Annotated in this window: 87 protein-coding genes, 7 pseudogenes and 1 riboswitch (1 of these 95 cut by a window edge); of the genes and pseudogenes, 53 read left to right on the plus strand and 41 right to left on the minus strand. The window is 60.8% G+C overall.

From position 1 onward, the window contains the following. A protein-coding gene (locus tag ASE85_RS06880; protein WP_056685690.1) for a DJ-1/PfpI family protein crosses the window boundary here: on the minus strand, positions 1 to 589 show its 5' portion. 449 nt of this gene lie to the left of the window's left edge; 589 of the gene's 1,038 nt are visible here — the first part of the coding sequence; its start codon is at positions 587 to 589; its stop codon lies off the left edge, out of view. Between the two features lie 620 nt (positions 590 to 1,209). On the opposite strand from ASE85_RS06880, the gene ASE85_RS06885 reads away from it, so the two are divergent. From ASE85_RS06885 to ASE85_RS22295, 3 genes are read left to right on the plus strand one after another with little or no spacing between them, the layout of a single operon-like run. Further along, on the plus strand, positions 1,210 to 2,619 hold the full coding sequence (locus ASE85_RS06885) for a cytochrome ubiquinol oxidase subunit I (protein ID WP_056685693.1): 1,410 nt from the start codon (positions 1,210 to 1,212) through the stop codon (positions 2,617 to 2,619). After that, complete coding sequence (gene cydB, locus ASE85_RS06890) at positions 2,616 to 3,629, plus strand: cytochrome d ubiquinol oxidase subunit II (RefSeq protein ID WP_056685696.1); 1,014 nt, start codon at positions 2,616 to 2,618, stop codon at positions 3,627 to 3,629. Before ASE85_RS06885 ends, cydB begins: the two co-directional genes overlap by 4 nt. Further along, positions 3,629 to 3,745, plus strand: a complete 117-nt coding sequence (locus ASE85_RS22295; RefSeq protein WP_156358235.1) for a DUF2474 domain-containing protein — start codon at positions 3,629 to 3,631, stop codon at positions 3,743 to 3,745. Before cydB ends, ASE85_RS22295 begins: the two co-directional genes overlap by 1 nt. A 262-nt stretch (positions 3,746 to 4,007) precedes the next feature. Here the strand turns inward: ASE85_RS22295 and ASE85_RS06895 are convergent, their stop codons facing one another. The 7 genes from ASE85_RS06895 to ASE85_RS06925 form a co-directional block, all read right to left on the minus strand. Further along, positions 4,008 to 4,355: a hypothetical protein gene (locus ASE85_RS06895; RefSeq protein ID WP_056685699.1), complete on the minus strand. Its 348-nt coding sequence runs from the start codon at positions 4,353 to 4,355 to the stop codon at positions 4,008 to 4,010. Then, complete coding sequence (locus ASE85_RS06900) at positions 4,348 to 4,983, minus strand: SCO family protein (RefSeq protein WP_056685702.1); 636 nt, start codon at positions 4,981 to 4,983, stop codon at positions 4,348 to 4,350. The genes ASE85_RS06895 and ASE85_RS06900 overlap by 8 nt, the downstream gene beginning before the upstream one ends. Next, positions 4,970 to 5,443 carry a copper chaperone PCu(A)C gene (locus ASE85_RS06905; RefSeq protein WP_056685705.1) on the minus strand — a complete coding sequence of 158 codons (474 nt, stop codon included), beginning with the start codon at positions 5,441 to 5,443 and terminating at the stop codon, positions 4,970 to 4,972. The genes ASE85_RS06900 and ASE85_RS06905 overlap by 14 nt, the downstream gene beginning before the upstream one ends. 29 nt (positions 5,444 to 5,472) lie before the next feature. Beyond that, the gene (locus tag ASE85_RS06910) at positions 5,473 to 6,192 is read right to left on the minus strand and encodes a superoxide dismutase (protein ID WP_056685708.1); all 720 of its coding nucleotides are present in this window, start codon (positions 6,190 to 6,192) and stop codon (positions 5,473 to 5,475) included. Positions 6,193 to 6,213: 21 nt separating this feature from the next. Beyond that, complete coding sequence (locus tag ASE85_RS22885; protein WP_156358236.1) at positions 6,214 to 6,375, minus strand: hypothetical protein; 162 nt, start codon at positions 6,373 to 6,375, stop codon at positions 6,214 to 6,216. Then, positions 6,372 to 6,935 (minus strand): DUF2244 domain-containing protein, encoded by a 564-nt coding sequence (locus ASE85_RS06915; RefSeq protein WP_056685711.1) that lies wholly within the window; start codon positions 6,933 to 6,935, stop codon positions 6,372 to 6,374. Before ASE85_RS06915 ends, ASE85_RS22885 begins: the two co-directional genes overlap by 4 nt. An 893-nt stretch (positions 6,936 to 7,828) precedes the next feature. Continuing rightward, positions 7,829 to 9,181 carry a family 43 glycosylhydrolase gene (locus tag ASE85_RS06925; protein ID WP_200928317.1) on the minus strand — a complete coding sequence of 451 codons (1,353 nt, stop codon included), beginning with the start codon at positions 9,179 to 9,181 and terminating at the stop codon, positions 7,829 to 7,831. A gap of 417 nt (positions 9,182 to 9,598) precedes the next feature. On the opposite strand from ASE85_RS06925, the gene ASE85_RS06930 reads away from it, so the two are divergent. The 8 genes from ASE85_RS06930 (at position 9,599) to ASE85_RS06960 (ending at position 18,198) form a co-directional block, all read left to right on the plus strand. Next, a complete protein-coding gene (locus tag ASE85_RS06930; protein ID WP_056685720.1) occupies positions 9,599 to 11,287 on the plus strand; it encodes an alpha-L-fucosidase in 1,689 nt (562 codons plus the stop codon). A 329-nt stretch (positions 11,288 to 11,616) separates the two neighbouring features. Next, on the plus strand, positions 11,617 to 11,952 hold the full coding sequence (locus ASE85_RS22300) for a DUF2946 family protein (protein ID WP_082462711.1): 336 nt from the start codon (positions 11,617 to 11,619) through the stop codon (positions 11,950 to 11,952). A 421-nt stretch (positions 11,953 to 12,373) separates the two neighbouring features. Continuing rightward, complete coding sequence (locus ASE85_RS06935; RefSeq protein WP_082462696.1) at positions 12,374 to 12,910, plus strand: TonB-dependent receptor plug domain-containing protein; 537 nt, start codon at positions 12,374 to 12,376, stop codon at positions 12,908 to 12,910. Between the two features lie 157 nt (positions 12,911 to 13,067). After that, positions 13,068 to 14,492 carry a TonB-dependent siderophore receptor gene (locus tag ASE85_RS22305; RefSeq protein WP_156358238.1) on the plus strand — a complete coding sequence of 475 codons (1,425 nt, stop codon included), beginning with the start codon at positions 13,068 to 13,070 and terminating at the stop codon, positions 14,490 to 14,492. 47 nt (positions 14,493 to 14,539) lie between these two features. Beyond that, positions 14,540 to 15,397, plus strand: coding sequence for an MbnP family copper-binding protein (locus tag ASE85_RS06945; RefSeq protein ID WP_162237428.1), 858 nt, complete (start codon positions 14,540 to 14,542; stop codon positions 15,395 to 15,397). A 2-nt stretch (positions 15,398 to 15,399) separates the two neighbouring features. Then, positions 15,400 to 16,590 (plus strand): methanobactin export MATE transporter MbnM, encoded by a 1,191-nt coding sequence (locus ASE85_RS06950; protein ID WP_056685730.1) that lies wholly within the window; start codon positions 15,400 to 15,402, stop codon positions 16,588 to 16,590. Continuing rightward, positions 16,587 to 16,943 (plus strand): copper resistance CopC family protein, encoded by a 357-nt coding sequence (locus ASE85_RS06955; protein WP_056685733.1) that lies wholly within the window; start codon positions 16,587 to 16,589, stop codon positions 16,941 to 16,943. The genes ASE85_RS06950 and ASE85_RS06955 overlap by 4 nt, the downstream gene beginning before the upstream one ends. A 1-nt stretch (position 16,944) precedes the next feature. Beyond that, on the plus strand, positions 16,945 to 18,198 hold the full coding sequence (locus ASE85_RS06960; RefSeq protein WP_056685736.1) for a copper chaperone PCu(A)C: 1,254 nt from the start codon (positions 16,945 to 16,947) through the stop codon (positions 18,196 to 18,198). A 35-nt stretch (positions 18,199 to 18,233) separates the two neighbouring features. On the opposite strand, the gene ASE85_RS06965 is transcribed toward ASE85_RS06960, so the two are convergent. Both ASE85_RS06965 and ASE85_RS06970 read right to left on the minus strand, forming a co-directional pair. Beyond that, positions 18,234 to 19,247, minus strand: a complete 1,014-nt coding sequence (locus ASE85_RS06965) for a HoxN/HupN/NixA family nickel/cobalt transporter (protein ID WP_056685739.1) — start codon at positions 19,245 to 19,247, stop codon at positions 18,234 to 18,236. Between the two features lie 210 nt (positions 19,248 to 19,457). Beyond that, positions 19,458 to 19,699: riboswitch (cobalamin riboswitch) on the minus strand. 133 nt (positions 19,700 to 19,832) lie between these two features. Next, positions 19,833 to 20,726 carry an NAD(P)/FAD-dependent oxidoreductase gene (locus tag ASE85_RS06970; RefSeq protein ID WP_056685742.1) on the minus strand — a complete coding sequence of 298 codons (894 nt, stop codon included), beginning with the start codon at positions 20,724 to 20,726 and terminating at the stop codon, positions 19,833 to 19,835. A 126-nt stretch (positions 20,727 to 20,852) separates the two neighbouring features. Here ASE85_RS06970 and ASE85_RS06975 point away from each other — a divergent pair, with 126 nt between their 5' ends. After that, on the plus strand, positions 20,853 to 21,302 hold the full coding sequence (locus ASE85_RS06975; RefSeq protein WP_056685745.1) for an Rrf2 family transcriptional regulator: 450 nt from the start codon (positions 20,853 to 20,855) through the stop codon (positions 21,300 to 21,302). Positions 21,303 to 21,527: 225 nt separating this feature from the next. Here the strand turns inward: ASE85_RS06975 and ASE85_RS06980 are convergent, their stop codons facing one another. The 5 genes from ASE85_RS06980 to ASE85_RS07000 form a co-directional block, all read right to left on the minus strand. Continuing rightward, positions 21,528 to 21,947 carry a CopD family protein gene (locus tag ASE85_RS06980; protein ID WP_056685748.1) on the minus strand — a complete coding sequence of 140 codons (420 nt, stop codon included), beginning with the start codon at positions 21,945 to 21,947 and terminating at the stop codon, positions 21,528 to 21,530. Beyond that, positions 21,947 to 22,294: a DUF3817 domain-containing protein gene (locus ASE85_RS06985; RefSeq protein ID WP_056685751.1), complete on the minus strand. Its 348-nt coding sequence runs from the start codon at positions 22,292 to 22,294 to the stop codon at positions 21,947 to 21,949. Before ASE85_RS06985 ends, ASE85_RS06980 begins: the two co-directional genes overlap by 1 nt. Before the next feature lie 91 nt (positions 22,295 to 22,385). Next, positions 22,386 to 22,607, minus strand: coding sequence for a hypothetical protein (locus ASE85_RS06990; RefSeq protein ID WP_156358239.1), 222 nt, complete (start codon positions 22,605 to 22,607; stop codon positions 22,386 to 22,388). Continuing rightward, positions 22,600 to 22,935 carry an ArsR/SmtB family transcription factor gene (locus ASE85_RS06995; RefSeq protein ID WP_056685757.1) on the minus strand — a complete coding sequence of 112 codons (336 nt, stop codon included), beginning with the start codon at positions 22,933 to 22,935 and terminating at the stop codon, positions 22,600 to 22,602. The genes ASE85_RS06990 and ASE85_RS06995 overlap by 8 nt, the downstream gene beginning before the upstream one ends. 30 nt (positions 22,936 to 22,965) lie before the next feature. Beyond that, complete coding sequence (locus tag ASE85_RS07000) at positions 22,966 to 23,811, minus strand: DJ-1/PfpI family protein (RefSeq protein WP_082462698.1); 846 nt, start codon at positions 23,809 to 23,811, stop codon at positions 22,966 to 22,968. Between the two features lie 186 nt (positions 23,812 to 23,997). Here ASE85_RS07000 and ASE85_RS22895 point away from each other — a divergent pair, with 186 nt between their 5' ends. Continuing rightward, complete coding sequence (locus tag ASE85_RS22895; RefSeq protein ID WP_156358240.1) at positions 23,998 to 24,531, plus strand: hypothetical protein; 534 nt, start codon at positions 23,998 to 24,000, stop codon at positions 24,529 to 24,531. A gap of 539 nt (positions 24,532 to 25,070) precedes the next feature. Beyond that, the gene (locus tag ASE85_RS07010) at positions 25,071 to 26,165 is read left to right on the plus strand and encodes an AAA family ATPase (RefSeq protein ID WP_200928318.1); all 1,095 of its coding nucleotides are present in this window, start codon (positions 25,071 to 25,073) and stop codon (positions 26,163 to 26,165) included. Between the two features lie 43 nt (positions 26,166 to 26,208). On the opposite strand, the gene ASE85_RS23760 is transcribed toward ASE85_RS07010, so the two are convergent. Next, entirely contained in the window at positions 26,209 to 26,964 is a 756-nt protein-coding gene (locus tag ASE85_RS23760; RefSeq protein WP_235523331.1) for a hypothetical protein, read from the minus strand. On the opposite strand from ASE85_RS23760, the gene ASE85_RS07015 reads away from it, so the two are divergent. Further along, positions 26,941 to 28,524 (plus strand): S8 family peptidase, encoded by a 1,584-nt coding sequence (locus ASE85_RS07015; protein ID WP_235523334.1) that lies wholly within the window; start codon positions 26,941 to 26,943, stop codon positions 28,522 to 28,524. The two genes, ASE85_RS23760 and ASE85_RS07015, sit on opposite strands and share 24 nt — an antisense overlap. 34 nt (positions 28,525 to 28,558) lie before the next feature. Here the strand turns inward: ASE85_RS07015 and ASE85_RS07020 are convergent, their stop codons facing one another. Further along, entirely contained in the window at positions 28,559 to 29,929 is a 1,371-nt protein-coding gene (locus tag ASE85_RS07020) for a hypothetical protein (RefSeq protein ID WP_156358241.1), read from the minus strand. 485 nt (positions 29,930 to 30,414) lie between these two features. Between ASE85_RS07020 and ASE85_RS07025 the strand changes: the two genes are divergently transcribed. The 4 genes from ASE85_RS07025 (at position 30,415) to ASE85_RS07040 (ending at position 34,386) form a co-directional block, all read left to right on the plus strand. Further along, positions 30,415 to 31,479 (plus strand): ArdC family protein, encoded by a 1,065-nt coding sequence (locus ASE85_RS07025; RefSeq protein ID WP_082462700.1) that lies wholly within the window; start codon positions 30,415 to 30,417, stop codon positions 31,477 to 31,479. Further along, on the plus strand, positions 31,476 to 31,907 hold the full coding sequence (locus ASE85_RS07030) for a DUF2958 domain-containing protein (RefSeq protein WP_056685766.1): 432 nt from the start codon (positions 31,476 to 31,478) through the stop codon (positions 31,905 to 31,907). Before ASE85_RS07025 ends, ASE85_RS07030 begins: the two co-directional genes overlap by 4 nt. An 89-nt stretch (positions 31,908 to 31,996) precedes the next feature. Continuing rightward, the gene (locus tag ASE85_RS07035; RefSeq protein WP_056685769.1) at positions 31,997 to 33,823 is read left to right on the plus strand and encodes a ParB/RepB/Spo0J family partition protein; all 1,827 of its coding nucleotides are present in this window, start codon (positions 31,997 to 31,999) and stop codon (positions 33,821 to 33,823) included. A 119-nt stretch (positions 33,824 to 33,942) separates the two neighbouring features. Further along, complete coding sequence (locus ASE85_RS07040; protein WP_056685910.1) at positions 33,943 to 34,386, plus strand: hypothetical protein; 444 nt, start codon at positions 33,943 to 33,945, stop codon at positions 34,384 to 34,386. A 422-nt stretch (positions 34,387 to 34,808) separates the two neighbouring features. Here the strand turns inward: ASE85_RS07040 and ASE85_RS07045 are convergent, their stop codons facing one another. After that, on the minus strand, positions 34,809 to 35,282 hold the full coding sequence (locus tag ASE85_RS07045; protein ID WP_082462701.1) for a thermonuclease family protein: 474 nt from the start codon (positions 35,280 to 35,282) through the stop codon (positions 34,809 to 34,811). A 393-nt stretch (positions 35,283 to 35,675) separates the two neighbouring features. Between ASE85_RS07045 and ASE85_RS07050 the strand changes: the two genes are divergently transcribed. After that, entirely contained in the window at positions 35,676 to 35,996 is a 321-nt protein-coding gene (locus ASE85_RS07050) for a DUF736 domain-containing protein (protein WP_056685772.1), read from the plus strand. 413 nt (positions 35,997 to 36,409) lie between these two features. Continuing rightward, positions 36,410 to 36,766, plus strand: a complete 357-nt coding sequence (locus ASE85_RS07055; RefSeq protein WP_056685774.1) for a hypothetical protein — start codon at positions 36,410 to 36,412, stop codon at positions 36,764 to 36,766. Positions 36,767 to 36,928: 162 nt separating this feature from the next. Here the strand turns inward: ASE85_RS07055 and ASE85_RS07060 are convergent, their stop codons facing one another. Together ASE85_RS07060 and ASE85_RS22310 are read right to left on the minus strand one after the other, a co-directional pair. Next, complete coding sequence (locus ASE85_RS07060; protein ID WP_056685777.1) at positions 36,929 to 37,576, minus strand: HNH endonuclease; 648 nt, start codon at positions 37,574 to 37,576, stop codon at positions 36,929 to 36,931. Next, the gene (locus ASE85_RS22310) at positions 37,576 to 38,703 is read right to left on the minus strand and encodes an AAA family ATPase (RefSeq protein ID WP_082462714.1); all 1,128 of its coding nucleotides are present in this window, start codon (positions 38,701 to 38,703) and stop codon (positions 37,576 to 37,578) included. Before ASE85_RS22310 ends, ASE85_RS07060 begins: the two co-directional genes overlap by 1 nt. A 539-nt stretch (positions 38,704 to 39,242) precedes the next feature. Here ASE85_RS22310 and ASE85_RS23765 point away from each other — a divergent pair. From ASE85_RS23765 to ASE85_RS24365, 3 genes and pseudogenes are all read left to right on the plus strand, one after another. Continuing rightward, a pseudogene (locus ASE85_RS23765) lies at positions 39,243 to 39,554 on the plus strand (DUF736 domain-containing protein); the annotation flags it as partial. 111 nt (positions 39,555 to 39,665) lie between these two features. Further along, the gene (locus ASE85_RS23770) at positions 39,666 to 39,818 is read left to right on the plus strand and encodes a transcriptional regulator domain-containing protein (protein WP_235523359.1); all 153 of its coding nucleotides are present in this window, start codon (positions 39,666 to 39,668) and stop codon (positions 39,816 to 39,818) included. Between the two features lie 91 nt (positions 39,819 to 39,909). Continuing rightward, positions 39,910 to 40,473, plus strand: a complete 564-nt coding sequence (locus ASE85_RS24365) for a DUF2285 domain-containing protein (RefSeq protein ID WP_443018483.1) — start codon at positions 39,910 to 39,912, stop codon at positions 40,471 to 40,473. Here the strand turns inward: ASE85_RS24365 and ASE85_RS22320 are convergent. Then, positions 40,463 to 41,117: pseudogene (locus ASE85_RS22320) on the minus strand (IS3 family transposase); the annotation flags it as partial. The gene ASE85_RS24365 and the pseudogene ASE85_RS22320 sit on opposite strands and share 11 nt — an antisense overlap. A 26-nt stretch (positions 41,118 to 41,143) precedes the next feature. Further along, positions 41,144 to 41,773: a recombinase family protein gene (locus ASE85_RS07080; protein WP_056685783.1), complete on the minus strand. Its 630-nt coding sequence runs from the start codon at positions 41,771 to 41,773 to the stop codon at positions 41,144 to 41,146. A 552-nt stretch (positions 41,774 to 42,325) separates the two neighbouring features. Between ASE85_RS07080 and ASE85_RS07085 the strand changes: the two genes are divergently transcribed. Further along, the gene (locus ASE85_RS07085) at positions 42,326 to 44,368 is read left to right on the plus strand and encodes a hypothetical protein (RefSeq protein WP_056685786.1); all 2,043 of its coding nucleotides are present in this window, start codon (positions 42,326 to 42,328) and stop codon (positions 44,366 to 44,368) included. 742 nt (positions 44,369 to 45,110) lie between these two features. On the opposite strand, the pseudogene ASE85_RS24370 reads toward ASE85_RS07085, so the two are convergent. Continuing rightward, positions 45,111 to 45,391: pseudogene (locus ASE85_RS24370) on the minus strand (transposase); the annotation flags it as partial. A gap of 323 nt (positions 45,392 to 45,714) precedes the next feature. Here ASE85_RS24370 and ASE85_RS07095 point away from each other — a divergent pair. From ASE85_RS07095 to ASE85_RS07150, 13 genes are all read left to right on the plus strand, one after another. Continuing rightward, the gene (locus ASE85_RS07095; protein WP_056685919.1) at positions 45,715 to 46,050 is read left to right on the plus strand and encodes a DUF736 domain-containing protein; all 336 of its coding nucleotides are present in this window, start codon (positions 45,715 to 45,717) and stop codon (positions 46,048 to 46,050) included. 71 nt (positions 46,051 to 46,121) lie between these two features. Continuing rightward, on the plus strand, positions 46,122 to 46,286 hold the full coding sequence (locus ASE85_RS24375) for a transcriptional regulator domain-containing protein (RefSeq protein ID WP_443018482.1): 165 nt from the start codon (positions 46,122 to 46,124) through the stop codon (positions 46,284 to 46,286). A 61-nt stretch (positions 46,287 to 46,347) separates the two neighbouring features. Then, positions 46,348 to 46,851 (plus strand): DUF2285 domain-containing protein, encoded by a 504-nt coding sequence (locus ASE85_RS07100; protein ID WP_056685792.1) that lies wholly within the window; start codon positions 46,348 to 46,350, stop codon positions 46,849 to 46,851. A gap of 224 nt (positions 46,852 to 47,075) precedes the next feature. Next, positions 47,076 to 47,345 carry a helix-turn-helix transcriptional regulator gene (locus tag ASE85_RS07105; RefSeq protein ID WP_037480698.1) on the plus strand — a complete coding sequence of 90 codons (270 nt, stop codon included), beginning with the start codon at positions 47,076 to 47,078 and terminating at the stop codon, positions 47,343 to 47,345. Position 47,346: 1 nt separating this feature from the next. Next, a complete protein-coding gene (locus ASE85_RS07110) occupies positions 47,347 to 48,225 on the plus strand; it encodes a replication initiator protein A (RefSeq protein WP_056685795.1) in 879 nt (292 codons plus the stop codon). A 259-nt stretch (positions 48,226 to 48,484) separates the two neighbouring features. Further along, a complete protein-coding gene (gene parA, locus ASE85_RS07115) occupies positions 48,485 to 49,123 on the plus strand; it encodes a ParA family partition ATPase (protein ID WP_056685798.1) in 639 nt (212 codons plus the stop codon). Beyond that, positions 49,120 to 49,392: a hypothetical protein gene (locus tag ASE85_RS07120; RefSeq protein ID WP_082462704.1), complete on the plus strand. Its 273-nt coding sequence runs from the start codon at positions 49,120 to 49,122 to the stop codon at positions 49,390 to 49,392. Before parA ends, ASE85_RS07120 begins: the two co-directional genes overlap by 4 nt. Continuing rightward, on the plus strand, positions 49,392 to 49,895 hold the full coding sequence (locus ASE85_RS07125; RefSeq protein ID WP_056685801.1) for a DUF2840 domain-containing protein: 504 nt from the start codon (positions 49,392 to 49,394) through the stop codon (positions 49,893 to 49,895). Before ASE85_RS07120 ends, ASE85_RS07125 begins: the two co-directional genes overlap by 1 nt. After that, on the plus strand, positions 49,892 to 50,437 hold the full coding sequence (locus ASE85_RS07130; protein WP_056685804.1) for a S26 family signal peptidase: 546 nt from the start codon (positions 49,892 to 49,894) through the stop codon (positions 50,435 to 50,437). Before ASE85_RS07125 ends, ASE85_RS07130 begins: the two co-directional genes overlap by 4 nt. A 20-nt stretch (positions 50,438 to 50,457) precedes the next feature. After that, positions 50,458 to 51,153: a lytic transglycosylase domain-containing protein gene (locus tag ASE85_RS22330; RefSeq protein ID WP_082462716.1), complete on the plus strand. Its 696-nt coding sequence runs from the start codon at positions 50,458 to 50,460 to the stop codon at positions 51,151 to 51,153. Positions 51,154 to 51,331: 178 nt separating this feature from the next. Next, positions 51,332 to 52,969: a relaxase/mobilization nuclease domain-containing protein gene (locus ASE85_RS07140; protein ID WP_056685807.1), complete on the plus strand. Its 1,638-nt coding sequence runs from the start codon at positions 51,332 to 51,334 to the stop codon at positions 52,967 to 52,969. 28 nt (positions 52,970 to 52,997) lie between these two features. Beyond that, positions 52,998 to 55,061, plus strand: coding sequence for a conjugal transfer protein TraG (locus ASE85_RS07145; RefSeq protein WP_056685810.1), 2,064 nt, complete (start codon positions 52,998 to 53,000; stop codon positions 55,059 to 55,061). Further along, positions 55,058 to 55,489, plus strand: coding sequence for a hypothetical protein (locus ASE85_RS07150; protein WP_056685813.1), 432 nt, complete (start codon positions 55,058 to 55,060; stop codon positions 55,487 to 55,489). Before ASE85_RS07145 ends, ASE85_RS07150 begins: the two co-directional genes overlap by 4 nt. A gap of 40 nt (positions 55,490 to 55,529) precedes the next feature. On the opposite strand, the gene ASE85_RS07155 is transcribed toward ASE85_RS07150, so the two are convergent. After that, positions 55,530 to 55,805: an HU family DNA-binding protein gene (locus ASE85_RS07155; RefSeq protein WP_056685815.1), complete on the minus strand. Its 276-nt coding sequence runs from the start codon at positions 55,803 to 55,805 to the stop codon at positions 55,530 to 55,532. Between the two features lie 185 nt (positions 55,806 to 55,990). Between ASE85_RS07155 and ASE85_RS07160 the strand changes: the two genes are divergently transcribed. From ASE85_RS07160 to ASE85_RS07170, 3 genes are read left to right on the plus strand one after another with little or no spacing between them, the layout of a single operon-like run. Next, positions 55,991 to 56,638: an acyl-homoserine-lactone synthase gene (locus tag ASE85_RS07160; protein ID WP_082462705.1), complete on the plus strand. Its 648-nt coding sequence runs from the start codon at positions 55,991 to 55,993 to the stop codon at positions 56,636 to 56,638. Then, complete coding sequence (locus ASE85_RS07165) at positions 56,635 to 57,564, plus strand: phytanoyl-CoA dioxygenase family protein (protein ID WP_056685818.1); 930 nt, start codon at positions 56,635 to 56,637, stop codon at positions 57,562 to 57,564. Before ASE85_RS07160 ends, ASE85_RS07165 begins: the two co-directional genes overlap by 4 nt. Then, the gene (locus ASE85_RS07170) at positions 57,561 to 58,175 is read left to right on the plus strand and encodes a GntR family transcriptional regulator (RefSeq protein WP_056685821.1); all 615 of its coding nucleotides are present in this window, start codon (positions 57,561 to 57,563) and stop codon (positions 58,173 to 58,175) included. Before ASE85_RS07165 ends, ASE85_RS07170 begins: the two co-directional genes overlap by 4 nt. Positions 58,176 to 58,200: 25 nt before the next feature. On the opposite strand, the gene ASE85_RS07175 is transcribed toward ASE85_RS07170, so the two are convergent. Genes ASE85_RS07175 through ASE85_RS23795 form a run of 4 tightly spaced genes read right to left on the minus strand, consistent with a single transcriptional unit; the run spans position 58,201 to position 59,354 of the window. After that, positions 58,201 to 58,386 (minus strand): DUF6961 family protein, encoded by a 186-nt coding sequence (locus ASE85_RS07175; RefSeq protein ID WP_056685823.1) that lies wholly within the window; start codon positions 58,384 to 58,386, stop codon positions 58,201 to 58,203. Further along, a complete protein-coding gene (locus ASE85_RS07180; RefSeq protein WP_235523344.1) occupies positions 58,383 to 58,682 on the minus strand; it encodes a DUF5818 domain-containing protein in 300 nt (99 codons plus the stop codon). The genes ASE85_RS07175 and ASE85_RS07180 overlap by 4 nt, the downstream gene beginning before the upstream one ends. After that, positions 58,583 to 59,005, minus strand: a complete 423-nt coding sequence (locus tag ASE85_RS23790; RefSeq protein ID WP_082462706.1) for a thermonuclease family protein — start codon at positions 59,003 to 59,005, stop codon at positions 58,583 to 58,585. Before ASE85_RS23790 ends, ASE85_RS07180 begins: the two co-directional genes overlap by 100 nt. Before the next feature lie 10 nt (positions 59,006 to 59,015). Next, positions 59,016 to 59,354, minus strand: a complete 339-nt coding sequence (locus ASE85_RS23795; protein WP_235523346.1) for a hypothetical protein — start codon at positions 59,352 to 59,354, stop codon at positions 59,016 to 59,018. 154 nt (positions 59,355 to 59,508) lie between these two features. Here ASE85_RS23795 and ASE85_RS07190 point away from each other — a divergent pair. Together ASE85_RS07190 and ASE85_RS07195 are read left to right on the plus strand one after the other, a co-directional pair. Next, positions 59,509 to 60,948, plus strand: a pseudogene (locus tag ASE85_RS07190) (IS1182 family transposase). A gap of 145 nt (positions 60,949 to 61,093) precedes the next feature. Then, positions 61,094 to 62,146 carry a copper chaperone PCu(A)C gene (locus ASE85_RS07195; RefSeq protein WP_162237430.1) on the plus strand — a complete coding sequence of 351 codons (1,053 nt, stop codon included), beginning with the start codon at positions 61,094 to 61,096 and terminating at the stop codon, positions 62,144 to 62,146. Positions 62,147 to 62,180: 34 nt separating this feature from the next. Here ASE85_RS07195 and ASE85_RS07200 read toward each other — a convergent pair whose 3' ends face one another. Further along, positions 62,181 to 63,482, minus strand: coding sequence for an O-acetylhomoserine aminocarboxypropyltransferase/cysteine synthase family protein (locus ASE85_RS07200; protein WP_056685836.1), 1,302 nt, complete (start codon positions 63,480 to 63,482; stop codon positions 62,181 to 62,183). A gap of 142 nt (positions 63,483 to 63,624) precedes the next feature. Here ASE85_RS07200 and ASE85_RS07205 point away from each other — a divergent pair, with 142 nt between their 5' ends. Continuing rightward, the gene (locus ASE85_RS07205; protein WP_056685839.1) at positions 63,625 to 64,017 is read left to right on the plus strand and encodes a nuclear transport factor 2 family protein; all 393 of its coding nucleotides are present in this window, start codon (positions 63,625 to 63,627) and stop codon (positions 64,015 to 64,017) included. After that, positions 64,001 to 64,168 (plus strand): hypothetical protein, encoded by a 168-nt coding sequence (locus tag ASE85_RS24380; protein WP_162237431.1) that lies wholly within the window; start codon positions 64,001 to 64,003, stop codon positions 64,166 to 64,168. Before ASE85_RS07205 ends, ASE85_RS24380 begins: the two co-directional genes overlap by 17 nt. A gap of 10 nt (positions 64,169 to 64,178) precedes the next feature. On the opposite strand, the pseudogene ASE85_RS22905 reads toward ASE85_RS24380, so the two are convergent. Further along, positions 64,179 to 64,344: pseudogene (locus ASE85_RS22905) on the minus strand (IS630 family transposase); the annotation flags it as partial. Between the two features lie 37 nt (positions 64,345 to 64,381). After that, positions 64,382 to 65,296, minus strand: coding sequence for a GlxA family transcriptional regulator (locus ASE85_RS07210; protein ID WP_056685928.1), 915 nt, complete (start codon positions 65,294 to 65,296; stop codon positions 64,382 to 64,384). Positions 65,297 to 65,316: 20 nt separating this feature from the next. Between ASE85_RS07210 and ASE85_RS22340 the strand changes: the two are divergent. Beyond that, positions 65,317 to 65,797: pseudogene (locus tag ASE85_RS22340) on the plus strand (transposase); the annotation flags it as partial. A gap of 307 nt (positions 65,798 to 66,104) precedes the next feature. On the opposite strand, the gene ASE85_RS23800 reads toward ASE85_RS22340, so the two are convergent. The 3 genes from ASE85_RS23800 to ASE85_RS07225 all read right to left on the minus strand — a co-directional run bounded on the left by ASE85_RS23800 (position 66,105) and on the right by ASE85_RS07225 (position 67,740). Beyond that, positions 66,105 to 66,359: a hypothetical protein gene (locus ASE85_RS23800; protein ID WP_235523348.1), complete on the minus strand. Its 255-nt coding sequence runs from the start codon at positions 66,357 to 66,359 to the stop codon at positions 66,105 to 66,107. Positions 66,360 to 66,484: 125 nt separating this feature from the next. Then, positions 66,485 to 66,838 carry a class I SAM-dependent methyltransferase gene (locus ASE85_RS23805; protein ID WP_235523355.1) on the minus strand — a complete coding sequence of 118 codons (354 nt, stop codon included), beginning with the start codon at positions 66,836 to 66,838 and terminating at the stop codon, positions 66,485 to 66,487. Then, positions 66,838 to 67,740 carry an NAD(P)/FAD-dependent oxidoreductase gene (locus ASE85_RS07225; RefSeq protein WP_056685931.1) on the minus strand — a complete coding sequence of 301 codons (903 nt, stop codon included), beginning with the start codon at positions 67,738 to 67,740 and terminating at the stop codon, positions 66,838 to 66,840. Before ASE85_RS07225 ends, ASE85_RS23805 begins: the two co-directional genes overlap by 1 nt. Positions 67,741 to 67,912: 172 nt before the next feature. On the opposite strand from ASE85_RS07225, the gene ASE85_RS07230 reads away from it, so the two are divergent. Both ASE85_RS07230 and ASE85_RS07235 read left to right on the plus strand, forming a co-directional pair. After that, positions 67,913 to 68,350, plus strand: a complete 438-nt coding sequence (locus ASE85_RS07230; RefSeq protein ID WP_056685844.1) for an Rrf2 family transcriptional regulator — start codon at positions 67,913 to 67,915, stop codon at positions 68,348 to 68,350. Between the two features lie 324 nt (positions 68,351 to 68,674). Then, positions 68,675 to 68,857 (plus strand): hypothetical protein, encoded by a 183-nt coding sequence (locus ASE85_RS07235; protein ID WP_056685847.1) that lies wholly within the window; start codon positions 68,675 to 68,677, stop codon positions 68,855 to 68,857. Positions 68,858 to 68,906: 49 nt separating this feature from the next. Here ASE85_RS07235 and ASE85_RS07240 read toward each other — a convergent pair whose 3' ends face one another. Together ASE85_RS07240 and ASE85_RS23330 are read right to left on the minus strand one after the other, a co-directional pair. Then, on the minus strand, positions 68,907 to 69,764 hold the full coding sequence (locus ASE85_RS07240) for an NmrA family NAD(P)-binding protein (protein WP_056685850.1): 858 nt from the start codon (positions 69,762 to 69,764) through the stop codon (positions 68,907 to 68,909). Positions 69,765 to 69,828: 64 nt separating this feature from the next. Then, positions 69,829 to 70,065: a hypothetical protein gene (locus ASE85_RS23330; RefSeq protein WP_056685853.1), complete on the minus strand. Its 237-nt coding sequence runs from the start codon at positions 70,063 to 70,065 to the stop codon at positions 69,829 to 69,831. 680 nt (positions 70,066 to 70,745) lie between these two features. On the opposite strand from ASE85_RS23330, the gene ASE85_RS07250 reads away from it, so the two are divergent. The 3 genes from ASE85_RS07250 to ASE85_RS07260 all read left to right on the plus strand — a co-directional run bounded on the left by ASE85_RS07250 (position 70,746) and on the right by ASE85_RS07260 (position 72,560). Further along, positions 70,746 to 71,711 carry a sensor domain-containing diguanylate cyclase gene (locus ASE85_RS07250; RefSeq protein ID WP_056685856.1) on the plus strand — a complete coding sequence of 322 codons (966 nt, stop codon included), beginning with the start codon at positions 70,746 to 70,748 and terminating at the stop codon, positions 71,709 to 71,711. A 128-nt stretch (positions 71,712 to 71,839) separates the two neighbouring features. Beyond that, a complete protein-coding gene (locus tag ASE85_RS07255) occupies positions 71,840 to 72,139 on the plus strand; it encodes a CopD family protein (RefSeq protein ID WP_162237432.1) in 300 nt (99 codons plus the stop codon). Positions 72,140 to 72,272: 133 nt separating this feature from the next. Then, positions 72,273 to 72,560: a copper chaperone PCu(A)C gene (locus tag ASE85_RS07260; RefSeq protein ID WP_082462708.1), complete on the plus strand. Its 288-nt coding sequence runs from the start codon at positions 72,273 to 72,275 to the stop codon at positions 72,558 to 72,560. Positions 72,561 to 72,758: 198 nt separating this feature from the next. Here ASE85_RS07260 and ASE85_RS07265 read toward each other — a convergent pair whose 3' ends face one another. Beyond that, the gene (locus ASE85_RS07265; protein ID WP_056685865.1) at positions 72,759 to 73,370 is read right to left on the minus strand and encodes an MSMEG_1061 family FMN-dependent PPOX-type flavoprotein; all 612 of its coding nucleotides are present in this window, start codon (positions 73,368 to 73,370) and stop codon (positions 72,759 to 72,761) included. 401 nt (positions 73,371 to 73,771) lie between these two features. On the opposite strand from ASE85_RS07265, the pseudogene ASE85_RS07270 reads away from it, so the two are divergent. Then, positions 73,772 to 75,076, plus strand: a pseudogene (locus ASE85_RS07270) (ISL3 family transposase); the annotation flags it as partial. Between the two features lie 66 nt (positions 75,077 to 75,142). Here the strand turns inward: ASE85_RS07270 and istB are convergent. From istB to ASE85_RS07285, 3 genes are all read right to left on the minus strand, one after another. Continuing rightward, on the minus strand, positions 75,143 to 75,922 hold the full coding sequence (gene istB / locus ASE85_RS07275; RefSeq protein WP_056685868.1) for an IS21-like element ISRsp3 family helper ATPase IstB: 780 nt from the start codon (positions 75,920 to 75,922) through the stop codon (positions 75,143 to 75,145). Beyond that, on the minus strand, positions 75,912 to 77,432 hold the full coding sequence (gene istA / locus ASE85_RS07280; protein ID WP_056685934.1) for an IS21-like element ISRsp3 family transposase: 1,521 nt from the start codon (positions 77,430 to 77,432) through the stop codon (positions 75,912 to 75,914). The genes istB and istA overlap by 11 nt, the downstream gene beginning before the upstream one ends. Before the next feature lie 118 nt (positions 77,433 to 77,550). Next, complete coding sequence (locus ASE85_RS07285; RefSeq protein WP_056685871.1) at positions 77,551 to 79,023, minus strand: hypothetical protein; 1,473 nt, start codon at positions 79,021 to 79,023, stop codon at positions 77,551 to 77,553. A 685-nt stretch (positions 79,024 to 79,708) separates the two neighbouring features. On the opposite strand from ASE85_RS07285, the gene ASE85_RS07295 reads away from it, so the two are divergent. Next, positions 79,709 to 81,061 (plus strand): anti-phage deoxyguanosine triphosphatase, encoded by a 1,353-nt coding sequence (locus ASE85_RS07295; RefSeq protein WP_056685876.1) that lies wholly within the window; start codon positions 79,709 to 79,711, stop codon positions 81,059 to 81,061. Between the two features lie 72 nt (positions 81,062 to 81,133). On the opposite strand, the gene ASE85_RS07300 is transcribed toward ASE85_RS07295, so the two are convergent. Beyond that, complete coding sequence (locus ASE85_RS07300) at positions 81,134 to 82,489, minus strand: hypothetical protein (protein ID WP_056685879.1); 1,356 nt, start codon at positions 82,487 to 82,489, stop codon at positions 81,134 to 81,136. Between the last annotated feature and the right edge of the window lie 467 nt (positions 82,490 to 82,956).

Consider the following 82,956-nt stretch of genomic DNA (forward strand, 5'->3'; position numbering starts at 1 on the left):
TGGCCTGACCGGCGATCGCTTCGACCAACGCAATTGAGGTCGGCATCGACGCGCTGACCCCTGCGCTAGAAGCGACCTTGCCATCGGCCACGTAACGGATGTTCTTCTGCCAATTGACTTTGGGAAACAGCTTCGCCCGCATCTCTTCATTGCTATAGTGCGAGGTTGCCCGATGACCGTCGAACAGACCGGTCTTGGCGACGACCAGCGCGCCATAGCAAATGCTGATGACGGTGCAGCCCTTGGCACCCTGTGCCTTGACCCATTTTATGAGATTGGGGTCGCTGAAATTTTCTACTGCCGGCACGAACAGATAGTCGGCACCTTCCGGGTGCGCTTTGTCGAAATCGGCAATCGTCGACTGGAGTTCGAAGGTGAGCGGCTGCATCTTCACCGGCCCCGGCATTACCGAAACCGAAACGACATCGGCCACGTTCGACCGGGCCATGACGCCGAACGGGATGACAAAGTCACTGATCACTGTTCCCTCATTGAGTCCGACAACCGCCACCAGTGGCTTGGCGCGAGCGAACCGGGCCTGATAAGGCGGAAACTTCTCCGGTTTAGGATTGTTTGAAGCGTCGAACATTAAAGATGTTTTCCCGCTCTGCTGGGCGGTCGCAGATCCAGCACCAAGTGCCAAGCCGCCAAGCGCGAGAGATCCAGAGACGATTGCCGTCCGCCGATTCATATTATGCATGTAAGTCCCTCATGACCGCCGTGTTGCGCCATTTGTCATACGGTCAGCGCATGTCGTAAAGGACGTAGATCACTCATTTTCAGCCATGCGTGCCAGGCAAGTCCGGCCTTGGCCGGTCTGCCGTACCGACCTCTTCATTGCATGGTGAGACTGCTGCGCCGCTGGTCTGTTGCGTCAGTCCAGGGCCGCTTACCGTCTCCAACACGAGGCTGGGGAACCCGCCTTGCAGACGACAGCTATGTCAGTCCTCCACAAGCCATGGACAGAGTGCCGCAACCTGCTGTCAATTGGCATTCACTCAACTAGCCCCCGCTTTTTCGGCTATCTGGCAGGTGAGGCGGATTGTCCAAGTGACCCTGCCTGCCGGCGGACGTAGCAGACATCCTAGAAGCGATAACATTCGGCGGGTCATCCGGCGACGGTTGCTGACCTGAGCCGCCGACTGCCCTGCAAACCATCCCCTTTTCCCATATCCATCGTTGCAGTGGATGTGAACGATAGGCTTTGCCATGCACGATCATGCCCTTCTTCTGGCCAGAATACAGTTTGCCTTTACCGTCTCCTTTCATTTCATTTTCCCGGCCTTCTCAATCGGGCTCGCCAGTTTCCTGATGGTACTGGAGGGTATGTGGCTCAAGACCGGCAGAGGCGTGTACGCCAATCTTTACCGTTATTGGCTCAAGATCTTCGCGATCGTTTTCGGGATGGGCGTCGTCTCCGGCATCGTCATGTCCTATCAATTTGGCACGAATTGGTCGGTATTCTCCGACAAAGCAGGGCCGGTCATTGGCCCCCTGATGGCCTATGAGGTTCTCACCGCGTTTTTTCTCGAAGCCGGGTTCCTGGGCGTCATGCTGTTTGGCATCAAGAAGGTCGGCGCACGATTGCACTTCTTTGCAACCTGCATGGTAGCGCTGGGCACGCTAATCTCTGCCACCTGGATTCTGAGCGTCAACAGCTGGATGCATACGCCAGTGGGCTTCGCTATCAATGGCCAGGGTCAGTTCGTGCCAAACGGTTCGTGGGTTCCGATCATATTCAACCCCAGCTTTCCCTACCGCCTCACACACACGGTCATCGCGGCATTTCTAACGACAGCGCTGGTCGTCGCAGGAGTAGGTGCGTGGCATCTGCTCCGCGATCGCGCCAACCTGGGCGCGCGCAAAATGCTTGCGATGGGGCTTGGCATGGTTGCGATCATGGCCCCCCTCCAGATTCTCGCGGGCGACGAGCATGGGCTGAACACCTTGGAGCATCAGCCTGCAAAAGTTCTGGCAATGGAGGGTCATTATGATGCTCATCCTGATGGCGCGCCGCTGGTCCTCTTTGGCCTTCCTGACGACCGTGCCGAACGCATCCGCTACGCAGTCGAGATACCCAAGCTCAGTTCGCTGATCCTGCGCCACGATCCAAACGCAGCCCTGCCGGGACTGAAGGATTTCCCGCGTGATCGGCGCCCCCCCACGACAATCCTGTTCTGGTCCTTCCGCATCATGGTCTGCTTAGGACTAGCCATGCTGGCGCTTGGCCTATGGGGATTATGGGCGCGGTGGAGAAAGCGGCTGTACGACGCACCATGGTTGCACCGGGCGTCGGTCGCTATGGGACCGGCAGGCTTTATCGCCGTCCTAGCAGGCTGGATTACGACCGAGGTCGGTCGGCAGCCCTGGGTCATCTACGGTCATCTGCTGACAGCTGACGCCCGGTCGCCGGTCGCCGCGCCAGCCGTGGCAGCATCACTCGCGGCATTCGCGATCGTCTATTTCGCTGTGTTTGGCATGGGCCTGTTCTACGTCCTGCGCCTCATGGCAAAGCCACCGGAACCGCATGAGACAGAACCGCGACACTCTCCGCGTCACGCCGCCGGCATAACGTCGGCAGCTGCGTTCGATACCGCGAAACAGGAGAGCAGGGCATGAGCGCGCTAGGTCACAGCGTCGATCTGACGATTATATGGGCAATCATCATTGCCTTTGGCATATTCGCCTATGTGGTGATGGATGGCTTCGACCTGGGGATCGGCCTCCTTTTCCCCGGCTTCAAGGTGGGAGCCGAAAGAGATGCAGCTATGAACTCGATCGCGCCTGTCTGGGACGGCAACGAGACTTGGCTTGTTTTAGGCGGTGGCGGTCTTTTTGCAGCCTTTCCCCTCGCCTATGCCATCATCCTGCCCGCTACCTATCCGCTGGTCATCGCCATGTTACTCGGACTTGTCTTTCGCGGCGTGGCATTCGAGTTTCGATGGCGCGACCCTGGCCATCGTCACCTCTGGGATTGCGCCTTCACGTTTGGCTCCCTGATCGCGGCGGTATCGCAAGGCATGATGCTCGGCGCCCTCCTGCAAGGCATCCAGGTTAAGGAGCGTGCCTTTGCTGGCGACTGGCTGGATTGGCTTACGCCATTTACGGTTCTAACCGGCATATCGGTAGCCATCGGTTATGCTTTGCTTGGCGCCACATGGCTAATCGGAAAGACCGAGGATGAAGCGCAGGCGCACGCTCGGCGTATGGCGCGGTGGCTGGGTTTGGCGACGATCGCGGCAATGGCGGCGGTCAGCGCGGCGACACCGTTCCTGAACTATGATTACTGGCGGCGCTGGTTCGATATGCCGGGCGTGCTGCTCACGGCGCAAGTGCCGTTGCTCGTCTTCATCACGACCGGCATTCTGTTCTGGTCGATAGCCAAAGGACGGCAGCGATTGCCGTTTCTGTCGGCTCTGGCCCTCTTCCTGCTCGGCTATATCGGCTTGGGGATCAGCATTTTCCCCTTTGTTGTTCCGCCTGCGGTGACGATCTGGGCGGCTGCCGCGCCTCCCCAAAGCCAGTTGTTCATGCTCGTTGGAACTATGTTCATTATTCCGGTGATCATCGCCTACACCGCATGGTCCTATTGGGTGTTTCGCGGCAAAGTCGGCGAGGGCTATCATTGATGCCTGACCGTGTCATTTCCGGCCTTCGCCGTCTCGGCTGGCTTATCGCGATCTGGAGCGTAAGCGTCACTGCCCTCGGTATTGTCGCGTTTATAATTCGAAAGACATTGTTATGAGAGGCATGGTGGCCCTATGGGCCGCTTGCATCGCCTCAAACGGCTCTGGCTAGCGCCTAGCCTTCCGCATAGCGCCCACCGATCCAAGACACATATTCTAACTCGGCACGAGGATAAGCACGGGGCTAGACCATAGAAATTACACGACTGGTGCAGGACCTAATCCAAGATCTGGGATAGGATCGGTCCTGCAACGCCATAACGAGAATAGATGCCCCGGACCATCCTGTGACGACAGCACGGAACGAGGTTCTGCAAAGGCTCATTCCGGTTCGGCGACTTGCTTGGCCAGCATCTCAGCTGCAAACCATGGCACGCCGGCACGCAACAGCTCCCCTCGATCGCGAATCGGCGCGGTTGCGCAGAGCATCATGGACCAGCGCCTACCCCGACGCGCCAGCAGGATATCATTTTGTTGTCCACCCTGATCGAAGATGCCCAGAGCATAATCGCCGCTTATCACGATTCTTTTGATCGTTATGGGGGCGCCTTCCACACTGACACTGGCTTCGATCGCGGAGCGAATGGCCCCGCGATCCAGTGCCGTGTTGGGAATACAGGCTGACGCCAGCAGAAGGAGCAACGCGGGCACGGCCTGCTTTTTAAGCACTGATCAGCTTCCGGAGACGGGTCAGGCTGACCGCAATAGGCTCTGTGCCATCCATCATCTCGGCAAAACGTCCATTCCGGTCGAACAGCATGATTCCGGCCATATGATCGATCGTATAGTCGCCACCTTCGACCGGGACTTGCCGGAAATACACACCATAGGCCTTCGTGATCTGCGCGATCTGCGCATCAGTGCCGGTCAGCCCGATGATCGGTGTCCCAAATAGCGTTAGATAGTTGCCGATGTCTGCTGGCTTGTCATGGCCTGGATCGACGGACACGAAGACGATGTTATATTTCATGCCTTGAGCACCCATCTGCTTGCGCAGTTGGGTCATACGACTAAGCGTCGTGGGACAGACATCAGGGCAGCGGGTGAAGCCGAAAAAGATGGCGTACGGTTTGCCGCGCAGGGTCTGGTCGGTGACGGTGCGGCCAGCCGGATCGGTAAGCGTGAAGGCACCTCCGGGGCCTGAACCCTGCACGGCGCCGCCGTCGTCACGATAAGCAGACATCGCTATCAGCACGCCAAGCCCGAGCAGGAGAATGGCAACGAGGCCAAAGACGATGACCCGGGCACGGCGGGTCGGGCCGGCTGCGGCAACCATTTTAGGTTCAATGACGGCCATGACCGCCCTCCGTGCCGAACGTGACAGATTCCACCTTGAGCTGAACCGTAATCGTACCGGCGCGCTGGAATCGCAGCGTGATTGGCACCCGTCTGCCAAGGGCGAGAGGCTGCTTCAACCCCACCAGCATGATGTGGAAGCCGCCAGGCTTGAGGTCCAGTCTGCCACCGGCAGGAACAGGCAGGCCGCCGGGAACGGGACGCATGCGCATGATGCCGCCGTCCATCGTCATGCTGTGAAATTCGACTTTTTGCGCTGCTGGGGATGTCGCGCTCACCAATGTATCGGCGGTTTTGCTACTGTTGGCGATGCTCATGAAACCGCCACCGACCGATTGTCCCGCGGCGGTCTGCCGGGTCCAGGGCTTGGCGATCGTAAGGTTGTTCTTTTTGAACTCCTGCGCTGTGGCAGGGATCGTCAGAAAAGATAGCGCGATAGGGATGATGAAACGACGCGTCATTGAATAAGGCTCCTTCATTTTGCTTGGAATTAACGGCGCGACGCAGCGGCGAAACGGTCCGACACCGCCGCCCAGTTCACAACTTGCCACCAGCCGTCGAGATAGTCGGCGCGGCGGTTTTGATATTTGAGATAATAGGCATGTTCCCACACATCGTTGCCCAGGATTGGCGTTCCACGCTTTTCAGCAACGTCCATCAGAGGATTGTCCTGATTGGGCGTTGATGTGATGGAGAGGGTGCCGTCCTTCTCGACGATCAGCCAGACCCAGCCGGACCCGAACCTTTTGGTGCCCGCCTCCTTGAACGCAGACTTGAACGCATCGAATGACCCGAAACGCGCGATGATCGCTGACTGGAGCGCGGGCGAGGGAATGCCGACGCTCGTTGGCGGCGCCATCGTCTTCCAGAAAAAGCTGTGGTTCCAGTGACCGCCAGCATTGTTGCGTATACCCGCCGACAGCGTCCCGGCGCGTGAAACGAGCTGCTCTAGGGACAAGGTAGCCAGAGTAGGATCATCCGCGAGTGCCTTGTTGAACGCGTCTACATAGGCTTGGTGATGCTTGTCATGATGGATCGTCATCGTTTTAGCGTCGATGGCCGGTTCCAGTCCGGCCGGTGCATAAGGCAATGCTGGTAGGGAGAATGGTGACCGACTGGGCAATACGGGCTGGGCTTGGGCGGGAAGGATTGCTGTCGTTGGGTAGAGAACTGCGAGCATCAGTAGGATGGTCAGATGATAGGGTTTCATAAGGCTGTCCTGGGATAAAGTTCAGAAATGGGTGGCGAGCGAAATCTCGACGCTGCGTGGTGCGCCGATGTAGATGTTGGTGCTGGGACAACCGGAATATTCGCCATAAAAGGCGTCGGTCAGGTTGCGCCCGCGCAGGGTCGAACTGACAAGCGCACAGAAGGTCAGGTTGGATCGCTTCACGATATTCCCCGTCCGGGTCTGGACGATTGCCAAGGCGGTCCTGCAAGAGCAGCGCGGATGCGCGGCGCGAGTCTGCGCCGTTCCTTGGCGCAGACACACTGCCCGATGGCATGGCGTTGCTGGCGGAAGACGAGCCACAGATCGCAATCGACCTCCGACCGTCCCGACATTTCAAGCCGGGTCCAGAAGGCAGGGAGCGTGACCCGTGCCTCGTTGCCCCGACCGTCCGTGCGAATCAGCTCGACCATAGAGTCATTGACGCGCAGCCGCTCGCGACGCGGCGGACGCCTGTTGAAAAGATGCAGCGCAACAAGCAGCGCGCCCAAGTCGAGGATCGTGAAAAGGAGAACCGGCCACGCACCCACCAGCAAGAAGCGAAGCGACACAAGAAACCCCGCTGCCCCCGCGCCCACCAGAAGATATCTGCCGCCTGACGACACCGATGACCGCGGCGCCACCATATGGATTTCGAATGTCCCCGGCAGCACGTGGGATCGATGCCAGGGACCATGGATATACGGGATAGCGGCCGCGCCGTTGCCCAATGCCGGAACGACCATAGGTCAACCCTCCGCCACGGCGGGTGCAGGCGGCATCAGCACCAGTTGCTCAGGTACAATAGCGTCGCCGACCCTGAAGATCAGGCACAGCGTAATCAGTATCCAGGATGAGCGACGGACCTGGCGCAGCCAGACAATGAGGGCGCAAGGCGCCTCAATCGGAACAGACATGTAGAACCTCGTTTGCCAAAGCCACGCCTTGCACGCACTTAGCAGCGCATGGGCGGACCATGCGCAGAAGGGCGGCGAACGAGAGGGTCGGTGTTCGCCGCGCGAGCCATTTCAGATGCGCGCGGGCGGCGCCTGCGAGGGCGGCGGCGGCGCCGCCAGACGGTGAACGGTCAGGTCTGGTATGGCGCGCGTTGATCGATCAACGGTCGGCGTCCATGGCTGCCCCCTCATCTGGGCAGGAGGGTGATCGAGCAAGGGTCCACCCAGACCGACCGCAAAGGCGCAAGATCCATCAATCTTGTTCTGGTTGCCAGACCGATCATCCGTCTTTTCGATCGGGAGAACAGCCTTCACAGCCCCCTGTCCGGTGCAAAGCGAAATGACGAGGCCATGGACGCTTTGCGTCGGCATGAAGCCGGTTGGGATCATGACGCGGACCGCCAGCGCGCAAAGCACCGCAAAGCCAAATAGGCCTCGTGCGCGTGGCGCCTTTCTGATCCACTCGTTCATACGCATGGTACTAGTGCGTTTTGTGCCGTGGTCGATTGGACATAAAGCCCGATGCCGCAAGGAGCGTTGCGTGGCCTATTGCACGCCATCGGTCGTGCTAAGGTTTTTCAGGCCGCGCGTATCGGGACAGCAGAGCAAGGAAGATCGCCGCAAGCCGCCATTGATGCGGACATGGGATCGACTTTCTCGCGCTTCAGCAATGAAAGTCGATATTATTTTCGAACGTCCAGATGGTCGAATGAAACAGCATGACCCGCACTGCCGGACCTTTCTCCCTTCTTATTGATCCAGTACCAGCCCTCTCCGACGACAGATGCACTGAATGTATATTTGCCTCGCGGCAGACGCGGCGTAACGAACTTGACGTTCGAAACCGGATATTTTGAATACATATCGACGGTGGAGGACAGCAACTTAACACCGTGTCCATCACTCAAAGTGACGCGCGCATAACCTCCATCGGGGCGTGCCACGCTGTACAAGCTGGCTTGCGTACCGGTGAAAGTGACGGAGAATGACGCATCCCTATCCAGAGCCACTTGATGGATTGGACCGCCTATTTCCGACTTTTGCCAAGATCCTGTGTAACTGACCCGTCGATCGGTGGAGGTGATGATTTCACCTGGGACAGGTCCGGCTCGAAACTTACCGGCGCCTACATCTATGCGCCAGGCATCACGATATACAGGAATGGACAGCCTATCACCCTGGACTATCAGCGGTTGCCAAACATAAGTGGCTGCACTTGCTTGGCGGGGATATGACCAACGGTCGCCCATGAACATGAAGACCGTCTCCCGTTCACCTTTGATCGGCAGAACGAACGTAACCTGAGAATTCCAGGTTAAGGACCCTTTCGGCGCGACAAATCCTTTTCGTATCCACGGTCCATCTAATGATTTAGCCGTGAAGTAATAATTGTCATTACGTTCCCATCCCGTCAAATTCGATCCTAGGAAATAATAGGTATCCCCTTTGCGGAACATCGCGGGCGACTCGAAGCCATGCACCATCGCTTTGTTGACTTGCGCCTCGACGCTTCGGTAATCACCAGCCAGGCGGTAAATGTCGCCGCCATGCATCAGTATATAGCCGGTGCCATCTTTGTCTTGGAATGTTCCCATATCCCACTTCTTGATAGGCTTGCCTTCGAACAGCAGTGGGCCATGGAAGGTATATGGTCCAGTGGCGACTTTGGCGGTTGCATAGCCGACAAATTGGCTTCGATAGTCGAGCCCGTCGGCATGCATGAACATCACATAATCGCCAGTGGTAGGCGCGCGCATGACCTTAGGCCTTTCACCTACAGTTTCCGGCCCTAAAGGCCCAGATTGCTGCATCGGCAAGGCGACACTTTCAAAGCGCCAGTTGACGAGATCTGTCGACGAATAACAGTTAAACCCAGCAAACGCGTTGGTCATGTCCCGATGCGCTTCACCGAAGAGATAATAGATGTCGCCCACCCTGATAATTCCACCACCATGTGCGCTGATCGGCTGGCCTCGCTGATCGAACCAAGGCGTACCGGAATGGATGGCATCGTAACGTCCGCTCATCTTGGCCATCAGCGGATGTGCACATATGGCAAGCGCAACCAGGAAACTGGTACGCAGGCGGAGCCTTAATTCGAACATTTGCTTTTAGCCTTTGCAGAATTTTGCAGCGGATATTTCATTTCAGGTCGCGTCGCGATGGAACATGAACATATTAAAATAGCAAAGTCGCGCCACGGGGCTCAACCTCTCGAAAATAGGTCAGTTTCAATCCGCACATCAGAGAAGGCCGAAGGCACAGTCGGCGTTGAAGTCCAAGAATTCCGGTTCCCTTATCGATCGTAACGCTCGACCATATGCCTCGACCGATCCCGTAAGCCACCTCGAATCAGAGCCATCATATGGTCCAACGTCCCGCTTGTTGATAGCATCATGGCCCGATGCTACGCCTGCCCATGTCGCGAAAAGAACATGAGAGAGGATAATGCCATGAAGACGACGAGGCGCGAATTAATGAAAGGTGGCGCGTCTGCCGTTGCGAGCGCCGCTATCATAACCGATGCAACTGCCTCCTCGCTACCCACATTGCCTGGCAAAGGACGCGCAACAAAGGTGGAAGCGCCATCACGCTTTACCGCTGATTGGGCTTCACTCACGGCAGGCTACAGCACTCCTGATTGGTTCCGAGATGCGAAGTTTGGGATATGGGCGCACTGGAGCGCTCAATGCGTGCCGGAGGCGGGGGACTGGTATGCACGCAGCATGTATTTCCAAGGCACACGTGCTTATAAACATCACGTCGCACATTATGGCCACCCCAGCGAGGTCGGCTTCATGGAGATCCAGAATCAGTGGAAGGCGGAAGCATGGGATCCCACCCGCCTGCTCGATCTCTACAAGCGGGCCGGTGCACGCTACTTCATGGCGTTGGCTAATCACCACGACAATCTCGATACCTATGCGTCGTCCCACCATCCTTGGAACACCACGCGGGTCGGGCCGAGAAAAGACATCATCGGCACCTGGGCCAAGTTGGCGCGTGAGCGAGGATTACGTTTTGGTGTGTCCAACCATTCGTCCCATGCGTGGCACTGGAACCAGCCTGCTTATGGTTATGATCCTGAGGGGCCGCTTGCAGGGCGGCGTTATGATGCCTTTCGCCTGCGCGCTGGGCAGGGACGCGGCAAATGGTGGGATGGACTGGACCCGCAACAGCTCTACACCGGCCGCATGATGCCGATGCCCGACGGCATCCGCACGATTGCAGAGGCCAATGAATGGCATGAAGGCACCGACCGACTATGGAACGAGGGTATCCCGGCCGATCCTGCCTTCGCACGCAACTGGTTTTTGCGTTGCCGCGACCTGATCGACACCTATCGCCCGGACATGATCTATTTCGACAACTTTGATCTGCCGCTCGAACAATATGGCCTCGATATCACCGCCCATTTCTACAATCAGTCCATGCGCTGGAACAACGGCAGGCTCGAGGCGGTAGTGACTGCCAAGACGACCCCGCCACAGCGGCGCATGGGCATCGTCGACGACGTCGAGCGTGGCGGTAAGAACTATATCGAGCGTTTCCCCTGGCAAACCGACACCTGTCTTGGAAATTGGCATTATGATGCCGATCTCTATGCGCGCAGTGGCTATAAATCGGCGGCCACCGTCTTGCATACATTATGTGATGTCGTGTCCAAAAATGGCAATCTGATGTTGTCGGTGCCGATGCGCGGCAACGGCACGATCGATGACAAAGCAGAAAAGATCATCGAGGATATCGCCGCGTGGATGAGTAGATATGGCGAAGCCATTTACGGCACCCGACCTTGGCGGCGTTATGGCGAAGGACCAACAAAAGCCAGCACAGGGCTGTTTTCAGAAGGCGGTCCCATCTCTCCTTACAGTGCCAGGGATGTTCGCTACGTTACCAAGGGAAACAATCTCCATGCGCTCATACTAGGTTGGCCGGAGGATAATATCGTGCGCCTGACATTGCTCGGCAACGACGATCCGACACTCCGTGGTCAAGTAAGGCGAGTGACGCTCGCCGGATACAACGCATCGCTCCCGTTCAAGCGAACCTCCGACGCGCTGGAGGTTACATTGCCGCAAACCGCCTATAACAGTATCGGCGTGGCCATCATCCTTTCCGGTGACGGGGTGAATATCTGAAATGCGGGGGATCCTGGACATGCACTCGAGACGTTCGGCGTCGTCGAGTCAACTCGCAGGCGCATATCCCTATAATTCAGAAGTCAGGAGTTTGGTAAGCTCGGCTGTCAGAAATGAGCGATCGTGCCGAAGAGGTCGGCATCGCAGCCAATGATAGCGTTATTTGGTCTGAAACCTTCAGGCGCGGCGTATGGCCAAATCGTCTTGCTGTCTTTTAGTCATGACAAGACGCCATGCCGTGCCTATGAACGCTCCCTGTGGATCGACTGCGGCGCCTCATTTTTGCCAATCGGCTCTTAGCTTGCGCTGTCCTGTCACTTGCGCTGTTGATGAAGCTCGCCGTACCGGCCGGTTTCATGCCTGCAGTATCGAACGGCCAGATTGTGGTGAGCCTTTGCTCAAGCGCCGGTCCTGTAAAGATGGTTTTAGCGGTCCCAGGCCTAAAGCATGGGAAGTCGGACGACGGCCATCATCGCGGCACGGCTGAGCAGCCCTGCGCCTTTGCGAGCCTGTCGGCGCCTTTGCTTGCCGCTGCCGACGCCATACTTCTTGCAGCAGCGCTCTTGTTCGTTCTCGCGCTCGGCATGCGTCCGCTGGTGCTGTCGGCAGCGATGGCACTGCCCTATCTGCGTCCACCTCTCAGAGGTCCTCCGGCATCTAACTGACAGCACTGTCGCTATCAGCAGAGAAGCGTAGCGTGCAATAGCGCGCCGCGTTGATCGTGGACGCCGTCAGTTCTCTCGCACCGCCGCGCGTCCATGCGGGCTAGGCTGCCGAGGACAAATTCGATGACGATCCAAGTTGCCGCCTTGGCGATATCGCCCTGATCGGGCTGGTCGACATGTAGACGCGACCACTCGTCGTTCTTGGCCTGGCTGCGACAAAATCTCCGCTCAATATGGCTGCTATTTGATCCGTGCGGGTGCTGCTCCGTATGAAATTTACGCCCCCCTGCCCGCTTCAGCGGAACACTGGTCCAGACGCCAGCTTGCGACCGTCCTGGCGGCAGGCACAGGTGCGCGGCGTCGCCAAAGGACGGGGCAACGGATCAATGTCTCAATCCAACAATCACATCAGAGGATCCATATGTTTAAATCTGTTAGCACCGGGGCCTCACTTGCAGTGCTGGCGGGCTGTGGTCTCGCTTCGGCTGCGCAGGCCCAATCGGTGCAAACCGGCTCCAAGCCGAGCTGGACCTCCGACACGATCATCGTCACCGGCGAGCGTGGCGGCTATGCCGTGCCCAATGCCGGGGCGGCCACGCGCACCGACACGCCGCTGATCCAGATTCCGCAGTCGGTGCAGGTGCTGACCGGATCGCTGATCCGGGAACAGGACCGGCGCACGCTAGGCGATGCACTGGCCAATGTATCGGGCGTGGTGGGCGGTCGGCCGGAGGAAGGCTTGATCGCAGGGCCGCTGGTGCGCGGCTTCCTGGCAGAGATCTATCAGGATGGGCTGCCCATGTTCGGATCGACTCAGGCAGCGAACGACCCGACGAGCCTTGTCGGCATACGCCGTATCGAGGTGCTCAAGGGACCGACGGCAACGCTGTATGGCGGCGGCGTGGGTCGCCACTGGGCGGTCTTATCAATATCGAGAGCGAGCGACCCGGCGACATAGCAGACGGCTATGTCGCGATGCGCGTCGGCAGCTTTTCTACCATCAACCCCTATGGCGAACTGAACCTGCCGATCGCCACCGGCATTTCGGCACGCATTGCAGCCGAATATCAAAGCAACGATCATTGGATTGACCAGATCGAGGCGGAAGCCCGTTCGTGCAGCCCAGCCTGTCCTTCCAGCTTGGTGAGAAGACCGATTTTCTGCTACAAGGTCAGTATAGCCGACGCGAGCAGCTCGAATATTCGGGCCTGCCTGCAGCGCAGGCGCTGGTCGGCGAACTGGACCGCAATGCCTTTCCAGGCGCGCCCAATGGCCAGCCGCGCACCACGACCACCAACCAGATGACAACTGGAACGCTCCGCCACAGCTTCACCGACGATATGCGCCTCACCATCAGCGGGCGCTATTATGACAGCGAAGTTCCGCAGTTCAGCACGTTCATCTATCCCGATTTCTATCCGGCCAACCCGAAAACGCCGACAACATATCCGATCTTACCGCTCAATATGCTGAGCCATTTTGAAGAGTCGACCTTCGACGCGAACCTGATGGCAAAGGCGGACATGCTGGGCGGGAACCATAGCTTCCTGCTTGGCGCAAGTTATGACCATACCGACTTCTACTCGGACATGGCCTTCACCGGAATGACGGTCGGTTCGATCGACCTTGCCAATCCGACATATGACCTGTCGTTCGGTGAAACGCTGCCGCCTGACCTGGCCCAGACCGACAAGTATGAGACGGTGGCGCTCTATGCGCAGGATCAGGCGGATTATGGCCGCCTCCACTTCACCGGATCACTGCGTTATACTCGCCTGAAGTTCCGTGAAAACGAACTGGGGACTGACCGGACCTATCACCGATTATCGCCACGGATCGGCGCGACATTCGACCTCGCGAACGGCGTCGCACTCTATGCCGGCTATGCGACAGCTTTCCGTGGCGCTTTCGGACTTGTCAGCCGCTTCACGCCGCAAGCTGAAACGTCGCGCAACATCGAAGGCGGCGTGAAACTGGCTTTGGCGCAGCATGGCCTGTCGGGCACGCTGACAGTGTACGAGCAGAAGCGGAACAATGTCGCCACGCCCGATACCGACCCGGCTTTCCCGTTCTTTTCGGTCCAGACCGGGCAGCAGCGGTCGCGGGGCTTCGAGGCGGATATGACTTGGGAGCCGACCCCGGCTTTCTCTGTGATCGCCAACTATGCCTATACCGATGCCGAAGTAACGCGGGACAATGCCATCCCCGTGGGCGACAGGCTGCCGCGTGTGCCTAAGCATAGCGGCCGTATCGCCGCGCGTTACCGGGTGATGGATGGCCCGGCAAAAGGCCTGTCCTTCGGCGCTGGCATTACGGCTTTTACGGCGCGTGAAGTGACCCTGCCCAACAGCGTAACGATCCCGGGCTATGCCGCAATGGATGCGCAGGCGGCGTATGACATCGGCCGGTTAACGCTACAGCTATCCATAGTGAATCTGGGCGGGCGCAAGGCCTTCGACACCTATCAATATTTCGCGTTTCCGGTGGTGATGCCGGTTCAACCCCGTTCGGCCTTCGTCACGCTGAAAGCGCGACTGTGATGCCTGCCAGAACTCACAATCCAAGAAACATAAAAGGAGAAACCATCATGCGGTCCATTTTTGCATTTGGCATGCTGCTGGCTGCCGCCCAAGGGACGGCTTCGCTCGCGCAATCGCCCTCGCAACCTGTTGAAATCCGTTTCGACGCGCGCGTGGGCGCAGAACCGGCCCGGTGCGACCGCGCCTATACCAATGTCGGGTCGGGCAAGGCGGGGATGCGCTTTCAGGATCTGCGACTCTACGTCTCGGCCGTGAAGCTGATCGACGCGAGCGGACGCGAAGTACCCATCGCGCTCACGTCCGACGATCAATGGCAGAGCGACGTGGTCACGCTGCTCGATTTCGAGGATCGCACCGGCAACTGCAACGGCAACAGCGCCACCAACATGGTCGTGCGCGGCACCGTGCCAAAGGGCGACTATCGTAGCATCCTGTTCGAGATCGGCGTGCCGCAGGCGGTCAATCATCAGGATCCCACGCTCGCCGCCGCGCCGCTCAACGTGACGGCGATGACGTGGCCGTGGCAGATCGGCTACAAATTCACCGGCATCGACCTTGAGACCAGTGGCGGCGCAGGAATCGCCAATGCAGCAACCGGCTTCTCGATCCACCTTGGGAGCACCAGTTGCGGCGAAGGATCGCCAATGGCCCCACCAAAAATACCCTGCGCCAATCCGAACCGCCCGCATTATCGGCTCGATGGCTTCGATCCTGCCAAATCTACGGTGATTCTAGATGTCGGCGCCTTGCTTGCGGGCACGGATATCACCGTCAATGCGCCAGGGTCGGCGTCGGGTTGCATGTCCTTCCCCGGCGATGGCGACTGCCCGGCGATTTTCGACCGCCTGGGACTGCCGCTCGACGGGCGTCCGTCCGCAGGCCAGACATGGGTGCGGGCAGAATAATCATGCCGCGCACGTCGACCATCGCCCTTTCGCTGTCCGCCATTCTATTGCTCTTCAGCGTTGCGCACGCGCAGCAGAAGCCGTCGGCGCTCGAGCCGATCGACGTGCTGGTGCCCAGCCGGTATGACTTCGGTCTGCCGTCCTGGGCGCCAAAGCCGCTCGAACCGGCGGCCAATCCGACCACCCTGGCCAAGGTCGAGCTTGGTCGCCGTCTTTTCTACGACACCCGCCTGTCGGCCGATCGATCGATGTCGTGCGCAAGCTGCCACGAACAAGCCCGCGCCTTTACCGACGGGCGAGCGGTTTCAAAGGGCGTAACCGGGGCATCGACCCCACGCAACGCCATGTCGCTGGTCAATGTGGCCTATGTTCCCGTCCTGACATGGGGCAATCCGCTGCTCCAACATCTCGAGCAGCAGGCGCTGGTCCCGCTGATCGGGCAGGAACCCGTCGAACTGGGGCTGGCAGGGAAAGAGCACGAGGTCATGCGCCGTCTTGCCGCTGAACCGATCTATCGGAAATTGTTTGCGGAGGCCTTTCCCGAAACCAATGGCAAGATGGCGCTCGCCACCGTGGTGAGGGCATTGTCGGCGTTCCAGCGCTCGATCATATCGATGCGTTCGCCCTATGACCGCTACCGCTATGAAGGCGATACCGATGCCGTATCCGACGCCGCGATCCGCGGCGAAGCGTTGTTCTTTTCCGAACGGCTCGAATGTCACCATTGCCATAATGGCCTGAATTTGGCCGACACCGTGCTGCACGAACGCAACAAGACCGGCGAAATCGCATTCCACAATACGGGCCTTTACAATATCGATGGCAAGGGTGCCTATCCGACGGACAATATGGGCGTTGCCGAGATCACAGGACGGCCCGAAGATATGGGGCGGTTCCGCGCCCCCAGCCTGCGCAATGTCGCTATGACCGCGCCGTACATGCACGATGGTTCCATCGCGACGCTGGACGAGGTGCTTGACCATTATGCCGCCGGGGGCCGGACCATCGCATCAGGCCCGTATGCCGGTGTCGGACGGACGAACCCGTTCAAGAGTTCCTTCGTCCCTGGGTTCACGTTATCGCGCGAAGAGCGGGCGGATATGCTCGCGTTCCTGAATGCGCTGACCGACGACATGCTGTTGCATGATCCGCGCTTCTCCAATCCCTGGCCTCGAAAGGGCAAAAGGCAATGACCAGATTTTCCCTGGCGACGATCGCCGCCTTAGCGTTGTCGGTGCCCGCGAGCGTTCAGGCGCATACCGCGCTGCGCAGTTCCAGTCCGGCAAGCGGCAGCGTGCTGACCCAATTGCCATCGACGCTGACGATCACCTTTCTCGAATCCGCGTCACTCACCTCACTGACCCTGGTAACAGCAGCAGGGGAGCGGCAGATGCCTTTCACGCCAACGGGCAGTGCGCTGATTTTCGTCTCGCCCAAACCGGGCTTCGCGCCAGGCCGCAACGAGATACGCTGGCGGGCGCTGTCGCGTGACGGCCATGTCGTCGAAGGCAGCATCATCGTCGTGATGCGCGCGCCCAGGCCCTGACATGCTCGAAGCGCTGGCTGCCATCATCAAGGGTTTGAGCTATATAGCTGCTTTCGTCGCTGTCGGCACGGTGATCGCGCGGGCTTCGCTTGAGGGCAATCTCGTCCGGCCCTCTCCCGGCCCTACGTCTTTGATATGGTGGGCCGGCATAGCCTTGACGCTTGCCGCATGCGGCACGGCGGCGCTTTTCTTCATACGCCTGGGAGGCAACGCCGATAGCACGACACTCGACGCCATCTTCCTGTCGAAACTGGGTGTCGCTTTTGCTTTGCAACTGATCGGGGGCCTTTGGATCGCATCGTTCGCCGGTCGCCCCATCGCAGTGCTGGGGACTGCGCTCATCCTGCTTTCGTTCGGGGTCGTGGGTCATTCGGCATCGCGGGGCCTGCTCACCTCCCTCACCATTGTGCTGCATGTCGCTGGCGCAGCCTGGTGGTTTGGTGGATTGTTCATGCTGCTGCTCGCCAGTCGCGCTTCCGATGTTAATCATTTCCCCACTTTGATCGCACGGTTCAGCCGACAGGCCGTCTGGATCGTGGGCCTGCTGCTCGTCGCCGCACTAGGGACGGCGTCGTTGCTGGTGGAATGGCGGTTCGATGCCAGTCTCGGATATCAGCAGGGCCTGCTGACCAAACTGGGACTGACGGCATTTCTGCTCGCACTTGCAGGCGTCAACAAACTGGTGCTCACGCCGCGGCTTGCCGGTCCCGGCACAGCGCGGCTCTGGCTGAGGCGTATGATCGCGGCCGAGTTGCTGCTTTTCTTGGCCATCATGGCGACAACGGCCTATCTCACCACCTATCTGTCGCCGCACGACAGGAACGATTCCATGCACGGTTCGGGCGGGCAGGTGCGAGCCTCTGGCCCGATCGACATCATCGCCCCATGGGCGCCGGCCATGCCCAAAGGTGCGCGGACCGCTGCGGGCTATATGGAGATCGCCAACAACCAGATGATCGAGGATCGGCTGGTCGCGGCGAGCAGCCCCTGGGCAGAGCATGTGACGCTGCATGCGTCGAACATGGACAATGGTATCGTCCGCATGCGTGAAATCGCTGCGCTGCCCATCCCAGCGGACATGCGGATAACGCTGCGGCCCGGAGTTTTTCACCTCATGTTCACCGACCTTTACACGCCGTTCGTGGCGGGAGACACGGTGCCCCTGACGCTCATATTCGAACGCGCCGGGAAGGTGGAGGTGACACTCCATGTCAGGCCGCTCGGCGGCGGCGATCTGGGCGGCCATGGGCATTAGCGGTGTTGGCTTCCCCAGATGGCAGCCGTTCGCCGTCATTCCTGCGTGTCGAGCCCGCTCCAGCGATAGATGATATAACTCACGCCCCAGCATAATATGAAAAGGCCGATGATCAGGAAGCCAAGCATATTGAAATGCCCGGACAGCGTGCTGGCGCCCGTCCATAGGCCGCCTTGCAGACCGAACTTCTCCGACAACAGCGCGGCTGTCTGGATCGAGCCGATCACAAGCGCCACCATCGCCGAAATCGCGGTGATAACAATGTTATAGTAAAGCTTACGGATCGGCTTCACGAATGCCCATTCATAAGCACCTAACATGATGACGCCATCGCCGGTGTCCACCAAAGCCATTCCCACCGCAAACAGCGCTGGAAAGACGAGCACGGTCGCCAGCGATACCCCGACCGCCGCATGCGCGCTTGAAAGTCCAAGGATCGCGACTTCGGTCGCTGTGTCGAAACCGAGGCCGAAGAGGAAACCAAGTGGAGCCATATGCCATGCATGATGAATAAGGCGGAACACCGGCCGCAGGATCCGCGCAATCAGCCCTCGCCCGGCAAGCAAGATGTCCAGATCCTCTTCCGCGTAGCACCCACCGCGTCGGACATCCTGGAAACGCTGCCATACGCCGCGCAGGATCGCGAGGTTCATGATCGCGATCACGAACAGGAAGCCCGCCGAGATGGCCGTAGCGATCACCCCGCCGGATTGGCCGATCGCCTCGAAATCATCCAGCGTGCTGGCGGCAAGCGCAATCGTGGTCGCGGCAAGCAACACGATGGCCGAATGACCGATGGCGAACCACAGGCCGACAGTAATCGGCCTCTGCCCATCCTGCATCAGCTTGCGAGTAACATTGTCGATCGCCGCGATATGATCGGCATCGACCGCGTGGCGCAGCCCTAGACTCCACGCGAGAAGCGCCGTTCCCAGCATCAGCGGATTGTCCTGGAAAACGCTTAAGGCCCACGCCCAAACGAGCAGGTTGGCGGCGATGAGCGCGACGGACAGCAGCGCCACGCGACGCATGAGTGCGGTAAAGGTCATGCTCAATCCTTTCGTCACACCCGAACCTAGGCGGTATCGGGTGCAGTTGCGCCTCACGCACGGCAATATCCGGCGCGAGCATGCTCGTAGCCGGTCGCAACGAAGGAGCCAGCGGACGCAACGAAGCGACCGGCAGACCTGCCGTTGCGGTCTTACCGCACTATGTCGCTCAGACGGATTACCGTGCCTTAGCCATCCCCTGGACCAGGCGAGAGCGACCGGACGCTGGCAGGTCTCCTGGCTCACGGGTCATCACTCGATGCACGGCCTTCCCAGGCCTCGCTGGCTGCAGCGTCCGGCCCAGTGGCTGGCGGCTCGGGGTCCCCGTCCGCACATGTACATCGCGCTCACCGCTTACAGTTGCAGGGACAGCCGCGGTATCGAACGTTCTCACGCTCTTTGCGCATTCCCTATTAAGTCCTTTTCAGGACACCAACGCGATCTGTCGAAGCTATTGCTTCCACTGTCTGGCCCCTAACGCAAAGCCTGCGGCAAGGCAACGCGGCCTATAGCTCGTCATTCAGCGAACCGCTCCGCGTCTCAAGAAGCCACCGCTTTCTCTATGCCGGGCGGGCGCACCGCCAACTATGATCGAGCCAAGGACTGGTGCGTTGCTATACCGGCGAGCACGCCTGAAGCTGATGCGATCGTCGCATTATGCACTGGCGATGTCGCATCGCCGGCGGCGTAAACACCAGAGATCGAGGTCAGCCCCCAGGCATCAACTTTTATGAATGGCCCAGTTGGGCCATCATCCATCGCGCAACCAAGCATCTTCGCAATAGGACTCGTCAATTTCGTTGCTGGAGCCGTGAAAACCGCGAAAATTTCTATAACCCTGCCATCAGCCAGCGCGACTGCGCGCAGTCCGGGCGCCTCACCGATCAGGGCGACAACTGGTGTGCGCTCGATCGTCACACCTCGTTTGACGAGCAACGCCAACTCGTCTGCATTCGGCTCGTAGAGCCCTTGGGTGAAATAGGTCGCCCTTCCCCAATCTGGGATCAGCGCTGCCTGATGTGCCGACATAGGATGATTGGCGATGATGCCCAGCGCGCGGTCGCGCACTTCGTACCCATGACAATAGGGACAGTGCAGGACCGTTGCTCCCCATCGTTCTGCCATGCCAGGAATATCGGGCAGCATATCGGTCACGCCTGTTGCCAATATTATTCGTCGTGCGCGCCGTTCTGCACCGTTCCTCATGGTGACAACAAAATGTCCATCGTCAATCGAGGCTTCTTGGGCCTTTCCGGCCAGAACCTCGGCGCTTGGATAGGCCGAAAGTTGGCATGTGGCATCGCGGATGATCGCACCAGGCGACCGGCCATCCTGTCCGAGGAACCCGTGAGCAGCATCTGCAAATCGATTTCGTGGCAAGCCAGCGTCGATCAGCAGCACATCCTGTCGGGCACGCGCAAGCTGCAACGCGGCAGACTGACCCGCAAAACTTCCTCCAATCACAATGACGTCATGCATGGGTGTTTTTTCCTTACTCAGCAGTCGCGAATCATGAAACTTTTGACATTACATATCCATCAAGGCGCCTTTTGCAACTGATGAAGTGGCGTGATAGGGGGGGGGGGTGAAACTAAAGGATGTGCGATGCAACTGGATGGACGTTTGTCGAGGATGCTACATATTCTGATCCACATGGGTCACGCCGAGGGTCCGATAACGTCGGAAACAGCAGCAGAGATGTTGAACACCAACCCAGTGGTGGTTCGGCGCACGATGGCTGGCCTGCGTGATGCTGGACATGTTCGCTCTGTGAAAGGGCATGGCGGTGGCTGGACGCTTGCCAGTTCGCTGGACAGGATAACCATGTTGGATATTTACCGGGCTGTTGGAGAGCCCCGCATCTTCTCGATCGGCCTCGCTGATCCACAGCCGAAATGTCTTGTCGAGCAAGCGGTCAACGCCTCGATGTCATCGGCGCTGGGCGATGCAGAGGCGATGCTGATCGCCAGGCTGGCTCAGGTTACTCTCGCTGAAATCGCGAGCGAGTTCGAAGCACGGTCGAAAGGGTCCAGCTCAGATTTTCGGCGTCACTAACCGTCGGACAACGCGTGCCTCGATTGGCATACCCAAAACTGATGTCGAAACGCAGATCCCTCGACACCGCAATCTGGCCAACGAACATCGCGCAACGCATTCACTCTACGGTCCGCATGGCAATCGCCTAGTCCGGAATATGCTTTAGGGGGGCATCTGATTGTATTTGTATCTGAACCACAACGCGCGCTCGTAACCTTTGATATGGGACTAGTTCCACCACCGCTAAGGCAATCCTATCACTCCCTTGGTGACCGCCAGGAATGCAACAATCGCGACCGCGAGGACGATAGCGGCGGGAACAATGAACGGGTTGCCGTTCACATCCAGGCGGTCGCCGCGCCTAAGCCTTCGCAAGCGCCCCGACTGTATGCCGTGAAGGCCGCTGAGCCCAACGACGAAGATGAGCTTTGCCCACAGCCAATGGCTGGAGAACCATGCACCGTTGGCCGCGACCAGGGAGCCCGTAAGCCACACAGCGAGTACGGCCGGCGAGGTGACGCGCTGATCCCATCGGGACACGAGGGCGACGGTCTCTGTTCCACCGCGAGAGCCCGCCGCGACACCGAACGCTTGGACGAAAAGCCCGCCGATGAAGATCAGGACGACCGTGACATGCATCGCCTTAAGCCAGAGATAGTCCATCAACGCTGCTCGACCTGAGCTAAGGCGTCTATCTCTTTGCGGCGTAAAAGTCCGGCATTGGCAAACCCGCCGAATGGCATGAAAGCGGCGACGATCAATCGCATCTGCTCGCGCCAGGTCCAATCGCCCCCGCCGCTGACAGTGACGACGACGCACCAGATATAGGCGACGAACGCTGCGCCATGCACCGGTCCCATAATCCGGGTGGCAATCGCATAGCCCAGGACGTGTTTGAGCGGCACCGCGACCAGCACAAGGGCGAGAAGCGTGCTTGCCTCGGCGAAGGAGGCAAGTCGCAGCCTGCGGATCATTGAAAGCTCTGCATCAGCCGCAACGGATGTCAGCATGTGTTCTTTCCGCTCTTTAGAGGTGTGCAGCAACGATGCGGATCACGCGGTGCCGTACCGCCACGGCGGGCGAAACAAAGCGCAACATACATTATTCGACATCACGCAGAAGCTTCTCCACCGCGTTCATGCGGGATGTAAGCGCGCCAACCTCCGCCCGCAGTGCCACCACTGTCTCATCGCTGGTGGTCAGCCGTTTCGCTTCCAGCCTGCTTCGATAGACTGAAGCGGCATATTTCATCGTGAAAACGACAAGAATCAAAAGCAGTATGAAAACTGTAATCAGGAAAAAACGGGACGAAGCGTCAGTCATGGGTATCTCCATTGGCGTGAACGGCGCCGGGCGTGGGAAACGGCCCGGCCTCGGCGATGCTTCCGGCGTCGAGCGCCAGAGTGAACGGGGCATTCTGGTAAAAATTGGCGGCTTTGCCACTATCGGCCGTCTCGACGGTGCTAACCACCAATCCTGCATTTTCCAGTTTGCGCAGATGCATTTTCATCAGCGGCCGGCTGATACCGCCTTCACGCGCGAGTTGGCTGACATAGGCGCGCTGGACGTCAGCAAGATGTGCGACGATCCATAAGCGCGCCGGGTGCGCCAGCGCCTGAATTTGCAGCAACAATTTCTCGGATTTGATCACGACAGGGCCTTCACGGTTTAACGAGCGCCATCATATCGGTTTAGCCGTTGCCGTATACTTGCCCATATCCCGTGCAGCCTGCGCCGCCACGTCGCGCATGTCGATGCCGACACCACCCATCCAGGCGATGGCAGCCTGCGTAAGTTCGGGTCCGGCTTTGGCCGGCACACCGACGTCAAAGGGCGGTTCCGGGTCATATTGCATGGCGAGCTGCTGGATTTTGGCAGTCTGCTCACCTGCCAATTCAGCGACCAGGGTAAGGCCGAAATCCAGTCCGGCGGTAACACCGCCACCGGTCATGCGGTTCCTGTCCTTGACGACGCGCTTGTCGACGGGCTTAGCGCCGAACAGCGGCAGGAGGGGCATAGCCGCCCAATGCGTCGCAGCCTCATATCCCTGAAGCAGCCCGGCCGCACCCAGAACGAGCGCGCCGGAGCACACGGACGTTACATATTTGGCGCGCTCGCCCCGATCGGCAATGAACCGCAGCATCGCGTCGTCGCGCATAACGGCAACCTGGCCGGGTCCACCAGGGATGAAGAGAACGTCCAGATCATCCGGGCATTCGTCAAGAGACGTGTCGGCCTGCACAACGACACCCGTGTCGCTGATCATCGGGTCCTTGTTCTTCCAGATAAGATGAATATCGCAGCTGGAGTTCAAAGCCGTTTGCGGGCCGACCAGGTCCAGCAGTGTAAGGCCCGGATAGAGCAGCATTCCTACTTTCGGCTTCTGCCGATCGGTTGTTCTGACCACATGATATTCCTTGCCCTGAAGGGGTGCGGCGGCAGCCTGACTGCGTGCGATTGCCGACGCAGATAGTGCTATTGAGCCGCCGGCAAGAGCCGCGAATGTCCGTCGATTGATGCCTGCCATCCTGTTGTTCCTCACATGCGTCGGTGTCCATGGCGATGGCCACGAACTGCTGAAACCCCATTACGTAAGATTTATCTTACAGGAAAGATAAATCTTACGTAATGCTGAATTTCGTCCGGGAGAAGGCCTTGACGGATTTTTCGCAGCTCCACGCCTTCCACAAAGATCATCTGGCGGGAGGTGTGTGTGGGCGCAGTGAAAGGTGCCCAGCATTACAAAATCGGCGCTCACGGCGAGCACGACGGTGACATGATAATCTTGGCTTATCCTGCCATCCGAACGGATTGGAATGTAGATGCCGGTTTCCTGGTGAGAGGCTGCGCGCGGCTACGCCACATCACTTACGGCAAGCTATTCATTACCCGCACGGCGGGCATGGCTACCGCCACCTTCAAGATCAGTGAAATAATTGGGGCGGTTATCGGGACAAAAGCCATCAACCGCTCTATGACGCGCCTATTGATGATCGCACTTGTTGGATTATCCGCAGCAGGCGCGCCGATGCTGGCCGTTACCACCTGCCTGCCTTGTCCGGGTACCGCATCGATCATAGCGCTTCCCGCACTTGAATCAGCAATGCTCGGCGTTGTTCGGACGGCCCTATACCGCGTCGCCGTCCATGTGTTTCCGCCCCGGCTCGCACAACAGGTATCGGCATCTCTGCTGGTGTCAGACATATGGGTGCCATCGCCAGTACCGCGTCCGGAGCGATCGCGCTGAGCGCGAGATCGGTCTCGGCATTCTTCTCGACAGTGGCGGTGACTATGATCGCGCGCCCTGGAACCCTGGCGTGTATCCCAAAAACATGTCCCGTCGGGCGTGCGCACGTGACAAGCCATCGTCCAGCTAGTCCCATCATGGCCTCAGCGCTGCCATCGAGGCATGTTCCGCACCCTTGATGGCGGCCGTTTTGCGTTGGGAATGTCGGTCGACCTGTAGGTCCAAATGCGATGGCGTCAGAAGCGTCATGCGGACCTGCTCCTCCATCACATCGACTATGCTGTCATAATGGCTGGACGGCCTCATTCGGCCACCGTCATCGAACTCTGTACAGGTTACCTACAAGCGCAACCAGCAGGCTCTGCATATCTGACCGCATCCGTGGACCACAGCAATGGTATCCCGCATGCTGTCTTTGTTATTATCAGCTTCGAGCTCTGTCCTGACCATCGCAGCGCCTCTGCTTGACGCGCAGATATCTTCATGGCTTACCTAAAACAGGCAAGGGGGGTGTATCGCGTGCAATTTGGCGATACATAATGAACATGGCATCAGCGCAGCAACTCATAGGTCTCGTCAAGAGCCACGCGGAGGGGGATTCCGATCGCTTCTTCGATCTCGCGATGCAGCTGTCTGCGGCAGAGGAGCAGAAGGGGCACAAGCGGCTCGCCGAGACATTGCGTCAATGGGCCGCTGCCGGCCAGGCACCGCCGCAACCGGCCTCCCGCACGCCGAACCTGACGCCGATAGCTGCGCCCCGCGGCGATCTCGCGCAATTCCTTTTTGCCTCCTATCCCAGCGAACGGCTGAACAGCGTCATCCTGCCCTCGCCTATCGAGGAGGAGCTGGCGCACATCGTCATCGAGACGCGTATGCGCGAGAAGCTCGAGGAGAAGGGGTTGAAGCCCCGGCGGCGGATCCTGCTGTCCGGCCCGCCCGGCACGGGCAAGACGATGAGCGCGCACAGCCTGGCGGGCGAACTCCAGTTTCCGCTATTCTCGGTTATGCTGCACGGCCTCATCACCAAATTCATGGGTGAAACAGCCCAGAAGCTGAAGCTCGTGTTCGACGCGATCAAATCGACGCGCGGCGTGTACCTGTTCGACGAGATCGACGCCCTTGCAGCAACGAGAGGCGATGGAAACGATGTCGGCGAAGCGCGCCGCGTCCTGAACTCATTCCTCCAGTTTCTCGACGAGGACACGGGTCCCTCGATCGTGATCGCTACCACGAATCTCGCCGAGATTCTCGATCGCGCAGTCCTGCGTCGGTTCGATCTCGTTCTCTCCTACGAACTGCCCGATGCAGCCGCGATCCGCGAAGCGCTCGAACGGCGTTTGACCGGCTTCTCCTACGCCCGCCTGTCCTGGAAGAAGGTCACCGACTGCGCCACCGGCCTGTCGACAGCCGATGTCATAGCCGCGGCCGAAGACGCCGCCCGCCGGGCGGTTCTGGGTGACCGCGACGCGATAACAACGATTGATCTGGTAAACTCGCTGGAGCGCCGTCGCTCGCTACAGGGTCTGGGAAGAGGCGCGAATGCCACGGAACCTACGTCATTTTCTTCTGAAGGATCTCGGAAAGGCACACCCGTTTCGGGCAAAGACCGGACGCGGCGGCAAACCGCCAAGTGACGTCCTTGATCGGTCCGGCCACGCACAGGCTCTGCTTCAAGCGTTAGATTTTCTTCCTCCTATAGCGACCGAAGGCCTGCCGGGCATTTATCTCGAAGTCAAAGGGCGGCCGAACGAGCCTCTGGCAAAGAATAGTCTGGGAACCAGCGGAATCACGCTGTTGCGTAGCGATGCCGAGACAGGCGAAGCGGGCACGATCGAAACAGCGACCGTCTTTGCCACCGCCAAGGGCGTCGAAAGCCTCCGCAAGAAGATCGAGCAGTTCGAAACGGAGGACATGCCCGATACGGAAAAGGACGGCCAGATCATTCCCGGCCGTCCCAAAAACGCCAAGCTCGTCCAGAGTCTGGCCGCCATCACCAAAGCCGCGCTGCGAGCGCTCTGGCGCGGCCCACAGGACAAATTCCCGGCGCACGATGGCGCGATACATTGGGAAATCTGGCTGGAACCCGAAGAAGCCGACGCCTTCATCGCACAGGCCGCTGCCTATCAGGTTCAGATCGGGGCCGATCGTCTCTATTTCCCCGAAGACGTCGTCGTCATTGGACAGGCGACGCGCAATCACATCGCCCTGGCCGTGCGGCGGCTTGGCGCCGTTCGCGCGCTTGCGTCGCCAGCGACCACCGCCGATTTCTTCGATGCCATGGATGTTCAGGAACAGGTCGCCTGGGTTGACGACCTCTTCCAGCGAACGACCTACAATGGCGAGGCGCATGGGGGCTATGTCACCCTGCTCGACTCGGGCATCAGCCGCGCCCATCCGCTGCTCGCGCCTGTGCTGCTCGCGCAGGATCGACATGCCGCCGACCCGGCATGGGGGCTGGACGATATCAGGGGGCATGGAACCCAGCTTGCCGGCCTCGCGCTTTTCGGGGACCTGACCCTCAACCTGCAATCGACCATGCCCGTCACGATCTCTCATCGGCTGGAATCGGTGAAGCTGTTACCGGACGGCGGGGTCAATCCGCATCATCTGCTGGGCGTCGTCACACGGCGCGCCATCGACACGGTCGAGCAGACGGAGCGCAGGCGGACCTTCACCCTGGCGGTCACGACCGATGAGGACACGCCGCACGACGGCGCGCCCACATCATGGTCGACCGAGATCGACCAGCTCGCGTCCGGCGTGTCGGGCGCCCAGCCACAGGCACGACTGATCCCCGTATCGGCTGGCAATAGCGACAATAACAAGTTCAGTGCGGCCCCTTATCTTGGTGTTTGCGACCATCCCGACAATGAGCTTGAATCGCCCGCACAGGCTTGGAACGCGATCAGCGTCGGCGCCTATACCGAGAAGACGATGCTGCCGGCGGGCGCGGCCCTCACCATTGTCGCGCCTTTCGGCGACCTCTCGCCCAGTTCGCGCACCGCGTCCTGGTCATCGACCTGGCCGCTCAAGCCTGACATCGTCTTGGAAGGGGGAAACTGGGCGGCTGATACAATCCCTCCGCCCATGCGCCATGGCTGGCTTTCCCTGCTCACAACCCATCATAGCTATCCGCAACGGTCATTCAGCTTTACGTTCGACACAAGCGCGGCGACCGCGATCGCGGCGAAGCAGATCACCGAACTATGGTCGGACTATCCGCTGCTCTGGCCCGAAACCATCCGGGCGCTCTATGTGGCGTCCGCCCGCTGGACGCCGCAGATGCGCTCGCATCTTCCCGCGCAACCGACCAAGGGCAGCTATGCGCGCCTGTTCCAGCGCTACGGCTATGGCGTCCCCGACCTAGAGCGAGCCCATCGCAGCGCATCCAACGCCCTTTCGCTGATCGTCCAGGACGTGATCATTCCGTACGGCATCTCGGAAAAAGGCGGCGACGTTCACAAAGAGATGCGCCTCTTCACGCTGCCATGGCCCGTCGAAGAGCTGCGCAAGCTCGGTAATGCGAGCGTGACCTTGAGGGTTGCCCTGAGTTCGTTCATCGCGCCCAATCCCGCCGAAGCCTCCCGCGGGTCACGATATCGGTACGCGTCCCATAACCTGCGCTTCAAGCTGAACCGCGCCGGCGAGAATGCCCAGCAGTTCATGGCCCGTATCAGCAAGGCAGCCGAACCCATCGGCCCCCAGGTCGATGAAGATGACCTGTGGGTATTTGGCAGTGACCGGCGTGACGTCGGCTCTCTCCATATCGACCAGCTGACATGCAAGGCATCCGATCTTGCACGCCGCAATATTCTGGCCATTCATCCCGTTGCCGGATGGTGGAAGTCCAAAAAATTGTTGCAGGAAGCCGAGCCCGAGGTCCGCTTCGCCCTCATTGTCGAAATCGACACGCAAGGGGTGGAGGCCGAGCTTTATGCCGAAGTTGAAGCGACCGTGGACATTCTGAACGCAGCCCAGGCCATCATCATCTGATCCCTGTCGATCCAGCCGTTTTTGCAAGGAACGCTTAATCGTCCGAAGCTGCGGCATCCACCTCTTCGAACGTCATCGCCAGTTTTTGCCGGATCGGCTCCCCTTCATGGGATGTGATGACGACCTCAACCTCCACCCCCTTGCCGGTTAGGCCGGGATGCCGCGTCAGCAGAAAGGTGTCGAAGGTCATTTCGCATTTCTGCTTGAGCGACTTGATGGAAAATTGCGCCGTATGAGGGTCATCCTCGTCGACAAAGACTGTCCCATCGTGAAAATCGAAGTCCGGACGAGCAAAGTCGAGATAGCGAGGCCCGCCGTCCGCGAAATAGGCGCTGAGCGTGCCGAAACTTTCGGGGCGCACCGGAGGCTCTGGCGCCTCAGGCTCCTTTTGGCGGTCGCGCATGGAGGACAGGAAAATCGATTTGGGAAAGCGCAGGGTGACGTCGATGTCACTGGCGGTCGCCGATCCGTCATTGCTCAGCATTATGGAAACCGACGCCGTAAGCCTTAGCGCCTCCGTCCAGACTTTCAGGTCCGCCAGATATTGCTCGTAACGCCCGTAATAGGCGGTGAGCGCCTCGTTATACTCCTCGACGCGGTGACGGCTTGCGCCGCCCAGATTGGCAAAAGCCCGTAGTCCCCCGATCTGGACGCCAGCGGCCTCACCCGGCTTGGGCGGCACGCGCACATAGCTATGTTCCGCCCTGATCGTAGTCAGGCCGGGCGCCCCGAAATCCAGGCTTCGCGCATTGCAGACGTTGCGCCGGGTTGCGCCGTCCTTGAAGGTAACGGCAAGCTTGGGCTGCCGGGATTTGAGGCGCGCAAGTTCACGCTTTGCGTCGCGCAGTTCCTTCTGCTCGGCGTCGATTTCAGCCGGAAGGCGCAATGCATCGGGCAGTCGCAAGACGGAAATCGGGCGGGAGCGGAGCTTCATCGCCATCCCGCCGTCGTTCGAGGCTATGAATATGGACACGCCGCTTATGCCATGCCTCTCGATCGCCGCGGCGATATAATGGTCGTCATTGACTTCGCGGACGAGGTGATGGGCGGCAAAATCGATCCTCGGCTCATGTTCGGAAAAGACGAGTACGACGTGCGGCCGCACAACGACAGGATCGGGCAGCGCCATTTTTTCTACAAGAAAGTCGATCATCCCGTCTGCGCGCGCTTTGAGCGCCGAAGACGGACTGAAAATCTTCTTCTGCTCAAGTTCGCGCAGCAAAATTGGGGTGATGACGAGCGTGCAGTGTTCGCTTTGGGTCATCTCGCACCAGTCGATTTGATCGAGCCGCTTAAAGTGCAGCACTTGGTTGGTATCGATCAGGATTTCACATTGGGTCAAAGCGCATTCAACTCCGCATCCAGATCGCTTACGGTCACCCGTTCGGCATTCTAACGGTTTCATCGCTTATTCTGTCGGCCGATGTCGACACTGCCAAGCAGAATAAGAGATGCCTGCGTGCGCGCCGTTCGCTTTCGCCCAACCGACGATATGAGACTCACCTGATGGACCAAGAGATGGACGCCCCGGCCCTGGCCGGACGCGCTCTATCCCGATGCGGCTGCCTCGGGACCAAGCCCTGTGGGTCTTGGCCCTACGGGTTACGATCGCTGGCGCGAGGTCGGCCGCAAGGACCGACCAGCGGACGCCGCGCACCGCGCGGCGGCGTTTCCGTGTGAGCCTCTCCCAGGACGCGGGAGTAGGCGGCGCTCCCTCCTAGGCCCTTCGCGGCCGCCGGCAACCCGCTGCGCTGCACTTGCGGGTGCTCCACTGCCGTTTCGCCCTTGCGGTGCCTGCGCCCGCCGGGGCGGGCCTTTCCAGTCGCGTTTCGCCGCCCACCCCCGCTTTCCGGGGAGCCTCATGTTTTTGGGCAGGCAGGAGGACAGGACATGGCTCATACCCCCAGCGTTCGCGCAACGCCGCAGCGTCGCACCCAAGACACCCAGCCCGAACGGATCAATCTCTATGACGAGGTGACCGCCAAGATCGTCGCCCAGCTTGAGGAGGGGCGGTTTCCATGGGTCCAGCCTTGGGCATCGTCTGGCACCGACATGGCGCAGGGCGCGCTGGCTCCCGGCCTGCCGCGCAACGCGCTGACGGCTCGGCTCTATTCGGGCGTCAATATCCTGATCCTGTGGGGCGCAGCCATCGAAAAGGGCTATCCTTCCCAGAGCTGGATGACCTTCAAGCAGGCACGAGATGCGGGCGGATGCGTCTCCAAGGGCGAAAAGGGCACGACCGTCGTCTACGCCGACCGCTTCACCCCCGAAGCGGAGAAGGAAAAGGCGAGAACGACCGGCGAAGACGCCAAGTCGGTCGCTTTCCTCAAACGCTTTACCGTCTTCAACCTGTCGCAATGCGAAGGGCTACGGCCCGGCCTTGCCGCAGAACCCACCCCCTTGGCCGAACGCGAAATCGTGCCCCTAGCCGAGTCTGTGATTGCAGCCAGCGGCGTGGATTTCCGTATTGGCGGAGACAATGCTTTCTACATGCCTTCACTCGACATGGTGCAGGTGCCGCCCCAGCCCGCATTCTATGAGCAGATCAACTATTACCGGACCTGCCTGCACGAACTGACCCACGCCACCGGCCACCCCTCTCGCCTCGACCGCAATCTCAAGAACGGCTTTGGCAGCAAGGATTATGCCCGCGAGGAACTGATCGCCGAAATGGGATCGGCCTTCCTGTGCGCCGCGCTCGGCATCGTGCCGACCGTGCGTCATGCTGACTATATCGGCTCTTGGCTGGAGGTGCTGCGCGCGGACAATCGCGCCATCTTCCGCGCAGCAGGCGCAGCTAGCAAGGCGGCGGAATGGCTGCTCTCCCGGCACCGCGAGGCAAGCGAAGACCTCGACATTGCAATCGAGATGATGGCCGTGGACGCGGATGAGGACGAAGACGGGGCTGTGGTCCCGGTGCAGACCTGCGCCGTTCTGGACCGGAGGGCGGCATGATCCTCCTGACCCCAGACCTACGCTATGCCCTGCGCGCCAATGCCATAAGCAGCGCCGCCGCGCAGGCGCAGGACAAGCGGTTCGACCCCGTTCCGGTCGTCAAATTCTTCAATCCGCTGGGCGCTGGCACATGGCTGGCGACCGAACTCTATGGCGACGACGATACCCTGTTCGGCCTCGCCGATCTTGGTTTTGGCTGCCCGGAAATGGGCGTCTTCTCGCTGATGGAAGTCCAGAGCGTCCGCTTGCCCTTCGGGATGCAGATCGAGCGGGACGAGGGCTTCTATAGTTCCCATCCCCTGTCTCGCTGGGCCGATACCGCCCGGCGCGCCGGGTCGATCATCCATGCCGAGCAGCTTTTGATCCGCGCCCCGACCGGCACGGCTCCCGACCTTCCGACCGATCCCACCCACGGGACGGCAGGATGACGCGCGGCGCGTAACGCCGCATTTCCGTAAAGCCGGACCGCCCAACTCGTAAAAGAATGACGGCCCGGCACTCACAAGGAGTGACACCCATGAAACTCGATTTTATCCCGTTGAGCAAGCTGTCCATCAGCAAGACCAATATGCGCTTCACCAAGACGGCCACCGATGTGTCGGATATCCTGCCGACCGTGCGCAGGCGCGGCGTGATCCAGCCAATCATCGTGCGCCCCAATTGTGCGCCTGACGCATATGAGATCGTGGCGGGAAGCCGTCGCTTCCATGCCGCGCTGATCGTCGCGGAAGAGAAGCGCGCCATGGGCGACGCCGACAGCGAAGTCGCCGCGATCCCCTGCGCCATCCTTGAGGATGGCGACGACGCCGATGCGGTCGAAGCCTCGATGATCGAGAATATGGCGCGGCGCGATGCCGACGAGGTCACGCAGTGGGAAAGCTTCACCCGGCTGGTGAAGGAAGGCCGCAAGCTGGGCGACATCGCCGATACTTTCGGCCTTCCCGAACTCACCGTGCGACGGGTGCTGGCGCTCGGCAATCTCCTGCCCCGCATCCGCCAGATGTACGCCAGGGACGATATCGACCGGGCGACCGTCCGCCACCTCACCCTCGCGTCGAAAAGCCAGCAAAAGGCATGGCTGGCGCTGGTGGACCACGAGGATGCCTATGCGCCCACCGGCTCCCAGTTGAAGGGTTGGCTGTTTGGCGGCCAATCGGTCGGCACCCGTCATGCCCTGTTCGATATCGAGGCAAGCGGCCTTGTCACCATTGCCGACCTGTTCGGCGACGACCGCTATTTCGCCGATGCCGATGCTTTCTGGGACGCGCAGAATGCCGCCATCGAGGCCCGACGCGAGGACTATCTGGACGAGGGATGGCAGGGAGTCGTCATCCTGTCTCCCAACGACTATTTCTCGGTCTGGGAACATGTGAAAGCCACCAAGCGCAAGGGCGGGCGCATCTATGTAGAGGTGCGCGCAACCGGCGAAGTCACGTTCCATGAAGGCTATCTGACCCGCAAGGAGGCCGAGCGCATGGCCAAGGGTGATCCCGGCGGTAAGGGCATGAAGGTCGCGCGTCCCGAAGTCACCTCGACCATGGCGACCTATATTGACCTCCATCGCCATGCTGCCGTGCGCGCGGCGCTCACCGGCTTTCCCGCCGTGGCGCTGCGGCTGATGGTCGCCCATGCCATCGTCGGGTCGCCCTATTGGAAGGTGCAGGCGGACCCCCAGACCAGCCGCAACGACCTCATCGCCGAGAGCATCGAGAATGCGCCGGGCGAAGCGGACTTCGATCATATGCGGCGCAAGGCGCTTGGGCTGCTGGGTTTTGGCGCGGAGGAACCCACGCTGATCGGCGGCAATGGCGACGACTATGGCGTGGTCGGCGTCTTCCTGACCCTGCTCGACCTTAATGACGCACAGGTGATGGGCATCATCGCCATCGTCATGGGCGAGAGCCTCGCCAGCGGCAGCGCCGCCGTCGATGCGGTCGGCATGCATATCGGCGTCGATATGGCCGACTATTGGCAGGCGGACGGGGCGTTCTTCGAGCTGCTGCGCGACCGCGAGATATTGGGGCATCTGGTGGCGGACGTGACCGATCCCACTGTCGCCGCCGCCAACGCACAGGAAAAGGGCAAGACCCTGAAAGCCATCGTGCGCGATGCGCTCGACGGCACCAATGGCCGGGAGAAGAAGGACCGCTGGGTGCCGCGCTGGATGCTGTTCCCGCCTGCCGCTTATTCGGCGAGGGGCGGCGTCGGGCCGGTCGATGCCCATGCAAGGGTCGTCGCCGCCATGGCGATCCATGACGCTCCCCAACCCGATCCCGATGCCCCCGGCAGCATCTGCCCGCTGCCCGACGAACCGGAGGAAGGGACGCAGCGTCTTGCCGCCTGACTTTCTCCTGCGGGCGGCGGTTCGCCGCCGCCCACTCTTTCTTCGCCAACTTGGATTTGATCGAAAATCGGTCGCGCCGCCCCCGTTCCGGCGACGGCGCGCCTATTGGGAGTTTCATCATGGTCGATCGTGTTTCGCTTTCCATCACCATCGGCGGCGACCTCGCTGCCGCCCTGCGCGACGATCTGGTCGCACGCATCCAGAGCGAGGGTCTGGCCCTCGACTATGACGGTGAGGCATTTGGGACAGAGGATTTCCCCGCCGATGGCCCGCTGTCGCTCTACGCCCATGAAGTTGCATGGGGGCGGGCCGACGAACTGGAAAGCTTCTGCGTCGAGCAGGGATTGCCCTTCGTTCGCTGGTCGGGCGGGAGTGCAGCGCAGTTCGGCCCGGAGCGTGCCGTGTTCACCGGTGCGGGTGAAGTGGCCCTGTTCGCGGCCGATGAGGATGGCAATCTGATTATCGACCGCGACCGGGCCGAACGGCTCGGCAGCTACGAGGCGATCATCGCCCATTTCGTCGCAGGCGACCCTGCCGTGCCGCCGCTGCGCTTCCTGCCGTGAAAAATCGGCCGCGCCCCCGACCCGCCAGGCGGGCCGGGGCGCGGACTTCTGTACGTCGTTCCGCGCCGGAACCAGCGCTTACGGTCGAGATGGATAGTGCGAAAATTGCCATGATCGGCTATGATGATCGCATCAGCTTTGGGCTGCGGTCGGTTCGATTCCGTTACTTCTTGTGTGTGCGGTTCTGCTCCTGCTGTTCCTTCTTCTCAACTCCGTGCCCGATCAGGGGCCAGATGCAGAAGGGACACACGGCATGAACATAAACAGCAACTTCAATAATAGCCTCGTCGGCTCTGCCTTCAACGGCATCAGCCTTGGTTTTATCGATAGCGCAGCCTGCACAATCAGCCCCCCGCGCGCGGAAATGCCGGGGGGCTTTTTCTTCGCTCTCTCAGTGGAGCGGTTGGACACGGACCCGGCGGTCAGTCCAGTTGGCACCAATCAGGCTTGGCCTTGCCGCGCGGCCACCATCGCGCATCCCCCGACTCGACAAGGCGGGTGGCAAGATCACGCCCTGCATGGCGCACTGTCGCAACCGTGCGGTTGTAGCTGCGGCCGACCCGCGTGAAGCGGATCGACTGTCCCTCGATCATCCTCGTCAGGGGCGCCTTGGCGGTCTCGCCCCTGCGGCGCTCGGCCGGACAGCGGGCGCGCTGCGCCTGCGTCTCCGGGGCGTCGATCCCCGCGATGCGGATACGCTCGCCGCTCGTCAGGCGGAAGGTGTCGCCATCGGTGACAGTGCGCACGGTCCCGGTCGCAACACGCGCGTCGGGCACCCTGGCCAGGGTGGCGAGCACGGCGGTGGCAGCGAGCGCCAGCAGGACAAGGCGCGCGCGACAGTGCCAGGGCAGATTGGCGCGCGAGGCAAGCGCCAGGAGAAAAGGGACGATGGGCATGGCCCGCGCTTGGCCCAGCGGACGGCGCCTGTCGAGCCCGGCCGTCGAGCGAGGCGCGGCTCGATTCCCGCCCTGGTCTTCGCCATTCCAGGCGCGATGGAAAGCGTACCGGTCGGCATGATATTCCAGGGTCGCAACCCCTTGCAGCCCTTTGCCGGTTGAAGTGCGTTGACCTGGCAGCGTCTCGGGTACCCCGCAAAACCATCGGTCCGCTCCAATTTCCCCGCCGTTCCGGCTCCTCGCGGGCGCTTCGCTACAAATTGAAGACGGCCCTCCGGTCCTCCGCTCATGTCGCTCCGGCCTTCGGTTCGGGGGCACCCAGCGCGCGGCCTGACGGTCCGCACGCCCGGCGGATCGGCCGCAGGGGCATATCACGACACAAGGAGATTACACATGCCAGCCATCGGTTACGTTCAGCGCCTGGAAAATGGCGGTTTCAAGGGCGTCCTCAAGACCCTCGCGGTCCGCGCCGAGATCGAGATCATTCCCAACCGGGGCAAGACCGGCGACCAGCCCGACTATCGTATCCTCTCGGGCGGCTCGGAACTGGGCGGCGGCTGGATCCGCACCGGCGAGGTCTCGGGCCGCGAATATATCCGCGTCGCCATGGCTGCCCCCGAACTGGGCGCCCGCACCATCTACGCCAATCTCGGCCGCGCCGCCGGTCAGGACGACGAGGACAGCTACGCCCTCATCTGGAACCCCGGCGACTGACGACGGACCGCCCCGCGCCCATCCGGCGCGGGGTGCAGCCTCCCCCTGGAGATCCGATCGGCCGGCGCGCAGGCGTCCGGCCGATCGGCATGGTTGGCGTCTGTCGCGCGGGCACGACCATTGGGTCCGCGTGGCGACGAAAGGAAGGACAGGTCTTCGGAAGCGCCAGCTCTGCTGGCGGCGCATCATTGAAGAAAAGGGTGGTGGGATGTCGAGACCCTCCCATCGTGACGGGCGGCGGCGCGGCTTTCAAGGCTCGCAGGTTCCCCCCAATTTGGCTGCACCAAATCGGCTCCCCCTTAGCGCCCGCTTGCGCGGCGCCGGCTTGCGCGCGGCGGCCCTGACAGCCTTCCGGCGCCCGTCCCTCCCTGTCGGTCCCCGATCTTGGGGACGCAAGCACAGGAGATTTTCCCATGAACGTCGTTCAGCCCATTGCCCTTGCTTCGGATCGCGTGATGACGGCCCTGATCGCAGGGCTTGAACTGGAATTTGGCCGTGGCGCAGGCGAAGCGCTGGCGTCCCGCTTCATGGAAGCCGAAGATATCGATATCCACTGGGATGCCCGCAACGAAGAGCGCTGGATCGGTGCCTATGGGAGCCAGGAGGGCGAGGTCGAACTCGACCGGATCGCGGCGACGGGCTTCCTGGACGGGCGCTGGTTCGTCGCACTCTTCATCGTAGATGGCGATGGCAATGCCCACGGTATGCTGAGCTGCCGGACATGTGCATCTGCCGATGCAGCGGCCCTTGCCTTCGCGCAGGCGCGATGAGGCCGGGCCGCCTCGGGGCGCCTGACGGTGCCCCGGTTTGTGCATTGGCGCGGATACTGAAAGGCGTATCCGCGCCAATGCACAAATCCGTAAAGGTACAGGCACAGAAGTCCGCAGGGCTGACGAGGCTGTCGGGAATCTAAAGGAAGCTCTCGCGGAAGCTCAATTTGCCTGTCCATGCTGTCGCGCCAGTTTGCGAATCTGATCGGCGATCGACCCAGCGATCGCCTCCATGCCCTGCGCTTGGTCGAAAGTGTCTATCTCAAGCTCTTTCAACGCGAAATATTCGTGATGATAGGCGCCCTTGGCGCTGCCGGTCAGAACGGTGAACTTCACCAGAACATTCCCACCCGCCTGAACCGCGGTTCTGAGCAGGTGGTGATCCCAAGCGTCGAAATTGGGGTGAACGAGGCGATAGTTGGCGCCGGTATCGTCAGGCCCAGCGCCGTCTGCATCGATGACGAACGCCACGCAGTCCTTCTTGAACTGCATGTTGCAGCGCTTGCACGACACCGAGAGGTTCCACGGCGCAAAGGTGAAGGGTCTATATATGCTCTTGGGAAGGACATGCTCCCGGTCGATCATGAAATAGCCGCCACCGTGCAGGATCGTGCGGCAGTAGCAGCACTGGTGGTTATGTCGTGTGAGATGATAGGTCTGAATGCGCTGCTTGGCGCTCTTGATGGCGTCCTTATGGGCTGCAGGCACCTTGTCCCAAGGGCTATCCTCTAGCATGGCAGCTACGATTGCAGCTTCCTCTTCGGCGCTGAACGCAAAATCGCTTAAGGGTGGCAAATAGGCGTCGGTCATCAGGATATGCCAGCCGCAGCTGAAAGCTTCTTGTCGAGATCGTCCACAAGCTGCGAAACAGCCTCCAGAAAAGCTTCTTGCTTGCGGTCGAAGCTGGCGCTCTTCATCCGATCGATGAGATCAAGGACGTCTGCCTTGGTCGCATTGCCCGCCTCGAACTTCGAGACGGCTCCCACCAGTTCCTCGCTCACGAAATGGCTGGCTGGCGTGACGACATCGAAGGCTTTCCAGAGCATTTCCTCGATGCTGCCACCGCCGGCCGCATCGTCGAGCTTGAGATATTTGGGGCGCCCGTCTTCAACCTGGAATACCGAAATTATTCCCGAATTCTGGGCGATTGCGCCGGTGACGATAAGCGGCGCATGGGTAGCAACGACGATGACAACATCATGATATCGCAATGTCGTGAGGACGGTATCGATATATTCTCGCTGCCAGTTGGGATGCAGGCTGTTTTCCGGCTCGTCGATGATAACGACAGCATTATCCCTGATGCTGGCAACCAGGAATATCATCGACGACATCAGCGACAATTCACCCGAGCTTGCCTGATGCAGTTCGATTTCGCGGTCGTCGAAGCGGCGTTCGAGATGAATATCGATGCCGCGAAGGACACGATCCTTACGCAGGAAGCGCTCGAACGTCAGCAGAGCATGCATGTCATCGACGCGATATGGAAAGCGGGAACCGGACGATGACGCATCGACCCAGATCGTGCTCGAAAGTTCGCCGCGCTCGATGCGATCGACGAGATCGCGATAGATGTCGTTCTCGAAATAAATGTCGGAGCGCTTGCGATCGCCCCTGCGGCCAGGTCGCAGTCGGAAGCCGAACCGGGGCCAGTATTTGCAATATTCGAGCACCGTACCGATTTGGAAAAAACGGGAATCCGTTTCTGCCATCGTCGTCTGCACGCAGCGCTTAATGATCGAAATTGGAGAGTTGAACCCCTTGCCGGCCGAGATGCGCTCCACATCTCGCAGGCCAGTAAACCTGTCATAGGCAGTGTTCGAAATGACGGCGACCTTGCGATGATGCCGGTTCCGCTGGGCAAGGTTCAGTAAGTAGCGGCTCTTCCCCGCGCCATTCGGTCCGACAAGGATCGCAACCCGTTCACCCTTGCGCATGCCATCTTCAAGACCGAGTTCGGAATATAGCATTGCGCATCATCTCGCATTTCTGATGGGTTCGTTTCATCATGACATCGTGCCGATAATGCAACAGCCAGGTTCCACATATGGCCATCTCCCAATCCGCAGACCAAGCCTGAGAATAGCCAGAATAGGCGCCTCATCCTCATCGGGTCGGAACGGATCATCACCCGCGTCAGACGTGAGGTAGCGGTCGGCAACACCCAACCAACGTCATTGGCTGATCGCGCCGATCCCTGTGACTGCCTCGTGGCATCGAGCAATCACCCTGCGGCCTGCGTTCGATGGACCTATCTGCCCGAAACCGGCTTCGCCTATCCAGGCTGGTCGCAACCCTGTCATCGGACCTATTTTCCGCCGCCGGCGAACCGGCTTTGCATCGCGAGGCAAAATAGCTCCGTCGCCAGAATCCTGCGCATGCGCTCCGGCCTTTCAGGTGCGCCGCCCTCCGTTCCGGGCCTGTCATGCCCATCGAGGCCGCGACGGGCGCGAGCTCGAAGACAGGAGTGAACATCATGGCAATCATCGGCACCTTCACCAAGACCGCAGACGGGTTCGCGGGCACGATCAAGACGCTGACCCTCAACGTCAAGACGACCATCCGCCCCAGCACCAAGGATAGCGAGAAGGCGCCGGACTTCCGCATTTATGCCGGAACCGCCGATTTCGGCGCGGCCTGGGCCAAGGTTTCGGCAGCCAGCTCTGACTATCTGAGCTGCAAGATCGACGATCCCAGCTTCCCGGCTCCGATCTACGCCAGCCTGGTGGCGACCGACGACGGCGAACGCTTCTCGCTCATCTGGTCCCGCTCCGTTCCCTGGAGAGGGCTGCACAATCCGCCGCGAAAAGGGATAACGCTCTCCCAACCGGAGGACTTCCGCAGGCGTCCCGCGCTGCCAGCTTTCTCGCGAAAGGAGCGAGACGCGATGGCGGCCGGCATGGTGACGGCGGGCCGGGATGTCTGCGACTATGCGCAAGCATTCCTGTCATATTCGCCGGCCTACCGAGCGGGCTACGCTACCATTGCCGCGCTGGGCCGACAGGCAAAGGAGGACTTTGCCCGGTCGTGGGGCCTTCGCTTTCCCCTTTGATCCCGACCTACCGCCCGAGTCGCAACCCGCGCTGTGGGATCCGGCGGCAGCCGCATGCGTCGTGATCATCGACCCAGGGCCTGATTTCCCGGTGGTCGAAGCGCTGCCTGGCCTCCAGCAGCTTGGTCAAGCCAAGGACGGCACCCATGCCGTCCTGTTTGCATGCGGACGCACGATCCGCTTGTGGCTGCGCGGCCCGCAGCGCGAACTCCGCACGGCGTTCCATCTGCCGGACGATCCGCTGTTCGATGAGCGACTGCGCGCCACAGCGCATGCCCGCCTCTGGCTCGGGGGAACAGGCGGATCGGACACGCCGCAAAGCGATCTGTCGCCTTTCCAGGCCGCGCGCTTCGACCTGATGCTGCGCCTGCTCGACGCGCATGTCGCCGGTGCCACGCTGCGCCAGTTGGCATATCTGGCCTATCCGGCGATGCCGGACCTGTCGGCCGCTCTATGGAAGGCCTCGAGCGAGCGCCGCGGCACCCATCGCCTGCTCACCCAAGCCCTGCGCCTGCGCGATGGCGGCTATCAGCGAAGGCATGCGCCCACGTGCCGAAGCGCGGGCTACGCTGGAACTGGGGCCGCGGACCAGCCAGGAGATTGCCCAGACGTTTGCCCGCGAGGTCGATGCCGAGCGCTGGACGGATATAGGTGATGTCGCCCGCCCATTTACAATTGGGTGCATCGGCTGCGAAATCGCCATCCAACCAGTTTGCCGCAACACCCAGGCGATGGTGACTGTCCGTCGTAACTTTGTGCTTGCGCGTGCGGACTGGCTTGATTCCGTTGATCCTCATCAGGCGCCCAACCCGGCGCTCGCCAACGTCGAGCCCCACCTCTTTCAACTCCATCGTCATCCTCGGACGACCGTAGCTGCCAAGGCTCAGGCGATACTGTTCCCTGATATGGGCGAGCACTTTCATATCTGTCCGTGCCCGACGACTGATCGGGCGTGAACGCCAGGAACGATAGCCACGCTCGCTGACCTCCAAAACGCGACACATCAATTCCACCGGCCAACGGTGCCGCCAACTATGCACAAAGGCGAACCTCACAGCCTTTGGCTCGCGAAGAACTGAGTGGCCCGTTCGACAGGCTCAGGACAGGCTTTTTTAGCACTTCCCTCTCCTCCCGCAGCACACGGTTCTCAAGGCGAAGGCGTTCATTCTCACGTGCCAGATCTGCCTGCGGCGCTGAAACCAGATCACTGGGCCGATACTGCGACACCCACTTGCCCAGCGTCGACTTCCCAATCCCCAAATCCGATGCAACCCGGTCGCGGGGTAATCCGCTGGTCAGCGCAAGCCGACCGGCATGGACCCCGGTTACACCGCTAGGCTGGCCGCAGGCTTGGCGGCCCGTTGGCCAAGCAGTTCGGTCGCGCGTTCTCGCGGATGGCCCTTGGCGTCGACATAGGCATAAAGCGTGGAGAGCGACACGCCGAGCTGGGCGGCGACATCGCGCGCGGTATTATCCCGGTCGGCCATGAGCGCCATCGCCGCCTTCAGCTTCTGGCGCGTCATCACGCGCGGGCGCCCGCCCGAACGGCCCCGCGCCCGCGCAGCAGCCAACCCCGCCATCGTCCGCTCGTGGATCAGGTCGCGCTCGAACTCAGCCAGGGTGGCGAATATGCCGAACACGAGCCTGCCGGTCGCGGTGGTGGTATCCACGTCGCCGGAGAGCACCTTCAGACCGACGCCGCGCCTCTGCAGGTCGCCGACCAGGCCGACCACGTGCGGGAGCGACCGGCCGAGCCGGTCCAGCTTCCACGTCACGATTGCATCGCCATCGCGCGCGACGTCGAGCGCACGGTCTAGCCCGGGCCGGGTCGTGCTTTTGCCCGAACACACGTCCTCATAGATGCGGTCAGGTGCAACACCGGCCGCCGAGAGAGCGTCGCGTTGCAGATCGACGCTCTGGTCCGCGGTCGATACCCGAACATAGCCAATGAGCACGCCCCGCCTCCCTTTCCAGAAATCTAGCTGAGCAGGGGTTTTGCGCAAGCAGATTTCTGGACGGCTTTATACGGAATCAAGGCCCGCTCGGAGCTGCTCGGCCGCTCTCGCCGCTATCCACATCAAACCGGGGTTTATTGGAAATCCTGAATCGGCAGTTATCGCCCCATTTGTGGCCGTTCAAAGCGAAACCCACGTGTCCCGAGAACTGCCCTTCATTCACGTTGTAAGTTCGATACAGAGGCTTAATGAAGGCTTTGCCGTTCAACGCTGTTCGTGCGTTGCTTCTCACGAATGTCGACATCGATGATCAGGAACGATCGCAGCACAATTGCCCAACCTCGCGCGTCTGGGCATCAGCCAGGCCTCAGGGAACCTCCCTATGATGCCGCGAGCCTTGGCGCATCCGAGATAAACCGCTAATCTCTCTCACATATTGGAGGAATGGGTCACATGTTAGACAGAAGAAGCGCGCTATCAGGACTTGCCGGCGGAGCTTTAGCGGCAAGCGTTGTGTTGCCAGCAGCCGCTCAAGACGTCCTAGAGCAGCCAATGCACGGGCTTCGTCTGCAGAACTCAGTTTTCCGCATCTCGATCGATCGAGACACAGGTGCACTAGTCTCGATCGCGAACCCCACCGACACTGCCGGTATGAGCTGGATCGGCGGGCCGCAGAATGCTCCTTGGCAGCCGCGCGGCTCATTGTGGGGGCTTGGCTTTGCCGATCTTGGCGCAGGTCAGCTCCATCGCGGGCGATGGGGTGAACCAACTTCGATCCGTCAAGTTGGCGAAACTGAGGTTGCAATCAGCTATCAGGTTGGATCGCTGGCGGTAGAAGTCGCTCGGAGGCTGGTCGGCGATGCGCTTGAAGAGAGCTATACCTTCAGAAACACTGGTGATGAGCCAATTCCGATGCGCGAGCGCGGCAAGGCGTCGCTGGCAATTTATATGCCGTGCAATGACCATTACACCAGCGCCGCTGACGTGCTGGAAAACCGCGCGCATGCCCACATCTGGACCGGTGGTTCGTCATCTTGGATCGCGATGCTGCGGATGGGCGGTCGGGCGCCGCATCTCGGCCTGGTCTTGACCCAAGGTGCATTTGACGGCTACAGCATCGAGGATCGCGATCAGGTGACGCTGTCCAACACACGCGGAACGATCCTGGTACATCCGGCAATAGACACGCTCCAGCCAGGACAAAGCGCGACCGTCAGCTGGACAATGTTCTGGCACAAGGGCTGGGAGGATTTCTTTGCGCAGGCGCTACGCCGTTCGCAGCAGATGGTTCGCATCGATGCGTCGGACTGGACCAACTTTCCAGGCGAGACATCCACGCTGATCTTCCAGGGGCAGCTGGGCAGTTCGCCGTCGCTGATGAGAGGTGACACATCTGTTCCGCTTCGGCGAACGTCCAAGGGATGGCAGGCAGACGTCGCAGCAGGAGAGATTGGCGAGCATATCGCCACGCTTAAGTATGGCAGCGGTCTGACTACTCGAGCAGTCCTCAATACCGTTGCGGATTTGGACACCACCGTTGCCGCCCGCGTTGAATTCATCGCCCAGCGCCAACAGTGGCACAAAGCCGGCGATCCCTGGGACGGAGCCTATATCGTCTTCGACAACGAGGCGGATGTACCTGCCAGATGGGAACGAGCCAGCGACCGCAACAGCGGCCGGGAGCGGGTTGGGATGGGTGTACTACTCGCCAAATGGTTGGCGGAGACCAAAGCATCAAGTGACGATATCCGGCGCTCGCTGGACCGCTACTACAGCTTCGTCTGCTCTCATCTGCAGCGTGAAGACGGATATGTGTTCGACGATGCGGATCAGCCGCGAAAGCGCCTCTACAACTGGCCTTGGGTCATGCAATTGCACCTCGCAATGGCAAGCCTCGCAAAAGACGCTCCGCCGTTGCGCCGCTTTGCAGCTACCGTTGAAAGTTTCTACCGTGAAGGCGGGGCGGAATTCTACCCGATCGGCTTACCGATAGCCGAAGGATTGCAGGCGCTGAACGCTGCCGGAATGACGGCAGAGCACGCACGCGTGTCCGCCTTATTCGTGCAGCACGGTGACCGACTGATGCAGCGAGGCACCCAGTATCCTGCCTCCGAGGTGAATTACGAACAGTCGATCGTGGCGCCGGCCGCCATCATCCTGCTCGAACTTCATCAGGCGACAGGCGATGCAAAATGGCTCCGCGGTGCGCAGCCGCACATCGAACTGCTTGAACTTTTTGATGGTCGGCAACCCGACCATCATCTGAACGGCATCTCGATCCGGCACTGGGATGGTTACTGGTTCGGCAAGGCAAGGATGTGGGGCGATACCTTTCCTCACTACTGGAGCAGTCTCAATGCCCTTGCCTGGGACCTGCAAGGGCGCGCCACTGGAGATCGCCGCTGGCAGCCAATGGCTCGTACGACGTTGCGCAACAATCTCAGCCTCTTTTCCGCAGATGGACGGGCATCAGCCGCTTTCATCTACCCAACCACCGTGAACGGGCGCCCCGGCTACTTTGCTGATCCCTATGCAAATGACCAAGACTGGACGCTCGTCCACGCTTTGCAGGTCAAGAAAGAAGCACCGGTGTAGCAGTTTTTGGGCTGATCTCCGTTAGGGCGGTCTTGCAGGATCGTAAACGATCATAGGCTTTGACGAATTCCACCTCCTAGGTTGAATAGTTGTTGTGCATCGACTGCAATAGCTTGCGAGCTAGGAACCTGCTTCAGCAGATGGATGTCCGATACACTCTGACTCTCCTCAAGAGCAGACTGGCAGCTTTCCATCAGAATTCGTCATTCCGGAAGGGCCCGTGGCGTGGAGGCGTGCTGCCTTATGTAGGTTTTCTGTTCCGTTGCTACTCGACCCCCTATCCTTCTTGGTAAAAGTGGCCGTTGCATGGTGAAAGTCATTGTGGTCCTGAAAACCTACCGGTTGGCAATCCATCAATCTCCGTGGACACTGACGGGCTGCTTTGTCAAAAAAGACCAGTTCTGGCCGAAGCCGCCGTTCCGCGACCGAGGTTTGATGGACTGGAATGTCTAAGGATTTCGGGCGCTTGCGTACGGAATCCTGACATGGAGGAACCCGCGGGCCCCATCCACTGGTCTATGGGTAAAAGGCTTTGGTGTGGATCGGGCTGGTTGAGAGAGCCGTGCCAGCTTGCCCATCATCGGCAGGATAGCAAGGACGTCGGACGAGATTTGCCCACAATGCCTCCCTGACCCGGCATGCAACAGGCGCAGTTTTGATCGTACCCGTGACGTTGGCGCACATATCTCCATGGGCCGGGACGCTTTGAACGCGGCCATACTGCAGGGCGAGCCATGCCGGATCATGGCGTTTTCTCCCGGGCGCGGGCCGCTGGCGCTGGCGGCCCGCGGGCTGGCACCAGCGGGCAAAGGTCTCGACGATGGTCATGTGCCCGCCGCAGCATGGGCATGGCGGACGGTGGTCGGGCGGTTCGTCGGGGACGGGTTCCACGATTGGCGCGGCGACGCCGAGCAGCCTGCGGGCGAGCGCCATGGCGTCCTTGTGCGCTGAACTGGCGAGCAGACCGTAGTGCCGAATGCGGTGGAAGCCGCGCGGCAGCACGTGGAGCAGGAAGCGGCGGATGCCGGCGAAACCATCTGAGGTTGTACCGACATCAAAGTGCCTGCCTGAAATCCTTCCCGTCCCGCCAACCGCACCAAAGCGGCCTTCGTTCGATGGACCTATCTGCCCGAAACCGGCTTCGCCTCTCCAGGCTGGTCGCAACCCTGTCGCCGGACCTATTTTCCGCCGCCGGCAAGCCGGCTTTGCATCGCGAGACAAAATAGCTCCGGCGCCAAGGTCCTGCGCATGCGCTCCGGCCTTTCAGGTGCGCCGCCCTCCGTTCCGGGCCTGTCATGCCCATCGAGGCCGCGACAGGCGCGGGTTCGAAGACAGGAGTAGACATCATGGCAATCATTGGCACTTTCACCAAGACCGCAGACGGGTTCGCGGGCACGATCAAGACGCTGACCCTCAACGTAAAGACGACCATCCGCCCCGGCACCAAGGATAGCGAGAAGGCGCCCGACTACCGCATCTATGTCGGCACCGTCGATTTCGGCGCCGCCTGGGCCAAGGTCTCCGCAGCCGGATCGGATTATCTGAGCTGCAAGATCGACGATCCCAGCTTCCCGGCTCCGATCTACGCCAGCCTGGTGGCGACCGACGACGGCGAACGCTTCTCGCTCATCTGGTCGCCGTTCCCTGGAGAGGGCTGCACAATCCGCCGCGAAAAGGGATAACGCTCTCCCAACCGGAGGACTTCCGCAGGCGTCCCGCGCTGCCAGCTTTCTCGCGAAGGGAGCGAGACGCGATGGCGGCAGGCATAGTGACGGTAAGCCAGGATCGCTGCGACTATGCGCAAGCATTCCTGTCATATTCGCCGGCCTACAGAGCGGGCTACACTGCCATCGCCACGCGAGACCGACAGGCAAAGGAGGACTTTGCCCGGTCGTGGGGCCTTCGCTTTCCCCTTTGATCCCGACCTACCGCCCGAGACGCGACCCGCGCTATGGGATCCGGCGGCAGCCGCTTGCGTCGTGATCATCGACCCAGGGCCTGATTTCCCGGTTCTGCATGCGCTGCCTGGCCTGCGGCAGCTTGGGCAAGCCGAGGAAGGCACCCATGCCGTCCTGGTTACAGGCGGACGCACGATCCGCCTGTGGCTGCGCGGCCCCCAGCGCGGCCAGCAACGCGAACCCCGCACAGCATTCCATCTGCCGGACAATCCGCTGTTCGACGGTCGACTGCGCGCCACCGCCCATGCCCGCCTCTGGCTTGGGGGATCGGGCGGATCGGGCACGCCGCAAAGCGATCTGTCGCCCTTCCAAGCCGCGCGCTTCGACCTGATGCTCCGCCTGCTCGATGCGCATCTCGCCGGCGCCACGCTTCGGGCGTTGGCATATCTGGCCTATCCGGCGATGCCGGACTTGTCGTCGGCGTTATGGAAGGCCTCGAGCGAGCGCCGCGGCACCCATCGCCTGCTCACCCATGCCCTGCACCTGCGCGATGGCGGCTATCGCGACCTGCTCCGGGCGGGCTGAACCGGCCTATCCCGCGCCAATAGCACGCCAGGCCACCCATCCAGACAAGCCCCAACGGGCATGCCTTCGCGCCATGCTTCCAGGAAAGGCCCAGATCACAAGCGAGGGGGTGACAATTTTCGCCTGCGCTTTTGCCACTCCGTTCGGGCCTCCACTGTTCGCCATTCTCGCCAGCGACACCCCAGGGCCGGCCAGCCATGCCAGCCCCGACGCTGGAGACCGATATGGAACGCGACTTTGCAGTCGTCACGCCGCGCTATCTGCGGACCCCCGACGCTGCCCTGCATCTGGGCCTTTCGCCCCGTACGCTGGAAAAGCATCGCTGCTTTGGCACTGGCCCCGTCTTTCGCAAGCTGGGCGGACGGATCGTCTATGCGCTGGTCGATCTTGAAGCCTGGGCCGAAATCGGTACCCGGCGCTCGACCTCTGATCCGGGACGCGGCACCGTGCATCCTGCCAAGCGGATCGACCCCGGCGCGCCGGTGCGGCGCTAGCATGATGCCCGCTTCGCCCGACCGGGCGCAGGACCGGCAACTCGACCTGTTTCGCGCGGTCCGCGGTGACATCGCGCCGCGCGACGCGCAGGACCTCATGTCCTGGCCGTTTTTCAGCCTCGCCAAGTCCAAGCGCATCGCCCCCATCCACTTCAGGATGGGCGATGTCACGATCTCGGTGGAAGCTACCCATGAGCATGGCATGGCCACAATCTGGGACGCCGATATACTCATCTGGGCCGCAAGCCAGATCGTGGAGGCCCGCGATATGGGGCGTCCGACCTCCCGGTTGATGACGACCAAGCCGCACGAATTGCTCAGTTTCATCGGCCGGGGCACCGGCGGCGACCATTATGACCGGTTGAAGGCCGCGCTCGACCGCTTGCAGTCCACCACGGTCGCGACGTCGATCCGGCAAGCCCATCAACGCCGCCGCCATCGCTTCTCCTGGATCAACGAGTGGAAGGAGCGGCTCGACGAAACCGGTCGGCCGCTCGGCATCGAGATGATCCTGCCCGACTGGTTCTATGCGGGCGTCCTCGATTCCGGGCTTATTCTCACTATCGACCGCGCCTATTTCACGCTGACCGGCGGCATGGAGCGCTGGCTTTATCGCCTGGTTCGCAAGCATGGCGGGCATCAGGTCAATGGCTGGAGCTTCGAGGTCGGCCATCTCCACCTCAAGTCCGGCATGCTGATCCCTCGCAAGCGGTTCGCCTTCAAATTGCGCGCCATGGTCCAGGCTCAGTCGCTGCCCGGCTATGTGCTCACACTCCAGACGATCGCCGACAAGGAGATGCTGAACTTTCGTCCGCTGCCGGACGATCCCTTCGACCTGGCCCTGCGCCGGGTGCGCCATGGACGGGGGCAGAAACGATGAAAAAACTCGGCCTATCGGGAACCGCCAGACTCGGCCTATCGGGAACCGAAAACTCGGCCTATCGGGAACCGATTTTGCCCGCAAAGCCGCAGAAATGCGCGGTTTTCTGGCCCCTTAACAATGCTAATAGAGAATCCTACGGATTCTTTCTAACCTGGGCTGCGCCCGCAAACGCGGATGCGACTCGCGGAGCGCACCCTGTTGCGCGTGCCATGACAGCGACGAGCCCAGGTGCGGCTGGCCGAACGGGGCGGCGGCCATGATCGTCGCCCTGCTCAACCAGAAGGGCGGTGTCGGCAAAACGACGCTCGCCCTCCATCTTGCCGGACAGTGGGCACGCGCGGGCAAACGCGTCTGCCTGATCGATGCCGATCCGCAGGGCTCGGCGCTGGACTGGTCGGAACAACGCGCCCAGCTGGGCCTGCCCCGTCTGTTCGGCGTCATCTGCCTTTCCCGCGAGACGCTGCACCTGGAGGCACGGGTGCAGGCTGCCAGCGTGGATCATGTCGTCATCGATGGACCGCCGCGTGTCGCCGGGCTGATGCGGGCGGCGCTGATCGCCGCCGACCTGGCGCTTATCCCGGTGCAACCATCGGCACTCGACGGCTGGGCTTCGGCCGAGATCGTGGCGCTGGTGAGCGAGGCACGCAGCTTCCACCCCGAACTCGAAGCCCGCTTCGTCCTCAACCGCTGCGATCCTCGCACACGGATCGCCCGTAGCACGCGAGCAGGGCTTGCCGACCAGCAGCCATCTTTGCTCGGACGCGGCATTGCCCAGCGCATCCTCTTCGCCGAGGTGATGGCGCAAGGCCGCCTGGTGTTCGAAAGCGATCCCGACGGCCCCGCTGCGCGCGAGGTTGCGGCCCTCACGTCCGCAATCGGGACTTTGGCCCCATGAAGAAGATGCCGACACAGGCGGGCACAGCGACGGACACCGTGGCGGGCTTCGCGACCCGGCCCGGTGCCGCCGAGCGCTGGATCCGTCAAACTGAACCCAGCGCATCCGACGCCGCCGCTTTGTTCAGCGCCCGCCTCACCATCGATGTGACGCCCGCCATGCGGCAGCGCCTCAAGCTCGTAGCGGTCACCCGCAGCACCACCGTCGCCAACCTTATGCGCGCGCTGATCGACACGCATTTTCCTGAAAATTCGAAGGAGCCGACATGATGGGCCATGCCCCAGGATATGCGCGCGACGCGCGCCATGCCGACAGTCAGACCCATATCGAACTGATCTGGATCGAAGGCCGACTCGAACATTGGCTGCGCTTCGGACTGCATGTCGCCGAGAATATCGTCAGTCGCCGCACGCGCGTCCTGAGCTTTCCACCCGACGCGCTGTTCGCGCTCATTCGCTGGGCGGCAAACGATCATGGCACTGTCAAATCGCGCATCGACATCGTGCGCACGGTACGGCCGGGTGAAGCCTATACGACTCTTCCGTTCGTGCGGCCAGGCGGTGAGATCCTGCTCAGCATCGAAGGTTGGCCGAAGGTCGAAAAGGTGCTGGGCGCGATCGATCGTGTCGAAGCGGCGGGGGTGGATCCGACCCGCGCCGCGCCCGATCACTGGCGCCATGTCCACAGCCGTGTCGCCGCGGGCATGGATCCGCGCGCCTATACGGCTGCACGGCATCACGCGTTCGAACTGCGTCAAGGTCTCGATCTATGACCCGGTCGGGCTATGTTTTCAGCACTGTCGTCGCAGCGCAGGTGACGGTGGTGCTGGCCTGCTTCGATCCGGCACCACGCCTGGTATGGAACGCGACGGCCAGCGCCCCGATCGGCCTCTATGCGGTGTCGCCGGGTGTCTCGCCGCGCGTCGGGGACATGGCGCTGGTGATGCCCGACGCGCGTCTGGCTCATTGGCTGGCGCATCGTCACGCCCTTCCGCTCGGCGTGCCGCTCATCAAACATATCTCGGCGACCGCAGGGCAGACGGTCTGCCGTTCGGGCGTAACCATCACGATTAATCACACGCCCGTCGCCAGGGCACGCACCTACGATCGCGCAGGCCGTCCCTTACCCGTCTGGTCGGGATGTTGCAGACTTGGGTCCGGCGAGATCATGCTCCTTAACCCGGCCGTCGGGGACAGTCTCGACGGGCGCTATTTCGGACCGCTGTCGGCGAAAGGCGTGATCGGCACCGTACGGCCGATGCTGACGCGCGCGAACAGTGGCGCGCCCTTTGTCTGGCACGGGTGGAAGCCATGAGGGCGCAGCTTCAGGGCAGTATGGCTGTCATCCTCGCGACCATGATCGTGCCACAGCTGTGCATCGCATCGGCAGCGATCGCGCAGACCGAGGGATCGGTCGGTGCAACTTTGACAGCCCAGGCCTATGCTGTGCCCATTGCAGAAGCGGAGCAGCAATTTGCTATTCCGGCGCGCTGGATCCGGGCGGTGATGGACCAGGAGAGTGGCGGCAATCCCCGCGCCCTCTCACGCGCTGGCGCCATGGGCCTCATGCAGATCATGCCCGCGACATGGGCCATGCTGGCGGCGCGGCATCGCCTCGGTCCCGACCCTTATGATCCGCGCGACAACATCATGGCAGGCGCAGCCTATCTGCGCGAAATGCATGATCGCTACGGCATGGCGGGAATGCTGGCGGCCTATAATGCAGGCCCTGGCCGCTATGAAGCCTATCTGCGTTTCGGCAGACCGCTGCCCGCTGAAACGCGCGCCTATCTCGCGCGATTGCTGCCGCGCATCGGCATTGATGCGCCAAGGGCAGCAGGCGGCCTGTCTCTACCGTCGCGTCCTCTCTGGACGGAAGCGGCGCTCTTTCCGCGACAAGTGGTGGCGTCGGCGCTGGGTGCACACCCAGCGCTGTCCGAGCCGCAGGATCGGACCGACGATGCAGGGCACCGGCCCGACGCCACCCCCGTCCCTTTGCTGTTCGTTGCGCGAACGGGAGCAAGGCCATGAGGGGGTTTTGGGGATGGCGAGATAAAAGGCCCGCCGTCGGCCTGGACTCATGTGGTTGGTTTTGGGGCGTTTTTACCGGCGGCACTGCAAGCACTGCGACGGCGCTCGGAGCGATTTCTGCCCTGCTTTCAAAGCATCAGGCGCTGGCAGTCACCATTTGGGGTGGGCATCCTGCGCCATGAGCCGGGACGAGCAGGACTTCGACGTCCGCCCCGGTCGGGCACGCGATCTTGGTGCCGGACAGGGGCGACGCGCCGCATCACTGGCCACTCAGGTACGGCGCGCGGCCGCCAAGGCCGGACATATGGGATTGTCCAGAGCGCGTCGGCCGGGCGGCACCGGCACGATCGGTCGGGGCAGGCTAGCGGCTGCATCCGCCCGCTTCCGTGCCGACGGGCGCAGAGTGGTCATCAAGGCGCGGATTGTGCGCCACAAGGGCACCCATTTCCGCGCCGCGCCGCTCGCCCGGCATATCGCCTATCTCGCGCGCGACGGCGTCACCCGCGACGGTCAGGATGCACGGCTGTTCGACCAGCGTACCGACGGGGTGGAGGCGGCGGATTTCACGCGGCGCTGCGAGGACGATCGCCATCATTTCCGCTTCATCATCTCGCCCGAGGATGGTGCCGATATGGAGGACCTGCGCGGGTTCGCCCGCGACCTCATGGCCGACATGGCGCGCGATCTCGACACACGGCTCGACTGGGTCGGCGTCGATCACTGGAACACCGACAATCCCCATGTCCATATCCTGCTGCGCGGGTGCGCCGATGACGGGTCCGATCTCGTCATCGATCGCGACTATATCAGCGAAGGCATGCGCGCACGTGCCGAAGCGCGGGCTACGCTGGAACTGGGGCCGCGGACCAGCCAGGAGATTGCCCAGACGTTTGCCCGCGAGGTCGATGCCGAGCGCTGGACGGCCAGGCTGGAACGGATGGGCCTGGCCGAATCCGTCGCGCCAGCGATGTGGATGCTGCGACCCGACCTTGAGGAAAGTCTGCGCGAACTTGGGATGCGCACCGACATCATCAAAACGATGCACCGGGCAATGCAGACAAGCGGACGCCGCCCCGACCTTGCGACCTTCACTCTGCACGATGGCTCACCCACAGATCCGGTCATCGGCAGACTCTCCGCCCGCGGCCTTGACGACGAATTGACCGGAACGGCCTTTGTGATCGTCGAGGGGGTGGACGGGCGCACCCATCATCTGCGGTTCGAGGATCTCGAAGTGACCGGCGATACGCCGATCGGCGGCATCGTTGAGCTGCGCTGCTGGACGGGCCGCGATGGGCGCGCCCACATGTCGCTCGCAACGCGCTCCGACATGCCGCTCCACGCCCAGGTCGATGCGCTGGGTGCGACCTGGATCGACCGGCAGCTTGTGAGCGACGAACCCCTGTCCATGGCCAATGGCTTTGGTCGTGAGGTCCGCGATGCCCTTGACGCCCGGCGCGACAGACTGGTCGAGCTCGGCGTGGCGACCCGGCGCGGCGGACGGGTGATCCTGCCTTCGGGCATGATCGCCAGCTTTCGCGCGTCCGAGTTGCAGGATGCCGCCACGCGGATTGCGCAGGCGACCGGGCTTGCCCACCAACCCTGCGCACCCGGCGAGATCGTAAGCGGCCAATATCGCGAGCGCATCACCCTGGCGTCGGGCCGCTTCGCAATGATCGACGACGGCCTCGGATTTCAGCTCGTGCCCTGGCGCCCCGCGCTCGACCGCCAGCTTGGCAGTCAGGTGCTGGGGACCATGAGCCCAGGCGGACGGATCGACTGGTCGCCGGGCCGCAGTCGCGGGCTTGGCCTGTGAGATTCACCACGGAAAAGGAGTGACGACGATGTCGGGCACACGCATACTCTGGGGCCAGTTGCTGCTCGTCGGCCTGGTCGTGCTGATCGCCATCTGGGGTGCGACCCAGTGGACCGCGGCAAGTCTTGGCTACCAACCGGCACTCGGGCCACCCTGGTTCATGATCGGCGACCATTCCATCTATCTGCCGCCCGCCTTCTTCTGGTGGTGGTTCAGCTATGACGCCTATGCGCCCCATATCTTCGAGCGCGGGGCCTATATTGCCACCTCGGGCGGGTTTGCGGCCATCGCGGTGGCGGTCGGCATGTCGGTCTGGCGCGCACGCGAGGCCCGCACCGCGGAAACCTATGGCTCTGCGCGTTGGGCTGTGCCTGCCGATATCAGGCAAGCCGGGTTGCTGAAAGACGAGGGCGTCGTGCTCGGCAGGTTTGGTCCGGACTATCTGCGCCATGATGGCCCGGAGCATGTCCTGTGCTTCGCGCCAACCCGCAGTGGCAAGGGCGTTGGCCTTGTCGTGCCCACATTGCTGACCTGGCCGGGCAGCTGTGTCATTCACGACATCAAGGGCGAGAACTGGCAGATATCATCGGGCTTTCGCGCACGCCATGGCCGCGTGCTGCTGTTCGATCCGACCAGCAGTGCGTCTGCCGCCTATAATCCGCTGCTCGAAGTGCGGCGCGGGCAGTGGGAGGTGCGTGACGTCCAGAATGTCGCCGACGTGCTGGTCGATCCCGAAGGCTCGCTCGAACGCCGAAACCATTGGGAGAAGACCAGCCATGCGCTGCTGGTCGGCGCAATCCTCCACGTCCTCTACGCCGAGCCTGACAAGACGCTGGCCGGGGTCGCCGCCTTCCTGTCCGACCCCAGGCGCACGATCGATAACACGTTGCGCGCGATGATGACGACGCCGCATCTGGGCGAGGCAGGCGTGCATCCGGTCGTCGCCAGCGCCGCGCGCGAACTGCTGAACAAGAGCGAGAATGAACGGTCCGGCGTGCTCTCGACCGCCATGTCGTTCCTGGGCCTGTATCGCGATCCCGTGGTCGCCCATGTCACCCGGCAATGCGACTGGCGTATCACCGACCTAGTCGAGGGTGCGCGCGCAACGAGTCTCTATCTGGTGGTGCCGCCTTCCGACATCAGTCGGACGAAACCTCTCATCCGCCTTATCCTCAACCAGATCGGCCGCCGATTGACCGAGGAATTGAAGCGCGACGCCAGGCGCCACCGGGTCCTGCTGATGCTTGACGAATTTCCCGCGCTTGGCCGCCTCGATTTCTTCGAGAGCGCGCTTGCCTTCATGGCGGGCTATGGCCTCAAGGCCTTCCTGATCGCCCAGAGCCTCAATCAGATCGAGAAGGCCTACGGCCCCAACAACGCCATTCTCGACAATTGCCATGTGCGCGTCGCCTTCGCCACCAATGACGAGCGGACCGCCAAGCGGATTTCGGACAGCCTGGGGACAGCGACCGAAATGCGCGCGATGAAAAACTATGCCGGCCATCGCCTCTCGCCATGGCTTGGGCATCTGATGGTCTCGCGCACCGAAACGCCGCGCCCCCTCCTGACACCGGGCGAGGTCATGCAGCTCCCGCCAAGCGAGGAAATCGTGATGGTATCGGGGATGCCCCCGTTGCGCGCCACCAAGGCCCGCTATTTCGAGGACAAGCGTTTTACGGCGCGGCTGTTGCCGCCACCGGAGGCTGCGGCGCTTGGTGGGGGCAGGCCACCGTCCGACGACTGGAGCGATCGTGCCACCATCGCGGTGCCTGTGGCAAAGCCTGTTTCCCCTGTGCTCCCACCGGCAGAACCGCCGGAGACTGATCCGCAAGCCATAAACGCAGGCGGATCAAGCGAATCCTGTCGCGCCGCACGGCCCTCGCAGGCGGACACTGCCAATGCCGGAATCCGCCGGGAACCCGATCTTCCCGAGCAAGAGGAGATCATACCCCCGCGTCCGTCCGCAAGGGCCGAGTTCGAATTCCACGAAAGGGACGATGACAAGGATGCGGCCCGCGCGCGGGCGATGACACGCATGCACCGGGCGGCGCGACAGGCCTCGCTCGATCCTGACGATGGAGTGGAACTATGAGTGGGCTCAAGATCAAGCACACGATCCGCCTCTCGCCGGAGATTTCGATGCAGATGGCGGACTATGCGCGGCGCAAGCGCAAGCCGCAGGCGGTCATCGTCGAGGCGGCGCTTGCCTCTTTCCTGTCGGCCGACGGCTCCGATCGGCTCGAAGCGGCGATCGGGCGGCGTCTCGATCGCATGAACCGGGAGATACAGCGGCAGGGATGGCAAAATGCCCTGAACGGCGAAGCGCTCGCCCTGTTCGTGCATGCGTGGATGCTACAGAACCCGGCATTGCCGCAGGAAGCGCGGCGCGCCGCGCTCGCGGACGCCAATATCCGTTGGACAGGCTATGTGGAGGCGCTGGCCAACCGCATGGAAGCAGGTCCGCGCCTGATCGACGAGATCGGGCAGGACTTCGGCGGTGACGAACCCGATCGAACCTAGGATATAAAGCCGACGGCCGATGGGGCCGTCGGCGCTTGTATCAGCCGTTCAGCTTGTCCTTGACCGCTTTGGCAGCGGAGAAGCCAAGCCCCTTGGAGGCCGGGATCGACAGGGGTTCGCCGGTCCGCGGATTCTTGCCCTCGCGCGCGGCGTTGAGCTTGAGCTTGAACTTCCCGAATCCGTTGACCGCGACTTCCTCACCCTTGCCGACGGCATCGCCGATCGCGCCGAAGGTGGCGTCGATGATCTTCTTGGCTTCGGCCTTGGTGGTGCCGGTCGCGCTCGCCACCGCGTCTACGAGTTCGGATGAGTTCATGGGGTCAGCCTTTCATCTGTGTCTTGGATGGCATCGGTTGCCAATTTCGCGCGCCATCGTCGAGCAAAATCGGGCTTTTGGCGGCTATGGCGTAGCGGCACGCCCAGCCGTCCCCCCATTTCTTGGTATGTGAGAGCCAGGCCCCTTCTGCTGTCCTTGCCGGACCTTACACAAGGGAGCCTGCCATGATGGAAATGACCGATCACGGTCATGGCGCGCGCGAAAGCGCCGCCATGCGTGCGATGTTTGCTGCCCGCAAGGAGGTCTTCATCGACCTTCTGGGCTGGGATCTGCCCGTCCTCGCCGACCGGTTCGAGGTGGACCAGTTCGATACGCCGGATGCCGAATATCTGATCCTACTTGGCCCCGACCATGTCCATCGCGCATCCGCGCGATTGCTGCGCACGGAGCGCGAGCATATATTGGGCCATCTCTATCCGCATCTTTGTACCGGCATTGTCCCGACCGGGCCCAACATCCGGGAAATCACGCGCTTCTGTCTTGACCGGCATCAGCGATCGGCCGAGCGGCGCAGCGCGCGCAATCAGTTGGTCAGCACGCTGGCCGACCACGCCATCCGACATGGCATTACCGACTATACCGGCGTCGCCGAGCAGGCCTGGTTCGATCAGATCGCCCGTTTCGGATGGGATTGCCGGGCGCTCGGACCATCGGTGCGTAATGGTCGCGACCTGTTGGTGGGCCTCCATATTCGTATCGATCACACCACCATCGACAGGCTGCGTGCGAGCGGCGTGTACGAGCCGATCCGTTTCGCCCTGATCGGTAGCGACGTCGAACCACCGGCACGCACGGGAGACATGCTGTCATGAATCCGCTTGAAACGATCGATCATCTGGCCGCGGTGCAATATTGGACCGGTCGCCTCCTGCGCGACGGCTTCTGCATCATACACGCCCTTCATTCGCCTTCCGCGATTCTGGCGCTGGAGCGGGATCTTTCGCCCATCTTCGGAGCGACGCCCTTTTGCGAGGGCGGCTTCTATGGCGAGCGAACCAAGCGTTTTGGCGGCCTCCTGCGCCGTAGCCGCCATATGGCACCGCTGGTGGAAGACCCGCTGATCGTCGGAATCGCGCACGAAATATTGCGCCCCGCATGCGACCGGATCCAGCTCAATGTCGCCCAGGCCATCGAAATCCATCCCGGTGCGCTGACGCAGCTGCCGCATCGCGATCACGACATGTGGCAAGGTGCCAAAGGCGCGCATGAATATCTGCTCAATGTCATGTGGCCGATCACCCCGTTCACGGCGGACAATGGCGCGACCCAACTCTATCCTGCGAGCCATGGTGCGACCGGCATGGCCCGGCAGAATTATGACGAGCCGATCGCGGCGACCTGTCTGCCAGGGTCTGCTATCCTGTTTCTGGGTTCCACGTTGCACGGCGCAGGCGGAAACAACACGAGCGAGGTCAGGCGCGCGATCGTCACCGGCTATTCACTGGGCTGGCTCAAGCCCTATGAGAATCCCTGGCTTGCCTATCCGCCCCAGGTTGCGCGGACCTTCTCGCCAGCGCTGGCCGCCCTGGTGGGCTATGCCCAGCATCGCCCCAATCTGGGCAATTATGAGGGGCAATGTCCCTCGATCCTGCTCCGAGACGAGATACCTGCGCATATTGCCGCGATCGATGCGCTCCGGCCCGACCAGATGTATCTGGTCGATCATTACCTTAGTCGACAGGTGCCAGGGAACGACAGGCCTTGGCTGGGAGGCAATGGCGCGGGCAAGGGCGGATGAGTCCCGCGCAGATTCTCGAGCGCAGCTACCAGACGCTCAAGCAGCGCCTGATCCAGGGCAGCTTCCGTCCCGGGCAGCGTCTGGAAGCGGCCCGGCTTGCCGATGACATGCATGTCAGCATCACGCCTGTCCGGGACGTTCTCAACCGGCTGACAGGGGAAGGGCTTGTCGAAGCCATCGCAGGCGGAGGCTTCTACGTGCCGTCCCTCGACGAGAGCGTCTTGCGTGACCTGCTCGACTGGAACGCTGCACTTGCCCTGCTGGCCGTGCGCAAGCCACGATCATCTATCGGCAGTGTCGCGACGTTGGAGCATGATGCATCAGATGTGCCCGAACGGACTGCGCGTCTTTTTCTCCGTCTGGCCTTGAGGCAAGGCAATAGTGCGTTCACTCGCGCTGTTGAAAGCGCCAATGATCGGCTCCATGCCATGCGCCAGCTTGATGAACGCGTGATTGGGAAAACGAGCGAAGAATTGGCTGAGTTGGAATCGGCAGCCGAAACTGCAACGGCCTCAGCATTGGCCAAGCACGTCCGGCAGTTTCATGCCCGTCGAAAGGCGCGGCTCGCCACCTATATACGCTTGCTGCGAACACCGCCCGCCATGCCTTGATTGTAATGGCCAGGGCGATGACCGGCTACTGGACAGGTAACCGCATCATCATATCCATTCGGTGTGCGATATCTTTCCACAGCGCCATGCCAGCCATATCTCCCGCAACCGCAAGAGAACCGATCCGCTCAGCCACCTTGCGCGGTGCCTGCTCACCATGTTGCTTCATCAGCATGGACACGGCGCCCCACAAAAGCTGGTCGTGCGTCATGCCAAGGTAATCCGTTCGACGGCAATCAGGTCAAAACCGTCACGTACGCCGATGATGGCAACGCGCTTGCCCAGCAGAGGCCGCCAGGTCTTGGTGATCTCCAGTCGCCATTCGCCGCCGTCGGCAACACGCAACACCGGATAGAAGTCGCCGTCCAGAAGAATGCCGGTCAGTTCGTGGCGCGTTCCTCTCGGCATCAGCGGCAATGCTCCCGCGCATAGCGATCCCATCGCAGGACAGTGCCTGACCTGATCATGGCGCAGCTTATGTCGCCCGTGCCCGGCAGATTGCACCATGCCCCTGTGCGACCGCCCCGTGCCGATCCATTCGAAACGCAACGCATGGTCGGCGCCGATACAAGAATATGGCCGGTCCGCACCTTGCCTTTCGCGCCGCCCAGCAATCGCACCAAATGGTCTCTTGCATCAATAGCCGATGCTTTGGGACAGGGGTGCCCCTGTTTGCATGTGCCATCCATCTCGCGGGCAGCTATACCGGCCAAACGCACCTTTGGACCTTCCGCACACCAGATCGGGCCGTCTCCGTCCCAGACATGGGTAGGCGTACAGGCAAAGACCTGCCCGGATGCCAGAACGACTGCGGACAGGGCGGCAAGCATGAGCTTCGCTTCAGCCTTCGGCCAGGATGGTCATGACACTGCCGAGGCTGCCCTTGACGACGAGATAATTTCCTTTCTCGAAATTGATCGCGCTGATGCCGTTTTCGCCGCGGAAGCGCCGCACAAAACTTATCCGATCGACATTGACGACCACGAAATCACCGTCCGCCGTTTCCAAACGCACATATCCGTTCATACCTGTTCCCGATTGCTCAAACGGCGACGCTAGCGCGGCTGTGCCAGGTTGCACACCCACCATGCCGCCGATTGCACGAGATAGCAGGACGTAGCAGTTTGTTTGGCCAAGCTGACCATGTGCAACACTCAAAGTGCTGTGGGTTCCAGTCACAGAGAAAGCATCATTTGGCGGGTGTCAGGGATTGTCAGAGGATGCTCCTTGGCAGCGATCACGCTTTGCCCCAGGCCTGCTGTTCATCATATGGACCAGACTGTGTGGAAACGCGTTAAATATGCTATGATGCGGCGACAGTCTGGAGGGTCAAATGGGTCGCTTCATCACCGGTGCGGATCGTAGCCAAACGACGCTTTTCCCGCCCTGTGTTGATGATTGGATCGCAGAGGACAATCCGGTTCGGGCGGTTGATGCCTTTGTTGCGGTGCTCGATCTTGGAGAGCTTGGCTTTGCCGGTGTCGAGCCTGCTGCGACGGGCCGGCCCGCTTATCATCCCTCGGTTTTGCTCAAGCTCTATATTTACGGCTATCTGAACCGGGTCCAGTCGAGCCGCCGCCTGGAGCGTGAGGCCGACCGGAACGTCGAACTGATGTGGTTGATCGGGCGGCTCGTGCCCGATCACAAGACGATCGCTGATTTTCGCCGCGATAATGGCGAAGCGATCCGGCAGGTCTGCGGGCGCTTTGTCCTGCTGTGCCGCCAAATGGGACTGCTGGCGTGAGCAAGCATCGCCATCGACGGCAGTAAGTTCAAGGCCGTGAACAACCGGGATCGCAACTTCACCAAAGCCAAGCTGGAGCGGCGGCGTCAACAGATCGAGGAAAGCGTTGCTCGCTATCTGGCCCAGTTGGATACTGCCGACCGGCAGGAGCCGACGGATGTGCTGGTGGCCAAGACGGACAGGCTCAAGGAAAAAATCACGAGGCTCGAACAGGAGATGGAGCGCCTCGATGGACTGGAAGCGCAGATGCTGGCGTCACCAGACCGCCAAATATCGCTGACGGATCCTGACGCGCGATCAATGTCGAGCAGCGGACGCGGAACGGGCGTTGTGGGCTATAATGTGCAGACCGCTGTCGATACCGAGCACCATCTCATCGTCACACACGAGGTCACGAATATCGGCACCGACCGGGCGCAGTTGAGCGGCATGGCGAAGAAGGCGAAAGCCGTTTTGGAAGTCGAGCGGCTCGATGTGGTGGCCGATCGCGGCTACTTCGCGAGCGAAGAAATACTGGCCAGCGAACAGGCCGGCATCACCGTGACCTTGCCCAAACCGATGACCTCCCGTGCCAAGGCGGAGGGGCGGTTCGGAAAAGCGGACTTCGTCTACCTGCCCGAGCAGGACGTCTATCGCTGTCCGGCCGGCGACATGCTGACCTATCGCTACACCAATGTGGAAGCGGGTCTGACGGTGAGCCGATACTGGACGAGTGCTTGTCCGAAATGCCCGATCAAGGCTCAATGCACACCAGGTAAGGAAAGGCGCGTCACCCGATGGAAGCATGAGTCCGTCCTCGAAGCCATGCAGGATCGGCTAGATGCCAATCCCGACGCCATGCGCATACGGCGACAGACGGTCGAGCACCCCTTTGGCACCCTCAAAGCCCGGATGGGCTCCACCCACTTTCTAACGAAGACCAAGCCGCGTGTGTCGACTGAGATGGCGCTCCACGTTTTGGCTTATAACTTTACCAGAGTGCTCAACATCATGGGGAGCAAGGCGATCCTCAAAGCCATCGCGAGTTGAGGTCGCGCCCAAACTAACAAATCTCGTTGCCTCCACCGCAAACGGTACACCCGCACAGATCTGCTGATCACGTTTTTACACAGCCTGGGACTAATAACGCCAGGTCTGTCCCAAAAAGCGGCGATTGATTTCAATAAGGCCAGCGGTGCGCCGGGGAGATGCCGACACGGCGACACACGAAGCCATTTTTCGCTCACCGCTCGGCCTGGCACTCGGGTTGCACCTGGTGGGAGGGCTATGGGTCGCAGGGTTCGCGTATCGTGCCGCCGCGCTGATCGGCGCGGCGCTGATTATTGTGGCGTTCGGCGTCGTTGGTCATTCCGCGTCGCGCGGTCTGCTGACGTCGGTCACGGTGCTGCTGCATGTGACGACCGCAGCCTGGTGGTTCGGCGGGTTGTGGGTGCTGCTTTTCGCAAGCTGGCGACCGTTGAGCGATCTGGCTCCGCTCGTCACCCGATTCAGTCGGCAGGCGGTGTGGATCATCGGTGTTCTTCTTACCGTCGCGCCGGCGACGGCTGTCTTGCTGCTGGAATTTCGGTTCGATCCGGCACTGGCCTATCAGCAGGGGCTGTTGACGAAAATCGGGCTGACCGCGGTCCTGCTGACGCTGGCCGGGTTCAACAAGCTGATCCTGATGCCACGACTTGTGGCCGGGAACGGTTCTCGCATCTGGCTGCGAAGCACGATCGCGGCGGAGATCCTGCTGTTCGCGGGCGTGATGGGCACCACGGCATATCTTGTCACCTATCGATCGCCCCACGACGCGGCCGACGCAGCGCATGTCCATCCCGACGAAATTGCGGTCAGCGGCCCGATCTGCATTGTTCAACCCTGGGCGCCCGCTATGCCCGGCGGCGCGCGGACCGGCGCCGGGTATATGGTCATCGTCAACAACCAACCGGTCGCAGACCGGCTGGTCGCTGCGAGCAGTCCATGGGCGGAGCATGTGTCGCTGCACGCGTCGATCAACGACGGCAACATCGCGCGCATGCGCGAGTTGGCCGCGTTGCGTGTTCCAGCGGGTGGACGCACGACCATGAAGCCTGGCGTCTATCATCTCATGTTCACCGGCCTCTACGCGCCGTTCGTCGCAGGCGACGTCGTGCCATTAACGCTGGTCTTCGAGCGGGCGGGCAAGGTCGCGGTGACGTTGAACGTTCGGCCGATTGGAGGCTATGTCGACGATCACAACCACTAAGCGATCTGCCCGCCGCCAGCCCTGATCGATGACCCTAGCTTGGCGCGGGGGCGTTCAGCGCGCTCTCCAGATCAGCGAGGATGTCGTCGATATGCTCCAACCCGACGGAGAGGCGCACATAACCCGGCGAGACCCCGGCGGCGCGCTGAGCATCCTCCGACATTTGCGAATGGGTGGTGGAGGCGGGATGGATGGCAAGGCTGCGCGAGTCACCGATGTTGGCGACGTGATAGAACAGGCGCAGTGCGTCGATGAAGCGCCGGCCCGCCTCGAGTCCGCCGGCAAGCTCGATGCCGACCAGGCCGCCGAAACCGCCCGTGAGATAGCGGTCGGCCCGCTCGCGCTGTGCACCGCCCTGCACCGACGGATGGATCACCGCCTTCACCTCCGGCCGCTTGCTGAGGAAATCGACCACCGCAAGCGCATTGGAGCAATGACGCGGCATCCGCAGCGGCAGCGTTTCCAGTCCCTGTAAAATCTGGAAGGCGTTGAACGGGGACAATGCGGCCCCGAGATCGCGAAGCAGCACGACCCGCGCACGCAGCGCAAAGGCGACCGGCCCGAGCGGCTTGGCGGCCTCTGCCCAGATCGCGCCGTGATAGCTGGCATCGGGTGTGTTGAGCAGCGGCTGTCGCGCTGGAATGGCATCCCAGTCGAAATTGCCGCCGTCCACGATCATGCCACCGATGCTGGTGCCATGCCCGCCGATATATTTGGTGGTGGAATAGACGATGATCGCGGCGCCGTGATCGAACGGCCGACACAGCAGCGGGGCGGCGGTGTTGTCGACGATCAGCGGGATACCGAGCGGCCGTCCTGCCTGTGCGATCTCGGCCATCGGGCAGACCACCAATTTGGGGTTCGGCAGCGTTTCGACATACCATGCGCGCGTCCGCTCGTCCGATGCGCGGACGAACGCGTCGGGGTCGCCCGGATCGACGAAGCGCGTCTCGATCCCCAGGTCGCGCAGTGTGTTGGCGAACAGATTATAGGTGCCGCCATACAGATCGGTTCCGCTGACGATATTGTCGCCCGCGCGTGCCAGATTCTGGATGGCATAGGCGGACGCAGCCTGACCCGATGCGACCGCGACCGCAGCCGCGCCGCCCTCGATCGCCGCGATGCGATCCTCCAGCACGGCGGTCGTGGGATTGCCGAGCCGGGTATAGATATTCCCCAGTTCCTTCAAGGCGAACAGGTTGGCCGCATGACCGGTGTCGTGAAACTGATAGGAAGTGGTCTGATAGATTGGCGGTGCGACAGCCCCGGTGGCCGGATCCGCGCGCCAACCCGCATGCAACGCTAGCGTCTCTGGCCGATAATCCTTCTCGTTCACGCGCGATCATCCTTTCAAGGGAGCATGTGCCGACCGGTATCGGTGGCCGCCTGACTGACAAGAATCGACGCTATACCAAAAGTGCTGCCGTTGGCGATGTGTCGCAGATGGGCGTCGACAATTTAGGTTCGGGACTCATTGAATGAGCCATAAGATGACGCGGGCGATAGAGCGACTGGTCGTGCGGCATGGCGACCTTGCGATTGATTTGCGCAGGGATGCACGCGGCGATGCCACCTTCGGCAAGGCGTGTTCTGGGCGTGCGGAACGAAAGCACCTCTGTTATAATCAAGTTTCCTCCCCAAGGAGCTTTGCAATGAACGAGAACAAACAGATCGTCACTGACGCATACCAGCGGATTTTCGGTGATTTGGACGTTTCGGCAGTAGATGATTGCATCGGCAAGGAGTTTATTCAGCACAATCCTACAATCGCCGACGGTCCCGCAGGAGTGAAACAACTTATAGAATTACTTATTTCCCAAGGAGTTCAGAAACAAAAAAATCGAATTCAAGCACGTGATTGCAGATGGTAACATCGTCGTTCTTCATTCACGCTATGAAATGGCGGGAAACGAATGGAGATTCATCGACATATATCGCGTCGAGAACAAAAAAATGGTCGAGCACTGGGATGGGATGATGCAAATGCCTGATATTCGGGCGAACAATAATCCGCTGTTCTAGTCACCTGAATCTAAAGTTCGGTGCATAATGTTTGGTCGGTCTTTGGCAGAAGCGTTTGACGACGGCGAGGATGTCGTCGGCGGATTTGGTCCATCGGAAAGGTTTGGATTGGCATTGTGCCGATCAATGAAACTGCGGATGTCGGCTTCGAGTTGGGCAGTGGAAGTGTGGACGCCGCTGGAATATCCCGGTCCGACGTGAGCGCAGGTTGTTTCAGCCTGCTATTCTGTCCCCCGTTGCAAATCGTCGTCGGTAATCGGAGGGGGACAGGCCGACGATGCGGTCGAAGACTTTTCGAAACGCGCTCGGATCGGTGTCGCCGACGTCCCAGCCGATCTGATCGATGGCAAGCCGTGTATCGCGCAACTTCGTCTTGGCATTGGATATCCGCAGGCGCTGACAATAGTCGGTCGTGGTGTGACCTGTCGCTTTCTGAAAGCGCCTCAGGAAGGTTCGCTCTTCAAGGCCCGCTTGCGCCGCGAGCGTCGCGACATCGACGATCTTGCCATCGCTAACGCGCAGGAATTCCTGCGTCTTCAATATGGCCTCGTCCTTATGTCCCGTATGTGGGCTGAAGCCGCTGTAATAGCTTTGTTCGCGCCCCGGCGGGTCGATCAGGAAGGTGCGCGCGACGTCCATCATCACGGCATTCCCGAGGAACCGGGAGATGATCGTCAGGCACAGATCGGTCCATGCCATGACCCCACCGGCAGTGATGATATCGCCGTCGTCGATGACGATGCGGTCGGTATCGACGCGCGTCTGGGGAAACCGGCTGCGAAAGCGATCCTCATAGGCCCAGTGCGTCGTGATGATGCGACCACCCAACAGACCTGTCTCGCCGAGTATGAATGCCCCCAGGCAGACCGAGGCCAGCACCGCGCCATCGGCATGCTGCTCGCGCAGCCAGCGCGTTGTTGCCGGATCCGTCTCGTCGCGCAGCCCGTCCAGCGCGGGTGGCACGATACAGATCGATGGTGTTGTGCTGCACGGCGCCGAGGAATAGGCCCGCGCCAGCGCCCCTTTTGCACCCGCGGCCGCCCAGTGGCTGACGACCAGCGGAGGCACGGGCGCGCGACCCGGCATCGTCGCGGTGGTGCGTTCGGCTGCGACCAGCAGATCGGTCATGCCGAGCACCGCCGCCTGCTGCGCTCGCCCCGCTTACCGAACGGCAGACTTTGCTGCGCCATGTCGCTCCTGTGCGTAAGAAGCGCTGGGTGGTCTATGCCAAGCCGCCCTTCGCCGGACCGGAAGCCGTGCTAGCCTATCTGTCGCGTTACACACCGGGTCGCTATATCGAACCGGCGTATCCTCGCCTTTGACGGCACCGGCGTCACTCTGCGTTACATCCGCCGGTTCCTGCTCCACGTCCTGCCGCGCGGCTTCCACCGCATCCGGCATTATGGCCTGCTCGCCAGTTCCGCCCGCAAGGCCAGCCTCGCTCTCGCTCGTGAACTGCTCCAAATCGCTGCAGACCCCGAGGAGCTCACTGCCGATGAAGGCGTAGATCCGCACCCGCCATGCCCATGGTGCGGTGGCCGCATGGTCATTATCGAGACCTCCGAGCGCTGGCGGCAACCTCGTGCTCCGCCGACGGCAGCCTTATCTACCCGGGAACTGGTGTCATGATCCGGCATGGCCTGTCCGTGATCTCTCCCGCGCGCCCTACCTCGCGGGACAGCGGCACCCTTGTGCCCAGCACCATATCCACCGAGGAGAAGTGCCCGCAACCAACCGAAACGCCGCGTTCGAATACCCCACGACAACATCAATCTGATCTCAAAACGATCATATCTCTGCGTCTTGCCGCCCCATTAAGGGGGAGCTGCCCACAGCGAAAAGCCAAATCCCCATATTCCATTTCTTGCGGATCCTCGGGTCGTACATGTCCGGGGTTTATGTACGCCTGCTGGCGCCCGAAACCCTTCGACTTTGGTCAGTCTGCTTTCAGCAGCTGACGTCTAGAATGCTGCCAGTTCATCAGGAAACGATTTGTTCCATCATAACGGAGCTCCGGCCGCGGCTGGGTGGCGTAAAACAGCGCGACAGCGGCGAAGCCAGCCTCGAGCAGCTGGTCTTCCTCTTCCGCGGGGGTCAGCAGCGGCAGGCGCTCGGCCATCATCCGGCCGGTCGCGGCCGACCTCTCCCAGTCGAGCCCGGCGCGATCGCCGAAGGCGACCGACCGTGTCATCCAGCGCTTCGGATCGGGACCAGGAGCCGAGTGACCCGCGATGACGAGCCGTGCGCCGGGCCGCAGCCGCCGGCGGATCTGCTGCAGCGTGTGCAGCCGTGCGCCGCGGTCGATGTGGTGGAGTGTCAGAATGCAGGTTGCGCCATCGAACGCCCGTCCGGCGCCTGATCGATGGTGCCTTCGATCAGCTCGACCCGGTGGGTGAACGGCACCACCGTCTGGCGAGCCAGGTCCAGCATGGGGGCGGAAGGGTCGACGCCCGTGAAGCGCCAGCCCGCTTGTGTCTCGGCCATGGCCCGGGTCTCAAGGCCGCCGCCGGCCCCGACGACCAGGATCCGCGCGTCGCCGGCTGCTTGTTCGGCCAGCAACAACATCGCCATGCGGTGAAGGTCGGCGAGACCCGGCACCTTGTTCGGCGCATCCCGCGCATAGGAGGCGACGGCGTTTGCGTTCGCATAGGGTGAGGGCTTGTCGTGCATCAGGAAGCCCTTCCAAAAACGAGTGAGCGATGGATCGCGAGTGCGGCCATCACACCGTCCCCGCAGGCGAAGGTGACGGTGTGGCCCATGCGGGTGATGTCGCCGGCAGCGTAAACGTCAGCGACATTGGTGGCCTTCATCTCATCGACCATGACAATCGGTCCCAGCGGGCCGGTCTCGATTGCGCAGCCGAGCCGTTCGGCGATGTTGATGCTGAAGCGGTAGGAGGGGCCGATGTAGAGCGCCTCGAGGGGCAGCTCGCGCCCACCGGCAAGCCGGACGGCCGACAGGTGGTTGCCTTCGCCCACCAAGCCCTCGATCCGAGCTGGCTCCACCACGACGCCGCGCCTCGCAAGGTCCGCATCCAGGTTCGGATCGATCATGCCGCCGTTGAGGAAGAAGGTTGTGGGGCCCCATTCAGGGATGAGCGAGGCTTGGTGCCCCGACAACGTCGACATGTTGAGCACGCCCAGCCGTTTGTCGCTGAACTCATAGCCGTGGCAGTAAGGGCAGTGAATGACCGAATGACCCCAGCGCTCGGCCACCCCGGGGATGTCGGGCAGCTGGTCCACGATGCCGAAGGCAAGCAGCAGCCGCGCGCTGCTCAGGGCAGCGCCGTTCGCTAGGCTGACGGTCAAGCCGTCACCTTCACGCACCGCATGCACGGCGGCCTGGTCGACGAAGTCGATGGTTGGATATGCGGCGACCTGTTCGCGCATGGTTGCCAGCATGGTCAGCGGATTGCTGCCATCGTGGCCGAACTGCCCATGAGACGCGTCAGTGAAGCGGTTGCGGGGCTTGGCCGTATCGAGCACGCACACCGTTCGGCGTGCGCGTTCGAGGTAAAGCGCGGCGGACAGTCCGGCGAAGCTGCCGCCGATGATGATTGCATCGTATCGCATTACACTCTCCGGCGGCGGGGTCTGGACAGCGCGCCCCGCCATGTAGCAAAGAGAGCTACATGACAGAACACTATTTATGTATCTTTCGAAGATACGTGATCTGCCTCTTTGTGTCAACGCCGTCAGGTCGTCTCACGCGCTCGGCCGGCATCGCTCTACCAAAGGCCGCCCGATGAACAGAGACACCCGCCTGTCCGACGTCCTGCACGTCCTGCTGCACATGGACCAGGTCGAGGAACCGCTCACATCGGAGGTGCTGGCGCGCAGCATGGGCACCAATCCGGCCGTCTTCCGGCGCACGATGGGGGGCCTGCGCGAGGCGGGCTTCGTCCGCTCTGAGAAGGGCCATGGCGGAGGCTGGACGTTGGCACGTCCGCTTTGCGAGATCACCCTCTTCGCCGTTTATCAGGCGCTTGGCTGCCCCAACCTGTTTTCGATCGGCAACCGCAGCCAGCATACCGATTGCATGGTGGAGAAGAACGTCAACTCAGTGGTGGCTGACACGATGGCGGAGGCTACGGCTCTGTTCGCGAAGCGCTTCGGCGAGATCACTGTGGACCAGATCGCTTCGGAGGTCCAAGTGTCGACACCGGTGCGTCACGGCATGTGACGGCACGCCGCCAACGCTATCCGTCGATAATCGCCGTTCACGACTTAGGGTCAAGGCCATTGATCTGAGCACCGCGATCTGATTCTGGCTCCGTGAGGAGATGGAATATGAGTGACCTGTACCGGCTGACAGACACCGGCGGGTTGGCGGGTCTACGGGCCGGTCAGCGGAGTAGTCTTCCGTCATGCCACGCACAAATCGGTCTATGCCGTCGGCGATACCGTCTGGGACCCGATCGTCGCGCAGGCGATCGAGACATATCGGCCCGATATTTTAATTCTGAATGCGGGATAAGCCCAATGGGTCGATCTGGGACCGATCCTGATGGAGCTTCAGGATATCCTGTCCGTCCATCGTGCCGCGCCTGCCACCCAATTGATTGCGACCCACATGGAAGCGATCGACCACTGTGTCCTCAGCCGGGCCGATCCGGCCGCCTTCGCCAAGAACGAAGGGTTCGCCCCGCGCCTGAGCATTCCCGCAGACGGAGAACGGGTTTCGATCTGAGGGATCAAAGGGGCGTCCGTCCGGATCGACGCCCCCCTCGCCCGCTCGATTACATGCCCATGTCGGTCAACCATTGCCCGACGCTGCGCGGCGCCAGCCCGAGTTGATTCTGCGCACTGCTGTCGGACGCGATCACATTGTCCGGGGCATGGGCAAGAGCCGTGTAGAATCCGGCGATGTTCGCGGCAGCAGGGCCGATCAACGGTTCGAGCAGGGTTCCGAAGGTTTCGGGCGACAACGCCTCGAACCGAATCTCGCGGCCGAAATGCTCCGAGAATGCCTGCGCCAGTTCCGGCCCCGTCATACCGGGCAACTGGCCGATGCCGACGATCCCGGTCGCATCATGGTCGGTCAGCAGACGTTCCGCCAACACTGCCACGTCGAGATGCGAGCTCCACGATGCGGAAAAATCGGCGCGAAGGGGGTAGGGCAGCACCCCTTTGGACTGTACCGGCCCCATGACCATCGGCAGCAGCAAGTTTTCCAGATAGAAACGCGGCGCGATAACGGCATGCGAAACGCCGCTGTCGCCCACACGGCGCAGCAAGGTTGCGATGGCGCTGTCGCCAGGCGCCTGTAGCGGGCTTGCCGGCTGGTCGACGATCGCGCCGCTAGTTGAGATCACGACGCGCTTCGGTCGGGCAGCTGCGATCGCGTCCGCAATGTTGTTTGCCTGCTGCAGGCGACCTGGTTCGGATGTTTGCGGGAGATGCACGAACACTCCGTCCGCGTTGCTGTATGCGGCGATCAGCGACTCCACCGAGTCATTATCCACCGTGACATACGGCTTGCCTTGCGCGTTGGCAGGATCGCGCACCGCGGCAAACGCGCTCCGGTTCGAAGCGAGCAGCAGCGCCTGAAGGGGGGCGCCCTGCGCGCCGGTCGCGCCATGAATGATGTAGGACATGCAATTTTCCTCTCGGTGGAACCGGCCTGAATGCCGGAATGGGTAGGCCGGTGCCGGAAGCGATCTACAGCATGCGTAACTGCACATCGCTTCCGGGGCGCTCGTCGAAATACCGGTGCTTTACGACACTCCCTATTTGCAGGCCGATCAGGCCCAGCAGCGTGTAGGCCATGATCCTGTACATCCAATGGAACACCGCGAACCGTGCGTCGTCGGGGCCGACAAGAATACTGACGTGAAAAGCCGGCAGGTCTTCGGGAGCGAGCGCGGCTAGCATGCCGTCATAGGACGTAATCTTCATCGATGGTTCCATCGCTGGTAATGGTAGCTGGCACCGCACTAGCCCGACATCACGATTGGCTGTAGGGCAATGATCCCTCGTTTTCGGCCATCGACCGATTCTGCGCATCATACAACGGGATGGGTAAGAGCCTCGATTTCTGTTTAGTCCCGGCATCTGGTGGATCGCTTTGATCCCCAGCTCCAGGCTCAGCGTCGCGAGCGAAGCTTGCGATCGCTGTATTGCTGCTCGGACGGCGTGCGTGGTCGTGGCGCTTACGCCAGCGTAGTAGATGCTGCGGCGGCGGGGCGGTAAGCGAAATCGCATCGCGTCGACGCAATGGCGGCTCTGTGCCTACTTTGCCGTTCGGCACCAAATCGCATCGCAGAAACGGCGCGACGGATTTCATCTGGATACGGCCTTCGGCAAACCGCCGCTATCCCGGCGGGACCTATGACGACGGAAAACCCCTCGCCCTGTGTTGTCGGACACTTTCTCAGTCCGACAGTGCTTGTCGGACAGGCCAGATCGCAATCCGGAGCGCAACGCTGTCTGCGAAGCCGATTTCGGCAGAATTGCGCCGGCAGGCTTGGCTCTGCTTGTTTTGGTAATCGATCGCGGGTGCCGATCATCGGTCTCGTGTCTCCAGGTAAAACATTAAGACTGTTGAGATAGAAGCATCGAAAACTCTGAAGGAGAGTATGATGCTTCGTTCCGCATTCAACCGCCTGCTCGGGCGCGCATTCGAGCCAAAAGCAGACGAAGACACGACGTTTCGTAGGGTCGTTGAACAGAGCGCCGACGTAATCTGCCGGGTCGTCAATGGCCAGTTCTGCTATGTATCGCCTTCGGCTATGACTGTTTTTGGATGGAACACTCAGGATATCGTCGGCACCGATGGGCTATTTGTCATTTGTGAGGACGATCTGCCCATTATCCAAGATCTGATCGTCAGCCTTTCCTCCGGTGAACAGGACAAGGCAGTCTCCCAGGTCAGGATAGTTTGTGGTGACGGCTCGTTGAAATGGGCAGAAACCACCGCTCATATTGAAAGCTCAGGCACGGCCAATGAGATGATCCTCGTTATGCGTGACATCACGCAACGCAAGCAACTGGAAGAAGAGCTTGCGGCGATGGCTCTCCAAGACGGCCTCACGGGTTTGGCAAACCGACGCGCGTTCGATCAAGCCTTTGATAGAGAGTGGAAACGAACCCTTCGAACGGGTGGAGAAATGGCCATTCTGCTCCTCGACATCGACTATTTCAAGCAATTCAATGACCTGTACGGCCATCAAGCAGGTGACGACTGCCTAAGGGCCGTCGCCGCCCATATTCAAGAACTCGCGCGTAGGCCCACCGACATGGCGTGCCGATACGGTGGCGAGGAAATCGTCGTTATACTCGGTAGCACGGACTTGGCCGCTGCGGTGTCGATCGCAAAGGAAATGGCGTCTTGTGTGGCCGCTCTGGGGATACCGCACGAGGGCAGCGCGTGCACCGATCGTGTTACCGTCAGCATCGGTGTGGCAGCCGCGATAGCTCGCACGGGTGGATCTATGCGCATGCCGGAGGGGCTTCTCCAAGCGGCCGATCACGCCCTCTACAAAGCTAAGGCGGGCGGGCGAAACCGGGTTGAGCAGTCAATACTCATAGCGCCAGCGGAGTAATAGGAGATCTGACCTGACCCCCATTTTTCCGCCAGTTGGAGCTAGAGTCCGACCCCGAAGTGAGCTGCTACCCGTTCTTGGACCACTCAGCCGAACTCTCTCCTATTGTCGTGAGCTGCTACCCGATCTTGGACCGCCTGGCTGGGCGTCATCCAGTTTCTGCCGGCCAGGGGACAGCCGTCTTTCTGCTGGAATTCCGCTTTGATCCTAGTCTGGCTTACCAACCGGGTCTGCTGACTAAACTGGGACTGACTTCGGCTCTGCTCGCGCCTGCCGGGGTCAACAGGCTGATCCTGATGCCGCGGCTTACGGATGAGGACAGCGCGAGGATTTGGCTGAGGCGCACGATCGCGGCCGAGATTCTCCTGTTCATGGGCGTGATCGCCACGACCGCATATCTGACCGTCTATCTCTCGCCGCACGAATAGACGGGCGCGGAACATAATGATGATGGCCAAGCTCAGGTCAGCGGCCCGGTCGGCATCATTGAGCCATGGGCTCCCGCCATGCCCGGAGGCGCGAGGACCGGCGCGGCTTATATGATGATCGTCTGAGGATCGGCTGTTGGGGGCGAGTAGCCCATGGGCGGATCATGTGACGCTGCATGCCTCGGTCAGGGACGGCAACATCGCGCGCATGCGCGAGTTGGCCGCGCTGCCGATCCCGGCGGGTGGCCAGGTGACGTTGGAGCCTGGCGTCTACCACCTCATGTTCACCCAGCTCTACACGCCACTTGTAGTAGGCGACATCGTTCCATTGACGCTTGTGTTCGAACGGGCCGGCAGGATTGAGGTGATGCTTAGGGTTCTTCCGCTCGGAGGGCGGCCTGCGGACGATCACCGACACTGATGGCCGAAACGGCATTTAGAGTGACTTAGAACTCAGCCCAGCAGAGGCGCTCCGGCAGCCTCGCGCTCGCATCAGAAATGCCGTCCTAAGCTCCGGCCCCATCCTAGCTGCAAAAAACAGAGGGATGATTGCACTCGGGCGAACCAAACAATCACGGCGTGAACCCTGACGCAACGTGACCGCGGTGGGGTCAAGCGGTCACCAGAGTGATTGCATCATTCTTGTCGGGGCCACCTCATCGAACTGTTTTCCGCCCTCTCTCCCGTTCGTCACATAGGCCAGAACGTCCCCCATTGAGGGAATACACTTCTGATCGACTTGGCCCGCGGCGTCCCATAGCTTCGAACGAATGATCGCCCGTGCGCATTGCATAAAGGCCATTTCGACCGTTACGATCACCGCTGATCTTGGCAAGGCGCTCCCGATTGCAAAGGAGGCGAGAAGCCCTTCGTCAATCGAGATCTGGGCTCGGCCATTGATCCGAAGTATGATTCCTGTTCCGGGGATCAGGAACATAAGCGACACGAGCGGATTACAGATGATATTTCGCAGACTGTCGATCTTATTGTTACCTCGGCGGTCCGGGAAGATGATCGTTCGCTCGTCCTGAACTCGCACGAAGCCAGGGGGGTCACCGCGTGCGCTGCAGTCCAGCCCTTCCGCACCGGACGTCGCGAGCACGAAGAAGGGCGAGGCCTCGATCAGTTGGACGTATGGAGGAATGAGCTTGTCGAGATCGGAAGCCTTAGCGGCTGACGGGATTGGGGCGTCGTAAACGGCCTCAAGCTGTTCCATGGTGTCGATAATCATGCCGTTGATTCGCACTTACGCCATCACGAAGCAATACCGGACCTCCGCCGATGAGCTACAGGGCCAGGGCTTTCACGAAGGGGTATCTTGAAATCGAGCATGCTTGCGGCGCGGCGTGATCTGCGGCGAAGGCCCACCACTACCCCGGACAATTTGCCCAGTCCTTTCAGCGGATCGCATGGCGCACTGTGTCATGCGAGAGCAATCGCTGGAGAAAATGGACTGTGGGAAGAATTTCGGTGTCAATCGGCGTGCAAAAAGGGCTCTGACTCAATTTTGATGCAATTCTCTGCCTGAATGGCTTCGTTTTCCACGTTGGGAGCAACGCCATGCAGAAAGCACTACGACCTTCCTCGGTGATCCCACCGGGCTTTACCATCGTGGCCTCGTCAATCGCCGACGATGGTGCAACGATTCTCGTTCGTAGCACGTCGCCGACCAGCCATTGCCCAAAGTGCCGCAGCGTCAGTTGCCGCGTTCACAGCCGTTACCGGCGTCAGATCTCGGATTTGCCCTTGGCGGGCCGCGCCGTAAAACTGATGGCCGATGTCCGTCGTTTCCGGTGCGACGCTGTGTCATGCGGGCAAAGGATCTTCGCGGAACGCTTCGCTGATGGGGCTGTTGCTCCTTGGGCACGGCGCACGGGCCGACTCGAAACACTGGTTCATCACCTCGGTCTCGCGCTTGGAGGTCGGCCCGCAGCCAGCTTTGCGCGGCGGCTGATGCTCCCTGTCAGCAATGACACGCTGCTCCGCGTCGTAAGACGCCGGGGAACCCCACCGTCTCCGGCTCCGACGGTGATCGGCATCGATGACTGGGCCTGGCGGCGCAATCAAAGGTACGGCACGATCATCTGCGATCTCGAGCGGCGTCGGCCGATACGTCTGCTCCCGGACCGGGAACCAGCGACCGCCCAGGCATGGCTCGCAGAGCAGCCGCAGGTGGCGATAATTGCCCGCGATCGCGGCGGCGCTTATGCCCGCGCGGCGGCCAAGGCGCTGCCGAATGCTGTGCAGGTCGCCGACCGCTGGCATCTCATGGAGAACGCCAGCCATGCCTTCCTAGACGCGGTGCGCCGGTCGATGCGGCAGATCCGATGCGCGATCGGTGCGATGTCGATCAAGCCTGAGCTGCTCACGGCGGCCGAGCGGCTGCAATACGAAGGATATCTTCATCGCGAAGAGACCAATGCCGCGATCCTCGCGCTCTTCAGGGACGGTGTGGGGATCAAGGAGATCGTGCGCCGCACCGGCCACAGTCGCGGCACGGTGCGGCGGGTCCTGCGCGGCGAGCGCAGCGACGTGTTCAGGACGCGAGAAACATCCCTTGAGACCTATCTGCCATGGCTGGATCAGCAGTGGGCGGCGGGTCGCCACAATGGCGCAGCACGGTGGCGCGCATTGCAGGCACAGGGGTTCCGGGGATCGCTTCGCGTCGTCACAGAGTGGGCAACACGCCGAAGGCGAGCCGACAAGGTAGATGCCGACACGCTGCAGCGCGTGCCTTCAGCCAGAACCATAGCGCGGTTGATGACGATCGAGCGCAACGATCTCACCAAGGCGGAAACGCTCACCGTCGCCGCCATCGAAACCGGCGTGCCATCGCTTGTCGAGGCACGGCAGATCATCGACGGGTTCCACCTTATGATCCGCCGGAAAGCGGGAGCCGATCTTGATCCATGGATGTTGAGTTGCACTGAGAAGTGACCCGGGATTTTCATTGAGAAGTGACCCGGGTGGGCGAGGTTGATGTGCTGCCTGCGACGAGCAGGGTCAAGCGGGTGATTTGTCCTTTCTGGGTATTGGGGCGGCGGAACTGGCCCTAAAGCGGAAGCTGTCATTGCCGGTTTCAAGGATGTGGCAATGATGCGTTAGGCGATCCAGCAGGGCGGTGGTCATTTTCGCATCGCCAAAGATACTGGACCACTCGCTGAAGCTCAGGTTGGTGGTGATAACAACGCTGGTCCGCTCATAGAGTTTGCTGAGCAGATGGAACAGCATGGCCCCGCCTGAAGGGCTGAAGGGTAGATATCCCAGCTCATCAAGGATGACGAGGTCGAGGCGCAACAGACGCTCGGCCAACTGGCCCGCCCTGTTTGCGGCCTTTTCCTGCTCCAACGCATTGACCAGATCGACGGTAGAGAAGAAGCGGATCTTTTTGCGGTGATGCTCAACCGCCTGGACGCCCAAAGCCGTCGCGATGTGGCTTTTGCCGGTGCCTGGTCCGCCGATCAGTACGACGTTGTCGGCGCTATCCATAAAGTCACCACGGTGAAGTTGACGCACGAGCGCCTCGTTGACCTCACTGACGGCAAAGTCGAAGCCTGCCAGATCCTTGTAGGCCGGGAACCGGGCTGCCTTGATCTGGTAAGCAATGGACCTGACCTCCCGCTCGGACATCTCCGCCTTGAGAAGCTGAGAGAGGATCGGAACGGCAGCATCAAAGGCTGGTGCGCCCTGCTCGATCAGATCGCCAGCGGCTTGCGCCATGCCATACATTTTGAGGCCGCGGAGCATGACAACCACTGCGGCGCTGGCGGGATCATGACGCATGGCGCAACGCCCTCAGCGTGTCGTAGCGTTCGACATCGGCTACAGGCTCCTGGGCGAGACGCAGGGCCTGCGGGGCATCGATTGGGGATGCCGGTGGAGCCTTGCCATCGATCAGGCGGTGCAGAACATTGAGGATGTGGGTTTTGGTCGGCACCCCGGCTTCAAGGGCCAGTTCGACTGCGCTGAGTACAGCCTGCTCATTATGCTGTAGAACGAGGGCGAGGATTTCGACCATCTCCCTGTCACCACCAAGCCGCTTGAGCAGATGCCCCTGCAGTTGCCGGAAGGCTTCGGGCATTTCCAGGAATGGCGCCCCATTGCGCAAAGCGCCAGGCTTGCGCTGAACAACTGCCAGATAATGCCGCCAGTCATAGATCGTCTGCCCCGGCTTCTGGTGAGAGCGGTCGATAATCCGGTTGTGCTCGCACAAGATTTGCCCCTCGGCCGCGATGACCAAGCGATCAGGATAGACCCGCAGGCTCACTGGCCGGTTCGCAAAGGAAGCAGGCACGCTATAGCGATTGCGCTCGAACGCGATCAGGCAGGTGGGCGACACGCGCTTGGTATGCTCGACAAAGCCATCGAAGGCCCGACCCATCGGCATCAGGCTGATAATCTCAGCGGCATGCACATCGGCACCTGTGCCGGGCAGGACGCCATGCTGGATTTCTCCCCATTGTGCGATGCACCGCTCTTCCAACCAGGCATTGAGGGCGTCAAGATCTGGGAAGTTGGGCATTGGCTGCCATAACCGTCGACGCGCATCCTGAACGTTTTTCTCGACCTGGCCTTTCTCCCAGCCTGAGGCCGGATTGCAAAAATCCGTCTCGAACAGGTAGTGGCTGGCCATGGCAGCGAACCGCGCATTGACCTGTCGGACTTTACCCTGGCCGATCCGGTCTACAGCCGTCTTCATATTGTCGAATATTCCACGCTGCGGCACGCCGCCCAGCACCCGGAAGGCCTGTGTCAGCGCGTCGAACAACATCTCGTGGGTTTGAAGCAAATAGGCTCGCGTGATGAACGCCCGACTGTGGGAAAGCTTGGTATGGGCCACCTGCAGCTTGACAGGCCGGCCATTGAGAAGGGCGTAATCTTCACTCCAATCGAACTGGAAGGCCTCACCGGGCTGGAAGATAAGCGGTACGAATGTGCCGCGCCCACTGGTTTGCTTTTCATATTGGCGTTCGGCCTTCCACGCTCGAGCAAAGGCGGCAACACGGCCGTAGGATCCCTCGTAGCCCAGTTTAACCAGATCTGCATGTAGCTGCTTGGCTGTTCGCTTCTGCTTGCGCGACTTGCCGGATTCCACCCGCAGCCACGTCGTCAATTTTTCTGCAAACTGATCAAGCTTGCTCGGCCGTTTGGGAACCTTGAACGTCGGCTCCACCGCGTCATCGCGCAGATATTTGCGGATCGTGTTGCGCGATAATCCAGTCCGCCGCCTGATCTCGCGAATGGGGATGCCTTGCCGAAAATGCCAGCGGCGGATCACACTGAGTAAGTCCATGTCGATCACTCCAATGCCTCCTGACTGTCAGCCAGGGGCGAGAAAAACATGGGTCAATTCTCAGTAAAAACCTATAACCCTCCCGGGTCACTTCTCAGTGCAACTCAACAGCGAGCCGTCAAATACGGCGAACAACCCAATATAAGAGCCCAAGCTGGAGTAAAATCGCGAAGGCATAGGAGAAATTTTGGAATCTGAACGCCCACTTAGAGGACAGCTTTAGCTTGCGGGCTAGGCTGATTGAGGCCCCCACTAGGGCATGGCGCCCCTTATGTCCTGAGAGCTTGAACACATCTCCTAAAAACCAGGAAAAAAGGGCGTAAACAAGCGCCACTACAAGAGCCGCAGCGGCCGGCGGCTTTTCCGCGAACAACAGTAAGATCCAGTCCGGAATATTAAAACTGAAGAAAGAGAGCTCAGGCACGGGCTTGCCCGCCAGCTTTGCCGCCTCTACTTTTCTAGCCAGCTCCATATTCTTAATCGATATCATGGCATTTAGCATGGCAAGCACCGCGATGCTGCCGGCTACGCAGGCCGCCAAAAATGGCGCTGTGGCACCGCGTGTCGAAGCGAGCTGGTCGACTTGGACACGCGTTGATTCCCGGATATGCTTAAAATCGAAACCATAGGCAGATGCCTTCGGCACGAAGCCTTCTACATCCTTGGGGTCTCGGATATAGGGCATCAAAGTCATCTGAAATGCATCGGCGTAAGCGATTATGCCAAGAGAATCGCGTAGCCGATCCAGTCTTTTGCGTTGCCCTAGTTTCTCAGCCTCGCGTGAGAGAGACCACATCGTCTGTCTCCGCCAATCTTCTTCGTCGCGCTCCCGCGTCTTTTCTGTTCCAGCATCGAATCGGGTCAGCGGCGTGATCTGGTCCGAGGCGGGCTCATGATGGACATGCAAATGCACCATATCCTTAATGAAATAATAAGCCTGCCGCGCGATGACTTCGTGATCTCCTTCCTCATAGTCCGCGAGCTTCTCGCTGAACCAGAGGCGAACCTCTCCCGTCCGCATAAGGGCGAAATTGAGGCTGACGGAATCTGCGAAAAGAAAATGGACATCGACATCTACCCGGTCGATGAATTTCTCTAGAGCCTCCTTGCCGTCAGGTTTGCAGTCCTTGAAGTCGTTGCGCAAAAAAATCAGAAGAGCTTCTTCGCAAAGTCGGCTCATCCGGTCGGGATTGTGTGGGATGACATGGATTTTGCCCGACAGCATCCCCTGATCGTCGAAGATGGTCGTAACCTTATTTTCGACAATTTCCGTCCCGTCGTCCGTTGTCACCTTCCGGTCGTTAACACCTGCGGGTGTTTGTACCGGAATAGATCGGCCGGTGAGCAGCCAGTGTTGCGCAACAGTTGGATCCAGTAAGCGTTTGAGCCTTTTGGGAATTAGAAAATCATCGGTAGTGCGCTTCGCGAGCGCGCATACTACTCGCCCGACCGGCGAGGAATAAGCATGACTGAACCGGGAAACATCAATGCCGCGGCCCGCACCGATCATGCTGAAGGAAAGGTGACTGCCGACATTAGGCACCCAGCCTGCGTAGGAGCGTTTGCTGCTCGCCCAACCAAAGTCCGCCATAAGCCCGGAGTATCAACAAATATCGCGTGAAATCGTTCTGGTCTGAATGACGCGGGGCTTTCCGTCAGGACCCTTGCTCATCTTGATGCCTTCACGCACCGTCACGAGTGAACCATTGTCGGGGCGTGGGACGTCACCGCGCCAGAGACTACCCAGCGAAACGCCCCCCCGCATCAGTTCCTCAGTCTCGTGGGAGCCAGCCTCACGGAGCTGGCGCCAAGCCCGCACGGTCCAGCTCAGACTAATAATGAGGACGATGCCTGCCAAGGTATAGAGCGTAGCGATCATTGCACGAGAAGATGTAGCAGTTCAGCCGAAAGTTGCAAGTACAGCCTAATGCACAATGATTTAGCGAATTCGGAGCTTTCGTTGCTTTGCTTGCGCGCACATTCTTTGTGGTGCAGAAAACGCAATTATTACCACAAATGGTTAATCCCGGGCGAGCGAGATACATCCACTGGTAGCCCACGGCCGGATTAGCGCGAAAAATTGCCAAAAGGACGTGTACTGACGATTGCGAATATCATGGGCGGAAATCTCGAAACCAATTCGTGCGAGAGCAAAATGCTGCGCAAGGTGGGAAGGCATGGCGTCTGCCTTAGCAGGAATATCAAATCTGGCAGTTGGACGAATATGGCAAGCCTGGCACACTGGTAGCCAGCGAGCATGTATATGAGGGTGTAATTTGGGACACGAGGCGAGCAACTGGACGGCTAGGCGGAGCGGTCGCACGCCCCACTCCGATGATGTACGTACCAATTTTGAGATTGATTATGCCAGAGTGGTCCACTCCGGAGCGTTTCGAAGGCTTCAGGGCAAGACCCAAATCCTCTCGTTGGGGGACGATGATTTCTACCGCAGCCGCCTTACCCATTCGATGGAAGTTGCGCAGGTCGCCGAAGGGATCGCGCAACATCTCCGTGCGTCAGCGCTTCCCCCCCAGGTCGCCCAACTCGTGCCCCCACCCCCGCTTATCCAGACGGTGGGGCTTTCCCATGATATCGGTCATCCTCCTTTTGGCCATGGCGGCGAGCTTGCGCTCAACTATTGTATGCGCAAAGCGGGCAGCTTTGAGGGCAATGCCCAGACACTGCGGCTTCTCTCGCGGCTCGAGAATTTTTCCGATGATCATGGCGCCGATCTAAGTCGCCGGACATCGCTGGGCCTTCTGAAATATCCGGCACTTCAAAGCAAGGCGCGGAATAGTCAAATACAGCCTGGCCTAGCGCCCTCATCGACGACCATCGCTGTCCTTGAATCGAAAAGCTGCAAGCCGGCCAAAGCCTGCTACGATGACGATGTAGGAGCTTTCGACTGGATCCTAGAATGCCTTTCGCCGCAGGATCGTGAAGCCTTTTGCGCCATCGACGCACGAGAAGGAAAGCACGGTGAGACCCGACACAAGTCCTTTGACTGCTCCATCATGGATGTTGCGGATGATATTGCGTATGGCGTCCACGATCTTGAAGACGCGATCGCTCTTGGCTTCATCTCGCGAGACGATTTTTGTATGGCAATTACCGAACCGCTTTGTGAGCATCTTGTAGCGCAGCTCTCGAAGCGACCTCTGTCGGGCCTTACCGGTAGTTTTGCCGACCTTGTTAATCATCTATTTGGCAGCGCGTCGGCGCGCAAACGTGCCATCGGTCGACTAGTGCATTATTTCATAAGAGCGGTTGAGCTTGACAAGGTAGGCTTGTTTGACGAACCTTTGCTCATCTGGCGGGCAGTCATGGCCTCACCAGCGAGACCCTTGCTGTCTGCCTTCCAGACCCTAATCGTCAATCTCGTGATCAATAGCCCACGGGTCCAGCATCTGGAGTTCAAGGGTCAGCGCATGGTGATCGCTGTTTTCGAAGCGATCGTTTCGGACCCTTCTCGCCTCTTACCACCTGACCTCGCTCGTGTTTACGAGGAAAGCGCCAACCCTTTACGGGTCGTGAGCGATTATGTCTCTGCGTTTACCGATGGCGCATTGCTACGAACATATGAAAGGCTCTTTAGCCCGCGTACCGGGTCGGTCTTTGATCGTATTTGAAGCCGTCGATAAGCTGCGACCGAAAACGGCTGTACGGTATCCAAACCGTCCTTTCAGGCAAACCCATCCCGTTTATATAGCAACAACGCGTGTAGGGACGCCTGATTTACGCGCCAGATCAGCCATATGGCTTGTGACGCCGATCGCCCCTCTAATCTCAACGCCCGTTTCAACATCGAGAGCACCAAAAAGCGATCGCAACGCCTCAAGGCCCTCCCTTGCCTCAAAGCCGATCCAGTTCGCGCGCTCGCCCGGTACGATCACGCGTTCCGTACTTGCTGTGGCTCCACGATGCAGTTGGACGATCCACACCATCGTGCCATCATGCACCCACTCCGTGCGCACAGGTCCAAAAACTTCACTAAGCTTCGCAGCGGCCCGAACAACATCCTCCGCGACGCTGGCAGGTAGCTCTTGAGGCAAACGCATCCCGAGCATGAAACTGTCGCCCTGCCCGCTGACACCTTCCACGATCGTTCGTCCGTCCGCGCTTACGAGACTGGCACCGGCAAACTCGGCCTGTACCCCAGCCTGGGAGAGAATCGCGGCGATGGCCGTTCCGGTCGGATCTTCGGTCACCAACAACTTAAAAGGATCAAGCCAGCCGCGATGCGTAGTGAAAAGACCAGGCTGTTGCTCAGTCGGACACGTACGGATCCATTGTTCATGAGATCCGGTGTCGGCTCCGAACACGAACGGGGCAACACGACGCGGTACAGCAAGTGTGCGAGGCACCGGGGCCGTGGCAATATGAGCCATCAACAAACCATAAAGCTTGTCACCAATATGTCGGCTGAAGCGGTTGGGCCATTCCAGCGTCGCTGTCACGCGCGCGTCGCTCTCATCCTCCTGCTCCCACAAAAGCGTTTGTGTTCCCCGCCATCCACGCGTCTTGGGATGAATGCTGAACTCCACACGACCAACGGCGTCACCAAGATCAGGGGAAAAACCATATACGAGCTTCAACAGCTGAAAGCCCATCTCCTTGGGAAGGGAAGCAGCACCCGGCTTCTCGACGCAACGCGGCGTATCATCCGGTGCGAATTCGATGACGTCGCCTTGGACTACACCCGATACACCCCCATCAGCGACATCCACCGTTTCATTGACGATCGTAAACAAACCCTCGCGCGTCAGGCGAACCACAGCCGCTAACACATTCTCGACCGCATCGAGTGCATAGATGAACTCTCGACTGCGCGGGTTGTCAGGAGCGTAGCTGCGGACATTTACCGTGCCTTCAGGCGATCGGCTAAGAAGAGCGAGGATCGCGTCCTCCGGCGTCGGGAAAATCTGATTGGGCTCGCAGTCAATAATGCGAAGATAGGTCTGGCGCGGCAGATCGCCCTCCGGCATGAAGGCAACGAACTGGGCAACATTCCCCTTTTCGGCCAACGCGTCGAGCGACTCATCCTTGCGCAGATACATGTATTCTCCTCATCGGTGCAACCGTGCCATAAATGGTATCTGCTCGCAAACACCGACGGGAGCGGCCGATGGCATGAGGCTATCAGCCAAAGCAAGTGGTTTATGTCCTAACGTCTCGTACCGACGAGAGTAGACTCTATGGCCGATATCCACGACATAAGACGGACGGTAGGGTATCGCGAGGCCGAAAACTGCGACCCTGTCTCAACTGGGCACAAAGCGCACATAGCGCTTGAGCCTTGGTCTGTCCGTTAAGTAGACGACTTTGCTCCAGAGCCGACCGAGCACAAAGTTCCAGCCCAAGGTCTGAGGTCACAGAGCTGCTGCCTGAACGTCGGCTATCGCTTAGCGTTCGCCGATAAGCCGACAGTCGCGAATGTTGTCTAATTGATATTCGCATCGCGGTTCCTTTTTACCCGTGCCCGATTGCCAAAGGTTGTCTTCGAGGTCGTCGGACAGCTGGGAGA

Origin of the sequence: Sphingobium sp. Leaf26 (assembly GCF_001421665.1) — a bacterium.
In the GTDB taxonomy this organism is placed as follows: domain Bacteria; phylum Pseudomonadota; class Alphaproteobacteria; order Sphingomonadales; family Sphingomonadaceae; genus Sphingobium.

What these genes read in the sequence shown, in the direction of transcription:
- ASE85_RS07045 (WP_082462701.1), bottom strand. Translation starts at nt 35,282, where the DNA reads ATGCCCATCGTCCCTTTTCTCCTGGCGCTTGCCTCGCGCGCCAATCTG.
- ASE85_RS06930 (WP_056685720.1), top strand. Translation starts at nt 9,599, where the DNA reads ATGAAGACGACGAGGCGCGAATTAATGAAAGGTGGCGCGTCTGCCGTT.
- ASE85_RS23330 (WP_056685853.1), bottom strand. Translation starts at nt 70,065, where the DNA reads ATGAAGATTACGTCCTATGACGGCATGCTAGCCGCGCTCGCTCCCGAA.
- ASE85_RS06905 (WP_056685705.1), bottom strand. Translation starts at nt 5,443, where the DNA reads ATGACGCGTCGTTTCATCATCCCTATCGCGCTATCTTTTCTGACGATC.
- ASE85_RS07085 (WP_056685786.1), top strand. Translation starts at nt 42,326, where the DNA reads ATGCACGGGCTTCGTCTGCAGAACTCAGTTTTCCGCATCTCGATCGAT.
- ASE85_RS07225 (WP_056685931.1), bottom strand. Translation starts at nt 67,740, where the DNA reads ATGCGATACGATGCAATCATCATCGGCGGCAGCTTCGCCGGACTGTCC.
- ASE85_RS06950 (WP_056685730.1), top strand. Translation starts at nt 15,400, where the DNA reads ATGCCGCGCACGTCGACCATCGCCCTTTCGCTGTCCGCCATTCTATTG.
- ASE85_RS07230 (WP_056685844.1), top strand. Translation starts at nt 67,913, where the DNA reads ATGAACAGAGACACCCGCCTGTCCGACGTCCTGCACGTCCTGCTGCAC.
- ASE85_RS06980 (WP_056685748.1), bottom strand. Translation starts at nt 21,947, where the DNA reads ATGGACTATCTCTGGCTTAAGGCGATGCATGTCACGGTCGTCCTGATC.
- ASE85_RS06935 (WP_082462696.1), top strand. Translation starts at nt 12,374, where the DNA reads ATGTTTAAATCTGTTAGCACCGGGGCCTCACTTGCAGTGCTGGCGGGC.
- ASE85_RS07000 (WP_082462698.1), bottom strand. Translation starts at nt 23,811, where the DNA reads ATGGCAGGCATCAATCGACGGACATTCGCGGCTCTTGCCGGCGGCTCA.
- ASE85_RS07170 (WP_056685821.1), top strand. Translation starts at nt 57,561, where the DNA reads ATGAGTCCCGCGCAGATTCTCGAGCGCAGCTACCAGACGCTCAAGCAG.
- ASE85_RS07035 (WP_056685769.1), top strand. Translation starts at nt 31,997, where the DNA reads ATGAAACTCGATTTTATCCCGTTGAGCAAGCTGTCCATCAGCAAGACC.
- ASE85_RS06990 (WP_156358239.1), bottom strand. Translation starts at nt 22,607, where the DNA reads ATGACTGACGCTTCGTCCCGTTTTTTCCTGATTACAGTTTTCATACTG.
- ASE85_RS06970 (WP_056685742.1), bottom strand. Translation starts at nt 20,726, where the DNA reads ATGCATGACGTCATTGTGATTGGAGGAAGTTTTGCGGGTCAGTCTGCC.
- ASE85_RS07165 (WP_056685818.1), top strand. Translation starts at nt 56,635, where the DNA reads ATGAATCCGCTTGAAACGATCGATCATCTGGCCGCGGTGCAATATTGG.
- ASE85_RS06925 (WP_200928317.1), bottom strand. Translation starts at nt 9,181, where the DNA reads ATGGCCAAGATGAGCGGACGTTACGATGCCATCCATTCCGGTACGCCT.
- ASE85_RS07105 (WP_037480698.1), top strand. Translation starts at nt 47,076, where the DNA reads ATGGAACGCGACTTTGCAGTCGTCACGCCGCGCTATCTGCGGACCCCC.
- ASE85_RS23770 (WP_235523359.1), top strand. Translation starts at nt 39,666, where the DNA reads ATGGTGACGGCGGGCCGGGATGTCTGCGACTATGCGCAAGCATTCCTG.
- ASE85_RS07235 (WP_056685847.1), top strand. Translation starts at nt 68,675, where the DNA reads ATGGAGCTTCAGGATATCCTGTCCGTCCATCGTGCCGCGCCTGCCACC.
- ASE85_RS07285 (WP_056685871.1), bottom strand. Translation starts at nt 79,023, where the DNA reads ATGGCGGACTTTGGTTGGGCGAGCAGCAAACGCTCCTACGCAGGCTGG.
- ASE85_RS23760 (WP_235523331.1), bottom strand. Translation starts at nt 26,964, where the DNA reads ATGTCGATCCTGCGCGAGCAGCACAGGCGCGAGCAGCGGATGGGCGCG.
- ASE85_RS06900 (WP_056685702.1), bottom strand. Translation starts at nt 4,983, where the DNA reads ATGGCCGTCATTGAACCTAAAATGGTTGCCGCAGCCGGCCCGACCCGC.
- ASE85_RS07240 (WP_056685850.1), bottom strand. Translation starts at nt 69,764, where the DNA reads ATGTCCTACATCATTCATGGCGCGACCGGCGCGCAGGGCGCCCCCCTT.
- ASE85_RS07060 (WP_056685777.1), bottom strand. Translation starts at nt 37,576, where the DNA reads ATGACCGACGCCTATTTGCCACCCTTAAGCGATTTTGCGTTCAGCGCC.
- ASE85_RS06885 (WP_056685693.1), top strand. Translation starts at nt 1,210, where the DNA reads ATGCACGATCATGCCCTTCTTCTGGCCAGAATACAGTTTGCCTTTACC.
- ASE85_RS07175 (WP_056685823.1), bottom strand. Translation starts at nt 58,386, where the DNA reads ATGACGCACGACCAGCTTTTGTGGGGCGCCGTGTCCATGCTGATGAAG.
- ASE85_RS07025 (WP_082462700.1), top strand. Translation starts at nt 30,415, where the DNA reads ATGGCTCATACCCCCAGCGTTCGCGCAACGCCGCAGCGTCGCACCCAA.
- ASE85_RS22295 (WP_156358235.1), top strand. Translation starts at nt 3,629, where the DNA reads ATGCCTGACCGTGTCATTTCCGGCCTTCGCCGTCTCGGCTGGCTTATC.
- ASE85_RS07145 (WP_056685810.1), top strand. Translation starts at nt 52,998, where the DNA reads ATGTCGGGCACACGCATACTCTGGGGCCAGTTGCTGCTCGTCGGCCTG.
- ASE85_RS07140 (WP_056685807.1), top strand. Translation starts at nt 51,332, where the DNA reads ATGAGCCGGGACGAGCAGGACTTCGACGTCCGCCCCGGTCGGGCACGC.
- ASE85_RS23790 (WP_082462706.1), bottom strand. Translation starts at nt 59,005, where the DNA reads ATGCTTGCCGCCCTGTCCGCAGTCGTTCTGGCATCCGGGCAGGTCTTT.
- ASE85_RS07300 (WP_056685879.1), bottom strand. Translation starts at nt 82,489, where the DNA reads ATGTATCTGCGCAAGGATGAGTCGCTCGACGCGTTGGCCGAAAAGGGG.
- ASE85_RS07205 (WP_056685839.1), top strand. Translation starts at nt 63,625, where the DNA reads ATGAGCCATAAGATGACGCGGGCGATAGAGCGACTGGTCGTGCGGCAT.
- ASE85_RS07210 (WP_056685928.1), bottom strand. Translation starts at nt 65,296, where the DNA reads ATGACCGATCTGCTGGTCGCAGCCGAACGCACCACCGCGACGATGCCG.
- ASE85_RS07250 (WP_056685856.1), top strand. Translation starts at nt 70,746, where the DNA reads ATGATGCTTCGTTCCGCATTCAACCGCCTGCTCGGGCGCGCATTCGAG.
- ASE85_RS22330 (WP_082462716.1), top strand. Translation starts at nt 50,458, where the DNA reads ATGGCTGTCATCCTCGCGACCATGATCGTGCCACAGCTGTGCATCGCA.
- ASE85_RS07180 (WP_235523344.1), bottom strand. Translation starts at nt 58,682, where the DNA reads ATGGTGCAATCTGCCGGGCACGGGCGACATAAGCTGCGCCATGATCAG.
- ASE85_RS06955 (WP_056685733.1), top strand. Translation starts at nt 16,587, where the DNA reads ATGACCAGATTTTCCCTGGCGACGATCGCCGCCTTAGCGTTGTCGGTG.
- ASE85_RS07020 (WP_156358241.1), bottom strand. Translation starts at nt 29,929, where the DNA reads ATGAAACCGTTAGAATGCCGAACGGGTGACCGTAAGCGATCTGGATGC.
- ASE85_RS06915 (WP_056685711.1), bottom strand. Translation starts at nt 6,935, where the DNA reads ATGGTCGTTCCGGCATTGGGCAACGGCGCGGCCGCTATCCCGTATATC.
- ASE85_RS22310 (WP_082462714.1), bottom strand. Translation starts at nt 38,703, where the DNA reads ATGCGCAAGGGTGAACGGGTTGCGATCCTTGTCGGACCGAATGGCGCG.
- ASE85_RS07040 (WP_056685910.1), top strand. Translation starts at nt 33,943, where the DNA reads ATGGTCGATCGTGTTTCGCTTTCCATCACCATCGGCGGCGACCTCGCT.
- ASE85_RS07125 (WP_056685801.1), top strand. Translation starts at nt 49,392, where the DNA reads ATGGGCCATGCCCCAGGATATGCGCGCGACGCGCGCCATGCCGACAGT.
- ASE85_RS07160 (WP_082462705.1), top strand. Translation starts at nt 55,991, where the DNA reads ATGATGGAAATGACCGATCACGGTCATGGCGCGCGCGAAAGCGCCGCC.
- cydB (WP_056685696.1), top strand. Translation starts at nt 2,616, where the DNA reads ATGAGCGCGCTAGGTCACAGCGTCGATCTGACGATTATATGGGCAATC.
- ASE85_RS22300 (WP_082462711.1), top strand. Translation starts at nt 11,617, where the DNA reads ATGAAGCTCGCCGTACCGGCCGGTTTCATGCCTGCAGTATCGAACGGC.
- ASE85_RS06960 (WP_056685736.1), top strand. Translation starts at nt 16,945, where the DNA reads ATGCTCGAAGCGCTGGCTGCCATCATCAAGGGTTTGAGCTATATAGCT.
- istA (WP_056685934.1), bottom strand. Translation starts at nt 77,432, where the DNA reads ATGGACTTACTCAGTGTGATCCGCCGCTGGCATTTTCGGCAAGGCATC.
- ASE85_RS07130 (WP_056685804.1), top strand. Translation starts at nt 49,892, where the DNA reads ATGACCCGGTCGGGCTATGTTTTCAGCACTGTCGTCGCAGCGCAGGTG.
- ASE85_RS07155 (WP_056685815.1), bottom strand. Translation starts at nt 55,805, where the DNA reads ATGAACTCATCCGAACTCGTAGACGCGGTGGCGAGCGCGACCGGCACC.
- ASE85_RS07095 (WP_056685919.1), top strand. Translation starts at nt 45,715, where the DNA reads ATGGCAATCATTGGCACTTTCACCAAGACCGCAGACGGGTTCGCGGGC.
- ASE85_RS06985 (WP_056685751.1), bottom strand. Translation starts at nt 22,294, where the DNA reads ATGCTGACATCCGTTGCGGCTGATGCAGAGCTTTCAATGATCCGCAGG.
- ASE85_RS07150 (WP_056685813.1), top strand. Translation starts at nt 55,058, where the DNA reads ATGAGTGGGCTCAAGATCAAGCACACGATCCGCCTCTCGCCGGAGATT.
- ASE85_RS07010 (WP_200928318.1), top strand. Translation starts at nt 25,071, where the DNA reads ATGAACATGGCATCAGCGCAGCAACTCATAGGTCTCGTCAAGAGCCAC.
- ASE85_RS24375 (WP_443018482.1), top strand. Translation starts at nt 46,122, where the DNA reads ATGGCGGCAGGCATAGTGACGGTAAGCCAGGATCGCTGCGACTATGCG.
- ASE85_RS06945 (WP_162237428.1), top strand. Translation starts at nt 14,540, where the DNA reads ATGCGGTCCATTTTTGCATTTGGCATGCTGCTGGCTGCCGCCCAAGGG.
- istB (WP_056685868.1), bottom strand. Translation starts at nt 75,922, where the DNA reads ATGCGTCATGATCCCGCCAGCGCCGCAGTGGTTGTCATGCTCCGCGGC.
- ASE85_RS23805 (WP_235523355.1), bottom strand. Translation starts at nt 66,838, where the DNA reads ATGCACGACAAGCCCTCACCCTATGCGAACGCAAACGCCGTCGCCTCC.
- ASE85_RS07265 (WP_056685865.1), bottom strand. Translation starts at nt 73,370, where the DNA reads ATGATTATCGACACCATGGAACAGCTTGAGGCCGTTTACGACGCCCCA.
- ASE85_RS07050 (WP_056685772.1), top strand. Translation starts at nt 35,676, where the DNA reads ATGCCAGCCATCGGTTACGTTCAGCGCCTGGAAAATGGCGGTTTCAAG.
- ASE85_RS07120 (WP_082462704.1), top strand. Translation starts at nt 49,120, where the DNA reads ATGAAGAAGATGCCGACACAGGCGGGCACAGCGACGGACACCGTGGCG.
- ASE85_RS07030 (WP_056685766.1), top strand. Translation starts at nt 31,476, where the DNA reads ATGATCCTCCTGACCCCAGACCTACGCTATGCCCTGCGCGCCAATGCC.
- ASE85_RS06910 (WP_056685708.1), bottom strand. Translation starts at nt 6,192, where the DNA reads ATGAAACCCTATCATCTGACCATCCTACTGATGCTCGCAGTTCTCTAC.
- ASE85_RS23800 (WP_235523348.1), bottom strand. Translation starts at nt 66,359, where the DNA reads ATGACACGGTCGGTCGCCTTCGGCGATCGCGCCGGGCTCGACTGGGAG.
- parA (WP_056685798.1), top strand. Translation starts at nt 48,485, where the DNA reads ATGATCGTCGCCCTGCTCAACCAGAAGGGCGGTGTCGGCAAAACGACG.
- ASE85_RS06975 (WP_056685745.1), top strand. Translation starts at nt 20,853, where the DNA reads ATGCAACTGGATGGACGTTTGTCGAGGATGCTACATATTCTGATCCAC.
- ASE85_RS07055 (WP_056685774.1), top strand. Translation starts at nt 36,410, where the DNA reads ATGAACGTCGTTCAGCCCATTGCCCTTGCTTCGGATCGCGTGATGACG.
- ASE85_RS07110 (WP_056685795.1), top strand. Translation starts at nt 47,347, where the DNA reads ATGATGCCCGCTTCGCCCGACCGGGCGCAGGACCGGCAACTCGACCTG.
- ASE85_RS06965 (WP_056685739.1), bottom strand. Translation starts at nt 19,247, where the DNA reads ATGACCTTTACCGCACTCATGCGTCGCGTGGCGCTGCTGTCCGTCGCG.